We start from the raw sequence: 84,770 nt of genomic DNA on the forward strand, positions 1-84,770 counted from the left end.
TCGACCCAACTGAACATGATAATATAAAAAACATTGCAATTGAGTTTACCCACGTTAATCAACGTGACCAATCAAAAATAGTCCAATATTGTTTTGAACGACAGCGTCAAATGCGATAAATATGAAAATAAAACCCTCTTTAAAAAGGAGGGTTTTATTTGAACAAATTCCAATAATTTGTAGGTAAAATTAACCAAAGGGTTTACAAAAAAATACAAATTTCATATAATAGACTTAGATAAGTTTAGTTTGAAAAATATAGCCCTTCTTTTTTATATTTATTTTTTTATTCTTTTTGATTGTACCCTCAAAAAAAAATCTTTAAAACGAATAGTGTAGTATAAAAGCATCTTTTATTAATCAAAATCCCTAATAAAAAATTATTATATTAGAATAAAAAAGCTGCACATTTCAAATATAAGGAGGTATTTTCATGAGTTTAAAAAAGGCGCTCTTTGAGGTAAAGGAGAAGATTACGAATCAAGCGGTTGGATCGGAAGAAACTTTCATTCATGACCTTGAAGTTACAAATAACTTAAAGCCTGGAACATTAGTCTGGTACTTTAATAACTTAATGATGGTCAGCATTTCAAGTTTAGAACATGGAAATTCTTCCGCTGATGATGCAAAAAAGGTAAATCGTAAATGGACTAAGACCGAAATTGAGTTCATGTTCCACTATATTAAAGAGCGGCAAGAAGAAGGTGCCCTTAATATTACGGAAATACTAGAGGAAGTGGCACAGCTATTAAATCGTGGATATCAATCGGTTAATTACAAATATTATAACCTTATTAAGGCGAAGGATAAGAAAGCCGTAAACCAAAACAGCTATTCTTTTAAAACAATTAACTATGATGAGGTTCCTGTAATAGCCACTGAAGTAGCAACGGAGCATCCAAAAGCTGTTGTTCCTGTATCTAAACCTTCTCGAAATAGGACTGAGGATCAAGAGGGAAGCGAGGATTTACTTGACAGCCTGTCTGGTCTAATTTCAAATGCCCAACAGCTGCCTGGTTTAAACTTAAACAGCCTTATTGGCAGTTTGCACCAATTATCCAACATGGCACTTGGAAATCAAGATGCAATGCAAGAAATCGAAACTTTCAAGTCAGAAATCTCTCATGAAAAAGAGGCATTAAGAGAATCATTACGACTTAAAGAGCAACAATTATGTCTGGAAAAGGAACGCAATGATAGATTGCAGCTGGAGTTAGCGAAGCTGGCAAAAGAAATACAGGCATTTAACAAATTAGGTGATGCCGCGAAGATTCAAAATCTAAAATCTTATAACAAGCGGCTTAATTATATTATTGATGAATTTGGAATGGTTCAAAACGTCAGCGGCTAAGTTAAGGAAAGGGGTATTCCTAATGGGAGTATCCCTTTTTTTTATTGGGCTATGTTAAAGGTTATTGTTGATTTTTTAGCCTGTTGATTGGAGCGGAAGGCGGCGAAGACTCCTGCGGGAGTACGGGGCCGGGGAGACCCCGCAGGCGCAAGCGCCGAGGAGGCTCCCCGGCACGCCCGCGGAAAGCGAAGCCGCCTGGAGCGGAAATCAACAATCAAGATTAACACAGCCATTTATTAAAATGACCGTAAACTTATGGTTGATTCTGCCGATAAAGATTAATAAAAAGAATGGAGGGCGTATATGAAAATACCTAATATCCCTTCGGTCCAAGCCTACAACGGAAATGATCAACGGCAAAAGAGTGAAGCGACTAATAAAGACGCTGAGCAACAACCACAATCTGAAAAGGATTTAATAGAAGCAGTTGAGCAGCTGAATAGCATTGCTGCAGAGCAATCCCAACACTTTTTAAAGTTTACCTATCATAAGGAGGCCGAACAGTATTATGTTAAAGTTATTGATTCCAAAACAGATCAGGTTATCCGAGAGATTCCTTCAAAAGAAATATTAGATTACTTTTCCGAGATGAAAAAATTTATAGGAATTCTTTTTGACCAAAGTATATAATGAGAAAGGAATGATATCAAAATGATCAAGAACCCCTATCAAACTTATCAAAAACAAGCAGTGACTACAGCAAAACCCGAGGATTTAACATTGATGCTCTATCAAGGAATAATCAAATTTATTCGATTAAGCAAACTCGCCCTGCAAAATAATAAGGTAGAAGAGTCTCATAGCTATAATATTAGAGCGCAAGATATAATAACGGAACTAATGGTAACACTGAAACCAGGAAACGCTATTTCTGATTCGTTGCTGCCGATTTATGATTATATGAAATATCAGCTTATTCAGGCTAATTTACATAAAAATGTTGAGATCTTAGAGGATGTTGAAGGACATGCTGTAGAATTAGCAGAAACTTGGGGAACAGCTATGAAAAAAGTGAAAACAGGTAACTAAAGAACAATGGATGAATTGATTGAAACTATATACCAACTGACTGTAGACATGGGACCATTGTTACAAAAGGAGGATGTAGAGGGTTTTCTTGATTTATTATCAAAGCGAAGTGTCTTAATGAGTAAGGTGGATTCTTCAAAAGAGAAACAACCTGAATACCAATATTCGCTTCAAGAGAAAAAACTGCTAGAAGAGATCCTTAGGTTAGACCAAAGTTATACTCCGGTATTAATGGAAAGAATGGCAGTCACGCAAACACTTCTTAAACAAGCGAAAAAGATTAAAGCTGTCTCTAAAAAGTATCATCCTTTTATAACACAAACAAGTGGAGCATTTATAGATTCAAATAAGTAGATTTGAAAATGATAAAAAAGTGCGTGAGTACACATGTTTTTATGGGGGTCGATTTTCCTTTTTGCGTGGGTCCGTAGTATTTTTTCGGTTATGTAAAACTAATAATTATTTACAATATAATTACGTGAAAAAAGAAGGGATTATATTTTTGCATGTGCAGTCAGGCCTACTTTTTAGTTCTAACAGCACAAGAGAAAGTTACTATATATTAAGAAGTGGCAGAGAGGAAGAAACTGATGGACCAGCAACATGTGTTATATGCTAAACGTCTGACTGGTGGGATATTTGATTTTATGGAATACAAGAAAAAAAAGCCATTCTTTCCTAAACCATTCAAATTAAGGCTGGGAAGCCCAATGAATGAAACGTTTTATATGACAAAAAATATTGTCTATATGGAAAAGCAAATTCTCATTTTAAGCAAGGAACCAGAATCTGAAGACAAGATCCTTGTGGAGGCAAAAATTGAAAACGGGCAATTAGTCCAGGTAATTAAGCTTGCGGATGAGTACTTGGAAGGGCTAAGTAATGTATTAAGAGATATTATTTAATTAAATTAATATCTTACTATATTTTGAAGGGTTTAAATTAGAAAAGAGTTTAAAATTTATATAGATAGCAAAGTGCGTTGAACACAGATTATTGCGTGGTCACGCATTTTTTATGCGATTTAACTACGTGTCAAAAAAGTGAACTAAACCAACATAGAAAGGAATCAAGTCATGAAGATCGATGATAATTGGTTTACCAATACGATGTTAGCAAATATACTATCCCACAATAAAAATTTCCAATCACAGACGAGTTCATCTAATATAATAAATCAAAATCCGTTTGCGAAGATTTTTACTGAGCTGTTAACCGAGCTGGGAGCAGATAGTTCAGAACAGACTCAGGCTCCGTCGATTGTCCCAAACTTGTTAAGTACAATCGACTATTTAGATAATAGTCAAAATCATGTTAGTTCGCAGAATACGGAAATCACATCTGCTGGGTCGCTCCGGTTTCAGTCAAGGAGTACCGAACTTCTCAATCAAGGATTAAAAGGGGCATTAGCAGGCAAGGGCGAAACGTTGCTTCGTGCCGGAAAGCTATATAACCTTGATCCTGCATTGCTGACAGCGATAGCAAAACACGAGTCGGGTAATGGGGAATCCAGGGCTGCTAATGTCAAAAATAATATAGCTGGTATGATGGGCAGTAACGGGTTGAAATCATATGCTTCCGTTGATGATAGTATTATGGATATGGCACGAAATATAAGTAAAAATTATCTGGGGCAGGGGTTGTCAAGCATTACTGAAATTGGTGCAAAGTACGCTCCGATTGGTGCATCAAACGACCCGACAGGCTTAAACAACCACTGGGTAAACGGAGTAACAAAGTATTTTAATCAATTAACCCTAAAGGATGCTCCATACTCTAGCAATATAAAAGTTTAAAAAAAGAAAAAGGATAGTAGGAATAAAAATAAGAAACCGTACATATAATCTACCCATTTCTCATTTTCCTCGAAAAAGAGTCATTTTTTAACTCCAACGATGTTATGGTCACCAAATGGTGATCATTATTTTTTTCTGCAAAAAAAGTACACCGCTTTCTTTGGAATAAAAGGTAGGAAGAATGTCATATTTTTTGTTTCCATCTTCTGTTAATCAAAAAAAATGGTAGATTTGTATTAGATTTTTTTGTATATTGATGAAAGAAAACAAATTTTTTACAAAAATATATCAAAATATATCAAAAATTACAGTAGTAGGAGAGAGTTAGCTTGACCAATATTAATCTTTTAAATCGGGCTCTAGATGCTTCTAGTTTACGACAGCAAGTGATTTCTAATAATTTAGCAAACGCAGAAACTCCTGGATATAAAGCGAAACAAGTTGTCTTTGAAGACATCCTAAAACAGCATTTAGCTAATCAAACAAATTTTGTTGGTACTCGAACAAATCCAAGGCATATTGTAATTGGTCAACCGACCGATGGGATAACGGCCAAGATGGTCGAGAATACGGATACCGTCATGCAAAATAACGGAAACAACGTCGATCCGGATGCTGAGATGACGGAAATGGGAAAAAACGCACTTTGGTACTATACGCTTACTGAACAGCTTAACAGTGAGTTTCAACAGTTATCTATTGCCATTAAAGGAAGGAGTTAATTTAGGTGTTTGATTCATTGAATATAAGTGCATCTGCATTAACTGCGCAAAGGTTACGGATGGATGTAACCTCCTCCAATATTGCCAATGCTCAGACGACTAGAGGAACCTTTGTGGATGGTAAATGGGAGCCATATCGAAGAAAGATGGTAGTAATGGAGCCTCGTGAGAAATTTAATCAAATTCTACAAGGGGAATTACAAAAACAATCTACCCTCCAAGGAGTAAGGGTAACAGGTATTGTGGAGGATCAAACCCCATTTAAAACAGTTTATGATCCGTCCAATCCAGATGCTGATGCAGACGGTAATGTGAAAATGCCAAATGTTGACCTGTCTAAAGAAATGGTAGATTTACTCGCAGCATCAAGGTCCTATGAAGCAAATGTCACAGCGTTTAATACGGGCAAATCAATGATGTTAAAAGCATTGGAACTGGGTCAATAGGAGGAAGTTAGATGAACATTTCAGGAATTAATACTGATTCAATCAAAATTAGTCAAAATCCATTTCAAAAAGTAGCGACAACTCAAACAAAGGGAACATCATTTGCAAATGTCTTGAAAGGATACATAGAGAATGTCAATACAACCGTTAAGCAATCGGAGGAAATCGGAACAAAGGCTGCTGCGGGTGAAATTGACAACGTTCATGATGTAACGATTGCGGCCCAGAAGGCAAAGTTAGCACTGGAAATGACCGTTACCGTAAGAGATAAAGCAGTCGAAGCTTATCAAGAAATGATGCGGATGCAATTTTAGTATGATCAATAGAAAGCTGGGCAGGGTGAGAGATGAAACGATCATGGAAAGATCAACTGCAACAATCAGGAGAACAGTTCAAAAACTACTGGAAGGCCAGAAGCTTGAAACAAAAGGGGACGTTCATCGGAACATTCTTGTTTCTTGTCATTGCTTTAGCTACTTTTATTTTGATAGCTTCGCGACCAGAATATGTTCCTTTATATACAGGCCAATTAACCCAGCGGGAAATTGGTGACATTAAAGCACAATTGGACAAACAGGGCTTTACAGACTATAAGCTATCAGAAACAGGAACGATGATCTCCGTTCCACGTAAGGATGCACCTGATTTATTAGTCAGTCTTGCTTCTGCGGGTTTTCCAAAGGATAACAGTATAAACTACGATGTTTTTAGTCAGAATCTTCAATTTGGTGCGACAGATCGACAGTATAACGTTCTTGAAAAAGAAGCTATGCAGAACCAAGTGGCTGAGGTTCTCAAACAAGTTGATGGAATAAAGAATGCAGAAGTTATTCTAACATTGCCAAAAGATAGTGTGTTTATCCGCGAGGAGGATCAACAAAAGGCAACTGCCTCTGTGATGGTAGAGGTGGAGCCAGGGGTGGAGTTAAAATCCCAACAAACCCAAGCTCTTTATACATTAGTTTCGCACAGTGTACCCAATCTGCCTGTTGAGAACATCACGATTATGAACCAGTACAGTGAAACGCTTGCACCTGCGGATGTAGCAAATGAAGATGGAGCTCTTGATAAATATGATCAACAGCGAAAGATTCAGAAAAATATTGAGCAGGACATCCAACAAAGTCTGCACAATCTCCTCGGAACCGTCCTTGGAACCGATAAAGTATATGTTCAAACCTTTGTAAAAATGAATTTTGATAAAGTCAAAACAGAGGAAAATCTCGTTAAACCAACGGATGGAAAAAACAGTGGGATTCCCATTAGTTCAGAAGAAAGTTCCAAAACCTATACCGGTAAAGGCTCAAATACTGGTGGTGTAGTTGGTACCGGATCAACAGATGTGCCTAGCTACGTTGGGTCAAGCTCAGGTGGGGACAGTACTTACGACGAATCAAATAAAAGTGTTAATTATGAAGTAAACCGTATCAATAACGAAATTTTAAAAAGTCCCTATCAACTAGACGATATCACGATTAACGTCGGTGTGGAGTCTGATTCCGGCACAGGGAAATTACCTCAAGCAACACAAGATAGTATTCGTAACATTGTTTCGAATACGGTTCGGACTGCACTTGGCCATCCACAGATGACACAACAGGAGATTGATCAGCGCATTACGATCTTCCCGCATTCGTTTGCAAATAATACAACGGTATCTGCGAGCCAAGCAGCACAGAAAAATTGGTTATATATCGGTGCAGCAGCGGCAGCTCTGCTATTACTCCTTGGTGGTTTAACCTGGTGGTTTGTACGTCGCAGAAAACAGAATCAAATGGACCTAGAAGAAGAGGAAGAAACAATCATGTTTACCCCGCCTATAAAAGAAGAAGATTACTTTGCTAATCAAGATATGGGGGTAGAGAGTCAACTCAAGAAATTACTTGAGCAGCGACCTGAGGATTTTTCAAATATTATTCGAACATGGCTAAACGAAGAGGAGGCGTAATTTCTCATGGCTCAAGCAAAATTGACTGGAAAACAAAAAGCGGCAATCCTGCTCATTGCAATGGGAAAGGATGCTTCCTCAAAGGTATTTAATCATCTGCCTGAAGAGGAAATTGATCAGCTGACTTTGGCAATAGCAAACGTTCATAAAGTGGACAGCCAAGAAAAGGAAGAGGTTCTACAGGAGTTTCATGAAATGTGCATCGCCCAGGATTATTTGGCGATGGGTGGCATTGACTATGCCCAAGATGTATTGGAGTCAGCATTAGGGAAGGACCGGGCAAAAGAGATTATTGAACGCTTGACATCGCAATTGCAGGTGAAACCATTTGATTTTGCTCGCCGAGTCGATGCTATGCAAATTTATCACTTTTTACAAAATGAGCATCCACAGACCATTGCCTTAGTGTTAGCTCATTTAGAATCTAACCAAGCATCAACTATTCTTTCATCGCTTCCCGTGGAACTTCAGGCAGACGTAGCCCGGAGAATTGCTACATTAGAACAAACGTCACCCGATGTGATTAAAGAAGTAGAACTTATTCTAGAACAAAAGCTTGCCGCGACCATCCGTCAGGATTACAGCATCGTCGGCGGTATAGATGCTATTGTCAATATTTTAAACGGTGTCGATCGTGGTACGGAAAAGAGCATCTTAGAGAATCTTGGTCTGAAGGACATCGCCTTAGTCGATGAAATTAAGAAGCGGATGTTTATTTTTGAAGACATTATTAATCTTGATCGCCGTGCGATCCAGCGTGTTATCCAGGAAGTGGACAACCAAGATTTACTGCTATCCTTAAAAGCAGCAAGTGCAGAAGTTAAAAAGGTGATTCTGCAAAATATGTCGACGCGTATGGCCGAAACATTTGAGGAAGATATGCAGTACCTTGGCCCAGTTAGAGTGAAGGATGTCGAGGAAGCTCAAGGTAGAATTGTTTCTGTCATCCGCCGCTTAGAGGATTCAGGTGAAGTAGTGATTGCCCGAGGTGGATCAGATGATTTCCTACTCTAAAGTATTTAAGGCTTCACAATTATCGATTTCAGATGAAGTGAAAATAATAAAACAACCATTTGTTCCTAAGTTGGTAGAAATAAAAACGAACGCTGAAGGAGTGCAAGTGGATCTTGATAAGAGTACCATCGACACTCCGTATTTGTTACACGAAGCAGAAAAAAAGGCACAGGAAATAATCGCTCAGGCTGAGGAAACCATCCGGTTACGAGAACAAGAAACGGAAGAAAAAATGGCCGTATGGTGGCAGGAAAATGAGATAAAGCTATCGGAATTGTCCCAGCAGGCGAACGAGCAAGGCTATCAGGATGGTTATTCTATCGGGCAGGCTGAAGCACGCGAACAGATCGAGCAAGAATATCGTCATAAATTGGAACAAATTCAAGAGATATTAGAGAATGCCTACCAGCAGAAAGAAGCAATTATTGCTGAAGCGGAGCCGTTTTTACTAGAGTTAAGCACGGTGATTGCAGCGCAAATTGTGAAACAAGAATTAGAGACCCATCCTGATAAGTTTCTTGAGTTGATTCGCCAACATATATTGCGTTTTAAAGAAAAGGAGTTTATTACAGTTTGTGTACATCCGGATGATTTTGAATTTATCCAGAATGAACGAAACCACCTTGTTGCAGTGGTTAATGGTGAAACCGAGATTAAAATCATCACAGATCATTCAGTCTCTCCTAAAGGATGTATAATCCGTACCGCATACGGAAGTATTGATGCCCGGATAGACACACAAATTGATGAAGTTAAAAAGGCCATTTTAGAGGCACGAAGGGAGCCGGAAAGTGATTTTATCAGCTGATAACTATGTTAAGCTTATCCGTAATATTGACCCGGTTCGGGTCAACGGAAAAATCACACAAATTATTGGCCTGACCATTGAATCTCAGGGACCTGATGTTAGGATTGGTGAGCTCTGCGAAATTTATCCGTCCCAGTCGCAAACGCCTATTCAAGCGGAGGTTGTCGGAATCCGTGAAAATAAGGTGCTTTTAATGCCTTTAGGTGAGGTACGGTCTATTGGCCCCGGCTGTGATGTGGTTGCTAGTGGAAAGCCAATGATGGTCAAAGCCGGAAACCAGTTATTAGGCAGGATTATCGATGGTCTCGGAAATCCAATGGATGGAAAGCCACTACCGTTCGGTTTAGAAGAAGTCCCTACCCATGCAATGCCGCCCAATCCACTTAGCCGCCCGCGAATTCATTCTCCTCTCAGCGTCGGTGTAAGAACCATTGATGGATTATTAACGATGGGGAAAGGGCAACGAGTTGGTATTTTTGCCGGCAGTGGTGTTGGAAAGAGTACATTGCTCGGGATGATCTCAAGAAATACCACGGCAGATGTGAATGTGATTGCCTTAATTGGTGAACGTGGGCGGGAAGTACTCGATTTTATTGAGCAAAACTTAGGAGAAGAAGGCTTGAAAAAATCAGTCGTCATTGTTGCTACGTCTGATCAGCCTGCACTTATCCGGATTAAAGGGGCGTTAACAGCAACATCCATTGCCGAATACTTCCGTGACCAAGGAAAGAACGTACTCCTTGTAATGGATTCGGTTACTCGTTTTGCCATGGCTCAGCGGGAAATTGGTCTGGCAATTGGTGAACCGCCAACGACGAAAGGATATACGCCATCTGTTTTTGCGATGCTGCCGCAATTACTAGAGCGGGCCGGGACAGGACCAAAGGGGTCCATTTCGGCAATTTATACGGTTTTAGTAGACGGTGATGATATGAATGAACCGATTGCCGATGCCGTCAGGGGGATTCTGGATGGACATATTGTCTTGAATCGGGCCATTGGCGGAAAAGGGATCTTTCCCGCTATTGATGTATTAAACAGTGCCAGTCGGGTCATGACAGAGATTACATCAAATGAACATTTAGCCGCTGCCAGTCAATTCAAGAAGTTAATGGCAGCTTACAAAGATGCCGAGGATTTAATTAATATTGGAGCCTATAAAAAAGGGTCAAATCGGACAATCGACTTAGCAGTTCGTCTCAAAGCCCAAATGGATCAGTTTCTGCGTCAGGGCATTTATGAACCTTCACAGCTGGAGGAAACCCAAGCCTTTTTAATTTCACAATTTGGAGCGATGATGTGATGACTTTTAAATTTTCCTTTCAAAAAGTTTTAGATGTCAAAGAAAAGGAACAGGAAGCGGCCATGCAAGAATACGGCACGATTAAACTCAAACAGATGGAATTACAGGAACAAGTAGAAAACCTTGAGCTTGAAAAGGATAAAGTATTTGATCAGTATAATCATGTTCATCGAAAAATTATTTCAGAAATTCTTGAGTTTCAAGAGGAAATTGACCATGTTAATCGGCAATTGAAATATCTCGCAAATCAAAAACAACAGGTTCATCAAATAGCCGAACAAAAACAGCAAATTTTGATTGATAAATCAAAAGAAGCAAAGATGTGGAATCAATGGAAATCAAAATCAAAAGACGCCTGGAAGAAGCAGCTTGAACAAAAAGAACAAGCTATGCTCGATGAAATGGCTATTTTAAGGTATTCGCGAAGGGGATAAGGAGCGAAGGAAAAGATGAATGAAAGACATCAGGGCAAATTAGAGAACGTTCTTTACTTGGCAATATTTCCATTGACGTTTACGATTATCCTGCTTTTAGTGATTTTTATCATCATGGGGTACCCAGTTGGTAAGACACTTCTAGCTTGGGGAAATAGCGTTCCCGTTCTAGAGAAACTGGTACCAGGGCCTAGTATCGCTGAAGCAGCAACTGATAGTGGGAAGAGTGAGAGTTGGAAACAAAAATATCAACAGAAGGCAGCTAGTGTAAAGAAAAAAAACGAAGAGATTGCTAATTTAAAAGAACAGCTATCATCCTATCAAAACAATCTCGAAGAAATGAAACAAACCAATCAGCAGCTTGAAAGACAGGTCGATACAAATTTAACAAAAGCATTTCAAGAACAGACCGAAAAGGTTGCTAGTATTTATGAGAAAATTCCATCATCCAAGGCAGCAGCCATGCTTGAGTCAATGACTCTTGAAGATGCTTCTTTAACGCTGTCGATGTTGGATGAGGAACAACAAAGCCGGATTCTAAGCAGTATGAAAGACAGCAAGGAAGCAGCTCAATTGACGATGATTATAAAAGAAATGGCCACGTTAAATGAAACAAATGAGGCATCGCTGAAAGCAAAGATACAAGAAATCGCTCAAATTCAAAACAATCCAACACAAACTTTAGCTGAAACACTTTCCCGTATGTCCGCTGTTGAAGCGGCAGTAATGATTAAGTCGATGATGGGTACTAATTCTCAAGTAGCCATTGAACTGATGAAGGCGATCCCAACGGCGAATCGAGCTCAAATTTTAAGTGAAATCGCTAAGGCGGATTCGAAACTAGCGGTGCAAATTACCACCAGCTTAAATTAATGAAACTTTACTCCAAGGAAGGAGAACATCATGAAACGCTTGATGTCGCTTATTATATTGTTTTTTTACTTATTTTCATTCCAGCCCACAATTTTCGCCGCAGGGTCGGATACCGGCGGCACTTCCGTCTACGAGGCTATCAAAAAGGGGAATCAACACTCTTCCACTTCGGCAGCGACTGTCGCTGATAGCACGTCCCCATCACTATTTCCCATGTTTATTAAGTTTATTGTTTCCTTTGGCTTAGTCATTGTTTTACTCGTGTTATTATTGCGTTTTCTTGCAAAAAAGAACCGTCTCTTACCGGCTAATGGACCTGTGCTTCCCTTAGGAGGCCATTCGCTGGGGAATAACCGTTCGCTGCAAGTATTGTTAATCGGCCAAACCATTTATGTAGTCGGGGTAGGAGAAGACGTTACGCTCATACGTACCATTTCGCAGGGGGAAGAGTATCAGCGTTTGCTTGAAGGCTATGAAACCCAAGCGGATGGGGTGCAGCCGCCAAAATGGTTTCCACAAGCTTCAAAAACAAACTGGAATGCCGTTTTCCGTAAACACATAACAAAGTTCCAACGGGAAAACGAGGAGGAGTAGGAATATGTTAAAAAAACTATTGCTGTTAGTTCCGCTCCTTTTCCTTGGAATATTTACCGTAGCCCATGCAGCGGAACCTGCACAAACGCTTCTTCCAGGCATTGATCTCGGAGATGGCAGCCCGAACACAGTATCGAACACACTAAGGATTATTTTATTACTTACTGTCCTATCTATTGCACCAGCAATCCTGTTGCTGATGACTTGTTTTACAAGAATTGTGGTTGTATTAGGGTTTGTCAGAAATGCACTCGGCACACAGCAATCCCCGCCTAACCAAGTATTAATTGGTTTAGCAATCTTTATGACCTTCTTTGTGATGGGGCCTACTTTTTCAAAAGTCTATGATCAGGGGCTGCACCCATTCTTAGATGGAAAAATGACTCAGGAACAAGCCTATAAAGCGGCTAGTCTGCCGATAAAAGAGTTTATGACCAAGCAAACAAGAGAAAAAGATCTAGCGCTGTTTTTGGATTATGCCAAGTTAGACAGGCCTAAAGATATCAAGAGCATTCCGTTTCGGGCATTAGTACCGGCCTATGCCATTAGTGAGTTAAAAACAGCTTTTCAGATGGGCTTTATCATCTTTATTCCCTTCCTTGTTATCGACATGATCGTTTCAAGTGTGTTGATGTCGATGGGGATGATGATGCTGCCACCTGTCATGATCTCACTTCCCTTTAAAATTTTATTATTTATTCTTGTTGATGGCTGGCATTTAATTGTCAAATCATTGCTGTTGAGCTTTTAGGAAGGAGTGTAAACTTTTGACAACAGAATTAGTGTTACGACTTGCCCAAAATGCTATTTATACGATTCTCCTTGTGACTGCACCTGTTGCCGGGATTGCCTTATTAGTTGGATTACTAGTAAGTATATTTCAAGCCACCACGCAAATCCAAGAACAAACACTTGCCTTTGTTCCGAAAATTGTCGCTGTCTTTCTAGCCATTCTTGTCTTTGGGGGATGGATGCTGCAGCATGTGCTTGATTTTACCCAAAGTCTACTAGGGAATCTCTCCCAGTTTGTGGGGTAGGCAATGCTAACCAATACAGCTACATGGTGGACGTTTCTACTAATCTTCATGCGTATAACCGCATTTATGGTGACAGCACCACTGTTTTCTGGCCGGCAAATCCCGGCTCAATACAAAATCGGAATAAGTGTTGTGCTTTCCATTCTTTGCGCAGGTGTCATCAAAGAGCCAATAGGCAGCCTGCCGCTTGGAACCATCAGTTTGTTAATTTTTAAGGAGCTGTTTGTTGGGGTTGTGCTAGGCTTAACGGCCAACATAATGTTTTATGCGGTTCAGTTGGCTGGGACACTTATTGATTTACAGGTAGGTTTTTCGATGGCCAATCTCTTTGACCCCACTTTTGGGACAAATACACAGTTAACGGGGAGCCTTAAAAATATTCTAGCGATTTTAGTGATGCTCTCAACCAATGGTCACCACCTTCTGATCCAAGGTGTGCTCGCTAGCTTTGATTGGATCCATTTGCAAGCGGTCGTCCCTGCTTGGAACGATGGGCGGGTTTCCAGCTTTCTTCTAGAATGTTTCCAACAGATGTTTATGATTGGCTTTATGATGGCAGCTCCTATTATTGGAACACTGTTTATTGTTGATTTTTCGCTCGGTATTATTGCTAGGACGGTACCACAAATGAATATCTTCGCTGTGATGCCTCCTGTTAAAATGTTAATCTATTTTTTAATCTATATATTGATTTTGCCTAGTTTCTTTTACTTGCTAAACGTATTGTTGGAAACGATGTTTGGTTCAATGTCATCAATTTTAAAAATAATGGGGGGATAATAGATGCTACTTCGTCTGGACTTACAGCTCTTTTCCGGAGAAAAAACAGAAAAAGCGACGCCGCAAAAACGGCAAGAAGTAAGAAAAAAAGGACAAGTGGCCAAGAGTCCCGAAGTTTCATCTGCCCTGACCCTGTTGATTGCTTTCTCATTCTTAATGATAGGCCGAAAGAGTATTGTTGATGGCTGTTTATCCATTTATCGTCATTCGTTTCAGGAGTACTTACTTTGGGATATGACTGTCGCAAACACACGGGTGATTTTTAATCAGATTGTTTGGGATGCTGCGAAATTAGTGGCCCCGATTCTGGCTGTTATTATGGTCACAGGTGTGGCCGCCAATTATATTCAAGTAGGCTTACTGTTTAATCTTGAGTCAATCAAAATGAATCTTGGAAAATTAAATCCTCTGCAAGGGGCCAAAAACATACTTTCCATGCGTACCGTCGTTGAATTAATTAAGTCCATTTTAAAAATCATTATCACTGGCGGCATAGCATTTTTATTGATTTGGAAGCAGAAAGCGGAGCTTTTTTCTTTAGGGCAAAGAAATCTCCTTGATGCAGCGCGCTTAATCGGTTCTTTAATGAGTAAAGTCGGAGTAACTATTTCCCTTTGTTTAGTGGTGTTAGCAGCTGCCGATTATTTCTATAAAAGGTTTGAATATGAAAAGCAAATCCGAATGTCAAAACAAGATATTAAAGATGAGCATAAAAAATCGGAGGGTGACCCACACATTAAAGGAAAGCGGCGAGCGATCCAAAGACAGTTATCGATGAACCGGATGATGCAAGAGGTACCAAAAGCCGATGTGGTTATTACAAATCCTACACACTTTGCTGTGGCGGTCCGATATGATTTTGAAACAATGGATGCTCCGCAAGTGATTGCAAAAGGAAAAGATCATATTGCTTTGAAGATAAAAGAAATTGCGAAAGACAATAAAATTTCTACTGTTGAAAATCGTCCGTTGGCACGAGCTCTATTTGCTGCTGTTGAAGTAGGGGATACCATCCCCGAAGAACTATTTAACGCAGTCGGTGAAATTTTAGCCTATGTATACTATCAGGAAGGCCGCTATAAGGGGATGAAGTAGTTGTGAAGATAAAAGATATATCCGTATTAATCGTAGTCATTTTAATTGTCGGTATGATGATTATTCCGTTACCGACATTATTATTAGACTTTCTATTAATCATAAATATCAGTATATCCTTAATGATCTTGTTAGTTGCAATGAATGCCAAAGAACCGTTGGAATTTTCTATTTTTCCAACCGCCTTGTTACTGACAACCATGTTTCGCTTAGCTTTGAATGTGTCTACCACACGTTCTATCCTTTCGAAAGCCGATGGAGGTAAAGTGATTGAGACGTTTGGTTCCTTTGTAATTGGTGGAAATCCGGTGGTTGGTTTTGTTGTCTTTCTAATTCTAGTTGTTATTCAATTTATTGTCATAACAAAGGGCTCAGAGCGGGTAGCCGAAGTTGCCGCTCGTTTTACCTTGGACGCAATGCCAGGTAAGCAAATGAGCATAGATGCTGATATGAACGCTGGATTAATTAGTGAGCACGAGGCACGAGAACGCCGTAGGAAAGTGGAACAGGAATCAGATTTTTACGGGGCTATGGATGGCGCTAGTAAATTTGTTAAGGGAGACGCCATTGCAGGTATTATTATCCTGATGATCAACGTCATTGGGGGCTTTATTATCGGTATTGCCATTCATGGGATGGGTTTTGCCGAGGCAGCCAGTACATTTACATTATTATCGGTAGGGGACGGGTTAGTAAGTCAGGTGCCCGCTTTACTGATTTCAACGGCGACAGGTATTACCGTAACCAGAGCAGCGTCCGATGGGAATCTTGGTTCTGATATTATGAACCAAATATTCAATTATCCTAAATTATTATACATTGTTGCGGGGACAATCTTAACGTTTGGTCTTTTTACGCCAATTGGACTGCTCCTCACCGTTCCTGTAGCAGGAGTGTTAGCATATGGGGGATATACGATCCAGAAAACAAGGAAGCAAGAGGATTTCCATCAAGAACAGGCAGCGCTAGAGAAAACAGAGGAAGACATAAGCAGTCCGGAAAAAGTGATCAATCTCCTGCAGTTGGATCCGTTGGAACTAGAGATTGGTTATGGCCTGATTCCACTGGCTGATCAAAAACAAGGCGGGGATATTCTTGATCGGATTGTCATGATTCGAAGACAATTTGCCATTGAGTTAGGTTTAGTCATTCCGACCATTAGAATCCGTGATAATTTGCAATTACAGCCAAATGAATACGTGTTGAAATTCCGCGGCAACCGGATTGCATCAGGTGAAGTATATCTCGATCATTTTCTTGCTATGAATCAAGGTTTTGAAGAGGAAGGAATTGAAGGTATCCAAGTAATAGAGCCCGCTTTTGGCTTGCCAGCCGTTTGGGTGAATATGGAGGAAAAGCAAAAAGCGGAACTCATGGGTTATATGATTGTTGATCCTCCGTCAGTCATTGCTACTCACTTAACTGAAGTAATTAAACGGCATGCCCACGAGCTGCTGCGCAGAGAGGAAACGAAGGAATTAATTGAAAACTTAAAGGTTTCACATCCGAACCTTGTCGATGAACTGGTTCCCAATCTACTCCCTGTTGGAGAAATACAAAAGGTGTTACAGAATTTGCTCCGTGAACAAGTTTCGATCCGCGATTTAGCTGCCATTTTTGAAACGCTGGCTGATTTTTCTATCTATACAAAGGAACCGAAAATATTAACAGAGTATGTAAGGCAATCTTTAACACGGCAGATTACCCAGCAATTTGCCGAGGAGGGGGTCATACATGTTTTAACGGCAGGAGCAACCTTGGAAAAAGGGATATCAGATTCGATCCAGCAAACAGAGACGGGCGTTCATTATCTTTCGATGGACCCACAAACGTCTCGGAAAATTACGGAAGAATTGCGAGATCAGATTGAAAGAGTGATCAAAACGGGGGGCCAGCCTATTTTCTTAACGTCTCCATCGATTCGAATGTATTTAAAACAGTTTGTCGATAAGGTTTTGCCGACTGCGCCTGTGTTAGCGTACACAGAATTAGAGCCCGAAATTGAGATTCAAAATATAGGAGTGGTGAACATATGAAAACAGAAAAAATTATTGCTGACTCCATGCCGCTTGCCTTAAGAATGGTACGCCAACAATTGGGGGAAAACGCCATAATTGTGAACACGAAAACCATTAAAAAGGGCGGGATTTTCGGGCTCTTTGGCAAAGAAAAGTATGAAGTAACCGCTTATTCCGTAGAAAGAGACAGTCAACAGCGTCCTGTCCCAAAATATATCTTAGAACGAAAGAATAATCAGCAGAAACCTAATGCTGAAAAACCAGACACTGGCCGACAAACGGTCGCTCCACTGAAAAGCAAGAACCCTGCTGTTCCGAAGAAGACGCAAAAGCTTTATGGCTATCATGCACAATCTGTTCAAACAAGTGAAGCAACGCAAACATCACCATCCCTGAGCAACGAAGCAGTTAGGGTAGAAACAGCCATAAAGCAAGAGGATACAATAGACGAGACAGGTTCTCCGTTTGCGGAAAAAGGATTTCAACCTTTAACACACATACAAAACAAAGAAAAACAGGTAGAAAACCAAGTGGTTAAAGAGGTAGTTCAAGCTTCTGTTAGTGAAAAAAACGATGCCGCTCCAGCTGAGTCCGATGGTAATGATGCCGCCGTATTGAATGAACTGCAGCACATGCGGAAAATGTTGATGTCATTCATGATGAACGACAAACAAGGACAGGCAATGCCAACTGGAGTAACCAAGTGGGTCAACCGTTTGAAAAAGCAGGGGGTTGACCAGGAAGTGGTTGAGTATATAGTAGATGGTCTGTTGAAGAAGGTTGAATCTGTAGATGAGGCGAGTGATAGTGTCCTTAAGGAAGAAATTCGCAAGGCAGTCATTGAAATTATTGAAAAACGTATCCCTGAATCAAACAGCGTCAATGAAGGAACACGTATGATCAATATTGTCGGACCAACCGGAGTGGGCAAAACGACATCCATTGCTAAGCTTGCCACAGAGCAGGTACTTAAACAAAAGCGCCGAGTTGCCATGATTACTACGGATGTTTACAGGATTGCTGCGGTAGAACAGTTAAAAACTTATGCCGCGATACTGAATATACCCTTTGAGGTCGTCCGTTCTGCCGAAGAACTGGTCAGGGTTTTAAATAATCTCAAACGCTACGACCTCATTTATATGGATACAACTGGACGAAACTACAAAGAACTTCAAAATCGGGAATGCATTGCCGGTTATTTAAATCAACCGTTTGAGAGTGATAATTACTTGGTCTTGAGTCTGACCACGAAATTCGAAGATATAGAAGTTTTATTAGATGAATTTTTAGAAAGTCCGATAAAAAAATTAATTATGACAAAATTCGATGAAACCACTAGCTTTGGCTCGATACTAAACATCGCTTATAAATATCCTTACGAACTAGCGTATATAACCAATGGTCAAAGTGTGCCCGAGGATATTACGGCAATGAATGCGAAACTGGTCGCCAGTTATATACTAGGAGAGGAAAAGTAACATGGATCAAGCACAAAGTCTTCGAGAATATATGAATCGATTAAATGCTGTAGAACCTCCTAAGCCCAAAAAGCCTTCCTCTCGTGTGCTTACCATTACGAGCGGAAAGGGCGGGGTTGGGAAATCAAACTTTACCCTCAACTTTGCTCTGGGTCTAAAAGAGGCCGGAAAAAAAGTAGTGGTGCTGGATTTAGATTTATCCACTGCCAATATTAATATTTTAATGGGAATTACGCCTAAATATAGCCTGATTGATGTCTTGCATCAAAATAAAAGTATTTGGGACGTAATAGAAAAGGGTACGGCTGGAATTGAGTATATCTCCGGCGGATTGGATATCCAGGATTTAATGGATTTAGATGAAAGGAAGCTATTGTTTTTTTGGAACCAAATTCAAAAGCTTCAGTCTTATGCCGATTTGATTTTACTAGACACAGGTGCTGGAGTTTCAAAAGAGTTAGTAGATTTTATTCTAGCATCTGATGAAACATTTATGGTTACCACACCGGAGCCGACGTCGATGGCAGATTCATATGCTGTGTTAAAGACGGTACTTCATTTCACAAACAAAGCACCAAAATTTAATTTGGTGGTTAATCGATCCCAAAACTATAGAGAAGCTGTTGAAACGGCTAAAACACTGCGAAATGCCTGTAAAAACTTCTTAAAGCTGGACTTGCGTTTAATAGGCAGCGTTATGGAGGATCATCATGTCAGGCAGTCTGTCCGTGCACAAACACCTTTTTATCTAACTTATCCGAATTGTCCGGCATCAAAAAGTATCAAACAAATTGTTTATACCTATCTACCTGAAATGGAAGAAACACCAACTGCTGCTGCGCCTGCTGGAATTCGTGGATTCTTTGAAAAAATATTGTCATTCAAAAGAATGTCGTAATCAGGGAGGGTGCCGTGAAAATTAATATCATTTTAGGATTAGCCGCATTTGTTATTACCTTTTTAGTGTCACGGGTCCATAATATCCTCAACACATCCTTGTTCAGATCGGCAATAGGATTTGTGGTTTTTTTTCTGATGGGATACCTGGTTCGAATTGTCTTACATCAAATACAAACAAAAGAGGTACCAAACACAACGATAGATCAACTTACACAGGATCGTGCCGTAAATCCTGACCAGAGAGAATGATGAACAAGAAAATAAGTATCTTTGAAGTCATCATACAATCAGCCTGTATAATGCTCAACGAAGGTAAGTGCAACGGATAGGTTACTACATTAATAGCTTTCCAGATTTGATTAACAAGGAGAGATAACGCTTGAGACCAGCAATCAAAGAAGAATCCATTCCGCATTATTTTTTATGGAGAAGCTATAAAGAGAAACGTGACTCTGTTTCAGAAGAGAAATTAGTGAAACAGTATTTATACTTGGTAGAAAGAATGGCCAGCCGGTTAAGTATTAATATTCCACAACGGATGATTCAGAAAGAAGATTTACTGGGATTAGGGTACATAGGCTTGCTTGAAGCAATTAAAAAATTCGATTATACTAAGGGATATCAATTCGAAACATTTGGACTATGGCGGATTAAAGGGGCCATGCTCGATGGAATTCGCCAGATGGACTGGGTTCCCCGTGGTCTAAGGGAACGAGCGAAGAAATTAAATCAAGCTTACCGTCAGTTGGAGCAAACATTGATGCGGACACCAACGGAAGAGGAGTTAAGCAAGTTTTTGGATATGCCACTTAAAGAAGTCGATCAGGCAATATCCGCCTTATCGCTATCCACTTTGCTGTCTTTAAATGAACCTATTAATGCCAATGAAGAAGAAGGTAACCAGCAGAGCCGCTTGGATCTGGTGAGTGATGAGCGAACGGTCTCCCATGAGCGTAAAACACAAATGGGGGAGTTTCGCCATTTATTGGCAAGTTGCATCGACAAGATGCCTGAGAAAGAGAAAATTGTCCTTTCGCTCCTTTATTATGAGGGGCTTACCCAAGTGGAGATAGCCGAAGCGATGAATCTCACCAAGGGCAGGATTTCGCAAATTCATTCGCAAGCGATTATGCGTTTACGAAAAAAATTCGAAGCGAAGGGCTTTACACTAGATTCTTTCTTGTAAGTTTATTAGGAATACCATCTGTCTCTGTTATTTGCAGGGACTTTTTTATGGATATACCAAAATGTTGTTTTTACATAAATTTACAGTAGTTTGGTATGAGAATGGGAAGTAAAATAAGAAGGTTCTATTCAGACCATTCCTCGTTACGATACCTGCTGGAGATCACCTTAATTCGGATATCCTCTAGGAGGTTTTTTTGTTACTTCTCTCTAATTGAAAGGAGACGCATCACATCCATGATTGCAGTTTCTCAAACAACCTCTAATTTGTTATTCTTCTTAATTATTGTTAGCGCAATCATCGTAATCTATTACAACGTTTCCCGCCGCTTAAGAGAAAAAGATAAGCAGCTGGCACACTATGTGGAGGAAATAATAATCAGTGAAGAGCGTTATCGAATTTTACAAGAAAGCTTAAATCATTTTTCACAAGATCTTTTTAAGGTAATGGAGATATCGGATTTAGAAAATCGTTTTATGTTAGAATTAACCCAAGTTCTCAAATTAGATGGGTTGTACATTATTGAAATTGATGACCAGCTAAATCTTTACCGCAGTACAAGAGGATCAGCACAGTCGCATTCCTTCATTTTGAAAGACTACAATGTTGAGTCTTTAATTGGTGAATTGGTTACAGCAGATCAAGGCGGGTATGTGAAAATTGGTGAAAGCAATGGTCATACCATTTTATTAATAATCGAAGATGACAAGAAAATAGCTGAACTATTACCGCCCCAGCGGATTTGGCTGCAGACAATCTCTCGTTATGTCAGTGTATTATATGAAAATTTATTTACGATTGAAGATTTAGCTTCAGAACTTGAAGAACGGATGCAAGATAAGTCAACTCCAAAATGGATTCTCCGCTTATTATTTCAAGTGGCTGAAAAGGAAAGAATGAGATTATCCGCTGACCTGCATGATTCGGTTTTGCAAAATCTGATTATCCACTATCGGCAAGTTGATTCTCTTTTTATGAATAAGGAACTCCCTGCAGAGTTTAAACAGGATGTCACTCTTGTTAAACAAGGTATACTAGAAACGATTAAGCAAATTAGAGTCACTTGTAATTATTTGCGGCCGCCTTATTTAAAGGAGCAGGGGTTGATTAAAGCAATCGAAAGCCTTGTAGCTAATACGCGCTTTCACGTTGATTTTACGATTCATTTTGATTATACAGGGCTAAAACATGAATTAAATGAAGAGGAGATCCTGTCTCTTTATCGGATTACCCAGGAACTGCTTGCCAATGCACAAAAGCATTCTCAGTCTACGCAAGTAGAATTAACGGTTTCCAGCTTAGATGAAAAAATTTATTTTATCTATCAAGATAATGGGGTAGGTTTTGATACGGAGATACAGGTGAATACGTTTGAACATATTGGCTTATCAGGGATGAGGAAACGGATAGATAGTATTGGAGGAGAAGTGGAAATCTATTCTGCCATCGGAAAGGGCGTAAATGTATTGATTACCCTTCCAGCAGGAAAGAAAAATGTCCAATCCAATTCGTTTTTGGAGGTATTTTAATGATTCAAATTCTATTGGTTGATGACCATCCGTTAGTGGTGGAAGGGACAAAATTAATTATCGAGAATGAACAGGATATGAAGGTTCATATTGAGACATCTAGTGTAAGGGCCTTAGAGCTAGTTAAGACCCAGAAATTTGATGTAATGCTCTTTGACTTGCAAATGCCAGAAATGGACGGATTTGAATTAGCTAAAAATGTGTTGAAAATGGAACCTGCTGCAAACATTCTTATTTATAGCGGCTATGAAATAATGCCCCATTTAGAATTATTAATGGAGTCAGGGGCAATTGGTTTTATCTCAAAAACAGCTACAAGAGACCAGCTGATTCGAGCTATTCGCTGTGCCATAAACCAGGAAGTGGTACTACCTTTTTCCATATTAAAGGAAATCTATATGTTAGGCAGATCTTCTAATAAACGGGTAAAGGAAACAAAGGATCCACTTATGTTAACGGAAAAAGAAAGGAATATATTAAAAGAATTAACAAAAGGGAAAACTAACAAAGAAATGGCCCAAAAGCTCTATATGGGTCAACGGTCGCTTGAGTATAGTCTAACCAGCTTATTTCATAAACTAGGTGTGCAAACGCGGATTGAAGCGGTGGTTAAAGCAAATGAATTGGGCTTGCTCGATTCTTAGAAGCTGAGTAGGAAAGACGTCTTTTGAGGAGAAGGTGTAAAAGATGGATCCATTCTTGTTTCACCATGCTTTTGAATATGCACCGATTGGAATTGGTATGGTGTCCTTAGAGGGAAAATGGATTAAAGTGAATCCAGCACTTTGCCAAATATTGGGGTACAGTGAAGAGTTACTCTTAAAGAGAAGCCTGAACGATTTCATCCATCCAGATGAGGTGGATTGGGAATATCGACAGGCAAAAGCCCTTATAAACAATGAGAGAAAAACCTATGAGGTTGTTAAACGTATGTTTCATCGCTCTGGAGATGTGGTTTGGGTTCAGTTAAATGTAACGTTTGTCCCCGATCATACAGGGATACCATTATACTTTGTGGCTCAAATACAGGATATAACCGAAAAAGTAAAATTAAAAAATGATTTGCAGGCGAGTGAGGCCCAGTACCGGTTGATGGCTGAAAATACAAACGATTTAATTGGCATTTTAGACCTAAATCTAAACGTTGTTTACTCTTCTCCTTCCCATCAAAAAGTGTTAGGGTTTATTGCTCCAATCGGAGAGAATGTTTGCAAACTAATACATCCTGACGACCTTCCGTTTCTTATGCAAGAATTTGAAATTTTAAAATCAACAAAGAAAGAAAGAAGATTTGAATTAAGACTACTGGATGTGGATGGTCAAACTGTTTACACCGAGACCCAAGTAACTCCAGTTTTTAAGGGAATGGGCCAACCTGAGCAGCTCGTTTATGTAACGCGGGATATTGGGGAAAAAAAGCGCGCCGACCAAATTATTGCTAATAGTGAAAAGCTTTACCGAACCCTTTATGATGGATTACGCATTATTACGAATGAAACCGAAAGGGTTACGAAAAAGCAGGAGCTTCTGCAAGTACTTGTTAGGAAAATTGGTAAGGTCTTTGAAACAGGACATGTTGGGATTTTAAGTGTGAATACACAGGGTTTGGTTGAATTTGATAAGAAGGATGAAAAGATACCCTTACCTGAGGAAAACCTATATTTAACCGATAAGAATTTGATCGTTGAACACGGGTTTATTTTTTCTAGAATTGCTACTGACGATAAAATAAAAAGTTATGTATATGTGAAAGACAATAAAGACCCTTACATTCAACGGATTTTTCTACAATGGTTACGGACAGTTTCGCGGATCGCTGAAATTATCTCTGAGGATATTTCTCAAATGGAAGATATGGTAGCTGAACTGAAACGACTCGTTAAAGAGAGAAAAGAACCCGCGTGGCTGTCACGGCTGATGTTCAGGGTAGCAGAAGAGCAGCGCAGGGAGTTGTCGCTTGACCTTCATGATTCTGCTCTGCAGGAGCAAATTATCTGGTATCGAAAATTAGGAGATTTGGTTGAAGATGCTGCACTGCCGCAGGAAGTACGTGAACAGCTGAAAAGAATTCTCAATGGGTTTGAAGAGGTTATTCATCATATTCAATTTACATGTAATGAGCTTGCACCTCCGTTTATAAAAAAGAGAGGGATTGTCCAACTCCTAGGGGCAATGATTAAGGATATACATATCCGCTTTGGTGAATTTGTTATTGACTTTCAACATGAAGGAAGCTTTGACTGTTTAAATGAAGAACAGATCCTTGGAATTTTCCGAATCGTTCAAGATTTATTGGGGAATGCCGGCAAACATTCCCGGGCAAGCGAAATTGAACTCCGTCTTTTTAATCAATTTGGAAAAATACATGTAACGTACCGGGATAATGGAGGCGGATTAGAAGAGGTTTTTAACGGAATGACTAGACAATTAGGATTGTACCGTATCCAAGAGAGGATAAGGAGCCTGGAAGGTCATTGTTCGTTACGATCGATAAATACAGGACTGGAAGTAGAAGTAATTCTTCCTGTTGAAGTGGACTGGTCCGAGGATGTTTTAATAGAAGGATAAGCTAGCAAAAAGAATCTGACCCAAAAGGTGGATGGTGAATAATTTTTGCACACTTTGTTGATTGGAGCGGAAGGCACGAAGACTCCTGCGGGAGTACGGGGCAGGGGAGACCCCGCAGGAGCAAGCGACGAGGAGGCTCCCCGTACCGCCCGCGGAAAGCGAAGTGCCTGGAGCGGAAATCAACAGACTAGTTTAATGTATAAAAAAAAGAAGGTACCCCTAAAAGTTATACTTTTGGGACACCTTCTTTTTGCATTCTATAGCTAAACCGTCCTGATCAATCCTCCGACAATTTTTCTTTTATTTCTCCGATGCCTTCCTTTACTTTCCCTTTCACTTTATCAAATTTACCATCCGTTTCAGTAGAACGGTCCTCCGTTGCTTTTCCCCATTGTTCTTTTGCTTCTCCTTTTACCTGATCAAATCCGCCCTCAACTTTATCTTTATTCATCTGAATTTCCTCCTTTATCATGTTTGTTCTATAAAATGAGTACCCTAGGTGAATTTCGCTCAAACGTTCTAGAGGCTATCTAGTTGATCTTTCTTTTGACCATCGTTAATGCCATTGTCTTGATCGACACCATCACCGACACCTTTTTCTTTTAATTTTTTTTCGACATCCTTTTGGATATCCTCGATATTTTTTTTTGCCTGCTGAAGGGAGTCGTTAGATGTGTTTTTTGTCTTTTGATCGACCGCATCTTTTTGCTGGCCATCACTAATACCGTTATCCGAGTCAACTCCATCACCACACCCGGCTAAACCGCCAAAAGTTAGTAATGCTGCCATTCCACCAGTCAACCATGCTTTTTTACTCATCGTTTCTCCTCCTTTTGTTATTCAATTGCTAACGTATATTCCCAGCGAAATTGCCTGTGAAACCTATTTTTTCAGATGTTTGAAACGAATTAGACCGGGTATATCACCTAGCAAACGGGCTTGTAAACAAGCATGAGAAAATCAAAAGGAGCGATGTTGATGAACGTAAAGGATATGGTAGCTGGCTGGTACATATATACTGATCAAATTCCCCACCTGCTATTTGCACTGGTGGTCCTATTAATTGGCTGGCTAATCGCAAAAGCAATCGGAAAAGCGGTGACGTCACTATTAAAGAAAACAAGTTTCGATGACAGGTTGTTTTCAAGTTTTGGGAATAGTCGAAGGTATTCATCGGAAACGATTATTGGAAAAATCGTTTACTATGCACTATTAGTAATAGTCTGGATTATCTTTTTTAATATGTTGAACTTAAGTTTGATTGCTCAGCCACTCGTTAGCATGGTGTCAACAATCACAGGGGCAATTCCACATCTATTAAAAGCGGCTCTTATTCTATTATTTGCTTGGGTGGTTGCTTTCCTGCTCCGCATGCTTTTCAAAAAAGGCGCAGCCATGCTGCAATTAGATTCCCGCTTGGTTAAATGGAAAATGGCCGAGAATCAAGTTGCAGCCCAATCGAGTGTCGATCGAATTGCCCAGGGAGTTTTCTATTTTGTTTTATTGTTATTTTTACCTGCAGTATTGGGCGCGTTGCAAATCGATGGGATCTCTGGTCCATTTACCCATGCACTAACATCCATGGTTTCGTTTATTCCTAAATTATTTGCAGCCGCATTGATTGTCTTAATTGGCTGGCTGATTGCGAAACTAGTCCGCGATATTTTAACGAACTTTTTAAAAAGCATAGGAGCTGATTCGATCGGTCAGCGTTTTGGCATCATGAAAAATCAGGGAGATACGAATCTATCAACGATCATTGGGAATATCGTATTTATCTTCATCTTAATTCCAACTATCATTACGGCTTTGGAAAAGCTAGATTTGAAAGGGATCTCGGAACCTGCAATCGCGATGTTAAACCGCATCTTGACGTTAATTCCAAATGTGATCGTGGCGATTATTCTAATGTTAGTCGGGATCTGGCTTGGAAAATGGATTGAAAAAATGGTCGTTCAAATGCTCTGGCGCTTACGATTTGATAGCATCTTCAATCAGATTGGCATTGGTACATCAACGCCGGAAAAGTCGAAGTTTTCCTTATCACAAATAGTCGGACTGCTTGTTAAAATTGTCGTCGTCTTACTATTTGCTGTCGAAGCACTGCAAATTGTTCACTTAGACTTCTTAGTCACGCTGGCAACAGGAGTAATTGCGTATCTGCCAATGCTATTTGCTGCGATTGTCATTTTAGGCGTTGGACTATATGTCGGTCATTTAGTCGAACGTATTTTACAAAATGTTATTAAAAATAATTCCTCACGTACCCTGGCAGCAATCGCCAAATATACCATTTTCGTGATTACGGTGTTTATGGCATTAGACCAGCTTGGTGTCGCACACTCGATTGTCAATGCCGCCTTCATTCTTGTCCTAGGCGGGTTGGCGCTGGCCTTCGGTCTGGCCTTTGGTCTAGGCGGAAAAACATTTGCCGCTAAATATTTAGAAAAACTAGATGATAAGCTCGACAAGAATAAACAGTAATAGACCATGGCAATCCGGAATCCAGCGGGATTCCGGATTGTTATTTTTTTGGGGGGGTGTTCCGTTAATGCTATGGTTGAACATATTCACGATTATCCTTTTAATTGTCTTAACTGGTATTTTTGTGGCGATTGAGTTCGCCATTGTCAAAGTGAGAACCTCAAGGATTGACCAACTGATGGCGGAAGGCGAGAAGCGGGCCGGGGCTGCAAATAGAGTGGTTACCCATCTCGACGAGTATCTATCGGCTTGCCAGCTCGGAATCACCGTAACGGCATTAGGACTTGGCTGGCTGGGGGAACCGACAGTAGAGAAGTTGTTTCATCCCCTCGTAGCTGTTTTTCATTTAAATGAAGCAGTTACCCATTTCCTATCGCTTATCCTGGCCTTTGTGGTGGTTACGTTTATAAATGTCGTGGTTGGAGAATTGGCGCCAAAAACCCTTGCCATCCAAAAAGCGGAGCAAATTACACTCGGGTTCGCCAAACCCATTATTGGGTTTTACAAACTTATGTTTCCGTTTATTTGGCTGTTAAACCATTCCTCTCGTCTGCTTGTCGGTATGTTTGGTCTAAAGCCGGCGTCTGAGCATGAGATGGCCCACTCGGAAGAAGAACTGCGTATTCTTTTGTCGGAAAGCTATAAGAGCGGGGAGATTAATCGGAATGAATGGCGGTATGTGAATAATATCTTTGAGTTTGATGAGCGGGTCGCAAAAGAAATTATGGTCCCCCGGACAGAAATGTGCTGCCTATCCGTTGATGATTCGATCGAAGAGATTGCTGAGACACTGCGCAGGGAGAAATTCACCCGATATCCTGTGGTGGATGGGGATAAGGATCATGTCCTTGGTATGCTGAACGTAAAAATGCTGTTAACGCAGTGGTTTATGAATCAAAGCGCGCTTGATGAATGGAAACTTGAGTCCCATCTTCAGCCGGTGATTACGGCGATTGAAACGATCCCGATTCGTAATTTATTGGTGCTGATGCAAAAGGAACGGACCCATATGGCGATTTTGCTCGATGAATATGGCGGTACGTCTGGGCTGGTAACGGTCGAAGATATCATTGAAGAAATTGTCGGTGAGGTGAGAGACGAATTTGATGGCGACGAGGTTCCGGCGATTCGGACCATTACGGAGGGAAGCCACTATATTATTGATGCTAAGGCAGCCATTCACACCGTGAATGAGTTATTGGATATTGATTTAAATGCGGAAGGCATCGATACACTGGGCGGCTGGCTTTTAACCAAAAGATCGGCACGGGTTGCCCTTGATACAGCCGTAGTGGCAGAGGGCTATGAATTTAAGGTGACGGAATCGGAGGGATACCATATTAAATACGTAGAAGTAAAAAAAAGCCTCTGATTAGAGGCTTTTTAATCACGGAATATGGTTCAATGGCAGTTCATGTTCCTTCTGCTTTTCAGTCATAATCGAAATATCATCATGAAACACTTTCAGAATGACTTCCTTGACCCCATAAATCAACAGCTGATCTCCTTCGTGAAGCTTAGTTTGATAGAGATGCGTGCGAATGATTATATCGCCGCGCTGAATAAACAAAACAACCAGCTCCAGCCCTTCGTGATTGGGGATAGCTTCCTGAAATGTTTGGTGTGCAAGCGAAGAGGTCTCATAGATAGATAGATGGAGCAGCAGATCCTCTTTATCTTTTAAAAAAACATCGCGGATAGGCAGATCTGCCAGTTCAATATTCTGCTTCATTTCTCGATTAAAAAACTTCGCCAGGACCCGCCGAACGCTTGCCATTTTTAATACTCCAAAAACCAGAATGACCGCGCCGGCACTGACAAAGATCTCCTTTGCCCGCAGACCCTCTGATAGAAATTGGCTAATCGATGAAACAATCACGGCGAGGGAGAACGCACCGAACAAAATAAGAAAGATCGCCAGTTTCCGGCGGATCGGGTGCCCCAAGATCAGCTCCGATTCCCCGGTGGTAAAGCCGGTTCCCGTCATCAGCGAGATCACCTGAAACCTCGAGACCTCCACTTTCAATCCCGTTAACCGGAATAAAATCACAAAGATCTCAATGACTGCTAGAATAACCACCAGGTAGATGAACAAAAATAGTAAATTCAGTGTGATCACCTCACAAAAATAGTTGGGGCTGCTCGAAGCCCCAACTCGTTATGGTTACTGTAATTTTTCATTATAAAACTTAACTGAGTACATCGCGCCTTCATCAACCATTTTGTTATCTTCAACATCATGTGGAAGCGGGTGGCCGCCTTTATGAATCGGAAGCTGTTCACTTTTTTGATAGACTGTTGGCAGGATCCTCCGCTTCCAATCTTTTAATAAGGTCCCTGCCTTAATCCGATTGGGCTTATTGCTTAGCCACACTGCTGCCGAAGCGCCAACCCCAACCGCTAATAGTGAGCTCATACTTAAGACACGTTTCATCTAAATTACCTCCTTAAGAATTGAACAACCTATTCTAATTAATAAATACCCACCTAGATGAAAGATTAAACGTTTAAAGGAACGGATAAGCGGGGATAAGGTCTAAAGAGGAGGGATTCTTTTGGAAAAATATATTGGTGCGAACAAATGGAAGTGGATAGAGTGGAACAGTGAAAAGATGAACCAACTCCCCCCATCAAATAATGAGGATCCTGTTATGACGGTTTGGCTGAAGCAGGTTGGAAAAGATAAAGCCAATAGTTTGCGCGTAACTAGCTTAGAGAATGGCGAAAAAGTCATCAACGGTTCTCTTATTTTTCAACAGAGTTATACCGATGAAAATGATTATAAAATCTTTCATTTCTTTTTAACGACCAATCAATTAATTACCGTTGACCTTGAAATCACCTCGTTAGATCGAGACAACCTTAACCGCCAATTAGCACGGACGAATAATGCCGTTGAAGGCTTTTTACTTTTTCTCGGAGAGCTGATGAATGGAATGCTGGTGGAGATTGATCAGTTTGAGGAGACCCTTAAAACACTCATCTGGAATGTAAGGAAAAGAAATGAAATAGGGATTCTTGAACTTGTCTATAAACGCCGGCATGAACTGTTAGTTTGCAAAAACCTTTTAATTCCCATCAATGAAGTAAAAATGGCCATCGACGAAATCAATTTCCCTGATAGTATGGACGGAGAATTTTTCTCGTGTACGAGCAAACGGATTGAGCGGGCCCAAGTCTTGCTCAATGAGTATGAACACGAGCTTGACTCGCTGATTAATTTAGAAGAGGTCATTTCCTCCCATCGCGGAAATGAAATTATGAAAACCTTGACGGTGATGACGACCATTTTTACGCCGATTATGGCTTATGGGTCGTTATGGGGCATGAATTTTAAGAATATGCCGGAACTTAATTGGCACTACGGTTATATTTTTTCAATTGTCATGATCCTCGTCTCAACAGCCCTTTTGTATTATTTTATTAAAAATAAAGGCTGGACAGGCGACCTGTTAAAAGGGAAAAAGAAAGGATCCTTTTTTAAATAAGTGGTTTGAGGACGAAGATGAGGTGGTATTACACTAACATGGCTAGCAAAAAGTTAGCCTGGATGAAAATTCTAACAAAAGGAAGCGGGTGATAGAAATATGTGGTTGCCTGTTCGGTAAATCCTGTTGAATGACAAGGGATGAACAACAGCAGTCTAGGAAAAAGGAGGATATAATCATGACTACCAATTATCATGGCACGAACACATTGGATGAAGCAGGTATTAAAGAGGACGACACTCTTTATAAGCAGACGGAAAACGAGCAAAAATCCATGAATGGCGAGAACAACTTGCAGCAAAAGTATGGTCATAGAGACGATGATGACCTCCCGTTAATGGATGGACAAAGTTCACAGCGGGAGAATCAAGAACATCAAGAACAGTTTAGGCAAATTGGACAATCGAGGGAGACTCAGGGCTCGCAAAACCGTGACCTGAACCAGACTGGACAAGCCAATCAGGAGCGGGCTTCCCAAAATGGCCAGCGGGACCTTCGGGGAGAAGGCCAGCACCTGTCTGGTTACAACATCGCCAAGAGTGATGGGCAGGACTTTCAAACACAAGAGGACCTTGAAAGAAACAATGGGGATCCCCATCCTGAAAAGCAGGTAGATGAATTTTACCAGCGATATGGTCGAGAGGATCCACTTGATAAACAGCTCTAAAAACTGATCTATGGGTACCGAAGCTTACTATAAATAAGGCTTGCACCTTACTAGTGGTGCAAGCCTTTTCATCTATATTATATATTTGGCAAAAAATAACGGCCCTGAGAAATGGCCGTTACATCTATCTATTGAAGCGGATCTGGAGTTAAACCTCTTTCCTCTTTCAGCTCAGTACCCGTTTTGGCTTTCGTCATTTGCTTGCCAAGTCTTTTTACTTCATCAAAGTTCTGCGCCATCGAACCATTTTTCTCCGTTTCGACTTTCAACTTTGTTTTTAATTTTTTCAGCTCATCCATAAAATCCTCCTCCTTCCAGCTGTGGTAGCTTTTGTATACCCAATTACCAAAATCCTAAACCAAAACATAAGAGCTAGGCCGCACGGACTATTCGTTAGATTACAAGATTTGGGTATAATAGGGAGCATAGGGACGGTTCTCTTGCTTCGGAAGCAAGAGAACCGTCCCTATGCTCCAAAAATTTTTTTAAAAAAGTAGGTTTAGAATGTTTTAAATGTGGTTATATACACTATAAATATCTAGAGGTGATGATGGAATGAATCTAAGTATAGATGTACATCAGCAAAACGAGGAAGTATCGGTGATGCTAGCAGGGGAAATTGATGCCTTTACCGCACCAAACCTAAGAGAGGAATTGTTGCCGCTCGCTGAAGGGGAAAACAGAATCATGAGTATTAATCTCAGGGACGTTTCCTATCTAGACAGTACGGGTCTTGGTGTGTTTGTTGGTTTATTTAAGAAGCTCAAGGAAAACGGTGGAGAATTAAGATTGATTGAGTTATCTGATCGACTGAAGCGGCTTTTTGAGATCACAGGCTTGGGGAACATAATGAATATTTCTGCAAATTAAAGGGTGGGGGACGATGAAACAAGTGATGGACTATATTGAAATGAAGATTCCAGCAAAACCAGACTATGTCGGTGTAATTAGATTAACGTTATCAGGAATTGCCAGCCGCATGGGTTATACATATGAGGAGATTGAGGATATAAAAATTGCTGTCAGTGAAGCGACAACCAATGCTGTCCAGCATGCCTACTCCACGGAGGAAGGCGGCGAAGTCACCTTAGGATTTGGCATTTATGAGGACAAGTTAGAAGTTATGGTAGCTGACAGTGGAAAAAGCTTTAATTTTATCCAAACCAGAAACGAGCTAGGCCCTTATACGGAATCAAGTAGCGTTGAACAACTTTCAGAGGGAGGGTTAGGTCTGTTTTTGATCGAAACACTGATGGACGAGGTCCGTGTTTTGAATCATTCCGGTGTAACGGTCTTCATGGCGAAGTATCTAAGTGGGGAGCGTGAAAATAATGGGACAACAGCCACAACCCGTGAAGCGAACTAAGGAAGAAATCGACGCCCTGATTTTGGAATTTCAACAAAAGGAGAACCCTTTAGCCCAAACGATTTTAGTCGAACATTATACCGCCCTAGTTGGAAGCCTTGCCCGAAAATATTCAAAAGGACGAGATTTTCATGAAGACATCATGCAAGTCGGAATGATTGGATTATTGGCCGCGATCCGAAGGTATGACCAAGGTGCCGGGAAGTCATTTGAATCCTTTTTAATTCCGACGGTAATCGGAGAAATCAAACGGTTTTTACGTGATAAAACATGGAGCGTCCATGTTCCGAGACGAGTGAAGGAAGTTTGGCCGAAAATTAAAAACGTTGTCGACGAGCTGACGAATAAAAACCAGCGTTCTCCTAAAATCGAAGAAATTGCCGAGTACATGGAGCTATCGGAAGAGGAAGTTTTGGAAGCGATGGAAATGGGGAAAAGCTACCAGACCGCTTCTGTTGACCTGCCGATCGAAACCGGCTCGGAAGGAAATGTGGTCACTGCCTTAGATATACTTGGTTCGCCTGATGATGGTTTTGAAAAAGTCGACCGAAAACTTTTGCTCGAAAGCGCACTCCATGTTTTATCGGAACGAGAGAAGGAAATTATTCATTGCACGTTTGTGGAAAATAAAAGCCAAAAAGAAACGGGTGAACAATTGGGAATCTCGCAAATGCATGTTTCCCGCTTGCAAAAAAAGGCTATTGAAAAACTGCGCAAGGAACTAGCACGTGATTCCTACCAAGGATTAAACACCGTGTAAATAGAAAAAAAGGTGCCTGTCACCCACTCGGGTTAGCGTTTTAACAAGGGTGGGTGACAGGCACCTTTTTCAAAAGGGGTATGTTTATGAATATTGTCATTGTGGATGATAATATAACAAATCTGATGATTATTGAGAAAATCCTGCAGAAGGCGGGCTATGATCAATTGGTGTTGATGTCTTCTGCCAGGGAATTATACGATTATTTGCAGCTTGAGCCTGCTAGTTCGGGCTTAGATTCTGTGGAAGTCCCTGTTGATTTAATTTTAATGGACCTGATGATGCCTGAGATCGATGGACTGGAAGCCTGCCGGACGATTCTTGCCGATGAGCGGTACGCGGATTTGCCAATTATTATTGTGACGGCAATGGGCGATTCCTATAAGATGGCGGAGGCGATGGATGCCGGCGCGCTTGATTATGTGATGAAACCCATTAATAAAGTGGAGCTGTTGGCACGGATTCGCTCTGTTCTAAGGTTAAAGTATGAAAAGGACTTACGGAAGGAGCGGGATAAACGGATTCAGCATGAGTTAAACTTGGCCAAACAGGTCCAGCTTAGCATGCTGAGTGAACCGATCCAAAAGGACGATGTCGCCATTTCAGCGGTCTACAAGCCCTCTTTTGAACTCGCTGGGGACCTGTATGCATGGTACCAAATCAGCCCGGGCCGCTATGGGGTCATTTTGCTTGATATGATGGGCCATGGGATTTCGTCTTCGCTCGTTTGTATGTACATCTATTCGGCGTTAAAGGATGCGATTACAGGGATAGGTGACCCTGAAGCCGTGATGATCGAACTAAATCGGAGGATGAACCAGCTCCAGATGCCGGAAAGTCTAGAAAATTATTATTTTACGGCGATTTATTTTGTGCTTGATACGGCGGAACAGACGATTGAATACGTCAATGCCGGTCATCCGGCGGGGATCTCCATTGTGGATGAAGAAGTGCAGTTGATGACGAATGGCTGCTGTCCACTTGGTTTTTTTGAGGAGATTGAGGTCACCAAAGGGGTGATTCCTTATCAAAGGGATGCCCGAATTTTGCTGTTTACGGATGGTCTGTCGGAGGGGCTTGAAGAGGAATATGAGGTGGCCATTTCGAAATTGATTCGCAGTTTGCGCGAGCAGGAGATGGAGGATCCTAAGGAGTTATTTGAGCGGCTGCAGTTAAGTTCCGAGCTGCTGCAGGCCGCTAAGGATGATATGTGTTTGGTGATGGTTTCGACGAATGGGGAGAATCGTGCGCGTGGACGGGAAAAAGTGATTCGGACGGGCAAGGTGAGGAAGAAGTAGTGCTGGTGTGGAGTGGGGTGGGCGTTCTGGGTGGAAGATGGTGCCTGTGAGTTGGGGGGGAAGAGTTTGAGTTTGATAATGCCGGCGCACGTGGAAAAATAAGTAGGATGGGTAAAATAAGAGGTTGATAGTGCCCGAGCGTGTGGAATAATAAGTAGAATGGGTAAAATAAAGGGTTGATAGTGCCCATGCGGGTCGAAAAATAAGTAGAATGGTCAAAATAAGCGCTGATAGTGCCCGATCGCGTGGAAAAATAAGTAGGATGGGCAAAATAAGAGGTTGATAGTGCCCGAGTGCGTGGAAAAAAGAGAAGAATGGTCAAAATAAGCGGCTGATAGTGCCTGCACACGTGGAAAAACGAGTAGAACGGGTAAAATAAGAGGTTAATAGTACCTGTCCCCCAAAAAAACACCTAAAAAATAAAAGGTGCCAGCTTACAAACTGGCACCCGGATATATCTACTCTGCTAAATATGCCTTCAACATCCAGCCATGCTTCTCCAACGACGTCCGAATCGCAATAAACATATCGGCAGTCGGCTGGTCATCCTTGTCCTCAGCAACCGTAATTCCTTCTGTAAGTTCACTGCAGACATTGTCAAAATCATCAACCAGCGCCTGAACCATCTCGCCGGCGCTTTCATCCCCAGCCGCTTCCTTAATCGACGACAGCTCTAGCTGCTCCTTAAGCGTAGCGGTTGGTGCCGCTCCTAGTGACAGCATCCTCTCCGCAATCGTGTCCAAATGCAGCGCGGCCTCCGTGTACAACTCCTGAAACTTAACATGCAGGGTAAAAAAGTTTTCGCCCTTTACATACCAATGATAATGATGAAGCTTCATATAGAGAACTGAAAAGTTAGCCACTTGCTGGTTGAGAACCTCTGTTACTTGAACCTTTTCCTTCGTTTTCGCCATTTGATCAACCTCCAAAATAATCATGATACTAATTGATTACCCGGCAAACCATCATTCAAAACAACAAATATTTTTTTAAAAAAAGGTTTCAACAAGAAGAAAAGCGGGTATTAGAACTAGGATAAATGAACTGGAATTAAAACTATTACTATAGTATCAAAATTGTTAAAACCAATGAAACCTAATTTTTCAGAGGTTAAAATAAGAGTATATTCATTGAGGGGGCGGTTACCATAAAGGGCTTGAACTTCAACATCCATGCAAAAATTATCGTAGGTTACTTATCGATTTTACTTTGCTTGGTACTGTCACTGCTAACGGTGATTAATAGGATGACAGATTTGCAAAAAGAGGTAGACTATGTGGCCAAACACGATATCGAAATCCACGACCTGGCCAATCAAATTCAAAAAAATGTCCTCGACATGGAAACAGGCATGAGAGGATATGTTATAACGGGGGATGAGCAGTATCTGGATCCTTATAATCAAGGGAATCGGAGCTGGCTTGATAATTACAATAATCTTCATTCCCTGCTAGATAACCGCAGTCAGCAGCGGAATTTGGAAGAAATGAAACCATTGATCGTAGACTGGATCACAAATACTGGTGAGGCTGTCATTAATGCAAAAAAGAGCAATAATACACGCTTTTTAAATCAGCAATTCGCGGAAAACAAGGGCAAAAAGATTACGGATCAACTGCGTACGCAGTTTCAATCCTTTCTAGCCACCGAAAAGAAATTGACAACCGGGCGTATCAATCAACTTAATGAGCATACGAATAATTTAAAGTTAATCTTATACGCAATTATTATTTTAGTATCTGTATTTACAATTGCCATCTCTGTTATTCTTTCCAACACGATCGTTAGAACGATTAAAAAGGTAGTAGGAGCCATTAATGGAATCATGGATGAAAACTCAGAAATCGACCTGACATCACGAATCGAAGTGAACTCACATGATGAGACCCAGGAACTTGCTGAGGCTATGAATAACTTACTGGAAGCTCTTGAAAAGCGGAATTGGGTGCAAAAAAGTCTAACCGATATTTCCACTTTATATCAAGGGATAACCGATATCAATGAACTCACCCAGATGTTTATTAACAAACTCGCTCCATTGGTGGGGGCCACTTACGGGGTCGTCTATCTGCGCCGCGAGCAAGCGGGCGAAGTGGATTTTGTGAAGGTAGCCGGGTATGCTGTCGCCGATGGTGACCTCGTCAAGACGAGCTTTCGCTTAGGCGAAGGGGTCATTGGTCAAGCAGCCGTTGATAAACGAATTTTTCTAATTGATCAAATACCAGATAATCATTTTAAAATAACAACAGGGTTAGGGACTTCGAACCCGCGTAATCTATTAATTGCCCCAATCTTGTTTGATGATCGCGTAGAAGCAGTCGTCGAGTTCGCTGCACTGCAGCCGTTTCATGCCCAACACCTGACTTTACTCGATTTGATCCAAGATAAATTTGGCTCATCGATTGCAACGGTAACGGGACGAATGGAAGTGGAAAGGCTCCTAGCGGAATCCCAAGTCCTGACCGAAGAATTACAAGCTCAGTCAGAAGAACTGCAGGCACAATCGGAAGAATTACAAATGCAGCAAGAACAATTACGGCTCTCCAATGATTATTTGGAAGAGCAGAAGGAATATGCGGAACAGCGTGCCATCGAACTTAAAAAAGCGAAGGACGAGCTCGAAGATTATTCAATCAAATTAAGGATGAGTTCACAATACAAAACCGATTTCCTTGCAAACATGTCGCATGAACTGCGCACCCCATTAAACAGTATTCTCATCCTGTCGCAAATGCTGATGGAAAATAATTCGGATATGGACCACACGGAAGTGGCCGAATACGCACGGGTGGTGAATACATCCGGCGCTGATTTGCTGCGCCTGATTGATGATATCCTGGATCTATCAAAAATCGAAGCAGGAAAAATTGAAATTTTAACAGATGAAGTCAATGTCACAGAGATTCCGCAGACGATGCGCAATCTGTTCAACCCGGTGGCAGCGAAAAAGAATCTACAGTTCGACATCCACATGGATTCTAATATACCACCCGTTATCTCGACGGACGGGCAAAGATTACAGCAGATATTGAAGAACCTTTTATCGAATGCCTTTAAATTTACGGAACAAGGCAGCGTCACTCTGCAAATTGGGCTCGCCCCTTCTGAAAAAGCAGGAAAATTACTCAATAAACAAACGCGAAAGCCTGTCCTCGCCATTTCTGTAACGGACACGGGAATTGGCATTCCACAGGAAAAGCAGCAAATTATTTTTGATGCCTTCCAACAAGTGGATGGGACGACCAACCGGCAATATGGCGGTACGGGTCTTGGCTTATCGATTTGCCGTGAATTTACTCGATTGCTTGGCGGTACACTTGAGGTCCACAGCGAACCGCAAAAAGGCAGCACGTTTACTTTGTTTATCCCGAGCCGCTGGGAGGCAGAAGAAGATAGGCCGAATGATGTGCAGTTGGCAATAGAGGAAGCGGCAACGGCCAGTGAAATTGAATTAACGGAAGAACCGACATGGGAAAGCGAGGAGCAGCAAGCTGCTCTAACCAAAGAAGAATGCCCCGATGAGCAGTTATTTAAAGGAAAAAGAGTCCTCCTAGTGGAAGATGACGGCCGAAATGTGTTTGCCCTGGTTACCGCCTTAGAGCGGAAGGGTGTGAACGTGCAGGTGGCAGAACACGGAAAGCAGGCGTTAGAAATGCTGCAAGAACGCGGCCACTTTGACCTTGTTTTTATGGACATTATGATGCCGGTCATGGGCGGTTATGAGGCAATGAAAATCATCCGGGAAGACCTGGGTATGCACAATCTGCCGATTATCGCGTTGACCGCGAAGGCCATGAAAGGCGAGCGGGACAAGTGTATGGAGGCGGGTGCCTCTGATTATATTATGAAACCATTAAATATCGATCAACTATTCTCGTTAATGCGGGTATGGCTGACAGAGCAGGTGAACCAAGATTGAACCACAACAAGACGCCTGATTTATGGATAGACACGGAAGACACAGAGACGAACGAATTGCAGGAAGTCGAAATCAATTTGCTGCTAGAAGGGCTCTATCAGATGTTTGGATACGACTTTCGAGGATATGTGCGTGCTTCATTACGAAGAAGGATTTTAAACCGGATGAAATCTGAGCGGTTACCAACGATTACAGCCCTTTTGGAAAAAGTACTGCATGAAAAAGGGTACTTGGAGCGCTTGCTAAATGACTTGTCGATCCGGATGACAGAAATGTACCGCGATCCCAGTTTCTTTGCCGCTTTTCGCAGTCGAGTCGTACCGCTCTTGAGAGACCTTCCGGAGATTCGGATCTGGCATGCCGGCTGCGCGACTGGTGAGGAAGTTTACTCGATGGCGATTTTGATGATGGAGGAAGGTCTCGCTAAGAAGACAAAGATTTATGCGACCGATATGAATGAAAAGGCGCTGATTGCTGCGCAAAAGGGGGCTTTCCCTTTAAAGAAGATGCAGCAGTATACAAAAAACTACCTGAAAGCCGGTGGGAAGATGGCTTTTTCAGAGTATTATACGACCGACCATCAATTTGCTTATTTTAATCCTATGTTTGAGGAGAATTTATTTTTCGCGCAGCATAACCTGGTGACGGACGGCTCCTTTAATGAATTCCACGTGATTTTATGCCGGAATGTGATGATTTATTTTGATAATGAGCTGCAGCAGCAGGTGCATTACTTGATTCATAGCAGTTTGGCTGACGGGGGATTTGTCGGCTTTGGCAGTAAGGAGTCGCTTTTGTTTGTTCCTAAGAGTCTGAAGTATGAGGAATTTAGTCCACAGGAAAAGATTTACCGCAAGATTTAGGAATGGCCGATATCGATGGGGAGCTGGTGGTATCAGATGGGAAACCGCTGATAAAAGGTGGGAAACCGCCGAAAACCGCCGATATAAAGTAAGAAACCGCTCATATCAAATGAAAAACCGCCGATATCGGTGGGGAGCTGGTGGTATCAGATGAGAAACTGCTGATAAAAGGTAAGAAACCGCCGATATCTCCCTTTCTCACCCGCCAAACCATTTTAAAAAACAAAAGAAGCCTGCCCGCTAATCAAGGGGTAAGGCTTCTTTTGTTTTAGTTACAAACAGAAAGGGTATTTCATAGTAAAAAAGGGTGAATACCGTCATGAAAAGAAAACGCTTTGAATGGCTTTTTGCTGCATTAATGATCGCTGGTGGGTATTTAGTCTTTTTTATGGAAGTGCCGGTATGGTGGAAGGCGCTGATTTTGACCCTTTATGCTGTCATCATTATCAACACAGTCCTGGCCTTATGGCTCGAGAACCGCCCCGCCCAAACTACACTCCTATGGACCTACATACTAATCTTACTGCCGGTCCTCGGCTACCTTTTTTACATTTACTCTGGACAATTACTGGTCAAAGGGGAGTTGTTTAAAAGCAAGCGGATCAGTGATCGTCAGCTATTCGAGGCGCTTGATAAAAAGCAAAAACCGCTCGACTTATCAAACTTGAATGATCACCAGCGTTCGTTTGCCAGCTATTTGGAAAAGGTAACCTTAACCGACCAAAACCAGAACACCAAAACCAAAATTTTACGAAACGGCGATGATACCTTTCAAGAAATTAAACGGCAGCTAAGAGAAGCGCGTGACTTTATACATCTTGAATATTACATCTTCCGCTATGACCGCCTAGGCCAAGAACTGATTGATATTTTAAAAGCGAAGGTGAGGGAAGGTGTCGAGGTGCGGCTCCTGTTCGATGCGGCCGGCAGTTTCTCCCTTTCAAAGAAGGCCATGAAGAAAATGCTGGAGGCTGGCATCAACGTCCGGCCTTTTTTACCTTTAAATAGAGGCTGGTATAATCAAAAGTTTAACTTCCGGAATCATCGTAAAATCATTGTCATTGATGGAAAGGTCGGCTTTTCTGGCGGATTAAACGTTGGGGTTGAATACCTTGGCGAAGATGATAATTTCGGGTTTTGGTGTGACAGCCATGTCATGCTCGAAGGGGAAGCCGTTCAAACGCTGCATGCGGTGTTTTTGCTAGATTGGAAGTACGCCAGTGGCGAAATCCTGTTTGAAAATGACCGCTACCTAAGGCCTGTGCCTGTAAAGGGGGATGGATTGGTCCATGTCGTCGCAACAGGTCCTGAAACACGGGATATGAGTGACCACTACTACGCGATGATCACCTGCGCCACCAAATCGATTTGGATCGCCACCCCGTACTTCATTCCCAACCAGGCCATCCAAACCGCACTCAGAATCGCTGCCCAAAACAACATCCAGGTGCGCTTAATGGTGCCTGACACCAATGATGGTTTCTTAACTCAATATGCGACGCAATCGTATTTTCCGGAATTATTAAGGGCTGGGATTGAGATTTATTCGTATCAAAAGGGCTTTTTACATAAAAAGGTGATGATTGTGGATGGGGATCTTGCTTCAATTGGGACAGCCAACATGGATATGCGCAGCTTTCATTTGAATTTTGAGGTGAATTTGTTTTTAACGGGAACGGACTCGATTGATGATCTTATTGTTCATTATGAGGAGGATTTAAAGGATTGCCGCCGCATCCGGCCGGTTGAGTTTTATAAAAGAGACCTGGGGGTAAAATGGAAAGAATCGTTTGCCAGATTGTTTTCAGGGGTCTTATAGAGGTATTCGCTGCGGCTTCGGCTGCGGCGGGTACCTCTCTTTTTATGGAGTGAACTTCATGGCCACACCATAGTGATCAGTGGATTTCTCCACAACATAAAAAGACTGCCTAACCGGCAGTCTCGACTAAATCGTTTGATTATGCAGTTTTTCTTCTGCCTTTTAGGATGAGACTTAAGATAAATACCAGGATAATCGCTCCGATTAGTGCTGGAAGGATAAAGAATCCACCGATCTCTGGTCCCCATCCACCTAAGATTAATGAACCAAGCCATGCACCGATAAATCCTGCAATAATATTTCCGATAATACCACCCGGTATGTCACGTCCTAGAATGAGTCCAGCTAACCAACCAATGATTCCTCCAATAATTAATGACCAAATGAATCCCATGAAAATGTCCCCTTTCTATTTTTTAATGAGTTAAGCTTATGCTTATTAAATACCCGTAATAGAAGTACTTAAACACTTAAAAACTAAACTTATTTTGATTTTGCTTGATTCGCTCCTTGAGGCGGAGCTGCGGGTCCTGCAAGGCATTGTCTAAAAAGTGATAGCAAAGCTTTAATTCAAACGATCGCTTTTTAAAGCCTTCTTCGTCACGTTCATCCAGGCATTTGTCAACTTCCCGTTTCAATAAACTGATTTTAGAAATGATTTCAGCGCGGCGTCGTTGGTTTTCTTTCCATTTGGATGAGGACTCCATTTGATAGTCACTTAGCTTCGTTAACCTCCGGCCACATTTGCACAACGTTTCACCTACATTTAACACCTCAAACTCCGCGTTTCCACAATTTCTACAAATTAATTTCTTCATCTATTCCACCTCCAGAATTCGTAAGTGTTTTCTATATACCCACGTTGAAATTGTTTCCAAACGTAATAGATTTTTAGAAAAATAGGTTTTATTTCATTTGGAGCGGATATATACGTAACAGAAGTTGAAAAAAGGAGGAAGCGAAATGGAAACAGTTAGAATCGTTGAAAATGGTGTACAAGCGAAACAAGAAATTGAGCAGTTGATCACGCAGGGGTATACAAAGGATGAAATCTACTTGTTAGCCCATGACAGAAACCGCTCTGAGGACCTAACCGATGCATTAGATATTAACGATATTAGTGTTCAAGAGCAGGGGGTATTCGATTCTATTGCTAATGTTTTCAAAAGTCGCGGAGACGAACTTCGCTCGAAATTAGAGTCACTAGGCGTATCAAGTAATGATGCGGAACGATACGAAGAAGAATTGGACCATGGCAAGGTCATCGTTGTAGCAGCAAAATCAGCCTAACCATATATAAAATATCGATAGGAAGCAGCCGTTTCCTATCGATTAAAAAAATAATGAGGTGATGAAGATGAAATTTTCGAAGCAAAGTTTAGATACATTATTAGGTGTCCACCGAATCGTAAGACACCGAGGAAGTAAAAAACGCAGCTTAGAGGATTATTTTGAAAATCCAATTATCCATAAGGAGATTCAAGGGGACAGGGTGTTTGTTCCATTAAGTCTCGACCGGGTGTGGAATGAGATATAATTTTCATTTGCCTGCTTAAACATATGTCTCTCAGGAGGAAATTTGTTTAGGCAGGCAATTTATATGTAAACCCTTTCCTTATTTTGAATAATCCAAAAATATCCAAAATGTGAATCTTTTCTGATTTTCATACGTCAATATGATAGAATATTGTTTGGACCTGAAAAGGGAGGGGAAATGGATGGAGGACTTTGGGCAAATAGCGTTAGTGAGTATCCTGTCACATCTCATCTTTATTGTGATCGCCTGGTATGCACTGCAGGCAATCCGTTTAGAAAAGTTGTTGAAACAAAACCATGTGGTTCAGGCACGATTACTATACATATTATTAGCCATCATGATCGGTTCATCTGTTAGTAACTTTTTCCTTGACTATCTGCAGTGGTCTAAGCAACTGCCATTATTACTGCCATAAGCGACGGGGCGGAAGGGAAGCATGGGGACGGTTCTCCTGCTTCCTGTAGGAAGCACAAGAACCGTCCCCATGCTTCCTTGCTTCACCTTGACAAATGGAATTGGAAAAATTTTAGGTCTTCTTTCGTGTTTCCAAAACACAATATTCCGAGTACAATCGAGTTTATGTGGAAAGCTAAGGATGTCCCAAATTTGGAATGTATGAAATGATTGAATGAGCTCATTTTTGTCATAAAGTGACGACATTTCCCACGTATTGCTCTCGAATTGCCTGGCAACAATGGTGGTAAGGGGGAGTGGAGAAATGAAGAGACATGTTAAGAATTTTATATATATAATTTTAATTGTCAGTTTGATCCTTGTTATGATGGGAAACAAAACAACTGAAGCCATGAGCAGCTTTTTAAAGGCAGAAAAGCAGGCCAGCCGTGACTCGGTGAATTTGCCAAATGGCGCCGAGGAATTAGCGAAGATAGGCTCTACTTTGCAAGCCGAACATATTTTGCTCGATAATTGGTCTTTTTATGCACGTGAGCATGTGACGGGCATGAAGAGTGTAGAAGAAGTGCAGAAATATGCGAAAAAGCTTCAGCAGAAGTTTCCGGATTGGAAATGGTCTGTAACGAACACTAGTCAAAAGTGGCAAGTGACAGCAATATCTCCAACATCAAAACACCACCAAGAAATGCTTCAATTAATGGCAACCCACACAAAACAACCTGTAGATGCGTATATAGTATATAGTGTTCGTGGAAGTGAGTGGAACAAGGCGACTGAAGGCTTTTTTACTACCAAAGAGTTCCGAAATAGGCTATCTGACATATTTCGGGGCAAACCTACAGTTTTTTCTTGTATGAAGGGCGTTTTCAATGATAAGATTGATACGGCTTTGGCAAAGAAAGCTGGCAGGGTGATGTCAGATTTTAATGCAAAAGAGATCGAAGCGTTAAAAGAGGAGAATTTCATGTCGGTTTCGGCATCATCGCCAATGTTTACAGGCTCCATAGATCATAAATTGAATAACATGAATTTACAAATTGGCTTACGCTCCGAAGGATTGGGCGCGAAGACTACCATAGTAGTTGGAACCCCTATCATTACGATTGAATATTAATATAGAGAAAATGGACGCGGAGGGGAATACTCTTGGAAAAGATCATCGTCCGCGGCGGACAAAGGTTATCAGGTACGGTTAAAGTTGAAGGTGCAAAAAATGCCGTGCTGCCTGTGCTCGCTGCAACATTATTAGCAAGTGATGGAAAAAGTGTGATACGTGATGTACCCACACTCTCCGATGTATACACAATAAATGAAGTGATTCGCAACTTAAACGCTGAAGTGGCTTTTGACAATAATACAGTTGTTGTTGATGCATCTAGAGTGTTAAAAGAAGAGGCGCCGTTTGAATACGTACGAAAAATGCGTGCGTCTGTCCTCGTAATGGGATCGCTATTAGCTCGAAATGGCAGGGCCCGGGTTGCGTTACCTGGCGGCTGTGCGATTGGATCCCGTCCTATTGACCAGCACTTAAAAGGCTTTGAAGCAATGGGTGCGAAGGTAAAGGTAGGAAATGGCTTTATTGAAGCGGAGGTTGACGGCCGCTTAAAAGGTGCAAAGATTTATTTAGATTTCCCAAGTGTAGGGGCAACAGAAAATATCATGATGGCAGCATCTCTAGCACAGGGTACTACCATTATTGAAAATGTTGCAAAAGAACCAGAGATTGTCGATTTAGCTAATTTCTTGAACAAAATGGGCGCTCGCGTTAAGGGTGCCGGCACTGGTACTTTGCGTATTGAAGGCGTTGATGTATTATTTGGCGCTGAACATGCGATTATTCCTGACCGGATTGAAGCAGGTACGTTTATGGTAGCTGCGGCGATTACAGGTGGAGATGTATTGGTAAGAGGTGCAGTCCCTGAACACTTATCTTCTTTGATTGCGAAAATGGAAGAGATGGACGTTGAGATTCATGAGGAAGAAGATGGCGTTCGTGTCATCGGTCCTGATCGTCTGAAGGCAGTCGATATTAAAACGATGCCGCACCCAGGTTTCCCAACTGATATGCAATCACAAATGATGGCGTTATTGCTTCGTGCAGAGGGTACTTCTATGATTACTGAAACCGTGTTTGAGAACCGTTTTATGCATGTGGAAGAATTCCGCCGCATGAATGCAGATATCAAGATTGAAGGCCGTTCTGTTATTTTAAATGGTCCTTCTAATTTGCAGGGGGCTGAAGTGTCCGCAACGGATCTTCGTGCCGCAGCAGCGTTGATTCTGACTGGTTTGGTGTCTGAAGGAATGACACGCGTTACGGAGTTGAAACACTTAGACCGCGGTTATGTGAACTTCCACGGCAAGTTGGCAGGATTAGGGGCAGATATCGAACGTATTACAGAAGCAGACGAAACGTTTGTTGAAGCAAAGAAATATGTTTCTGATATGAATGCTTAAAGCTTACTAAAAGAGAATGAAAGTTAAGTGAAAGAATCCCTTAGTAGACAGTCGTCTGATATCTGACGGCTGTAGTACTAAGGGATTCTTTTGTTATAGCTGGTGCCTGTCACCGTTTCCTAGGTGGGGAGCTTAAACAAGGTGTTAATGGTAGGAATGGTGCCTGTCACCGATACCCAGGTGGGGAGCATAATCAAAGTGTTAATGGTAGGAATGGTGCCTGTCACCAATTCCAACAACATCATCATCCACTGCTAAAAAATCTGTAATAAATGCTTGTCCGCATCCATATGTATGTAATTGAGACGCAATCCGGCAGGTTTGTGCTGGCTCGAGAATTTTACAAACTGGAGGCACTATCATGAACAAAATCAAACCACTCATCGTACTAGCATCACTCCTCATTGCCTTAACCATCATTATTCCCTCTGTCGTCGTATTACCATTCTCAGGGGACCGCAACACGAGCGGAAAGCTCGGGGAAGACTTAACCAAGGCTTCCGCAAAGGCAACGCCGACAACCTCAAGCGTAGACGCTGACACGGCTGTAACAGTAGCGGTTTATCGCTCGGCGAGAAAGGTAATTGAAAAAGTTCCATTTGAAGATTATCTGGTTGGGGTTGTGGCAGCGGAAATGCCGGCAGAATTTAAGGAAGAAGCACTCAAGGCTCAGGCACTAGCGGCACGAACATATATCGTAAACAGATTGGTAAATAAAGATACGATGGGTGTACCAAAGGGTGCACAGGTGACGGATACGCAAATCCATCAGGTCTATATGAATGATGGTGAAATGAGGCGCGACTGGGGTCAGGATTACACGTGGAAAAAGAAAAAGGTCATCGAAGCCGTTCGCTCAACGGGCGGCCAGATTTTGACCTATGCCGGAAAACCGATCGATGCCTTGTTCTTTTCGACTGGAAATGGCTATACCGAAGACTCAGAGGACTACTGGGCTGGCAGTATACCCTATTTACGAAGTGTTTCAAGTCCATGGGATAAAGAGTCGCCGAAGTTTTCCAATCAAAAGGTGCTAACGGTGAGAGCGTTTGAAACGAAACTCGGTGTGAAGATTGGCTCAAGTTCGACAATCGGAAAAATTGTCGCCCGTACCACTGGAAAGCGGGTGGCGAAAGTAGACTTTAATGGCAAGGTGTTAACGGGAAGGGACATCCGTGAAAAACTGGATTTGAAGTCATCGGATTTTTCTTGGCAGCGAAAGGGAAATAATATTGTCATCTCGACCAAAGGCTTTGGCCACGGTGTCGGTATGAGTCAATACGGAGCGAACGGCATGGCCGAAAATGGATCGGATTATAAGGCGATCGTGAAGCATTACTATAAAGGGGTAGAGATTGCCTCCGCAGAGAGTATGCTGTCAACCTTAACCGCACAAAAATAAATAAGTCAGGCGTGGCGCCTGGCTTATTTATTTTGTCTAGGTACTTGTCAATGACCACTTTTTAAACCTTTTACAAAAGCAATGATTAACAGAATTATTGGAATAATGACTTGAAAAGGCATGTGTAAAAGATAGGGGATAATCATCATGCCTTCTTGTATATGTTCTGAATAATTGGAAGCGATTGTCATCGAACCTATTATAATGACGACCCCGAGCGGGAAAATAAGCGTGGAGTGGTCTTTCAGTTTAAAAAGGTCTGCAGCTCCAATCACAGCAACATAATAATAAAGACATAATTTAAAAAATCCAGCAACAATCAAATAAAGAATAAAAAAAATATCCAGGCGTTGGATAAAAGTCGTGAGTTCAATTTTTCTAATCGTGTTATAGAGTGGGAAGGGGGAGCGAATAAATAATTCCACCCCTAATACCGCAACATTGATGACGGATGTAATCGCGATGTTAATACCGCTTAATATCATTCCACTCAAACAAACCGTTACCACTTTCTTTTGATTTTTAAAAAAAGGCAGCAGCATCGTAAGAATGACCATTTCACCGAAAGGAAAATGGGTTGTTGATCTTAAAACGGTTTTTAAAACGGGACTCCAGCCATTTTCAAGGATTGGTTTTAGGTTTTCTATATGTAAGATCTCCGTAAATATAATGGTAAAAAAACCTAGAATGGCTAATAAATAAACACCAATAAAACAAAGCTCGCCCACTCTAGCGATAACTTCAAAACCCTTAAAAATCCCGTACATAATCGTAATAATCATAACCGTATTCAGTATGATTAAGGGGGTATTTGTGTAAATGGTAGTCACTAAAAGCTCCCCAATATCTCTTAAAACTCTTGAACTCTGATATAAGAAATAAGAAATATAGAAAAAGGCAATCAAACTGCCTGCCCATTTCCCTAAGATTTTTTGGACATAACTCGTCAACGGAAGTTCAGGATAGTAGGTAAAGAGCCGATAATAAATCAAAAAGAGTAATACTCCACCTGCTAGTCCGAGTAAATTTGCGATCCAGGCATCCTGTTTGGCCGTTGCTCCGGGACCAAACAAAACAGCCGTACCTAATTCAAATAAAACAATCAGGACAAACATTTGGTACGAACTGATTTGGAGCTTCTGCATACGTTCATCCCTTCTTCCCCAAAAACATTGGTTACAGGAAACCTCTTCATTTACAGTAAGAAATAGCAAAATGCATCTATAATAGGATTACCTTTTTTTCTCATTTTAGTAATTATTTTGACCGATCCGGTGACCTTATATTAATTCGATAGAAAGGGCAACTCTCGCATCACAACCAACAACAAGGCCACCTCGAAAAGTTTTTAAAAAAGAATGCATAAAATCATGCCTACTGTCGAAAAATAAGTTTTAAAAATTTTTTTATCGCCGTGTATATAATTCTACTTATCTGTTCAGAATGATTGCTGAGGTGATGAAAATGAGAGAGGAAGAAAACAAACGATCTTCTCAAAGTTCCAGTGTAAAACGCTTTTTCAAAAAGCGTTGGGTATTTCCAGCCATTTATATCGCAAGTGCAGCAATCATTTTAACCGGAGTCCTATGGTATCAATCATCAAGCAGCAACACGAATAAGTTTGATTACAAGGCCAGTGACCTTTCCGGTAAAAAGAACAATGCTCCAGCAGTTGAAGTAAACAAGTCAATCGAAAACTTCAAAATGCCAGTAGCAAATGCCGATGATGCGGTTGTCAAAACAAAATTCTATGATTTCACAGGCAAAGCAGCGGATCAAGAATCGGCCTTAGTATTCTACAATAATACGTATGTGCCAAACACAGGAATCGACATTACGGAGAAAAAAGGCGAAAGCTTTGATGTGACTGCGTCCCTTAGCGGAACCGTTACACGTGTCGAAGAAGATGCAACCCTAGGGAATGTTATTGAAATCGAACACGACAAAGGTATTGTCACACAATATCAATCCGTGAAAGATATTCAAGTGAAGGTTGGCGACCAAGTGAAACAAGATCAAGTTATTGCCAAGGCTGGACAAAGCTTGTTCAACGAAAAAGCTGGAACCCATGTACATTTTGAAATCCGTAAAGATGGTGTAGCAGTAAACCCAACAAACTACTTCGAAAAGTCGTTGAGCACACTGCAAGAAGACACCCTTACGAATGATAGCAAAGAATCATCAAAAACTCCGGACGTAAAACAAGACCAACAAAAAATAGAAGATCCGGCTACAGATGACTCAACCAACTCTACAGATAAAAGCAACTCATAATAAAATAAGTAACAAAGGGGAAGGGGAAAAATACTTTCCTCTTTTTTTTTGTGGGAGCACGGGTGGGAGCACGGGGACGGTTCTCTTGCTTCCGAAGCAAGAGAACCGTCCCCGTGCTCCTTTTGGGCAAAAAAAAATCCGCCATGAAGGACGGATTATCAAAGGGGGTTTGAATAAGTGTGAATAAACATAGTATAGCGTCTAGATATGAACAAACTATTAAAAAACAATTAATAATTTCTAAAAAGGAGCACTTTTTGTGACAAAGCGTGCCAATCCGGACTTGACCATTTCCCCGCCTTAATATGTTAGAATGGAAATAAAAGGAGGGATTTGGTTTTGAAAAAAATATTCGGGATTCTGCTCATGCTTGTGATCACCGTGATCGCCGGCTGCAGCAAGGAACCCACTCCAGAACAACGATTCTCCGATTACATAGCTTTATGGAACCAGCAAAAGTTTTCGAAAATGTATGATTATCTTTCTAGTGATGCGAAAAAGAATATCAGCAAAGAACAATTTACAACTCGCTACGAAAAACTCTACGATGATCTGCAGATAAAAGACCTCAAGATCAACTTCAAAAAGCCGAAAAAGGATCAGGGAGATAAAGAACCAGTCCGCTATTCTTTTACCGCCAGCATGAATAGTATCGCTGGGCCGATTAATTTTACCCAGCAAGCTAGATTACAAGAAGAAGAAAGAGACAATAACAAGAACTGGTATGTGGACTGGAATACTGAGTTCATTTTTAAAGGATTAAAGGAAGGCGACAAAATCAGCGTGAGTACGTCGGCACCGAAGCGCGGGGAAATTCTCGACTGCAACGGCACGGGTCTGGCAGTGAATGGCCAGGTATATGAAGTCGGCGTCGTCGCTGGGAAGCTGGATGATGCGGTTCTGTCGCAATTGGGACCGCTCCTTAAAATGACACGGGAGCAGATTAATAATTTGCTTAGCGCCAGCTGGGTGCAGCCAGGGCAGTTTGTGCCGCTCGCAAAGGTGTCAATGGATGACCAAAAGCGAATTGCTCAGTTGATTGCCCTCGAGCCAGTCAAGACAAGGAAAGTGGAGGCTCGGGTTTATCCTTATGGAAAGGCTGCAGCACAGCTTGTTGGCTATGTGGGGGCGATTACGGCCGATGAGCTAGAAAAGCTGAAAAAAAATGGCTATACGAGCGGCGATGTGATTGGCAAGCGCGGCCTTGAGCAGGTGCTGGATGAGCGCTTACGGGGCACAAGCGGCGTGAAGATTGTCATTAAAAAGAAGGCAGCCGGAAGCGCGGATGTGGTCCTTGCCGAGAAGCCGGTGGTCGATGGCCAGGATGTTAAGTTGACAATTGATGCGGAGTTGCAAAAGACGGTGTTTACGGAAATGGGTGATGAGGCCGGAACAGCCGCAGCGATGAACCCGAAGACGGGGGAAACGCTAGCGCTTGTTAGCAGTCCATCGTTTGACCCGAATCAGGTCATGCTGGGGATGGCTGCCGAAGAGTGGCAGGCACTGCGGCAGAACCCTAAGCAGCCGTTGACGACTCGTTTTAAGCAAGCCTATGCGCCTGGCTCAGTGATGAAACCACTAACGGCAGCGGTCGGATTGGAGTCTGGTGCGATTGTGCCGGGTGAAGCAGTGCCGATTTTAGGAGCAAAATGGCAAAAGGATTCATCATGGGGCAAGTATTTCGTGACGAGGGTTCATGCCGGGACAGAGCCGGTGAACTTAGAAAAGGCGCTCGTTTATTCCGATAATATTTATTTTGCGCAAGCAGCATTGAAGATAGGGAAAGACAAGTTTGTTGAAGGACTGAAAAAATTTGGCTTTGAAGAAGCGCTAGCCTATCCATACCCGCTTGAGAAATCGGTAACGGGTACGCTGGGCAATGATATCTCCCTCGCTGACTCAGGATATGGTCAGGGTCAGGTGCAGATGAGCATTGTTCATTTACTGGCTTCCTATACACCGTTTGCAAATGGCAACGGAAATGTGATCAAACCGATTTTGCTGACGGATGAGCAGCAGGGCCAGGTTTGGAAGGAAGCGGCGGTCTCGGCTGAGAACGCTAAGTTGATTTCGGCAGATTTGCGTAAGGTTGTGAGCGACCCAGGCGGGACCGCACGTGCAGCGCAGATCTCAGGGTATCCATTGGCAGGCAAAACAGGGACGGCTGAGATAAAGCAAAAGCAAGGGGTAACTGGCACGGAAAATGGCTGGTTTATTGCGTATAATCCCGATAACCCGAGCTTGATGGTGGCAATGATGGTGGAAGGTGTCCAAGGCCGGGGCAGCTCGCTGGTGCCGGTGAACAAAGTGAAAAATGTGTTTATGAAATGGAAATAGGCGTGTGAGTGGAGCACAAGTGATTTTTTGAGATCACTTGTGCTTTTTGGGTTAATTATTCCTCAGGCTGATATTGATATCTCCTCAAATCGATAATGCCATTCAGGCCGATTTCAACGCCTTCACTTTCAAGGGAAAATAGCTGTTCATGATAGGATTCATCGTCTGAGAGGGCAATCTTGCCCTTGCTGTTGATGACACGGTGCCAAGGCAGCTTATATTTCCTGCTCATCGAATGAAGGACACGAACCACCTGACGGGCGGCACGGGGGCTGCCAGCGAGTGCCGCAATTTGGCCGTAAGTCATGACTTTGCCTTCAGGGATGCTGCGAATAATCTGTATGACATTTTCCGTAAATGGGGTCATAGGGGTTGATCCTTTCCTTTTCGGTAATTATTAGGTGAGCATAATTTATAATAGGAACATTATATAATATTTTGAACAGGCAAGTGGAGTCCGTTTTCCGTATGACGGCTAGCGATTTCATCATTTTCCCGGAGGTTCCTGCATAAAAAATGAAAAACAATTTGCAGTAAATTAATATTTTCAAAAAAATTCTTTCGACAAATTCTTTGCCAGCCGCATGGTGCTTTAGATGGAAATTGGAAGGAGAACCCTTGGGGGACGTGGCTTTCTCACAAATGTCGAATAAATGGAATCCGTCCTATTTTCGAAAAATTTCCTAACCAGCCTTGTCCCGTTTGTCTATTTTGTGCATAAACCCGTATCCAAGCTAATAAAATGGTTACAAACCTTTACAAAGAGAGTGTTTGAGGTGAGGAGTCGTTTGAAGATAACAGGTATTCAGCCGGGGACATGATTATTCATCGTATTGACAGAAGGTTACAACTTTCTGCCGTGTGGAACAAATATGCACTCAGTGTCCGCCTAACGTGGACAATGTCTTTTTGTGGTGCCTGTCACCGTTACTACTACACACGGAAGTAGAATTCGTCGAAGTGATAAGCGGGTCTCATTTCACACTTCTCACATCCAATTTAGGGAGGGCGAGAGTGTGCACGATTACATCAAAGAGAGAACTATCAAGATTGGAAAGTATATCGTGGAGACGAGGAAAACGGTTCGCGTCATTGCGAAGGAGTTTGGCGTATCCAAAAGTACAGTCCATAAGGATTTGACAGAGAGACTTCCTGAGATTAATCCAGAGCTGGCAAATGAGGTTAAGGAAATTCTAGATTACCATAAATCAATCCGTCACCTCAGGGGTGGAGAGGCGACCAAAATGAAATATCAAAAAGAAGAAAAGGAAGGCGAGGCCGTCAAGTAAGCGACTTGCTAGAACCTGATAGAACCTGATAGAACCGGAACCTACTATGAAACCCAAAAAAAGAGGAAACAAGCAATCTGATCCCAGATTGCTCTTTTCATGCAAACCATTCCGCTTTTCAATCCAATTCCCCCTAATTTTAACAAAATTCAACAAAGTCATTAATATTACATTAAATTGTTATGGAAAAGTTGATGAATATGATAAAATAGTCAATTAGGAAAAGAATGTGGATTTTTGTTTCCAAGGAGGAAAGAAAAGAGAATGTTTGCAAGGGATATTGGGATTGACTTAGGGACGGCCAACGTGCTGATTCACGTTAAAGGCCGTGGTATTGTACTGAATGAACCTTCCGTCGTGGCGATTGATAAAAATACAAATAGAGTTTTAGCAGTCGGTGAAGAAGCGCGCCGCATGGTCGGCCGTACACCAGGAAACATCGTGGCCATTCGTCCGCTAAAAGACGGCGTAATTGCTGACTTTGATGTAACCGAAGCAATGCTAAAGCATTTCATTAATAAATTAAACGTAAAAGGCTTTTTATCAAAGCCGCGCATCCTGATCTGCTGCCCAACGAACATTACCAGTGTGGAGCAAAAGGCAATCAGGGAAGCAGCTGAAAAAAGCGGCGGCAAAAAGATTTACTTGGAAGAAGAGCCAAAAGTGGCGGCAATCGGTGCTGGAATGGACATCTTCCAGCCTAGCGGTAACATGGTAGTGGATATCGGAGGAGGAACAACCGATGTAGCGGTCCTGTCAATGGGCGATATCGTGACTTCTTCCTCCATCAAAATGGCCGGTGACAAGTTCGACATGGAGATTCTCAACCACATTAAGCGCGAGTATAAGCTCTTGATTGGGGAACGAACGGCTGAAAATATTAAAATAAACATCGGTACGGTCTTCCAAGGTTCCCGTTCAGAAGAGATGGAAATCCGCGGCCGTGACATGGTCAGCGGCTTACCGCGGACGATTACCGTTCGTTCTGAAGAAATCGAAGGGGCATTACGTGAATCAGTAGCTGTTATCGTTCAAGCAGCAAAAAGTGTCTTAGAGCGGACACCACCAGAACTTTCTGCTGACATCATCGACCGTGGCGTTATTTTAACGGGCGGCGGCGCATTGCTACACGGCATCGACATGCTCCTTGCTGAAGAGCTAAAGGTACCGGTATTGGTTGCAGAAAACCCAATGGACTGCGTAGCCATCGGCACAGGCATCATGCTCGATAACATCGACCGCATTTCACACCGCAAATTAGGATAAATATTACGATACAAAAAGTCTAATGAAGCAGGCCGGACAAGCCCTCCATCATTAGGCTTTTTTATTTTTGGGAAAAAACATGGGGACGGTTCTTTTGCTTCCCGGGGGAAGCAAGAGAACCGTCCCCATGCTTCCCCATGCTTCCAGAAAAAAATTAATGAGTATTTAGGAATAATTTTTTATAATAGAGATATTGAATCGGATATAATATGTATTAACTCGTCAAATTCGTGAAAAGTGCCGAATTTGGTTAAAGGGGAATTAACGAATGACAGGAAATAATGGACAAGTCAGTACGAGAGAAGAATATAAAAAGGCGAAACAAGAGGCAGTGGAACAAACGAAAGCGGAAAAACTCAAAAAGACAGAACCTGCACCAGCGCCTAAGACCGATAAACGAGTTCGGGCCCGTTTGATTCCGATCTGGCTTCGTCTCGTTCTTTTACTGGCCAGTATCATCATTTGCGTGATGGCGGGAGCAACGGTTGGATACGGGGTGCTCGGCGGCGGAAATGTGGGAGATGTATTTAAAGAATCAACCTGGACACATATTATAGACTTAGTCGATAAGGAATAACGGGAAGGGAGTAATTGCCCTTCCTATTTCTATATAGTAGAATGGAATCAGTTATCAGTTACTAGGAGGAGGTACTAAGTATGTTGGATATTGAACAAATTAAAGAGATTATTCCGCACCGCTATCCATTCTTGCTCGTTGACCGTATTTTAGAAGTGGAAGAGGGAAAAAGAGCGGTTGGCATAAAAAATGTTTCAGCTAATGAAGAGTTTTTCAACGGCCACTTTCCTGATTACCCTGTCATGCCGGGCGTCCTCATTGTCGAAGCACTCGCACAGGTCGGGGCTGTCGCCATGTTGAAAAAAGAAGAAAACCGCGGGCGCTTAGCCTTTTTTGCTGGCATAGACAATTGCCGTTTTAAAAAGCAAGTAAAGCCTGGCGACCAGCTTCGCCTTGAAGTGGAAATGACGCGTCTGCGTGGACCCATCGGCAGGGGAAAAGCGGTTGCGACCGTTGACGGCGAAATTGCCTGCGAAGCAGAAATCACGTTTGCACTTGGTGAGAAAAAGGAATAGGTTTGGAAGAACGGCTGAGATAATCTCAGTCGTTTTTTTTTGGATAAAAGCAATCGACAGGAGGGCACCCTAAGAAGGTAAAACAATTGCGAAAGGGGACCTTACCTTGACGAAAAAGCTTTTTCAACTACTGATTGGGTCTATTCTTTGCGGGGTACTTCTTGTCGGCTGTAACAACAATGATAATGACCGAAACGCGCCAATCACCGATAACAATATTCAAAATCCTACTAAAAATAGGATCCAAAACCCTGCCGATAATCATTTAAGGGATGACAACAACGATGGTCTTGGCGGCAACAATAATATTGATGACGATGATGTAAACGATAATGATCGGTATCGAAAGACGAATGACATCAACACGGATACCGATAAGGACCCAGTGAAAGACATCAACACAAGACAAGAAGAAATGATTGAGGATGACCTTGATCGAAACGATCGTAACCATATTGATAAATAAGGAAAAGGGACAGGCTGGCCTGTCCCTTTTCTCATGATTGTCCAGCTCCAGCGCCCTAGCGGCTAGTGTCCTTCGCGCTCCGCCCTACGATAAGTCAACATCGAATCGCTGTCGCTCTTAGTGTTTCCTTTATCTCAGTTGGAGCACTCCAGGCCATACGCCGCTGACCAGGGCGCTTGCACTTTTCTCATGAAAAACCGTTCGCAAATAGTGCGACAGCTAAAACCATTACAACAATAATCACAATATAGAAAAGAATAGCGAGAATCGTAATGATCCAGCCTGCCACTTTACGGCCAGTTTTAATAAAATAAATCCCCAACGCAATCGGTCCGAAGATAAATCCTAAAATGGCCCACAACCAGCGGCTTTTGTTGTGCCTTGGTGCATCAATAAATAAAAAAATGGCAAATGCTAAACTAATTATAAACCCAATAAGACTTTCCAAAAAATTTCCCCCTTTCGCCTCCTAATTTTAGTATCACTTAGAAATAGTCAAAAAGGCAACAAAAATTTACAAATATAGGTTGTTTTATCAAGGTGTGAATTTCCTTTATATAAAAATAAAAAACCAGCATGGGCTGGTTTTAAGGATTTTTCACTTTAATTTTAGGTTTACTTTGCATTTTTTCTTTAAATTCTTTTAATAGATCAGGTCCTTTGAAACCTTTTTCGATCAGGCTGTCGAGCAATAACTCAGAATAATCACTCTTATTGCGGCGCATTTGGCCTTGGAATAGGACACTTATATGTTCTTCGAATCGAATGAGCGAGCAGATCTTAGTTTGAAAATAGGCAGGGGCGTTCTCCTTCTTGGTGATAACCGCTTCCAAAATAATGTCACGGTCTTCTTCAGAGATTTTTTTAAAATAATCATAGAGGGACAGGTTCGTATAAGCCTCAAGCAGCCACGTGGAGTGTTCATCTTCTTTGTTTAGAATCAAGCCATCCACTAACGGAATTTCCATTGAGTTTTCATCACCAACTACATCCAATGAGTACAACTTAAAAGATTTCATCGCTACCTCCTATTTATTTTTTTCCTAATTATAGCATATGTGGGGCAAAAGCGAATGTCGAAAACTTTTTGTCGAAACTTGATTAATCTGTTTTATCGGGGAAAATGGGGAGGATCAATGACATAAACAGGGGAGATAAATGAAATTTGAAACAAAAACAGCCAGGATAATCATTTTATCGCCATTTTACAACAGTGTAACACTAACGCTATGATAAAACCATCAAATGGTGAAGGAGATGAAAGTATGATTAATCAAGTCACACTAGTCGGCCGGCTAACCCGGGATCCAGAGTTGAAAAAGACAACGGAAGGAACGGCTGTGACGCATATTTCCCTAGCAGTAAGTCGACCGTTCCGCAATCATAATGGCGAGATTGAGACAGATTTTGTGCCGTGTACACTTTGGCGGAAGGCAGCAGAAAACACCTGCCAATATTGTCGAAAGGGAACGGTGGTGGGCATTACCGGCAGACTTCAATCGCGCAATTACGACAATAAGGAGGGGAAAAAGGTGTATGTCACCGAGGTAGTGGCAGAAACGATTCGTTTTCTAAGTGCCAAGCCGCACGATGTTGTACCAGAGCAAAGAAAGGAGGAAACCGCCGTTGGGATATCATGAGGAGGAACAGGGCAGTTTGGAGCAGCTGCTTGAAAGTTTAATTAAAATGGTTGGAAAAGCCAATAAAAATGTCGACAGCCTGCAGGTCCGGGTACGTCAGCTGGAATCGCTGATTCGGGAGCAGCAGATTGTCGTAAAGGAAAGTGACCCCTTAGAAATCTACCCGCGTCATCACCATCACTCTACTGAAAAATTCCCTTTACATCTTTGAAATATATGTTTCCTTTCGCGACTCGGGTCAGAGCGGGTATTTTTAATAAACTGACTAGCTCATCCACGACACGACTGTTATTCATTGGTTAGACTGATGATTTCCGCTATTGTTATTTCCATTCGTATAAAAAATCAATCATTTCCCCGATCGTCTCCTCTTTTTACGGCATCATGACAGATGCCGTTTTTTTATGCAAAAGCGACTTTTCTGAATAATGAATGTATAGATATCAGCGCGGAGGGTAAACTAGTAGAAAAACCCCCCTGTTTTTTTAAAAAGAAGCCGCTGATCTAATGTCAGCGGCTTCTTGGTGTTACATTTTGTCTTTATGCCTCTTATTTACCTTTATGAACGTTGTAATTGTGTCGGAATAGAAACTTCTGCGTTTAGGGGGCATTAGGTGCAACTCAATCAGTGCCTTCTTTAATTCGGGCTCATTCTGCATCAGCTGAAAAATCAGACCAACATCCGGATCTTCGAGTTTTTCCTTTAATACAAAACCCGGTGCCTCGACACTTGGAAGCAGCTGGTTGAGCTCATCCACAAGATACTCCTTGTCCACCTTATAAATCTCCGCAAACCGTATGACTGTCTGGTAATTGGGAATCGCTTTTCCGGTTTCGTAACGACTAATCGTGGACCGGTGCATTTTCATCATATCCGCAAGTGTTTCTTGCGACCAGTTTTGCTTATCACGCAGTTCTCTTAATTTTTCTGATAAAGCCATCTCTTTCACCGCCGTAAGAACAATTCATGTTTTTAACTTAACGGTTTAAAAGATGGAAAAGCCGGAATGTGAAGGTTGTGCACATTTGTTACCGTGAAAATCATGCACAAATGGGGAAATCTTGTGTTTTTTGGAGGCTGCTAAACAGGAGTTGCTGTTATTATTGTCGAATAATAAAAATTGATTGTAAATTATTGTCATAACTGGAGGTTTTGTGTTTGGATAACATTACGATATTGATGTTTATTGGAGAAATGATTAGCAGTCAGGAAATACGAATTACGAGAAAACCAAGCCTTTACGATGCTTTCTTATTATCAGACGAGTCATTCCCAGCTACCCCGCCATCATTGAGCGAATCCTATCAGTCCATCCCCCTAGTGCAACAGGCAAGCCTTTTAATCCATATTCAAAATTACCAAATTGTACTCTCCTATCAACAAAGTTCCTTGCAGATAACCAAAACGGGTGAAATTCTTTCGGAAGAAGAAGTTTTAGAGGTGTTTACCAACTTTATTGTCAGGGTAGCAGACAAAGTTAGCTATTTAAGCACCTCGCCTTACCGCAAAAAACGGTCACAAAGAAAGAAAAAACAACGCATCCTCGCCGTAGAAAAGAAGCTAGAGGTAAGCCGCAATTAGTGGTGCCTGTCACCATAAATGATATTAACACTATATCAATCTATGATAGTAGAATAATTAGCCAGGTTGTCCAAAAACTGACACTGTTATGCCACAGAAAAGACACTTTCTCATTAAATAAGACAAAATGTGATACACTTTTATTGTGTTTGTAACAAAACTGTTACATTAGTCTGGTATAAATATAGTTAATAAGGAGGGAGAAAAGTATGCAAACGACAAGAAAGCGTATAATTCTCGTGTTACTTACAACTATGTTATGTGTATCGGGATCAATGGTTACATATGCACAAACAAACACTGAGGCACTACATAATGCTCAAGCTCAACTCGAGCAAAAGCAACAAGTAGTAGAGCAAAAAGTACAAGAACAACAAGCGGTTAATAAAGATATAGAAAATATTCAAAATGAGTTAAAATCCATTTCCGATGAGATTGCCAAAAACAGAGATGAAATGGCAGCTACACAGGAAAAAATCGATGCAACGAATAAGTTAATTGAAGAGAAAAAAGAAGAAATCGTTGCGATCGAGGATAAAATGTTGGCCCGGCAAGAAGTAATGAAAAAGCGGGCAGTAGCGATGCAGCAAAACAGTAACGTTAATTTAATTATTAACCTATTCTTTGAATCTGACAGTATTACAGAGTTCATCCAGCGTGCTAGTGCTGCATCCGAACTAATTGATGCAGATAAAGATATTTTGACGGCGCAACAAGAGGACCTGAAGCAGATTGAGAAAGATAAAGCAGTAATTGATCAGCAAGAGCAAGTGTTAGAAGAGGATCAGAAAGCGCTTGCAGATCAGCAGGCTGCGCTTGACCAAAATATGCAAAAAAGACAACAAACTTTAACCGCGATGCAACAGAAATATGCACAAGTTTCTCAACAAGTGGCAATGGCTCAGCAAGAGAAAGCTGGGATTGAGTCACAAATGAATAACCTTCAAGCAGCCATCCAAAGGGAACAGGCAGAAGCGAAGGCTCGTGCGGCCGCAGCGGCAGCCGCAGCAAAAGCTCGAGCAGCTACAGCTAGACCGATAGCTGTACCAGTAGCAAATAAAACAGCTTCACAAGGTAACAAAACTTCACAAGCTGCTGCACAAGGTAAAGAAATGTATGTAACAGCAACGGCGTATACGGCCGAATGTGCTGGATGCTCCGGAATTACAACTATGGGTCACAATGTTCGGGCAAATCCAAATATGAAAATAATTGCCGTAGACCCAAGAATTATTCCGCTTGGAAGCAGAGTTTGGGTAGAGGGCTATGGTGTAGCGATTGCTGGTGACACAGGCGGTGCCATTAAGGGCCACAGAATCGATGTATTAATGCCAAATAAAGCAGCAGCCCTTGCTTTTGGAAGAAAAACCGTAAAACTTGTCATCTTAAATTAGATGCCATTTAAGCGGGACTACTAGAATTAAATTAACTAAAGCTTAATAGTTCTTAACATTACAAGAGACCTAACCAATAAAACGGTTAGGTCTCTTTTTTTTGATGCCTTTTTGGTGCCTGTCACCATTTGTAGTACTAACACCATAATAATGGTGATTTAGTTTTCCTCACTGTTACTATCCTTAGGAAGCGTAGTTTGATTCCCTTTATTGATACTTTTAGAAATGATCGTGCCGTTATCCCCAATATTAATCGTACTGCCAATAATGGTTGAATTAGCGGTATGACTATTTTGATAAGTCGGTCCATAATTAATGTTGGCATTATTCGAAAGGCTGTCCACAATAAAGTTTGTGATATTGATGAAGAATTTCATTTTTGTAATCACCGTCCTAATTCATCCTATTGTGTACGATCAAGAATGATTGTCCAAAGACCTACTATTTTCGAAAGAGGCTGAACTATATAGAAGAAGGCTCTTTTCGTAAACCATATTTTTGAATAGTTTAAAGATGTTCTCATATAGCTTAGAATGTAAACCTTAACTTTCCGTTAGGGTTTTTTCGTTTTTTTCATAAATATCGGTCGTTTTTGCTCACGGAATATAGATATCATTGTGTTTTGAAAAATAAACGGCAAAATTCCGTTTGAATTAGGAAATACCAATATTTCCTTAATAACAAAGGCTTTCTGCTTTCCATAAAAAAAGTCCTTGCATTAGACATATAAACAAGGTTACTATTATGGTAGTAACCAAATGAGTGCGTCACTGAAAGGCAGGTTAGATCTGTTGAATTTTAGAGTATATATTTTAGCTATTGTGTCTTTTGTAGTAGGGATGGCTGAATTAATTGTCGGCGGTATTTTAGATATTGTTTCAAGCGGATTAGGCGTTTCCGTGAGTAAAGCTGGTGAACTAATCACCATCTATTCACTTGTTTTTGCCATTTCATCACCTGTCCTGTTAACGCTAACCGCAAAGGTCGAGAGGAAACGATTAGCGCTTATCACACTAAGCCTGTTTTTGGTGGGAAATCTTGTGGCCTTTTTAAGTCCCAACTTTCTTGTCCTTTTCCTATCAAGAATGATCTCGGCTGCGAGTGGATCGTTATTAGTAGTCCTATGTGTAACGATTGGTTCTAGTATGGTAAAAGAAGAATTTCGTGCCCGAGCGATTGGGGTTATTTTTATGGGAATCAGCGGTTCTTTAGTATTAGGAGTACCAGCGGGACTTATCGTAGGGAATCACTTTGGCTGGCGTTCACCATTTCTGTTCATTGCAATCCTTACACTTATTTCAATGATGGGGGTTTATTTCTTTCTTGGAAAAATCGAACCCAAACCGGTTATCTCGCTTGGCAAGCAATTAAACACCTTAAAAAATTCAAAGATTTTGTTTGCTCAACTAACGTCGGTCTTGTTTTTAACGGGTCATTTAACACTTTATGCGTATCTGACGCCATTTCTAAAAACAACCTTACATCTTGATTCAACATGGGTAAGTTTCTTTTATTTTATCTTTGGCATTTCTGCTGTCTTTGGCGGGGGACTAGGCGGCTTTATGGCGGATAAGTGGGGGTCAAAGAAAAGTATTTTGACGATTGTGGTGACCTTTTGCCTTGTGATGTTCGTCCTGCCAAAAGTAACTTTTTCTATCATCCTGTTTGTCATCGTGATGATGGTGTGGAGTATGTTAAGCTGGGCGATTACACCTGCGCAGCAAAACTATTTAATTGAGACCTCACCAGAGACATCTGATATTCAACAAAGTTTAAATAATTCAGCTTTACATGTGGGAATTGCGTTAGGATCCGTGATTGGCGGAATGGTGATCAATCAGTATTCCGTTTTATATAACGCCTCTATTGGCGGGATTTTTGTCTTCATCGCCTTACTATGCGCCATTTTTTCGATTACACGGGGAAATGTGAGAAGTAGAGAGGCAAAACAAATTTAAAGGAGGTGAACATGATTACAGGTGATACGATCTCTGTAATCATGATCAAATGAGTGTTCATATTAATGCAAAACAAGGTGAAATTGCCGAAAATATTCTACTGCCTGGAGATCCATTAAGGGCGAAGTATATCGCTGAGACTTTTTTAGAAGAGGTCCATTGCTACAATGAGGTTCGCGGTATGCTTGGATTTACAGGAATGTATAAGGGAAAACGAGTTTCCGTTCAAGGAACAGGGATGGGGATCCCTTCCATTTCGATTTATGTAAATGAATTAATCCGCGATTATGGGGTGAAAAACTTAATTCGGGTTGGTTCCTGTGGCGCCATTCAAAAGGATATTCATGTCCGAGATGTCATTCTTGCCATGACTTCCTCTACGGATTCAAGTATCAATCGTCAAAATTTCCCCGGGATTGATTATGCACCATGTGCAGATTTTAAAATGTTAACCAAAGCTTTTGAAAATGGGACTCAAAGGGGCATGGACATTAAGGCAGGCAACGTGTTATCGGCTGACCTGTTTTACCGTGACAGCATGGAGATCGTCAAGAAGTTGGGAGATTACGGGGTATTGGCTGTGGAGATGGAAACAACCGCTTTGTACACATTAGCGGCCAAGTATGGCGTTTCCGCTCTTTCTATTCTCACTGTCAGTGATCATATTTTTACCGGGGAAGATACCACAGCGGAAGAGCGGCAAACCACCTTTAATGATATGGTCGTTATTGCTCTAGAAACGCTAACTAAATAAAAGGCAGGGGAACTCCCCTTTGCCTTTTATTAATAGCGAAGCCGTAACAGTAGATGTTTAAATTCTTCATCATTCATTAACTGATCTTCATACTTTTTTGTTACTTTTGTTAACACGACATCATGGTAGAAAAACTCGACAAAAAACTTCACAAATGGCTTTGATTTTGTCAGCATCGCCTGCCATGCATCGTTTTCAACACCGGCAAACAAAATCGTCTCTTCATCAATAATGATGAGGCGGTTTTTCTCTAATCTGCGGTGTTCTTCATTAGGCGACAGGATAAGCAGGGAGGATAAGGCTGATGCTTGGACATCCCCAACAACAAGGGCCTCGACTTTTACGCCGGATTGTTCTTTTTCGATTAAAATAGGCAAAAATGCTTGGAAGTCTTCTTTCCAAACGGAAATTTGAATCGAGTGCTTCGCTTCTTGAAGAAGCTGTTTACATTGGAGTTGAATGGAAGAATCCACCTTTAGACTCCAGACGCGATCATCCGAGCGATTGTTTTGATAGGTATTATTTTTCAATTGGCTTATATTTTCTTCAAATTCTTTGGTTAATTTTTCAATAACAAGATTTAAAGGCAGAGCGGTATAGAGTTTCTTCTTTTCGGAAACAGAGTCTAATACGAGACCTTTTTCAACCATCCGCGTCAGCACTTCATAAATCTTTGCCTTGGGAACGCCGGAATATTTAACGATGAGTGTGGCATCCAACGGCTCACTCGAAGACGCCAGAACTTCATATACCTGGCTTTCATATTGAGAAAATCCAAACTTTCTAAGCATCATTCTGACCTCTTTTTAAAAAATTGGAAACACTAAAGTAATCATAGGGGATAAAACGACTGTTGTAAAATATTTCTTATGATTAATCCGCCTTTACAAGGTTGGTTACTACTTGTATAGTAATAAATCGTTGTTAAAAAATTTTCCGTCTAATTGTAAGCGAATTCAGAAAAGAAAGACAGTATGGAGGAACTTAACTATGAAGTACATCATTGCCATTATTGGATTAGTAGTCGTTTTTGGACTAGCGTATCTGGCCAGCAATAATCGGAACCAGATTAAATGGAAGCCAGTCATCCTTATGATTGTGATTCAAGTGATTTTGGCTGCGTTATTATTAAATACAACCTTTGGTTTGGTTTTGATCAGAGGATTTGCTGAAGTGTTTAGTAAATTATTAGAGTACGCAGCTAGCGGGATTTCGTTTATATTTGGCGGGCTTGCCAATAAAGGAGAAGCGCCGTTCTTTCTAACGGTATTGCTTCCGATTGTGTTCATTTCCGTCTTAATTGGTATTTTTCAGTATTTAAAAATTCTTCCCTTCATTATGAAGGCGATAGGTCTAGCTTTAAGCAAGGTGAACGGGATGGGAAAACTGGAATCATATAACGCAGTAGCCTCGGCAATCGTTGGTCAATCGGAAGTGTTTATCACGGTGAAGAAACAACTGGGTCTGCTGCCAGCAAACCGTTTATATACGCTGTGTGCCTCGGCCATGTCGACCGTCTCCATGTCCATCGTCGGAGCCTATATGACCATGATTGAACCAAAATATGTGGTCACCGCACTGGTCATTAATTTATTCGGCGGGTTCATCGTAACCTCGATCATTAACCCCTACATAGTGAATCCCAGTGAGGATATACTAGTGATCCAAGACGTGGAAAAACAAAGCTTCTTTGAAATGCTCGGGGAATATATTATCGATGGCTTTAAGGTAGCCATCATTGTTGGGGCGATGTTAATTGGTTTTGTGGCATTAATGGCTGGAATTAATGACGTATTTGATCTGATTTTCGGGATATCATTCCAAGAAATTTTAGGATATGTTTTTTCACCGCTTGCCTTTATCATGGGTGTCCCATTTTCAGAATCAGTCCGGGCTGGAGGAATTATGGCAACCAAGCTGGTCACGAATGAGTTTGTAGCGATGATGGATTTAACGAAAATACAATCTAGCTTTAACCCAAGGACATTAGGGATTATTTCCGTATTCCTTGTCTCGTTTGCAAACTTCTCTTCAATCGGAATTATTGCCGGGGCCGTAAAAAGCTTACATGAAAAGCAGGGAAATACAGTCGCTCGTTTTGGCTTAAAATTATTGTATGGCGCCACATTAGTGAGTGTTTTATCAGCTGTGATTGTAAGTATTGTTTTATAGAAAAAGAAGACCTCCAAAATACGCATGGTATTTAAGAGGTCTTCTTTTTATGAGGACAGGGAAGTTTTTTTGTGGAAATGTGTGATTTCAAAGTTAAATTTTCACAAAAAATTCACGTTTCTAACTTGTTTATATTAAAAAACTATAATAATGTAATGGTGATAAAATCATCACCTCTCTACAAACAGTGGAGCAATTACTGAAACAGAGGCTGCTTCGATTTGGACTGGCAGTCAAAAAAATACAAGATTGAGGAGATAAGAAGTGAAGAAAACATTGAAAAAGATTTCCAAAGTAATTTTACCAACCGTTTTAGGATTATTTTCATTCGCAAGCGTTGCAAGTGCACATGTAACCGTCGTTCCGAACACATCGACAACGGGAGCTTGGGAAACCTATACGGTAAAAGTTCCAGTCGAAAAAGAAGTAGCAACCACGAAAGTTACCTTAAAAGCACCTGCTGGGGTAGAAATTATGTCGTATCAACCCGTCCCTGGCTGGAACTATACGGCTGATAAGGAAGCAAGTGGCAAGGTAAAATCGATTACATTTGAAGCGACAGGAGCAGGAATTTTACCTGGTCAATTCCAACAGTTTACCTTTGTCGCTAAAAACCCTGATCAAGCGACCGAGATTGCCTGGGATGCTTATCAGTATTATAAAGACGGCAGTATTGTTGAATGGACAGGAGACGAATCAGCCAAAACACCCCATGCAATCACAGAAATTATCGCAGGAACTGCCACAGATGATCATCATGATGATCAAGCTGCAACAAAAGAGACTAGTAAAAAGGAAGTAGCGAAAGCAGCTGATACTGCGAAATCTAATTCCCTTCCTCTTATCCTATCGATTTTGTCTGTTATCCTTTCACTAGTGGCACTTGTCGGTGCTTTCCGTAAAAAATAATGAAACCAAAAAGACCTGTTTTTTCGTGAACAGGTCTTTTTTTCGTTTAATCTTGTTTTGGAGTATGGAAATAAAGGCCTATTCAATTTTAATGCCTACATCAAATACATAGGGCTGCTGTGGAGCAGTAATTTTTGAAAGCTGGTCAATTTTTAATACGGGAATGGTCTCCCCATTGAATTGTGTTTTCTCAATTTTCCCTGTTACTTGAACCCATTTATCCTTCGGCAATGTGGCTACCTCTCCTTTTGCCATCATTCCATATACCGAGGCATCGGCAACACAACATGTGATTCCAAAGCGAGCCACAATAATCTGGTTTTGCATAAATTCTTTTTCCCGATAGACAAATCCTTTTGTGGTTACCGTTTTTCCAATCATGGCATTTAAATTATCTTGAATAATGTTCATGATGTTTACGTATTGGTTATCGTCAATAGTAATACGATCAGCCTTTACAAGTTTATTCTTCAATTCATTATATTCTGTTTGAGTTAAAGGCTCAGGCTGGTTATCAAGTACACTTTGCGTGTTCGTGGATGGATTCGATTTGTTGGTAGTAGGTTTTGATGGTAAATTCGAACTGTTATTTTGTTTAGGGGGTTGAGAGCTGGCTCCCAATTTAATCGTTCTGTTCATTGCAACCGAGCTGCCCAGCACATTGTTTGAAAAAAGAAAGCCAGTGGTTATAGGAATAATAAACAATAAATAAAGAAACACACTTTTCCCGAAAGAGGAAGGATAAGTATGATCCCCGTCACAATCACATTGATACGAATGATCCTTCCCTGATGTTCCTCTTATAATGAGAAGAACGCCAAGAATCAGACAAATAAAGAGAGTAAAGTAAATAAATCGAATCATTTTTGGTGCAATTAATAGGGAAATATTATTCGTTAGCAGTAATTTAAATAACAGCAGCATAAATCCTATTAAAATAATTCCCCTGATAAGATGATGAAAAGAAACATCTTGGACTTTATTTGGCCTCATCTTTCGACACCCCTATTTAAAAAAAATTAGCTGAAAAACATAAACGGAAAAGTAGACGACAAGAGGAGTTACCACTAGTAGATAGAGGACAAACTTTTTCTTAAAATAACCGAATAACATTAAAGTGTTTTTTATATCAATCATAGGACCGAAGACGAGAAAGGCTAGGATGGAGCCTTCTGTAAAAGTGGAACCAAATGACGAGGCGAGAAAGGCATCGGCTGAAGAACATACCGAAAGGACGTATCCTAGTCCCATCATAGCCATTGGTGCAAAGGTGGTGCTTGTCCCTATTGATAAGAGAACATTGCGGTCTAAGAAGGCTTGAAATAAACTGGCAAGAAATGCACCTATAAATAAATACTTTCCTGTATCAAATAATTCATCACTAGCATGATAGAGGGTTTCTAATAGTTTATTTCCTCGATGGTGGTTGTGGAGGTGGTGACCTTCCTGCTGTACTTTTAGAATATTTTCACCTTTAAAACGTCTGTAAATGATTAATCCAATAATGACGGAACTTATAAATCCTATAAACATCCGTGCATTGGCTACATAAGGCGTGCTTTTGAATGCAAAATAAGTAGACGCATAAACGACAGGGTTTAAGATGGGAGCACTGAGCATAAATACAACACTTACATGGGAAGGCATGCCTTTTTTTATTAACCTGCGAACAACAGGAACAATGGCACACTCACATATCGGAAAGATGATTCCTAGTAATGCAGCTGGTATAAGGGCTAAATAGGCATTACGGGGCAAAACTCTTCGGATGACATTTTCGGACACAAATGATTGGATAATGGCTGATACAAATACACCCAGTAAAATAAAGGGAATGGCTTCTAAAATAATACTAAGAAAAATGGTATTTACATTAAAAAATATGCTAGGGATTCTAGTAAACAAAGAGATGTTTTTTAGCTCCTCCGAAAAGAGAAATAGAAACAGGAATAAACAAAATAATAGTAAAGCCAGGCTATCTTTTACCATCTTATGAAAAAAGGTCACAACATTCTACCTCCTCAAATCTATCAATCCTATCATATGGATATGCACGTCTAGTTCATTCCTTTCATTAAAATTTGATGATTGACATAAATAAATAATCGTTATAAGATGTAATTCGTAATAGTTACGATTTGTGTATCGCTATTAATCATCCATTATATAAAATAATTATTCGCTTTAAATCGTAATAATTCCTAATTATAAAATAACTTGGAGGTAAATGAACGTGAAAAGACTATTAGTCCCACTAATTATTTTTCTATTAATGGTAAGTGGCTGCTCAAACATAGCTTCAACCAAAAGTGAAAAAACAAGTGATGGATCTAAAAAACTGCAGATTGTCACGACTTTTTATCCAATGTACTATTTTGCCAAAAAGGTGGCGGGCGACGCAGCAAACGTGGAATTATTAATACCAAATGGTGTAGAACCACATGATTGGGAACCGACAGCAAAGGATATGGCAAAAATTCAAGACGCTGATGTTTTTATATACAATAGCCGATACTTTGAACTTTGGACTGAAAAAGTATTAAAAAGTATTAATGATTCCAACTTAAAGGTGGTCGAAGCTTCCAATGGGATTAAATTGATGAATGCACTAGAATCAGAGGAAGGGAAGGAGCATACGACTGCTAAAGATCCACACGTCTGGCTTTCTCCGGTTTTAGCTCAGCAAGAAGTGAACACGATTGCTAAAGCTATAGAACAGGCAGATTCTCGTCATAAAGATCAGTATCAAAAAAATGCAACAGCATTAAATTCAGAGTTAGCGGATTTGGACCGCTTATATAAACAGACGATTGATAAAGCCACGAAAAAAGAATTTGTTACACAACATGCTGCATTTGGATACTTGGCAAAACAATATGGACTAACTCAAACTCCGATTGCAGGATTATCACCCGACGTTGAACCAACATTAGGGAAATTAGCGGAATTAACCGAACTAACAAAAAAGAAAAATACAAAGGTTGTTTATTTTGAGGAAATGGCCTCTTCAAAAGTGGCGGAAACGTTAGCGAAAGAAATAGGGGCTAAAACGGAAGTATTAAATCCACTAGAAGGATTAACGAAAGAGGAGCAACAACAAGGATTAGACTTTATAGGTGTGATGAAAAAAAATCTGGATGCATTGAAATTATCGATTTTTTAATATAGAAAAAGAAGACCTCTAAAATACGCATGGTATTTAAGAGGTCTTCTTTTTATTAACTAATCGCATGTAGCAGAAAATTAGTAAAGAACAACAGTGATATAATCACGCTTGAAACCGTAATCTGTTTTGATTTATTGGAAAAAACTTTTACAAGCGGATAAGCGATAAATCCGAAAGCAATTCCATCGACGATACTATAGGTTAATGGAATCATGATGATCACCAGAAAGGCCGGAAATGCTTCAGTAAAATCAGTGAAATCGATATTTACCACATTTTTCATCATCAATCCCCCGATAATGATCAGAATCGGAGTGATCGCGGCATCTGGAACTAGTTTAATAAACGGCATGAAAAATAGCGATACCAAAAGGAGTGAACCTGTTACAACAGAGGTTAAACCGGTTCTGCCACCCGTCGTAATACCCGCCGCTGTTTCAACCGTCGAAACAGCAGGACTTGTGCCTAATAACCCGCAGACAATGGTCGAAATAGAGATTGCCTTTAATGACTTTTCGTTCTTTTCAGGTGCCTGAAGCATCCCATTCACTTGAGAATGGACCAGTCCAATATTTTCAAAGACGAGCACTAACACCAATGAGAAGACAGCCGACCAAAAAGGAAGGAAAGACCACTTGCCGAAATGACTGCTTAGGAAAACATCCTTATAGCTGTCAAAGGAAATAAAGCTAGTGTCCATCCCATTCATTGGAACAAGTCCAAAGAAATAGGAAACCATCGTACCAAGGATAATGGTGATTAAAAAATTGCCTGGAACTTTCTTTAAGAACAGAAATAGGGCAATGATCAGATTAATGATCGAAGCCAGCACCACAGGCGAAGATAACTCACCAAGCGACACAAAATTGGTCGGGCTCCCGGCTACAATTCCACTCTTTTGCAGACCAATAAAGGCAATAAACAGGCCGATTCCAACAGAAATCGATTCTTTTAAGGAATCTGGAATAGCGCTTGTTACGATGTTGCGTAAGTTGGTAAAGGCAACAACTACAAACAAAATTCCAGAAAGAACCACAGCCCCTAAAGCCTCCCGATAATCCAGCCCTAACGAACCGACAATCGTGAACGTAAATAAGGCATTAATCCCCATCCCTGGAACAATAATCAACGGTACATTGGCGATAAAAGCAACCAATAAACAGCCAACAAACGAAGAAAGGACGGTGGCAATGATACCAGCCTCCAAAGGGATTCCGGCATCTTCCAAAATCTTTGCGTTAACGGCCAGGATATAGACAATGGAAAAAAACGACGTTAACCCTGCAATAACCTCCTTTCGAATAGTTGTTTCATGCTGCTTAAGCTTAAATACTCCCTTCATAATAGTAATCACACTTTCGCGATTTCCCTCTCCCACCCGCATAAAGTTCATTTAGTTATATAACTTATGCCGAGGGATATTATAACACAGATTGGCCAAGGATAGAGGACCAAACACATAAATAATCCAGCGGTGTGGGAAATGGTGACAGGCAGCATTTCTCACACCGCTGGATTGGTTTGGATTTAAACGAAGGTAGCTTTCTAATATTTACCTTTTAAGTGAACCGGGATAAGACCTGCTGTCCACAGCAGGTCTTATTTCGGCGGTTCATCCCTGATTAAAACATCGCTGCCCAAGTTTTCGGGCCGACAATCCCATCTACTCCTAAACCATGGCTTTTTTGGAATGCTTTCACAGCCGCTTCGGTTTTGGGTCCAAAAATACCATCGGCGGCAACGCCCACTCTTGCTTGGATTAGTTTTATATTGTTTGTATCCGTGGAGCCCCTTTTGATCAGGTGACCAGGATAAGGACGATTTGATGTATTGACCACTGCTTCCAGTTTTGCTTTTGTCTTCGGTCCAACGATTCCATCGACAGCAAGCCCGTGCTTTGCTTGAAAAGACCGGACAGCCGCTTCGGTTTCTTTGCCAAAATCACCATCTGCTCCATATTTCGGGAGCCTTTCCCCAGCTTTCATGAGATACTGCTGCAGCTTTTTGACATCTGGCCCATTATCGCCTAATTGTAACAAATGGGGACTTGATGTGGAGGAGGATGGTTGGTTCGTATGTGCTGCTGCAACCAAGGTAGGGTGTAGGGAATCGTAATTGATGGCTTGACGAACAAATTCATCTCGATTGATGGATGTTCCAGGGCAAGTTTTACTTGCATGTTCGCGGTGGAACATGATTTGCGCCCCGCAGGCCGTTACAAGATAATGCTGCAGCTTTAACATTGAATTCAACTGGGCGCCTTCTAACACATCATGACCAATGTCAAAGTTTCCTAACATCTCGGTCATAAAGGCGCCTTCGTTGTAGCCGGCGATTCCTGCGGGTGTTTCATTAAAAGGCCTTCCGGTGACAAATAAACCATCTGGCATGAGGGTGACATGTTGTCCGATGTCATCCCAACCACGCGTGTTCACATGGTAATTCCGCATGGCCTGTTGTAGTTGGAGATGGTTCTTGCCGTTAAAATCATTATGACTAGGTTCCCAGGTATGGTGCACTTGCGAATATTTGTATTTCCGGCCATTTAACCTTTGAATCACCTGGTCAGCCGTGAGAATCTCAAATGCCATTCGTTTTTCACTCCTTCGATCAACATATGTTACACTATGCAAATTTGGGTGGGCGGTGCATGACTATTTTGCGTTCACACCGAGAAGCTTTAGATAAATGGGCAAAAAAAAGATCCAGCTGACGGTCAGCTGGACTAAAAATATATGTTTAAAAGGGGGTCATTTATGAAAAAGAGGTAAAATCAATTTCATAGGTTTATCTTACTCTCGATAGATGAACAAACTATGAACAAATCATTAAGGTTATATAAAAATTTTAAAAAGAGGTAGGGTAGGCCGGAAATCTTCATAAAGTAAATAATCTTTTACTAAAATTACTGAACCTTCCTTACCTTTCCTCATGAAAAAAACAATATTGATTCTTCCCATTATATTTTGCCATATACATGGCTTTATCGGCCTGCATTAATAAAGTCTCCGCATTCTCGCTATCTTTCGGATACAGGGACACACCAATACTGGCAGTGACATAGGTTTGAAGCTGCGGGTTCACGCCCTGATTTACAACCTGGTTAATCACTTCATTAATAAGATCGGCAAGGTGTTCAGGGGAATGGAGAATAATAATGAATTCATCTCCCGCAAATCTAGCCACCTCACCCTTTGACCCAACCGTGACTTTAATCTTTTCAGCCACTTCTTTCAAGAAGTGATCACCAACTAAATGTCCATAGGTATCATTGACATTCTTAAAACCATCTAAATCCATAAACAAGATAGCAAGTTCCTGATAGTCATGGGAGCTTAACCTGTTCCGAAAAACATCCATATACCAACGACGGTTATATAATCCTGTTAAAGAATCAATATAAGCAAGGTCGTTAAGTAAATTTTCGTAGCGGTTAGGATGTGTTAATTCCTTTCCAATCGTTAGGATAGCAGGCTTACCTTCATAGATAATAGCAATCCCGGTGGCTTCTACTTTTACAATTCCCCCATCGACTCTTAATAACCGTTCTTCGATATAGCGGATCTCAGGGTCGATTTTCCCGATTCCCGCATCATATGGATTTTGCAATGCCCCCATAATGGCAGACAGCACCTTTTCCCGGTCCTCTGGATGAACCATCTCCAGGATAGGCTTCCCGATTAAGTCCCCGCTTGAAGTGGCTCCTAAAATTTTTTGAGCAGCAATATTGGTATAAACGATGATTCCTTCAATGTGAATGATGATGGCTTCAGGGAAAAACTCAATCAATTGCTGATAGCCATCATTCCCATGAGCAGAAAGTATGTCAAAATGGTTAGCCATGGAGATCTCCTGTACGTATAATTCTTTCTTGTCTATTGTATGGAAAGTATCTAAGATTTGTAAAATGATTTCTGCACTTAAAGGGGAGGGAAAAAATGGGCGTGGAATTAGGAAGTCTGGTAAATTGTTTACCGATGACCGTTTAGCAAGTGGAGGAGGGATGGTTTGAATGGAGAAGGTTTGACCATTTCTACGCCGAAAATAACAGGCGGGGGGATTATCTTATATGCTCAAAAAAAGGTGCCCAAGAACTCGGACACCTTCATGATGCTAACCTAATATTCGTAAAGATTCTTGGACAAAGGCCGGGATATCATCCGGCTGCCTGCTCGTGACCAGCTGATTCTGGCACACAACCACTTCTTTGTCATGCAAATTTCCGCCGGCATTCTTTAAATCCACATGAATCGACTTGTACCCTGTGACATCGCGCCCTTCAAGCGTTTCCGCTGTAATCAGCAGCTGAGGTCCGTGGCAAATGGCGAAAACCGGCTTTTTCGCATCCATAAAGGCTTTCGCAAATTGAACAAACCGCTCGTCGGCCCGGAGAATATCCGGTGAAAATCCGCCTGGGATGAACAGGGCATCGAAGTCCTCAGGAGAGACCTCATCGATACTCTGATCAATGACCACTTCACTCTCACCCTGTTTTCCTTTTACCGTTTTGCCCTTTTCCATTTCGATGGGGGTGACCTCATGGCCTTTTTCCTTGAAGGCCTGTACTGGTTCACTATACTCGGAATCCTCGAAATGATCTGTTACTAACACAGCAATTTTTTTGCTCATAGCAATCAACTCCTCTTCTAAGACTCCATACTAAAGTACCCTTTATCACAGTGGTTGAAACGTTAGAAGGTGTCCCAAAAGTTTTAGGGGCACCTTCTTTTTTATACATTAAACTAGTCTGTTGATTTCCGCTCCAGGCGCTTCGCTTTCCGCGGGCGGTACGGGAAGCCTCCTCGTCGCTTTAGCTCCTGCGGGGTCTCCCCTGTCCCGTACTCCCGCAGGAGTCTTCGCGCCTTCCGCTCCAATCAACAGAGTGTGCCAACCTATACATCAACCAAATTTTGAGTCAGCCTATTGTTTAAATGAAAAATTTAATGCCAATCAAGATTGCTTCTACTACCACTACGGCTAACAAAATGTTCATCTTTTGCGCGCTTTTCTTTTCTATTTTTTTCAAGTCTTCTTTGCCGGCCATCCGGTTGGAGAGGATGTGGAGAATCTCTGTATGATGTTTGCTCATGGATTCGATTTTTTCCCGCAGTAATTCGATTTCCGACTTGTAAGCTTCGAGCTGCTCAAGGTGTTGATGGGTTAAGGTCTCGAGCTGATAGATGACTTTGTTGATGAGTGCTTCTTCGCGAACGACAAGAATGGTATTAATCGACTCGGAATGTTTATGGAACATTTCTTTGTACGATTGCTGAAGCCGCTCCAGGCGGTCCTCCATTTGCTGAATGGCTGTTACGTGGGCAGCTAACTTTTCCTCTGCTTTCGCTAACTCACCTTTCGTAAGGGCAACGTACGCTTCATTTTGCTTCAAAAAATTGCGGTTGTTCTCGGCGGAAACGGTGAGATCACGGGTAAAGGCTGCTATTTCGTTCGAAGCCGTGTCAATCACCGTTACAGCGTTTTCCAAGAGCTCCTTGTTACTGCTCTCTAATAAGTTCATTTTTTCTTTTAAATCACCGTAAAAAATATCTTCGTTCAGCTTCTTTAATTCTTCAACAGCCTTTTCATATTCACTATTGGTCGGGAGTTTTGTGGTAACCATCTATTCATGGCCTCCTTTGGTTAATGATTCAATCATGTTTTCACCGTCTTGCCGCAAAAGCTGCAAATAGTGGGCGGACAGCCAGCGGTCTTCCGTCTGACCATACAGGAAATGCTGCTGCAGCTCTTCCTTATACTCCAGCCAGTACTTAATTAAATAGCCTTGCAATTGAGAGGCTTGGTCACTGAACTGTTCCCACAATTGGCAGGCCTTCAGATAACGGGCTTTCAGCTCCGCTTCTTCCTTTTGATACGTGACTAATTGATTCTCGTGGGAGCGAATCTTGGTCCGGTACTCAAGCTTTACGGCTTCAACCTCTTTTATGGCTTGCTCTTTTTGCCTTGTTAATTCCGTTAAGACTAAAGTTAGTAAATGATTAAAGTTTTGATACATCTCAGTAAGCCATTGATGTGCTTGTTCACGCATAGTGGACAAGGCCTTTTCATAAGTGGTTTTAAACCAGAAGGCATCAATTTTCTGCTCAATTTCAGGTATAGGAGCCAGAAAAGGAAGTTCTAAAGGTTGTCCTAGCTTAATGTTTGCATCACTAGCTTTCTGTTTGATGGTCAAAAGCGAGTTTCCTAACTCTCGTTCAGCCCAATTCTGTAATCTAGACACATCATAATTGATGACACTAGCTTTTTTATTATAGGGAGTATACTCAATAATATCATCCACTAATTCCCAGATGTGGTCAGAATCTGTATTTTTAAGCTCAATCTGTTGTTGGAATTGATCAAAGCGATTGATATCGTTTAATAAGCGTTCTTCCTGTAAGTGGGCGTTTTCTTTTTCATGTTCAAGGATCGATGTTTGTTTGTTGATTAACATTTGATAGGGTTCCAATTGCTTTTCAACGTTTTCTAGTTCTGATTGCCGTTCTTTTTCAACTTCTTGGAAAAAATTCTTGAGGCCGTTGAAGGACACGTCATGGGGAGGTTCCAAGTGTGTTTGCAACATTCTCACAAGACCTTCCACTGAGTGGGCCATTCCCGCTGTATAAGGGGCTTCGCTTTTCCATTCATTAAAGCGAACGGAGAAATCCTTTACCGCCTTCTGCACCCATTCAAATCGTTTTTTATGGAAATCAATAAATGTAGGATTCATTTTTATCGTCCAACTCCTGCATTTCTATCTATCAAAATCAGATTACTAGATTATTTTAACATTTTTAAGGGGAAACAACTGATTATTTCTCAAAGATTCGGAAAATGATTTCTAGCGGGGAAGAGAGGAGAGGGGGGGGCAGCTAATTGAAAAAAGGGGAAGCTAAGCTCCCCCCTTTATGGATCGGTCTTAATCATCATTTCGTTGGTCCGCGCGGGCGTTTCCGCCTTTTTCGCCGATTTCCTGATAAAATTCTTTATCATGGTTCTCGGAAGTGGCTTCTCCGCCTTTTCGACCAATTTCTTGGTAGAATTCTTTGTCATGATTCTCGGAGGTAGCTTCTCCGCCTTTTCGTCCGATTTCTTGATAGAATTCTTTGTCATGGTTCTCGGCGGTAGTTTCTCCGCCTTTTCGACCAATTTCTTGATAGAATTCCTTGTCATGATTCTCGGAAGTGGCTTCTCCGCCTTTCCGCCCGATTTCCTGGTAAAATTCCTTGTCATGGTTACGAGCAGTCGCCTCTCCGCCTTTGCGGCCTGCTTCTTCCAGTGTCATATTTCCTCTGTTTTCATTATCTTTGTTTGCCATAATAAAATCCCTCCTAATAATATTTGCTAATAATATTTGGAATTGCTATTTGACTTACGTCTTTTATGTACCCGTTGTCCTGATTCTCAAACCATTTTTGACAAAAGCGCCCTTTAGAGAAATCCCATTGTCTATTAAAGATAGGATTTCTTGATGTGAATAAAGAATAGTAAGGAAGGGGGAAGAATCATGAAAATTGGCAAGTTTGGAAAAGTAAATAACGTAAGTATTGATACGATTAGGCACTATATGGAATTAGGTTTAATTGTCCCGGAAAAACAAGGCGGGCAATATGACTTTGATGACCGTTGCCAAAGTGATCTAGACCTTATCTTAGAGTTGAAAAAGATTGGCTTTCGTTTAAATGAAATGAAGAAGATTTTTCATTATAAAAACTTTGCTAAACTTACTGATTATGAAGTGGATACGTATTATCAATCTATTTTTTTAAAAAAGGTTCAGGAGTTAGAGCAAGAAATAAAAATGCTGGAGGAAGCTAGAGACAGCCTAAAAGGGAAATTGGATCAATTAGCTGCGCATCCCCAAGGGCAAGGCGGTGTGCTGGGGATCAATTTAACCGTACTAGATCTGCTGAGGTGTGTAAAATGCCATGGACAGCTGACTCTTCAGGAGGGAATGATTACTAGAAATCAGATCATCGAAGGGAAACTATCCTGTGAGTGTGGTGTTGATTATCCGATTGAGTCAGGCGTTTTAAACGTTGGAAAACGAATGAAGCCCATTCCTCCGCCGATAAATAATATTCCGGAATATATTCAGGAAACGGATTCCGTTTATTTGGCAAATTTCAATAAAGGATTGCATTGGTCAAAAAGGAAGCTGGGTCAAGTGAATTTGTCTAAAAAGGTAATTCTTGAATTAGGGTCTGGATCAGGTTTTTTTCTTCGAAATATTTATCAAGATTTACCAGAGGATGGTCTTTATATCGCGGTTGATCACAACTTCGACCGGCATTTATTTTTAAAAAAATTTCTGGAGAAGACCGGTTTGAAACGAAACATTCTGTTTATTTGCGCTGACTTTCTAGAACTGCCGCTGCCAAGTCATTCCATTGATATCATTGTTGATAATACCGGTACAAGTAATTATAGCTTTGAGCATGAAACGTTTCTGCTGCATGAAGTTGATTCGCTTAGTAAACCGGACGGTTATTTATTAGGGTCCTACTTAGTATTTAAAAATTTCAGTCCTAACAGTAAAATTGAAGCAAAATACCGAGATAACTTTACACTCGATACGATTCGGAAAAACATCGGCCAGTTACTGTATAAGGCGATGGATGAAAGGATTTCTGAACCGGTTGATAAAGGCGGAAAGTTCGAGGATTTTTTTGTCCCGGGAGAAGAGATTTACTCCTATTCATTTTGGGGGAAAAGGTAGGGTGAACCCTACCTTTTTCATTTTTTTATGTAAGAAATGATGAAAATAGGTTCTTGATGTAGCGTTCACCCGACCCTTTACACTTGATGTAAGAAGTTCAGAGGGGTGGACGTTTATGAGTATAGCAGCTATAAATGCAAGCGAGGAAAAAAGGGATGGTGAAAGAAAAAACCTTCTTCTTTATGCGGCGGGAAAGACGATATCCGTATTTGGCACGGCCATTTACCAATTTGCGATGGGTCTATATGTTTTAAAGTTGACGGGCTCAGCGTTAAGCTTCGCGGCCACTCTAATTTTGGGAATTCTCCCAATGGTGATCATCAATCCGTTTGCTGGCGTCATTGCCGATAAATTCGATAAAAAGAGATTAGTGGTATCCATGGATCTGTTAAACGGGATGCTGTTAGTTTTCGTTTATGTGTTCAGCCATATTTTTGGATTAACGCTGGTGATTATTTATGCAGCTACTCTCCTGATGACAGTGTTTAGTACCTTCTTTGGGGTGGGGATGGAGTCGGCCAAACCGAACATCGTAACGGAAAAAAGGTTAATGAACCTTAATTCGATCGGAAAAGTGATTGATTCAGTTTCTTCAATCATGGGACCGATGTTAGGGGGAATGGTATTTGCATTTGTTGATATTCGAGCGTTTATTCTCATTAATGGGATTTCCTTTCTCCTTTCCGGTGTTTCGATCCTGTTGATTAGGTTTACGTCCTGCCAGGAATCGAAAAGTGCTGGCCAGTTAAAAGGGAAGATCGTTTTTACGGAGGAAATCAAGGATGGATTCCACTATTTAATTGGGAGAAGGAAAATCCTGAATTTATTTATTTTGTTAATTTCTTTGAATTTTTTTCTCGGTTTTGCTGTAATGGTTCCCATCCCCTATATAATGAATACCATTTTCCGTATTGGTGCCAAGGAGTTTGGAATCATCGAAGGCGCATTTCCAGTCGGGATGATTTTAGGAGCGCTGCTGGTAAAAAAAATCATTAAAAGGATTGCCTATTCCAGTTTGCTTCGATATTTAAGTGTAGCTTTGTCTCTACTCATGGTCATTTCAGGGATTCCGCTTATGGTGGAAGGACTCAATGATTTTTGGATTGTTAGCTTTTATAGTCTGATTATGTTTCTCTTTGGGGGTGTCGTGGCACTAATTGATATTCCATTTTCCTACATTATGCAAATAGAGATTCTTGATGAATACAGGGGCAGGGTACTGAGTATCGGTATTAGTATTGGCAAGGTGCTCCTGCCTGTTGCTATGGTATCTTCAGGGTTTCTTTTGAGTCATATTCCAAGTTATCTTGTTCCTACATTAGGCGGAGGGCTGTTCTTTCTTTGTTCTGTTAAAAATACGGCAAAGAGGAGGATACGGTTGGAAGAGGTTAAGGAAATAGAATAGTATTATAGAATATACTCCTGAATCTGCACGAATGGGGAGGGGATTCGGACACTATCAGTTGAAAATCTGCAGGCCCTGTCCCAATGAAGCGGGATTCAGACACCAGTGTTTTGAATCCCTGCTGTCTTGCTCGAAAAGCTTAAGATAGAAATAAATAGAATTACTTATAGAGAAGGGGGCTGGAATCATGATCCAAAAAAAAACATTACATATTCTCAATGGCCAAGCCATGTACAATTTTTATAAAGAGACAGATTTTCTGAAAGGGGAATTAATGGTCCCGTTTAACGAAGCGATGTGTTATGGAAGTACATGTAAGGATTTATTCTCACCAGAATTCATTGATATACGTGCAAAGGTTCATCATGTAACACGAGAACAATACACGGAGCACACTATACTGCCATTGTATCCTCTAATAAATAAAGAATTTACGGATATCGTTTTATGGTTTGATGCGGATATGTTTTGCCAAATTAACCTTCTGACCGTTCTTGCTTGGTTAGACAAGGCAGGGCATGAAAAGGCTATTGATATTAATATAGTCGGTGACCAGTTTGAACCTGTTAAACACTTTAGAGTAGCGGCCAAGGGCTATCTGGCTATGTACGAACAAGTTTTGATTCATAAACGCTTACCTGACCAGGTGGAGCCAGATCCTTTAAAAAAGGGGATTGGGCTATATTTAAACTATCTTAATCATGACAGTGACTTGATGGTTTATATACAAGCGCATCAAGATATGCCAGAAAATGAACTTGTTTTAGCGCTCATCAACCAATTTTCCGGAGATTATGGTTTAGGTGATACACAATACTTAGAGATTATAAAAACCCAGCGTCAAACAAAATAAATATCTATTAAATAGAAAATTTAAATTGAATAGTTAGAATACTTCACTTAAGATATTTAATAGAAATAGAAAATAATGTAAGTGGGGTATTTATGATGAAAAAGTTTTTTAAAGTTGGAATTCCGGTTGCTTTATTATTAGGTTTTACATTAGGTTCGGCAGGGGAGTCAGAGGCTGCAACAAAGATTGTGGTTTTCAAAAATTGTACAGAGTTGAATAAGGTTTACAAAGGTGGAGTAGCCCGTTCAGCCTCCGTAAAAAACAAAGGTGGCAAGACGTATTTCAAACCCTTTGCTTCACAAGCTCTTTATGATGCAAATAAAAAGAGCGACAGAGATAAAGATTTAATCGCCTGTGAGCGATAGGGAAAAGGGAAGATTCTAAAACAATAGAATCTTCCCTTTTCTACTTCTTTGGTGTTGCAAATGGTGCCTGTTACCGTTCCTCATCTTATCACAGTACTAATCTTGCCCTCGCCGGCACCCTGCGGCCTCACCCCAAGTAGACAAGGTCCTTCAGTTCATCGGTTGACAGCTCTGTGAGCCAGTTTTCACTGGTGATGATTTGGTCGTTAAGGAATTGCTTCTTCTCGAGCATGGCATCAATCTTCTCTTCGAGTGTCCCGGTACAGATTAACTTATGGACATGGACAAACCTCGATTGGCCAATCCGGTAAGCACGGTCGGTTGCCTGGTTTTCAACTGCCGGATTCCACCAGCGATCATAGTGGATGACATGGTTCGCGGCCGTAAGGTTTAATCCGGTTCCGCCTGCCTTTAACGACAACAGGAACACAGGGAACTCCTGATTTTGAAACCGTTCAATCATGGTATCGCGCTGCGTTTTCGGGACACTTCCGTTCAGGAACGGCACCTCGATACCAAACTTTTTCTTCAGGGTACTGCGAATCATTTCGCCCATTTCAATATACTGGGTGAAAATCAAGCAGCTCTCGCCTTGATCCAAGACCGCATCAACGAGTTCAACCAACTTTTCCATCTTATTTGAGCGGTCGAGCAGCTCGCGGCCAACAGCCTGTTCCTTTAAATAGAGAGCAGGGTGGTTGCATAGCTGCTTCAAACGAGTCAGCATCTGTAAGATTAACCCTTTCCGTTCAAAGCCGGACAACTTTTCAATCTCCGCAAACGTATCGTGAATCAGCTGTTCATACAGTGATGCCTGCTCTGCGGTGAGCGGGCAGTACTCCTTCTGTTCCAGCTTATCAGGGAGATTAAGGGCAACTTCTTCATCTTTTTTCGTCCGGCGCAACAGGAATGGACGAATCAATGATTGAAGCTGTTGGACTTTTTCTTTCTTTTCATCCTTTTCAATCGGGATGACGAACTTCTTCTGGAACTGCCCCAAGCTGCCAAGATAGCCGTGATTAGTGAAATCAAAGATGGACCATAACTCGGAAAGGCGGTTTTCCATCGGAGTTCCGGTCAAGGCAATATGGTGATGGCCGCGCAGTCGCCGTACGGCCTTCGATTGTTTTGTTTGAGCATTCTTAATGTTTTGCGCCTCATCAATCGCAATGGAACTCCACACCATCGACTCAAACTCTTCCGAATCAAGATGACTCAATCCATAGGAAGTCAACACGACATCAGCATCTTGGACCCGTTCCGAAAAGCCTTCTTCTTTCAGACGGTTCGAACCATAATGAAGATATACGTTCATCTCGGGAGCAAACCGCTCTAATTCCTTCTGCCAGTTCCCCAACACAGACGTTGGACAAATAATCAGCGCCGCTTTCGTAGGAACCTTCACTTTAGGGGCAGAGTCTGTATCACCAGCCGTTTTCTTTTGCTTTGTAGTACTAACGGTGTCAGGCACCTTTTCTAATGTATCCTCGTTTTTCACCTTCAATAGGTAGGAGATAAGCTGGACTGTTTTGCCGAGGCCCATGTCATCGGCGAGGACGGCGCCGAAGCCGAATTGCCGCAGGAACCAAAGCCAGCTCATGCCGAGCTGCTGGTAGGGACGAAGCTCACCCTTCAACCCTTCAGGTACAGTCTCGAGCGGTATTTCATAGACCTCCGACAGCATTTTGACCATCTGTTTCCATTGGCGGTTCAACTCAATCTGAATCTTCGCAAATGCCTTTGGATTTTCTAATTCTTCTTCCGTATCTGTCGACTCAACCAGTTCCTGCTCGAGCAAATCACGGACATGCAAGCCCTCTTTTTCCGCCCGTTTCATCAAATCCTGAATCTGCCGAATAAACTGCGGGTCGAGCTTCACCCAGCGGCCGCGGATAAACACCAATCGTCGCTTCTCCTCGACAAGCTTCCCAAACTCATCTTCCGACAAATCCACACCGTTCATCGAAAAGCGCCAGTTGAAATCAAGCATTGCCTGCAGTCCCACGAAGGATGGCCGATGGCTGGAAGATCCCTTCAGTGACGCCTTTACCTTCAAGTTGGCATTCTTCATCGCCTGCCACCAGGACGGAAGAAGGATTTCAACATCGAGTGCAACCAAGGTTTCACTTGCGTCGGTTAAAAACATCCAGGCTTCTTCCTCGGTAAGGTGGGTCTTAAAAAAGCCATCCTCCTCTAGCCATGGGATTAACCGGGCCCAGCGAATCCGCTCTTGATCGACTTTATCTAAATAGGGCTGCCACCTCGCAGGAATCTTTCTAACTCCTTCGACATCATAGATTTCATCGGTATTTTTCTTGCTGCGCAAAAATACATCCAGGATCCAAGCACCCTCGCCATCTAGAGGTTCATCAAGCCGGAGCCCAATTGTAAACGGCGTGTCGCTGTCCTTTATGCCAACCCATTCAAGCCAGCTATCTTCATCAAAATAACGGGCGAGCTCAACCCCTGAGATATTTTGTTTTCTTAACAGATCCAGCTTCGGACCGAAAAGCTCCTTCATCGCAGCGTTTCTGGTTAAATAAGCATCGAGAGCTCCATTATATAAATCAGAAATGTAGTCTTTGGTTGTACCGAGATCTCTCTCTCCGCTGACCAATGGTTCGGTCTCTTCCTCGATGGATTGTTCCCAAAAGGAAGAGTCGAATTCGTCCTTGACCCGTTCCGGCAGCTTCCAACGGAAGTCGCCATTCTCCCAAACGGAGAAATCCGGAAGCCAATCCTTTTCGACAATCCCTTCATAAAGGGTCAATGCGGAAGCAAGACAAATCTCAGATTGCTCATTCCAGTCCCAATCAATAAAACGATTGAAAGACTCCTTTGCAAACAAAGAAACAAGCTGCCAGCCGCTCACAATGATCCCTTCGACGTCGTTAACCGTCTCAGTCTCAAGAAGGGTGCCGAAGAAGCTTTCTTCATGGCTGCTAAAAACGAGGTTTTTCCACCTGAACGGATTCATGTAAGAACCTTGTTCGTTCTGGGCCGTCAACAGAAAGCGGCCATCCTCTAATTTAGTTGTCAGTAATTTGATAAACCTAGTTTTAAGCATAGATAATGTACCCCTTTAACTTGGAACCCTTGGTTATATGAAAATATCCATGCATCATGCGTGGACGATCAAAAAATGGCAGTAAAAAGTTCATCTGTAAAAATCCATATTCCTATATTATAACCAAAAATTTGTAGTTAGAGGAGTAAGGAACATGAAGTGTTTATTTTTCATTTAAAAAAAGACTCCTTTTAGGATGTCTTTGATCATTTAGGCTTTTATAGTGTGATCCACCTTTTGGATAGCAAATGTCTAATACTGAGGGGCTTTATAAATGAACAGGGATAGAACCATTAGTAAAATAAGTGAAGATTGGCTGATGCGGCAATCCTTTTTTATCATGTTAAAATGAATGATCACTATATAATACATGTCTAGTAACTATGATCATAAAAACTAACTATTTTTAAAAGAGATAAATTTTTTATAAATAATGGTTGACTTATATATAGAAATCTTGGTATATTAATATGCGTCGCTAAGGCGGCAAGGTTAACTTTAAAAAGTAGTTGACTTTTACAAAGCGAAATTATATAATAGATTTTGTTGTCGCTAATTAAAGCGATGGATTGTTCTTTGAAAACTAAACAAACAAAAACGTCAACAAACAATAATATTAGTTTCTATTATGAAACTAAGCCAACGTAACAAATTGAGCTAAATCAACTTTCTTGGAGAGTTT

General features: G+C 41.3%; 92 protein-coding genes (1 of these 92 cut by a window edge). 66 read left to right on the plus strand and 26 right to left on the minus strand.

Annotated features, from left to right (window positions below; translation table 11 throughout):
* The 29 genes from J7E81_RS21705 to J7E81_RS21845 all read left to right on the plus strand — a co-directional run.
* Nucleotides 1–119: the final stretch of a flagellar brake protein gene (locus J7E81_RS21705; protein ID WP_215045530.1), read on the plus strand. 496 nt of this gene lie to the left of the window's left edge; 119 of the gene's 615 nt are visible here — the last part of the coding sequence; the start codon falls outside the window, past its left edge; its stop codon occupies nucleotides 117–119.
* 314 nt (nucleotides 120–433) lie between these two features.
* A complete protein-coding gene (locus tag J7E81_RS21710) occupies nucleotides 434–1,351 on the plus strand; it encodes a hypothetical protein (RefSeq protein ID WP_215045531.1) in 918 nt (305 codons plus the stop codon).
* A gap of 303 nt (nucleotides 1,352–1,654) precedes the next feature.
* Nucleotides 1,655–1,981: a flagellar protein FlaG gene (locus J7E81_RS21715; RefSeq protein ID WP_215045532.1), complete on the plus strand. Its 327-nt coding sequence runs from the start codon at nucleotides 1,655–1,657 to the stop codon at nucleotides 1,979–1,981.
* Nucleotides 1,982–2,002: 21 nt separating this feature from the next.
* Nucleotides 2,003–2,380, plus strand: a complete 378-nt coding sequence (gene fliS / locus J7E81_RS21720; RefSeq protein WP_215045533.1) for a flagellar export chaperone FliS — start codon at nucleotides 2,003–2,005, stop codon at nucleotides 2,378–2,380.
* A 6-nt stretch (nucleotides 2,381–2,386) separates the two neighbouring features.
* Entirely contained in the window at nucleotides 2,387–2,734 is a 348-nt protein-coding gene (locus J7E81_RS21725) for a flagellar protein FliT (protein ID WP_215045534.1), read from the plus strand.
* Nucleotides 2,735–2,970: 236 nt separating this feature from the next.
* Nucleotides 2,971–3,285, plus strand: a complete 315-nt coding sequence (locus J7E81_RS21730) for a hypothetical protein (RefSeq protein ID WP_215045535.1) — start codon at nucleotides 2,971–2,973, stop codon at nucleotides 3,283–3,285.
* 171 nt (nucleotides 3,286–3,456) lie between these two features.
* Nucleotides 3,457–4,176 carry a glucosaminidase domain-containing protein gene (locus J7E81_RS21735; protein WP_215045536.1) on the plus strand — a complete coding sequence of 240 codons (720 nt, stop codon included), beginning with the start codon at nucleotides 3,457–3,459 and terminating at the stop codon, nucleotides 4,174–4,176.
* A gap of 329 nt (nucleotides 4,177–4,505) precedes the next feature.
* A complete protein-coding gene (gene flgB, locus J7E81_RS21740; RefSeq protein WP_215045537.1) occupies nucleotides 4,506–4,898 on the plus strand; it encodes a flagellar basal body rod protein FlgB in 393 nt (130 codons plus the stop codon).
* Between the two features lie 5 nt (nucleotides 4,899–4,903).
* Nucleotides 4,904–5,344 carry a flagellar basal body rod protein FlgC gene (gene flgC / locus J7E81_RS21745; protein WP_215045538.1) on the plus strand — a complete coding sequence of 147 codons (441 nt, stop codon included), beginning with the start codon at nucleotides 4,904–4,906 and terminating at the stop codon, nucleotides 5,342–5,344.
* 11 nt (nucleotides 5,345–5,355) lie between these two features.
* On the plus strand, nucleotides 5,356–5,658 hold the full coding sequence (gene fliE / locus J7E81_RS21750; RefSeq protein ID WP_215045539.1) for a flagellar hook-basal body complex protein FliE: 303 nt from the start codon (nucleotides 5,356–5,358) through the stop codon (nucleotides 5,656–5,658).
* A gap of 32 nt (nucleotides 5,659–5,690) precedes the next feature.
* Nucleotides 5,691–7,292 carry a flagellar basal-body MS-ring/collar protein FliF gene (gene fliF / locus J7E81_RS21755; protein WP_215045540.1) on the plus strand — a complete coding sequence of 534 codons (1,602 nt, stop codon included), beginning with the start codon at nucleotides 5,691–5,693 and terminating at the stop codon, nucleotides 7,290–7,292.
* 6 nt (nucleotides 7,293–7,298) lie between these two features.
* Complete coding sequence (gene fliG, locus J7E81_RS21760; protein ID WP_215045541.1) at nucleotides 7,299–8,306, plus strand: flagellar motor switch protein FliG; 1,008 nt, start codon at nucleotides 7,299–7,301, stop codon at nucleotides 8,304–8,306.
* Nucleotides 8,290–9,114 carry a FliH/SctL family protein gene (locus J7E81_RS21765; RefSeq protein WP_215045542.1) on the plus strand — a complete coding sequence of 275 codons (825 nt, stop codon included), beginning with the start codon at nucleotides 8,290–8,292 and terminating at the stop codon, nucleotides 9,112–9,114. The genes fliG and J7E81_RS21765 overlap by 17 nt, the downstream gene beginning before the upstream one ends.
* Nucleotides 9,098–10,417: a flagellar protein export ATPase FliI gene (fliI, locus tag J7E81_RS21770; protein ID WP_215045543.1), complete on the plus strand. Its 1,320-nt coding sequence runs from the start codon at nucleotides 9,098–9,100 to the stop codon at nucleotides 10,415–10,417. Before J7E81_RS21765 ends, fliI begins: the two co-directional genes overlap by 17 nt.
* A complete protein-coding gene (gene fliJ, locus J7E81_RS21775; protein ID WP_215045544.1) occupies nucleotides 10,417–10,851 on the plus strand; it encodes a flagellar export protein FliJ in 435 nt (144 codons plus the stop codon). Before fliI ends, fliJ begins: the two co-directional genes overlap by 1 nt.
* Nucleotides 10,852–10,866: 15 nt before the next feature.
* Nucleotides 10,867–11,724: a MotE family protein gene (locus J7E81_RS21780; RefSeq protein ID WP_215045545.1), complete on the plus strand. Its 858-nt coding sequence runs from the start codon at nucleotides 10,867–10,869 to the stop codon at nucleotides 11,722–11,724.
* A gap of 30 nt (nucleotides 11,725–11,754) precedes the next feature.
* A complete protein-coding gene (locus J7E81_RS21785; RefSeq protein ID WP_215045546.1) occupies nucleotides 11,755–12,318 on the plus strand; it encodes a flagellar biosynthetic protein FliO in 564 nt (187 codons plus the stop codon).
* Nucleotides 12,319–12,322: 4 nt separating this feature from the next.
* Nucleotides 12,323–13,069 carry a flagellar type III secretion system pore protein FliP gene (gene fliP, locus J7E81_RS21790; RefSeq protein ID WP_215045547.1) on the plus strand — a complete coding sequence of 249 codons (747 nt, stop codon included), beginning with the start codon at nucleotides 12,323–12,325 and terminating at the stop codon, nucleotides 13,067–13,069.
* 16 nt (nucleotides 13,070–13,085) lie between these two features.
* Nucleotides 13,086–13,355: a flagellar biosynthesis protein FliQ gene (fliQ, locus tag J7E81_RS21795; RefSeq protein ID WP_215045548.1), complete on the plus strand. Its 270-nt coding sequence runs from the start codon at nucleotides 13,086–13,088 to the stop codon at nucleotides 13,353–13,355.
* 3 nt (nucleotides 13,356–13,358) lie between these two features.
* The gene (fliR, locus tag J7E81_RS21800; protein ID WP_215045549.1) at nucleotides 13,359–14,135 is read left to right on the plus strand and encodes a flagellar biosynthetic protein FliR; all 777 of its coding nucleotides are present in this window, start codon (nucleotides 13,359–13,361) and stop codon (nucleotides 14,133–14,135) included.
* A 3-nt stretch (nucleotides 14,136–14,138) separates the two neighbouring features.
* Nucleotides 14,139–15,230 (plus strand): flagellar biosynthesis protein FlhB, encoded by a 1,092-nt coding sequence (gene flhB, locus J7E81_RS21805; RefSeq protein WP_215045550.1) that lies wholly within the window; start codon nucleotides 14,139–14,141, stop codon nucleotides 15,228–15,230.
* A gap of 2 nt (nucleotides 15,231–15,232) precedes the next feature.
* The gene (gene flhA / locus J7E81_RS21810; RefSeq protein WP_215045551.1) at nucleotides 15,233–17,266 is read left to right on the plus strand and encodes a flagellar biosynthesis protein FlhA; all 2,034 of its coding nucleotides are present in this window, start codon (nucleotides 15,233–15,235) and stop codon (nucleotides 17,264–17,266) included.
* On the plus strand, nucleotides 17,263–18,726 hold the full coding sequence (flhF, locus tag J7E81_RS21815) for a flagellar biosynthesis GTPase FlhF (protein WP_215045552.1): 1,464 nt from the start codon (nucleotides 17,263–17,265) through the stop codon (nucleotides 18,724–18,726). Before flhA ends, flhF begins: the two co-directional genes overlap by 4 nt.
* A 1-nt stretch (nucleotide 18,727) precedes the next feature.
* Nucleotides 18,728–19,624, plus strand: coding sequence for a MinD/ParA family protein (locus J7E81_RS21820; RefSeq protein WP_215045553.1), 897 nt, complete (start codon nucleotides 18,728–18,730; stop codon nucleotides 19,622–19,624).
* Nucleotides 19,625–19,638: 14 nt separating this feature from the next.
* Nucleotides 19,639–19,875 carry a hypothetical protein gene (locus tag J7E81_RS21825; RefSeq protein ID WP_215045554.1) on the plus strand — a complete coding sequence of 79 codons (237 nt, stop codon included), beginning with the start codon at nucleotides 19,639–19,641 and terminating at the stop codon, nucleotides 19,873–19,875.
* 130 nt (nucleotides 19,876–20,005) lie between these two features.
* A complete protein-coding gene (locus tag J7E81_RS21830; protein ID WP_215045555.1) occupies nucleotides 20,006–20,812 on the plus strand; it encodes a sigma-70 family RNA polymerase sigma factor in 807 nt (268 codons plus the stop codon).
* Between the two features lie 236 nt (nucleotides 20,813–21,048).
* A complete protein-coding gene (locus J7E81_RS21835) occupies nucleotides 21,049–22,341 on the plus strand; it encodes a sensor histidine kinase (RefSeq protein ID WP_215045556.1) in 1,293 nt (430 codons plus the stop codon).
* Nucleotides 22,341–22,985, plus strand: coding sequence for a response regulator transcription factor (locus J7E81_RS21840; RefSeq protein ID WP_215045557.1), 645 nt, complete (start codon nucleotides 22,341–22,343; stop codon nucleotides 22,983–22,985). Before J7E81_RS21835 ends, J7E81_RS21840 begins: the two co-directional genes overlap by 1 nt.
* Before the next feature lie 43 nt (nucleotides 22,986–23,028).
* Nucleotides 23,029–24,909, plus strand: a complete 1,881-nt coding sequence (locus tag J7E81_RS21845) for a sensor histidine kinase (RefSeq protein ID WP_215045558.1) — start codon at nucleotides 23,029–23,031, stop codon at nucleotides 24,907–24,909.
* A 277-nt stretch (nucleotides 24,910–25,186) separates the two neighbouring features.
* Here the strand turns inward: J7E81_RS21845 and J7E81_RS21850 are convergent, their stop codons facing one another.
* Nucleotides 25,187–25,360 (minus strand): CsbD family protein, encoded by a 174-nt coding sequence (locus J7E81_RS21850; protein WP_215045559.1) that lies wholly within the window; start codon nucleotides 25,358–25,360, stop codon nucleotides 25,187–25,189.
* A 68-nt stretch (nucleotides 25,361–25,428) separates the two neighbouring features.
* The gene (locus J7E81_RS21855; RefSeq protein WP_215045560.1) at nucleotides 25,429–25,728 is read right to left on the minus strand and encodes a hypothetical protein; all 300 of its coding nucleotides are present in this window, start codon (nucleotides 25,726–25,728) and stop codon (nucleotides 25,429–25,431) included.
* A gap of 159 nt (nucleotides 25,729–25,887) precedes the next feature.
* Between J7E81_RS21855 and J7E81_RS21860 the strand changes: the two genes are divergently transcribed.
* Nucleotides 25,888–27,393 (plus strand): mechanosensitive ion channel, encoded by a 1,506-nt coding sequence (locus J7E81_RS21860; RefSeq protein ID WP_215045561.1) that lies wholly within the window; start codon nucleotides 25,888–25,890, stop codon nucleotides 27,391–27,393.
* A gap of 67 nt (nucleotides 27,394–27,460) precedes the next feature.
* Entirely contained in the window at nucleotides 27,461–28,765 is a 1,305-nt protein-coding gene (locus J7E81_RS21865; RefSeq protein ID WP_215045562.1) for a hemolysin family protein, read from the plus strand.
* 15 nt (nucleotides 28,766–28,780) lie between these two features.
* Here J7E81_RS21865 and J7E81_RS21870 read toward each other — a convergent pair whose 3' ends face one another.
* Together J7E81_RS21870 and J7E81_RS21875 are read right to left on the minus strand one after the other, a co-directional pair.
* Nucleotides 28,781–29,380 carry a hypothetical protein gene (locus tag J7E81_RS21870; RefSeq protein ID WP_215045563.1) on the minus strand — a complete coding sequence of 200 codons (600 nt, stop codon included), beginning with the start codon at nucleotides 29,378–29,380 and terminating at the stop codon, nucleotides 28,781–28,783.
* Nucleotides 29,381–29,557: 177 nt separating this feature from the next.
* Entirely contained in the window at nucleotides 29,558–29,827 is a 270-nt protein-coding gene (locus J7E81_RS21875) for a hypothetical protein (RefSeq protein ID WP_215045564.1), read from the minus strand.
* Nucleotides 29,828–29,948: 121 nt separating this feature from the next.
* Between J7E81_RS21875 and J7E81_RS21880 the strand changes: the two genes are divergently transcribed.
* Together J7E81_RS21880 and J7E81_RS21885 are read left to right on the plus strand one after the other, a co-directional pair.
* Nucleotides 29,949–30,881, plus strand: a complete 933-nt coding sequence (locus J7E81_RS21880) for a magnesium transporter CorA family protein (RefSeq protein WP_215045565.1) — start codon at nucleotides 29,949–29,951, stop codon at nucleotides 30,879–30,881.
* Between the two features lie 178 nt (nucleotides 30,882–31,059).
* Nucleotides 31,060–31,548 carry a hypothetical protein gene (locus tag J7E81_RS21885; RefSeq protein WP_215045566.1) on the plus strand — a complete coding sequence of 163 codons (489 nt, stop codon included), beginning with the start codon at nucleotides 31,060–31,062 and terminating at the stop codon, nucleotides 31,546–31,548.
* A 128-nt stretch (nucleotides 31,549–31,676) separates the two neighbouring features.
* On the opposite strand, the gene J7E81_RS21890 is transcribed toward J7E81_RS21885, so the two are convergent.
* On the minus strand, nucleotides 31,677–31,847 hold the full coding sequence (locus J7E81_RS21890) for a hypothetical protein (protein ID WP_215045567.1): 171 nt from the start codon (nucleotides 31,845–31,847) through the stop codon (nucleotides 31,677–31,679).
* Between the two features lie 256 nt (nucleotides 31,848–32,103).
* Between J7E81_RS21890 and J7E81_RS21895 the strand changes: the two genes are divergently transcribed.
* The 4 genes from J7E81_RS21895 to J7E81_RS21910 all read left to right on the plus strand — a co-directional run bounded on the left by J7E81_RS21895 (nucleotide 32,104) and on the right by J7E81_RS21910 (nucleotide 34,972).
* Nucleotides 32,104–32,418: an anti-sigma factor antagonist gene (locus J7E81_RS21895; protein ID WP_215045568.1), complete on the plus strand. Its 315-nt coding sequence runs from the start codon at nucleotides 32,104–32,106 to the stop codon at nucleotides 32,416–32,418.
* Nucleotides 32,419–32,431: 13 nt separating this feature from the next.
* The gene (rsbW, locus tag J7E81_RS21900; protein ID WP_215045569.1) at nucleotides 32,432–32,914 is read left to right on the plus strand and encodes an anti-sigma B factor RsbW; all 483 of its coding nucleotides are present in this window, start codon (nucleotides 32,432–32,434) and stop codon (nucleotides 32,912–32,914) included.
* The gene (gene sigB / locus J7E81_RS21905; RefSeq protein WP_215045570.1) at nucleotides 32,880–33,674 is read left to right on the plus strand and encodes an RNA polymerase sigma factor SigB; all 795 of its coding nucleotides are present in this window, start codon (nucleotides 32,880–32,882) and stop codon (nucleotides 33,672–33,674) included. The genes rsbW and sigB overlap by 35 nt, the downstream gene beginning before the upstream one ends.
* Nucleotides 33,675–33,760: 86 nt before the next feature.
* Nucleotides 33,761–34,972, plus strand: a complete 1,212-nt coding sequence (locus J7E81_RS21910) for a PP2C family protein-serine/threonine phosphatase (protein WP_215045571.1) — start codon at nucleotides 33,761–33,763, stop codon at nucleotides 34,970–34,972.
* Between the two features lie 458 nt (nucleotides 34,973–35,430).
* On the opposite strand, the gene J7E81_RS21915 is transcribed toward J7E81_RS21910, so the two are convergent.
* The gene (locus tag J7E81_RS21915; RefSeq protein ID WP_215045572.1) at nucleotides 35,431–35,886 is read right to left on the minus strand and encodes a Dps family protein; all 456 of its coding nucleotides are present in this window, start codon (nucleotides 35,884–35,886) and stop codon (nucleotides 35,431–35,433) included.
* A 332-nt stretch (nucleotides 35,887–36,218) separates the two neighbouring features.
* Here J7E81_RS21915 and J7E81_RS21920 point away from each other — a divergent pair, with 332 nt between their 5' ends.
* From J7E81_RS21920 to cls, 3 genes are all read left to right on the plus strand, one after another.
* Entirely contained in the window at nucleotides 36,219–38,891 is a 2,673-nt protein-coding gene (locus J7E81_RS21920; protein WP_251028795.1) for a CHASE3 domain-containing protein, read from the plus strand.
* Nucleotides 38,888–39,754, plus strand: coding sequence for a CheR family methyltransferase (locus J7E81_RS21925; protein WP_285292038.1), 867 nt, complete (start codon nucleotides 38,888–38,890; stop codon nucleotides 39,752–39,754). The genes J7E81_RS21920 and J7E81_RS21925 overlap by 4 nt, the downstream gene beginning before the upstream one ends.
* Nucleotides 39,755–40,073: 319 nt before the next feature.
* Nucleotides 40,074–41,573 (plus strand): cardiolipin synthase, encoded by a 1,500-nt coding sequence (gene cls / locus J7E81_RS21930; protein ID WP_215045574.1) that lies wholly within the window; start codon nucleotides 40,074–40,076, stop codon nucleotides 41,571–41,573.
* A gap of 139 nt (nucleotides 41,574–41,712) precedes the next feature.
* Here the strand turns inward: cls and J7E81_RS21935 are convergent, their stop codons facing one another.
* Nucleotides 41,713–41,967: a GlsB/YeaQ/YmgE family stress response membrane protein gene (locus J7E81_RS21935; protein WP_215045575.1), complete on the minus strand. Its 255-nt coding sequence runs from the start codon at nucleotides 41,965–41,967 to the stop codon at nucleotides 41,713–41,715.
* Nucleotides 41,968–42,043: 76 nt separating this feature from the next.
* Nucleotides 42,044–42,391 (minus strand): hypothetical protein, encoded by a 348-nt coding sequence (locus J7E81_RS21940; RefSeq protein ID WP_215045576.1) that lies wholly within the window; start codon nucleotides 42,389–42,391, stop codon nucleotides 42,044–42,046.
* 145 nt (nucleotides 42,392–42,536) lie between these two features.
* Between J7E81_RS21940 and J7E81_RS21945 the strand changes: the two genes are divergently transcribed.
* The 5 genes from J7E81_RS21945 (at nucleotide 42,537) to murA (ending at nucleotide 45,981) form a co-directional block, all read left to right on the plus strand.
* A complete protein-coding gene (locus J7E81_RS21945; RefSeq protein ID WP_215045577.1) occupies nucleotides 42,537–42,863 on the plus strand; it encodes a YflT domain-containing protein in 327 nt (108 codons plus the stop codon).
* A 67-nt stretch (nucleotides 42,864–42,930) separates the two neighbouring features.
* Nucleotides 42,931–43,110, plus strand: coding sequence for a hypothetical protein (locus tag J7E81_RS21950; RefSeq protein WP_215045578.1), 180 nt, complete (start codon nucleotides 42,931–42,933; stop codon nucleotides 43,108–43,110).
* A gap of 181 nt (nucleotides 43,111–43,291) precedes the next feature.
* On the plus strand, nucleotides 43,292–43,525 hold the full coding sequence (locus J7E81_RS21955) for a DUF1146 family protein (RefSeq protein ID WP_215045579.1): 234 nt from the start codon (nucleotides 43,292–43,294) through the stop codon (nucleotides 43,523–43,525).
* A gap of 303 nt (nucleotides 43,526–43,828) precedes the next feature.
* Entirely contained in the window at nucleotides 43,829–44,638 is an 810-nt protein-coding gene (locus J7E81_RS21960; RefSeq protein ID WP_215045580.1) for a YwmB family TATA-box binding protein, read from the plus strand.
* Nucleotides 44,639–44,670: 32 nt separating this feature from the next.
* Nucleotides 44,671–45,981 (plus strand): UDP-N-acetylglucosamine 1-carboxyvinyltransferase, encoded by a 1,311-nt coding sequence (murA, locus tag J7E81_RS21965; RefSeq protein ID WP_215045581.1) that lies wholly within the window; start codon nucleotides 44,671–44,673, stop codon nucleotides 45,979–45,981.
* A 201-nt stretch (nucleotides 45,982–46,182) separates the two neighbouring features.
* Here murA and J7E81_RS21970 read toward each other — a convergent pair whose 3' ends face one another.
* Nucleotides 46,183–46,365 carry a hypothetical protein gene (locus J7E81_RS21970; RefSeq protein WP_215045582.1) on the minus strand — a complete coding sequence of 61 codons (183 nt, stop codon included), beginning with the start codon at nucleotides 46,363–46,365 and terminating at the stop codon, nucleotides 46,183–46,185.
* Between J7E81_RS21970 and spoIID the strand changes: the two genes are divergently transcribed.
* Complete coding sequence (spoIID, locus tag J7E81_RS21975; protein ID WP_215045583.1) at nucleotides 46,343–47,383, plus strand: stage II sporulation protein D; 1,041 nt, start codon at nucleotides 46,343–46,345, stop codon at nucleotides 47,381–47,383. The genes J7E81_RS21970 and spoIID overlap by 23 nt on opposite strands.
* Before the next feature lie 47 nt (nucleotides 47,384–47,430).
* On the opposite strand, the gene J7E81_RS21980 is transcribed toward spoIID, so the two are convergent.
* Entirely contained in the window at nucleotides 47,431–48,528 is a 1,098-nt protein-coding gene (locus tag J7E81_RS21980; protein WP_215045584.1) for a GerAB/ArcD/ProY family transporter, read from the minus strand.
* A 319-nt stretch (nucleotides 48,529–48,847) separates the two neighbouring features.
* Between J7E81_RS21980 and spoIIQ the strand changes: the two genes are divergently transcribed.
* On the plus strand, nucleotides 48,848–49,657 hold the full coding sequence (gene spoIIQ / locus J7E81_RS21985; RefSeq protein ID WP_215045585.1) for a stage II sporulation protein SpoIIQ: 810 nt from the start codon (nucleotides 48,848–48,850) through the stop codon (nucleotides 49,655–49,657).
* 339 nt (nucleotides 49,658–49,996) lie between these two features.
* On the plus strand, nucleotides 49,997–51,994 hold the full coding sequence (locus J7E81_RS21990) for a penicillin-binding transpeptidase domain-containing protein (RefSeq protein WP_215045586.1): 1,998 nt from the start codon (nucleotides 49,997–49,999) through the stop codon (nucleotides 51,992–51,994).
* Nucleotides 51,995–52,049: 55 nt separating this feature from the next.
* Here J7E81_RS21990 and J7E81_RS21995 read toward each other — a convergent pair whose 3' ends face one another.
* Nucleotides 52,050–52,361, minus strand: a complete 312-nt coding sequence (locus J7E81_RS21995) for an MGMT family protein (protein WP_215045587.1) — start codon at nucleotides 52,359–52,361, stop codon at nucleotides 52,050–52,052.
* Nucleotides 52,362–53,010: 649 nt separating this feature from the next.
* On the opposite strand from J7E81_RS21995, the gene spoIIID reads away from it, so the two are divergent.
* The 5 genes from spoIIID (at nucleotide 53,011) to J7E81_RS22020 (ending at nucleotide 56,107) form a co-directional block, all read left to right on the plus strand.
* Nucleotides 53,011–53,283 (plus strand): sporulation transcriptional regulator SpoIIID, encoded by a 273-nt coding sequence (gene spoIIID / locus J7E81_RS22000; RefSeq protein ID WP_007086083.1) that lies wholly within the window; start codon nucleotides 53,011–53,013, stop codon nucleotides 53,281–53,283.
* Between the two features lie 264 nt (nucleotides 53,284–53,547).
* The gene (gene mreB, locus J7E81_RS22005) at nucleotides 53,548–54,549 is read left to right on the plus strand and encodes a rod shape-determining protein (protein WP_215045588.1); all 1,002 of its coding nucleotides are present in this window, start codon (nucleotides 53,548–53,550) and stop codon (nucleotides 54,547–54,549) included.
* Nucleotides 54,550–54,817: 268 nt separating this feature from the next.
* Nucleotides 54,818–55,126 (plus strand): DNA-directed RNA polymerase subunit beta, encoded by a 309-nt coding sequence (locus J7E81_RS22010; protein ID WP_215045589.1) that lies wholly within the window; start codon nucleotides 54,818–54,820, stop codon nucleotides 55,124–55,126.
* Nucleotides 55,127–55,206: 80 nt separating this feature from the next.
* Nucleotides 55,207–55,641 (plus strand): 3-hydroxyacyl-ACP dehydratase FabZ, encoded by a 435-nt coding sequence (gene fabZ, locus J7E81_RS22015; protein WP_098527832.1) that lies wholly within the window; start codon nucleotides 55,207–55,209, stop codon nucleotides 55,639–55,641.
* Nucleotides 55,642–55,747: 106 nt separating this feature from the next.
* The gene (locus J7E81_RS22020; protein ID WP_215045590.1) at nucleotides 55,748–56,107 is read left to right on the plus strand and encodes a hypothetical protein; all 360 of its coding nucleotides are present in this window, start codon (nucleotides 55,748–55,750) and stop codon (nucleotides 56,105–56,107) included.
* A gap of 187 nt (nucleotides 56,108–56,294) precedes the next feature.
* On the opposite strand, the gene J7E81_RS22025 is transcribed toward J7E81_RS22020, so the two are convergent.
* Nucleotides 56,295–56,555: a hypothetical protein gene (locus J7E81_RS22025; RefSeq protein ID WP_215045591.1), complete on the minus strand. Its 261-nt coding sequence runs from the start codon at nucleotides 56,553–56,555 to the stop codon at nucleotides 56,295–56,297.
* Between the two features lie 139 nt (nucleotides 56,556–56,694).
* Complete coding sequence (locus J7E81_RS22030) at nucleotides 56,695–57,126, minus strand: YwpF-like family protein (RefSeq protein ID WP_215045592.1); 432 nt, start codon at nucleotides 57,124–57,126, stop codon at nucleotides 56,695–56,697.
* A 246-nt stretch (nucleotides 57,127–57,372) separates the two neighbouring features.
* Between J7E81_RS22030 and J7E81_RS22035 the strand changes: the two genes are divergently transcribed.
* Entirely contained in the window at nucleotides 57,373–57,747 is a 375-nt protein-coding gene (locus tag J7E81_RS22035) for a single-stranded DNA-binding protein (protein ID WP_215045593.1), read from the plus strand.
* Nucleotides 57,734–57,958 carry a hypothetical protein gene (locus tag J7E81_RS22040; RefSeq protein ID WP_215045633.1) on the plus strand — a complete coding sequence of 75 codons (225 nt, stop codon included), beginning with the start codon at nucleotides 57,734–57,736 and terminating at the stop codon, nucleotides 57,956–57,958. Before J7E81_RS22035 ends, J7E81_RS22040 begins: the two co-directional genes overlap by 14 nt.
* Before the next feature lie 316 nt (nucleotides 57,959–58,274).
* Here J7E81_RS22040 and J7E81_RS22045 read toward each other — a convergent pair whose 3' ends face one another.
* Nucleotides 58,275–58,688, minus strand: coding sequence for a helix-turn-helix domain-containing protein (locus tag J7E81_RS22045; protein ID WP_215045594.1), 414 nt, complete (start codon nucleotides 58,686–58,688; stop codon nucleotides 58,275–58,277).
* A 218-nt stretch (nucleotides 58,689–58,906) separates the two neighbouring features.
* On the opposite strand from J7E81_RS22045, the gene J7E81_RS22050 reads away from it, so the two are divergent.
* On the plus strand, nucleotides 58,907–59,329 hold the full coding sequence (locus J7E81_RS22050; protein ID WP_215045595.1) for a hypothetical protein: 423 nt from the start codon (nucleotides 58,907–58,909) through the stop codon (nucleotides 59,327–59,329).
* A 209-nt stretch (nucleotides 59,330–59,538) separates the two neighbouring features.
* Nucleotides 59,539–60,723 (plus strand): 3D domain-containing protein, encoded by a 1,185-nt coding sequence (locus J7E81_RS22055; protein ID WP_215045596.1) that lies wholly within the window; start codon nucleotides 59,539–59,541, stop codon nucleotides 60,721–60,723.
* Between the two features lie 158 nt (nucleotides 60,724–60,881).
* Here J7E81_RS22055 and J7E81_RS22060 read toward each other — a convergent pair whose 3' ends face one another.
* Nucleotides 60,882–61,112 carry a spore germination protein gene (locus tag J7E81_RS22060; protein WP_215045597.1) on the minus strand — a complete coding sequence of 77 codons (231 nt, stop codon included), beginning with the start codon at nucleotides 61,110–61,112 and terminating at the stop codon, nucleotides 60,882–60,884.
* Nucleotides 61,113–61,514: 402 nt separating this feature from the next.
* Between J7E81_RS22060 and J7E81_RS22065 the strand changes: the two genes are divergently transcribed.
* Nucleotides 61,515–62,681, plus strand: a complete 1,167-nt coding sequence (locus tag J7E81_RS22065; protein ID WP_215045598.1) for an MFS transporter — start codon at nucleotides 61,515–61,517, stop codon at nucleotides 62,679–62,681.
* Nucleotides 62,682–62,730: 49 nt separating this feature from the next.
* The gene (gene deoD, locus J7E81_RS22070) at nucleotides 62,731–63,435 is read left to right on the plus strand and encodes a purine-nucleoside phosphorylase (protein ID WP_215045599.1); all 705 of its coding nucleotides are present in this window, start codon (nucleotides 62,731–62,733) and stop codon (nucleotides 63,433–63,435) included.
* Nucleotides 63,436–63,464: 29 nt separating this feature from the next.
* On the opposite strand, the gene J7E81_RS22075 is transcribed toward deoD, so the two are convergent.
* Nucleotides 63,465–64,226, minus strand: a complete 762-nt coding sequence (locus J7E81_RS22075; protein WP_215045600.1) for a TrmB family transcriptional regulator — start codon at nucleotides 64,224–64,226, stop codon at nucleotides 63,465–63,467.
* Nucleotides 64,227–64,425: 199 nt separating this feature from the next.
* Between J7E81_RS22075 and J7E81_RS22080 the strand changes: the two genes are divergently transcribed.
* Together J7E81_RS22080 and J7E81_RS22085 are read left to right on the plus strand one after the other, a co-directional pair.
* Complete coding sequence (locus J7E81_RS22080; RefSeq protein WP_215045601.1) at nucleotides 64,426–65,607, plus strand: NupC/NupG family nucleoside CNT transporter; 1,182 nt, start codon at nucleotides 64,426–64,428, stop codon at nucleotides 65,605–65,607.
* Nucleotides 65,608–65,871: 264 nt separating this feature from the next.
* On the plus strand, nucleotides 65,872–66,516 hold the full coding sequence (locus tag J7E81_RS22085) for a YcnI family copper-binding membrane protein (protein ID WP_374104076.1): 645 nt from the start codon (nucleotides 65,872–65,874) through the stop codon (nucleotides 66,514–66,516).
* Between the two features lie 78 nt (nucleotides 66,517–66,594).
* Here J7E81_RS22085 and J7E81_RS22090 read toward each other — a convergent pair whose 3' ends face one another.
* Together J7E81_RS22090 and J7E81_RS22095 are read right to left on the minus strand one after the other, a co-directional pair.
* Nucleotides 66,595–67,509: a TIGR03943 family putative permease subunit gene (locus tag J7E81_RS22090; protein ID WP_215045602.1), complete on the minus strand. Its 915-nt coding sequence runs from the start codon at nucleotides 67,507–67,509 to the stop codon at nucleotides 66,595–66,597.
* Nucleotides 67,510–67,521: 12 nt separating this feature from the next.
* A complete protein-coding gene (locus J7E81_RS22095) occupies nucleotides 67,522–68,523 on the minus strand; it encodes a permease (protein ID WP_308162257.1) in 1,002 nt (333 codons plus the stop codon).
* A gap of 265 nt (nucleotides 68,524–68,788) precedes the next feature.
* On the opposite strand from J7E81_RS22095, the gene J7E81_RS22100 reads away from it, so the two are divergent.
* Nucleotides 68,789–69,679 (plus strand): metal ABC transporter substrate-binding protein, encoded by an 891-nt coding sequence (locus tag J7E81_RS22100; protein WP_251028813.1) that lies wholly within the window; start codon nucleotides 68,789–68,791, stop codon nucleotides 69,677–69,679.
* Between the two features lie 55 nt (nucleotides 69,680–69,734).
* Here J7E81_RS22100 and J7E81_RS22105 read toward each other — a convergent pair whose 3' ends face one another.
* From J7E81_RS22105 to gsiB, 7 genes are all read right to left on the minus strand, one after another.
* On the minus strand, nucleotides 69,735–71,066 hold the full coding sequence (locus J7E81_RS22105) for an NCS2 family permease (protein WP_374104081.1): 1,332 nt from the start codon (nucleotides 71,064–71,066) through the stop codon (nucleotides 69,735–69,737).
* Between the two features lie 238 nt (nucleotides 71,067–71,304).
* A complete protein-coding gene (locus J7E81_RS22110; protein WP_215045605.1) occupies nucleotides 71,305–72,273 on the minus strand; it encodes a peptidoglycan recognition protein family protein in 969 nt (322 codons plus the stop codon).
* Nucleotides 72,274–72,601: 328 nt separating this feature from the next.
* Nucleotides 72,602–73,525 carry a sensor domain-containing diguanylate cyclase gene (locus J7E81_RS22115; protein WP_215045606.1) on the minus strand — a complete coding sequence of 308 codons (924 nt, stop codon included), beginning with the start codon at nucleotides 73,523–73,525 and terminating at the stop codon, nucleotides 72,602–72,604.
* A 270-nt stretch (nucleotides 73,526–73,795) separates the two neighbouring features.
* Nucleotides 73,796–74,311 (minus strand): type 1 glutamine amidotransferase domain-containing protein, encoded by a 516-nt coding sequence (locus tag J7E81_RS22120; RefSeq protein WP_215045607.1) that lies wholly within the window; start codon nucleotides 74,309–74,311, stop codon nucleotides 73,796–73,798.
* 298 nt (nucleotides 74,312–74,609) lie between these two features.
* Nucleotides 74,610–75,302: a hypothetical protein gene (locus tag J7E81_RS22125; RefSeq protein WP_215045608.1), complete on the minus strand. Its 693-nt coding sequence runs from the start codon at nucleotides 75,300–75,302 to the stop codon at nucleotides 74,610–74,612.
* Nucleotides 75,303–76,409, minus strand: a complete 1,107-nt coding sequence (locus J7E81_RS22130) for a hypothetical protein (RefSeq protein WP_215045609.1) — start codon at nucleotides 76,407–76,409, stop codon at nucleotides 75,303–75,305.
* A gap of 189 nt (nucleotides 76,410–76,598) precedes the next feature.
* Nucleotides 76,599–76,964: a glucose starvation-inducible protein GsiB gene (gene gsiB, locus J7E81_RS22135; RefSeq protein WP_215045631.1), complete on the minus strand. Its 366-nt coding sequence runs from the start codon at nucleotides 76,962–76,964 to the stop codon at nucleotides 76,599–76,601.
* Between the two features lie 222 nt (nucleotides 76,965–77,186).
* Here gsiB and J7E81_RS22140 point away from each other — a divergent pair, with 222 nt between their 5' ends.
* The 4 genes from J7E81_RS22140 to J7E81_RS22155 all read left to right on the plus strand — a co-directional run bounded on the left by J7E81_RS22140 (nucleotide 77,187) and on the right by J7E81_RS22155 (nucleotide 81,021).
* A complete protein-coding gene (locus J7E81_RS22140; protein ID WP_215045610.1) occupies nucleotides 77,187–78,398 on the plus strand; it encodes a methyltransferase domain-containing protein in 1,212 nt (403 codons plus the stop codon).
* Nucleotides 78,399–78,513: 115 nt separating this feature from the next.
* The gene (locus J7E81_RS22145; protein WP_215045611.1) at nucleotides 78,514–79,803 is read left to right on the plus strand and encodes an MFS transporter; all 1,290 of its coding nucleotides are present in this window, start codon (nucleotides 78,514–78,516) and stop codon (nucleotides 79,801–79,803) included.
* Between the two features lie 187 nt (nucleotides 79,804–79,990).
* Nucleotides 79,991–80,656, plus strand: a complete 666-nt coding sequence (locus J7E81_RS22150; protein WP_215045612.1) for an AraC family transcriptional regulator — start codon at nucleotides 79,991–79,993, stop codon at nucleotides 80,654–80,656.
* A 95-nt stretch (nucleotides 80,657–80,751) separates the two neighbouring features.
* Nucleotides 80,752–81,021 (plus strand): excalibur calcium-binding domain-containing protein, encoded by a 270-nt coding sequence (locus tag J7E81_RS22155; RefSeq protein WP_215045632.1) that lies wholly within the window; start codon nucleotides 80,752–80,754, stop codon nucleotides 81,019–81,021.
* Nucleotides 81,022–81,148: 127 nt separating this feature from the next.
* Here the strand turns inward: J7E81_RS22155 and J7E81_RS22160 are convergent, their stop codons facing one another.
* Nucleotides 81,149–84,088 (minus strand): DEAD/DEAH box helicase, encoded by a 2,940-nt coding sequence (locus J7E81_RS22160; RefSeq protein ID WP_215045613.1) that lies wholly within the window; start codon nucleotides 84,086–84,088, stop codon nucleotides 81,149–81,151.
* Nucleotides 84,089–84,770 lie beyond the last annotated feature (682 nt).

This window comes from Bacillus sp. ISL-18 (assembly GCF_018613415.1).
In the GTDB taxonomy this organism is placed as follows: Bacteria; Bacillota; Bacilli; order Bacillales; family Cytobacillaceae; genus Neobacillus.

Bases quoted from the DNA above. Each gene is read 5' to 3' on its own strand.
- J7E81_RS21890 (WP_215045567.1), bottom strand. From the start codon at position 31,847: ATGGATGAGCTGAAAAAATTAAAAACAAAGTTGAAAGTCGAAACGGAG.
- J7E81_RS22080 (WP_215045601.1), top strand. From the start codon at position 64,426: ATGAAGTACATCATTGCCATTATTGGATTAGTAGTCGTTTTTGGACTA.
- J7E81_RS22160 (WP_215045613.1), bottom strand. From the start codon at position 84,088: ATGCTTAAAACTAGGTTTATCAAATTACTGACAACTAAATTAGAGGAT.
- J7E81_RS21785 (WP_215045546.1), top strand. From the start codon at position 11,755: ATGAAACGCTTGATGTCGCTTATTATATTGTTTTTTTACTTATTTTCA.
- J7E81_RS21945 (WP_215045577.1), top strand. From the start codon at position 42,537: ATGGAAACAGTTAGAATCGTTGAAAATGGTGTACAAGCGAAACAAGAA.
- J7E81_RS22075 (WP_215045600.1), bottom strand. From the start codon at position 64,226: ATGCTTAGAAAGTTTGGATTTTCTCAATATGAAAGCCAGGTATATGAA.
- fliJ (WP_215045544.1), top strand. From the start codon at position 10,417: ATGACTTTTAAATTTTCCTTTCAAAAAGTTTTAGATGTCAAAGAAAAG.
- J7E81_RS21845 (WP_215045558.1), top strand. From the start codon at position 23,029: ATGGATCCATTCTTGTTTCACCATGCTTTTGAATATGCACCGATTGGA.
- flhF (WP_215045552.1), top strand. From the start codon at position 17,263: ATGAAAACAGAAAAAATTATTGCTGACTCCATGCCGCTTGCCTTAAGA.
- J7E81_RS22100 (WP_251028813.1), top strand. From the start codon at position 68,789: ATGGTAAGTGGCTGCTCAAACATAGCTTCAACCAAAAGTGAAAAAACA.
- J7E81_RS22125 (WP_215045608.1), bottom strand. From the start codon at position 75,302: ATGGTTACCACAAAACTCCCGACCAATAGTGAATATGAAAAGGCTGTT.
- J7E81_RS21860 (WP_215045561.1), top strand. From the start codon at position 25,888: ATGAACGTAAAGGATATGGTAGCTGGCTGGTACATATATACTGATCAA.
- J7E81_RS22055 (WP_215045596.1), top strand. From the start codon at position 59,539: ATGCAAACGACAAGAAAGCGTATAATTCTCGTGTTACTTACAACTATG.
- J7E81_RS21910 (WP_215045571.1), top strand. From the start codon at position 33,761: ATGAATATTGTCATTGTGGATGATAATATAACAAATCTGATGATTATT.
- J7E81_RS22130 (WP_215045609.1), bottom strand. From the start codon at position 76,409: ATGAATCCTACATTTATTGATTTCCATAAAAAACGATTTGAATGGGTG.
- J7E81_RS21955 (WP_215045579.1), top strand. From the start codon at position 43,292: ATGGAGGACTTTGGGCAAATAGCGTTAGTGAGTATCCTGTCACATCTC.
- J7E81_RS22140 (WP_215045610.1), top strand. From the start codon at position 77,187: ATGAAAATTGGCAAGTTTGGAAAAGTAAATAACGTAAGTATTGATACG.
- J7E81_RS22120 (WP_215045607.1), bottom strand. From the start codon at position 74,311: ATGAGCAAAAAAATTGCTGTGTTAGTAACAGATCATTTCGAGGATTCC.
- J7E81_RS22090 (WP_215045602.1), bottom strand. From the start codon at position 67,509: ATGAGGCCAAATAAAGTCCAAGATGTTTCTTTTCATCATCTTATCAGG.
- J7E81_RS21915 (WP_215045572.1), bottom strand. From the start codon at position 35,886: ATGGCGAAAACGAAGGAAAAGGTTCAAGTAACAGAGGTTCTCAACCAG.
- J7E81_RS21920 (WP_251028795.1), top strand. From the start codon at position 36,219: ATGACAGATTTGCAAAAAGAGGTAGACTATGTGGCCAAACACGATATC.
- mreB (WP_215045588.1), top strand. From the start codon at position 53,548: ATGTTTGCAAGGGATATTGGGATTGACTTAGGGACGGCCAACGTGCTG.
- J7E81_RS22110 (WP_215045605.1), bottom strand. From the start codon at position 72,273: ATGGCATTTGAGATTCTCACGGCTGACCAGGTGATTCAAAGGTTAAAT.
- fliP (WP_215045547.1), top strand. From the start codon at position 12,323: ATGTTAAAAAAACTATTGCTGTTAGTTCCGCTCCTTTTCCTTGGAATA.
- spoIIQ (WP_215045585.1), top strand. From the start codon at position 48,848: ATGAGAGAGGAAGAAAACAAACGATCTTCTCAAAGTTCCAGTGTAAAA.
- J7E81_RS21820 (WP_215045553.1), top strand. From the start codon at position 18,728: ATGGATCAAGCACAAAGTCTTCGAGAATATATGAATCGATTAAATGCT.
- J7E81_RS21840 (WP_215045557.1), top strand. From the start codon at position 22,341: ATGATTCAAATTCTATTGGTTGATGACCATCCGTTAGTGGTGGAAGGG.
- rsbW (WP_215045569.1), top strand. From the start codon at position 32,432: ATGAAACAAGTGATGGACTATATTGAAATGAAGATTCCAGCAAAACCA.
- J7E81_RS21865 (WP_215045562.1), top strand. From the start codon at position 27,461: ATGCTATGGTTGAACATATTCACGATTATCCTTTTAATTGTCTTAACT.
- flhB (WP_215045550.1), top strand. From the start codon at position 14,139: ATGCTACTTCGTCTGGACTTACAGCTCTTTTCCGGAGAAAAAACAGAA.
- fabZ (WP_098527832.1), top strand. From the start codon at position 55,207: ATGTTGGATATTGAACAAATTAAAGAGATTATTCCGCACCGCTATCCA.
- gsiB (WP_215045631.1), bottom strand. From the start codon at position 76,964: ATGACACTGGAAGAAGCAGGCCGCAAAGGCGGAGAGGCGACTGCTCGT.
- J7E81_RS21940 (WP_215045576.1), bottom strand. From the start codon at position 42,391: ATGAAGAAATTAATTTGTAGAAATTGTGGAAACGCGGAGTTTGAGGTG.
- J7E81_RS21895 (WP_215045568.1), top strand. From the start codon at position 32,104: ATGAATCTAAGTATAGATGTACATCAGCAAAACGAGGAAGTATCGGTG.
- J7E81_RS22145 (WP_215045611.1), top strand. From the start codon at position 78,514: ATGAGTATAGCAGCTATAAATGCAAGCGAGGAAAAAAGGGATGGTGAA.
- J7E81_RS22155 (WP_215045632.1), top strand. From the start codon at position 80,752: ATGAAAAAGTTTTTTAAAGTTGGAATTCCGGTTGCTTTATTATTAGGT.
- fliR (WP_215045549.1), top strand. From the start codon at position 13,359: ATGCTAACCAATACAGCTACATGGTGGACGTTTCTACTAATCTTCATG.
- J7E81_RS21725 (WP_215045534.1), top strand. From the start codon at position 2,387: ATGGATGAATTGATTGAAACTATATACCAACTGACTGTAGACATGGGA.
- J7E81_RS21855 (WP_215045560.1), bottom strand. From the start codon at position 25,728: ATGAGTAAAAAAGCATGGTTGACTGGTGGAATGGCAGCATTACTAACT.
- cls (WP_215045574.1), top strand. From the start codon at position 40,074: ATGAAAAGAAAACGCTTTGAATGGCTTTTTGCTGCATTAATGATCGCT.
- sigB (WP_215045570.1), top strand. From the start codon at position 32,880: ATGGGACAACAGCCACAACCCGTGAAGCGAACTAAGGAAGAAATCGAC.
- J7E81_RS22105 (WP_374104081.1), bottom strand. From the start codon at position 71,066: ATGCGGGTGGGAGAGGGAAATCGCGAAAGTGTGATTACTATTATGAAG.
- J7E81_RS21715 (WP_215045532.1), top strand. From the start codon at position 1,655: ATGAAAATACCTAATATCCCTTCGGTCCAAGCCTACAACGGAAATGAT.
- J7E81_RS21765 (WP_215045542.1), top strand. From the start codon at position 8,290: ATGATTTCCTACTCTAAAGTATTTAAGGCTTCACAATTATCGATTTCA.
- J7E81_RS21970 (WP_215045582.1), bottom strand. From the start codon at position 46,365: ATGAGTGGTTTGATTTTGTTCATGATAGTGCCTCCAGTTTGTAAAATT.
- J7E81_RS22150 (WP_215045612.1), top strand. From the start codon at position 79,991: ATGATCCAAAAAAAAACATTACATATTCTCAATGGCCAAGCCATGTAC.
- J7E81_RS21710 (WP_215045531.1), top strand. From the start codon at position 434: ATGAGTTTAAAAAAGGCGCTCTTTGAGGTAAAGGAGAAGATTACGAAT.
- J7E81_RS21735 (WP_215045536.1), top strand. From the start codon at position 3,457: ATGAAGATCGATGATAATTGGTTTACCAATACGATGTTAGCAAATATA.
- J7E81_RS21870 (WP_215045563.1), bottom strand. From the start codon at position 29,380: ATGACGGGAACCGGCTTTACCACCGGGGAATCGGAGCTGATCTTGGGG.
- fliG (WP_215045541.1), top strand. From the start codon at position 7,299: ATGGCTCAAGCAAAATTGACTGGAAAACAAAAAGCGGCAATCCTGCTC.
- J7E81_RS21835 (WP_215045556.1), top strand. From the start codon at position 21,049: ATGATTGCAGTTTCTCAAACAACCTCTAATTTGTTATTCTTCTTAATT.
- J7E81_RS21960 (WP_215045580.1), top strand. From the start codon at position 43,829: ATGAAGAGACATGTTAAGAATTTTATATATATAATTTTAATTGTCAGT.
- J7E81_RS22035 (WP_215045593.1), top strand. From the start codon at position 57,373: ATGATTAATCAAGTCACACTAGTCGGCCGGCTAACCCGGGATCCAGAG.
- fliE (WP_215045539.1), top strand. From the start codon at position 5,356: ATGAACATTTCAGGAATTAATACTGATTCAATCAAAATTAGTCAAAAT.
- J7E81_RS22030 (WP_215045592.1), bottom strand. From the start codon at position 57,126: ATGAAATCTTTTAAGTTGTACTCATTGGATGTAGTTGGTGATGAAAAC.
- J7E81_RS22045 (WP_215045594.1), bottom strand. From the start codon at position 58,688: ATGGCTTTATCAGAAAAATTAAGAGAACTGCGTGATAAGCAAAACTGG.
- J7E81_RS21935 (WP_215045575.1), bottom strand. From the start codon at position 41,967: ATGGGATTCATTTGGTCATTAATTATTGGAGGAATCATTGGTTGGTTA.
- J7E81_RS22010 (WP_215045589.1), top strand. From the start codon at position 54,818: ATGACAGGAAATAATGGACAAGTCAGTACGAGAGAAGAATATAAAAAG.
- deoD (WP_215045599.1), top strand. From the start codon at position 62,731: ATGAGTGTTCATATTAATGCAAAACAAGGTGAAATTGCCGAAAATATT.
- J7E81_RS21730 (WP_215045535.1), top strand. From the start codon at position 2,971: ATGGACCAGCAACATGTGTTATATGCTAAACGTCTGACTGGTGGGATA.
- J7E81_RS21850 (WP_215045559.1), bottom strand. From the start codon at position 25,360: ATGAATAAAGATAAAGTTGAGGGCGGATTTGATCAGGTAAAAGGAGAA.
- fliF (WP_215045540.1), top strand. From the start codon at position 5,691: ATGAAACGATCATGGAAAGATCAACTGCAACAATCAGGAGAACAGTTC.
- J7E81_RS21980 (WP_215045584.1), bottom strand. From the start codon at position 48,528: ATGCAGAAGCTCCAAATCAGTTCGTACCAAATGTTTGTCCTGATTGTT.
- J7E81_RS21995 (WP_215045587.1), bottom strand. From the start codon at position 52,361: ATGACCCCATTTACGGAAAATGTCATACAGATTATTCGCAGCATCCCT.
- J7E81_RS21950 (WP_215045578.1), top strand. From the start codon at position 42,931: ATGAAATTTTCGAAGCAAAGTTTAGATACATTATTAGGTGTCCACCGA.
- J7E81_RS21875 (WP_215045564.1), bottom strand. From the start codon at position 29,827: ATGAAACGTGTCTTAAGTATGAGCTCACTATTAGCGGTTGGGGTTGGC.
- J7E81_RS21885 (WP_215045566.1), top strand. From the start codon at position 31,060: ATGACTACCAATTATCATGGCACGAACACATTGGATGAAGCAGGTATT.
- fliS (WP_215045533.1), top strand. From the start codon at position 2,003: ATGATCAAGAACCCCTATCAAACTTATCAAAAACAAGCAGTGACTACA.
- spoIID (WP_215045583.1), top strand. From the start codon at position 46,343: ATGAACAAAATCAAACCACTCATCGTACTAGCATCACTCCTCATTGCC.
- J7E81_RS21780 (WP_215045545.1), top strand. From the start codon at position 10,867: ATGAATGAAAGACATCAGGGCAAATTAGAGAACGTTCTTTACTTGGCA.
- J7E81_RS22115 (WP_215045606.1), bottom strand. From the start codon at position 73,525: ATGGCTAACCATTTTGACATACTTTCTGCTCATGGGAATGATGGCTAT.